General features: G+C 60.2%; 104 protein-coding genes, 7 tRNA genes and 1 pseudogene. 59 read left to right on the top strand and 53 right to left on the bottom strand.

Annotation, left to right across the window (positions count from 1 at the left end; all coding sequences use genetic code 11):
- Positions 1 to 300: 300 nt before the first annotated feature.
- The 4 genes from rhtA to ASD70_RS09720 all read left to right on the top strand — a co-directional run bounded on the left by rhtA (position 301) and on the right by ASD70_RS09720 (position 3,100).
- Positions 301 to 1,188: a threonine/homoserine exporter RhtA gene (gene rhtA, locus ASD70_RS09735; protein WP_046069007.1), complete on the top strand. Its 888-nt coding sequence runs from the start codon at positions 301 to 303 to the stop codon at positions 1,186 to 1,188.
- 161 nt (positions 1,189 to 1,349) lie between these two features.
- Positions 1,350 to 1,631, top strand: coding sequence for a hypothetical protein (locus ASD70_RS09730; protein WP_046069008.1), 282 nt, complete (start codon positions 1,350 to 1,352; stop codon positions 1,629 to 1,631).
- Positions 1,632 to 1,742: 111 nt separating this feature from the next.
- Positions 1,743 to 2,474 (top strand): SDR family oxidoreductase, encoded by a 732-nt coding sequence (locus ASD70_RS09725; protein ID WP_056846324.1) that lies wholly within the window; start codon positions 1,743 to 1,745, stop codon positions 2,472 to 2,474.
- Between the two features lie 35 nt (positions 2,475 to 2,509).
- Entirely contained in the window at positions 2,510 to 3,100 is a 591-nt protein-coding gene (locus ASD70_RS09720) for a 2-hydroxychromene-2-carboxylate isomerase (protein ID WP_046069010.1), read from the top strand.
- 37 nt (positions 3,101 to 3,137) lie between these two features.
- Here the strand turns inward: ASD70_RS09720 and ASD70_RS09715 are convergent, their stop codons facing one another.
- From ASD70_RS09715 to ASD70_RS28275, 3 genes are all read right to left on the bottom strand, one after another.
- Positions 3,138 to 4,946 carry an aminopeptidase P family protein gene (locus ASD70_RS09715; RefSeq protein ID WP_056846323.1) on the bottom strand — a complete coding sequence of 603 codons (1,809 nt, stop codon included), beginning with the start codon at positions 4,944 to 4,946 and terminating at the stop codon, positions 3,138 to 3,140.
- Between the two features lie 49 nt (positions 4,947 to 4,995).
- Complete coding sequence (locus ASD70_RS09710) at positions 4,996 to 6,156, bottom strand: cysteine desulfurase family protein (protein ID WP_056846322.1); 1,161 nt, start codon at positions 6,154 to 6,156, stop codon at positions 4,996 to 4,998.
- A gap of 234 nt (positions 6,157 to 6,390) precedes the next feature.
- Positions 6,391 to 6,660, bottom strand: a complete 270-nt coding sequence (locus tag ASD70_RS28275; protein WP_080944644.1) for a hypothetical protein — start codon at positions 6,658 to 6,660, stop codon at positions 6,391 to 6,393.
- Between the two features lie 250 nt (positions 6,661 to 6,910).
- Between ASD70_RS28275 and ASD70_RS09705 the strand changes: the two genes are divergently transcribed.
- Positions 6,911 to 8,014, top strand: coding sequence for a sigma-54 interaction domain-containing protein (locus tag ASD70_RS09705; RefSeq protein ID WP_056846321.1), 1,104 nt, complete (start codon positions 6,911 to 6,913; stop codon positions 8,012 to 8,014).
- On the opposite strand, the gene ASD70_RS09700 is transcribed toward ASD70_RS09705, so the two are convergent.
- Positions 8,003 to 8,368, bottom strand: coding sequence for an antibiotic biosynthesis monooxygenase (locus ASD70_RS09700; protein WP_056846328.1), 366 nt, complete (start codon positions 8,366 to 8,368; stop codon positions 8,003 to 8,005). The genes ASD70_RS09705 and ASD70_RS09700 overlap by 12 nt on opposite strands.
- A 100-nt stretch (positions 8,369 to 8,468) precedes the next feature.
- Between ASD70_RS09700 and soxR the strand changes: the two genes are divergently transcribed.
- The 4 genes from soxR (at position 8,469) to ASD70_RS09680 (ending at position 11,510) form a co-directional block, all read left to right on the top strand.
- Positions 8,469 to 8,924 (top strand): redox-sensitive transcriptional activator SoxR, encoded by a 456-nt coding sequence (gene soxR / locus ASD70_RS09695; RefSeq protein WP_046069014.1) that lies wholly within the window; start codon positions 8,469 to 8,471, stop codon positions 8,922 to 8,924.
- An 80-nt stretch (positions 8,925 to 9,004) separates the two neighbouring features.
- Positions 9,005 to 9,460 (top strand): VOC family protein, encoded by a 456-nt coding sequence (locus ASD70_RS09690; RefSeq protein ID WP_056846320.1) that lies wholly within the window; start codon positions 9,005 to 9,007, stop codon positions 9,458 to 9,460.
- A 159-nt stretch (positions 9,461 to 9,619) separates the two neighbouring features.
- Complete coding sequence (locus ASD70_RS09685; RefSeq protein WP_046069016.1) at positions 9,620 to 10,504, top strand: alpha/beta fold hydrolase; 885 nt, start codon at positions 9,620 to 9,622, stop codon at positions 10,502 to 10,504.
- 91 nt (positions 10,505 to 10,595) lie between these two features.
- Complete coding sequence (locus ASD70_RS09680; protein ID WP_156382915.1) at positions 10,596 to 11,510, top strand: LysR substrate-binding domain-containing protein; 915 nt, start codon at positions 10,596 to 10,598, stop codon at positions 11,508 to 11,510.
- Here the strand turns inward: ASD70_RS09680 and ASD70_RS09675 are convergent.
- The 3 genes from ASD70_RS09675 to leuC form a co-directional block, all read right to left on the bottom strand.
- Complete coding sequence (locus tag ASD70_RS09675) at positions 11,491 to 12,732, bottom strand: MFS transporter (protein ID WP_056846318.1); 1,242 nt, start codon at positions 12,730 to 12,732, stop codon at positions 11,491 to 11,493. The genes ASD70_RS09680 and ASD70_RS09675 overlap by 20 nt on opposite strands.
- A 68-nt stretch (positions 12,733 to 12,800) precedes the next feature.
- A complete protein-coding gene (gene leuD / locus ASD70_RS09670; protein ID WP_046069019.1) occupies positions 12,801 to 13,415 on the bottom strand; it encodes a 3-isopropylmalate dehydratase small subunit in 615 nt (204 codons plus the stop codon).
- On the bottom strand, positions 13,412 to 14,830 hold the full coding sequence (gene leuC / locus ASD70_RS09665) for a 3-isopropylmalate dehydratase large subunit (RefSeq protein ID WP_046072527.1): 1,419 nt from the start codon (positions 14,828 to 14,830) through the stop codon (positions 13,412 to 13,414). The genes leuD and leuC overlap by 4 nt, the downstream gene beginning before the upstream one ends.
- Positions 14,831 to 15,104: 274 nt before the next feature.
- On the opposite strand from leuC, the gene ASD70_RS09660 reads away from it, so the two are divergent.
- From ASD70_RS09660 to ASD70_RS09625, 8 genes are read left to right on the top strand one after another with little or no spacing between them, the layout of a single operon-like run.
- Complete coding sequence (locus ASD70_RS09660) at positions 15,105 to 16,307, top strand: PepSY-associated TM helix domain-containing protein (protein WP_056846317.1); 1,203 nt, start codon at positions 15,105 to 15,107, stop codon at positions 16,305 to 16,307.
- Positions 16,304 to 16,840, top strand: a complete 537-nt coding sequence (locus ASD70_RS09655; RefSeq protein WP_043050327.1) for a hypothetical protein — start codon at positions 16,304 to 16,306, stop codon at positions 16,838 to 16,840. The genes ASD70_RS09660 and ASD70_RS09655 overlap by 4 nt, the downstream gene beginning before the upstream one ends.
- Entirely contained in the window at positions 16,837 to 17,160 is a 324-nt protein-coding gene (locus tag ASD70_RS09650) for a hypothetical protein (protein ID WP_056846316.1), read from the top strand. Before ASD70_RS09655 ends, ASD70_RS09650 begins: the two co-directional genes overlap by 4 nt.
- Complete coding sequence (locus ASD70_RS09645; protein WP_056846315.1) at positions 17,157 to 17,717, top strand: DUF6162 family protein; 561 nt, start codon at positions 17,157 to 17,159, stop codon at positions 17,715 to 17,717. Before ASD70_RS09650 ends, ASD70_RS09645 begins: the two co-directional genes overlap by 4 nt.
- Positions 17,718 to 17,736: 19 nt before the next feature.
- Positions 17,737 to 18,657, top strand: coding sequence for a metal ABC transporter substrate-binding protein (locus tag ASD70_RS09640; protein WP_046069022.1), 921 nt, complete (start codon positions 17,737 to 17,739; stop codon positions 18,655 to 18,657).
- Complete coding sequence (locus tag ASD70_RS09635; protein ID WP_056846314.1) at positions 18,654 to 19,400, top strand: metal ABC transporter ATP-binding protein; 747 nt, start codon at positions 18,654 to 18,656, stop codon at positions 19,398 to 19,400. Before ASD70_RS09640 ends, ASD70_RS09635 begins: the two co-directional genes overlap by 4 nt.
- Complete coding sequence (locus ASD70_RS09630) at positions 19,397 to 20,296, top strand: metal ABC transporter permease (protein ID WP_056846313.1); 900 nt, start codon at positions 19,397 to 19,399, stop codon at positions 20,294 to 20,296. Before ASD70_RS09635 ends, ASD70_RS09630 begins: the two co-directional genes overlap by 4 nt.
- On the top strand, positions 20,296 to 21,258 hold the full coding sequence (locus ASD70_RS09625; RefSeq protein ID WP_056846312.1) for a metal ABC transporter solute-binding protein, Zn/Mn family: 963 nt from the start codon (positions 20,296 to 20,298) through the stop codon (positions 21,256 to 21,258). The genes ASD70_RS09630 and ASD70_RS09625 overlap by 1 nt, the downstream gene beginning before the upstream one ends.
- Here the strand turns inward: ASD70_RS09625 and ASD70_RS09620 are convergent.
- A complete protein-coding gene (locus tag ASD70_RS09620; protein WP_046069026.1) occupies positions 21,239 to 21,964 on the bottom strand; it encodes a UTRA domain-containing protein in 726 nt (241 codons plus the stop codon). The two genes, ASD70_RS09625 and ASD70_RS09620, sit on opposite strands and share 20 nt — an antisense overlap.
- A gap of 350 nt (positions 21,965 to 22,314) precedes the next feature.
- Between ASD70_RS09620 and ASD70_RS09615 the strand changes: the two genes are divergently transcribed.
- The 8 genes from ASD70_RS09615 (at position 22,315) to ASD70_RS09580 (ending at position 32,003) form a co-directional block, all read left to right on the top strand.
- Entirely contained in the window at positions 22,315 to 23,391 is a 1,077-nt protein-coding gene (locus ASD70_RS09615; RefSeq protein ID WP_043050320.1) for an ABC transporter substrate-binding protein, read from the top strand.
- 208 nt (positions 23,392 to 23,599) lie between these two features.
- Positions 23,600 to 24,406 carry an alkaline phosphatase family protein gene (locus ASD70_RS09610; protein ID WP_056846311.1) on the top strand — a complete coding sequence of 269 codons (807 nt, stop codon included), beginning with the start codon at positions 23,600 to 23,602 and terminating at the stop codon, positions 24,404 to 24,406.
- A gap of 5 nt (positions 24,407 to 24,411) precedes the next feature.
- Positions 24,412 to 25,248 (top strand): ABC transporter permease, encoded by an 837-nt coding sequence (locus tag ASD70_RS09605; protein WP_162252750.1) that lies wholly within the window; start codon positions 24,412 to 24,414, stop codon positions 25,246 to 25,248.
- The gene (locus ASD70_RS09600) at positions 25,235 to 26,035 is read left to right on the top strand and encodes an ABC transporter permease (protein WP_046069029.1); all 801 of its coding nucleotides are present in this window, start codon (positions 25,235 to 25,237) and stop codon (positions 26,033 to 26,035) included. Before ASD70_RS09605 ends, ASD70_RS09600 begins: the two co-directional genes overlap by 14 nt.
- On the top strand, positions 26,032 to 27,021 hold the full coding sequence (locus ASD70_RS09595; RefSeq protein ID WP_046069030.1) for an ABC transporter ATP-binding protein: 990 nt from the start codon (positions 26,032 to 26,034) through the stop codon (positions 27,019 to 27,021). Before ASD70_RS09600 ends, ASD70_RS09595 begins: the two co-directional genes overlap by 4 nt.
- A 33-nt stretch (positions 27,022 to 27,054) precedes the next feature.
- Positions 27,055 to 27,708 carry an HAD family hydrolase gene (locus ASD70_RS09590; protein ID WP_046069031.1) on the top strand — a complete coding sequence of 218 codons (654 nt, stop codon included), beginning with the start codon at positions 27,055 to 27,057 and terminating at the stop codon, positions 27,706 to 27,708.
- A gap of 324 nt (positions 27,709 to 28,032) precedes the next feature.
- A complete protein-coding gene (locus ASD70_RS09585) occupies positions 28,033 to 30,114 on the top strand; it encodes a carboxy terminal-processing peptidase (RefSeq protein WP_233518718.1) in 2,082 nt (693 codons plus the stop codon).
- A gap of 119 nt (positions 30,115 to 30,233) precedes the next feature.
- Positions 30,234 to 32,003, top strand: a complete 1,770-nt coding sequence (locus tag ASD70_RS09580) for a bifunctional diguanylate cyclase/phosphodiesterase (protein WP_056846310.1) — start codon at positions 30,234 to 30,236, stop codon at positions 32,001 to 32,003.
- Here the strand turns inward: ASD70_RS09580 and ASD70_RS09575 are convergent.
- The 4 genes from ASD70_RS09575 to ASD70_RS09560 all read right to left on the bottom strand — a co-directional run bounded on the left by ASD70_RS09575 (position 32,000) and on the right by ASD70_RS09560 (position 34,344).
- Positions 32,000 to 32,371 (bottom strand): hypothetical protein, encoded by a 372-nt coding sequence (locus ASD70_RS09575; RefSeq protein ID WP_056846309.1) that lies wholly within the window; start codon positions 32,369 to 32,371, stop codon positions 32,000 to 32,002. The two genes, ASD70_RS09580 and ASD70_RS09575, sit on opposite strands and share 4 nt — an antisense overlap.
- Positions 32,368 to 32,706 (bottom strand): helix-turn-helix domain-containing protein, encoded by a 339-nt coding sequence (locus ASD70_RS09570; RefSeq protein WP_046069033.1) that lies wholly within the window; start codon positions 32,704 to 32,706, stop codon positions 32,368 to 32,370. Before ASD70_RS09570 ends, ASD70_RS09575 begins: the two co-directional genes overlap by 4 nt.
- Positions 32,707 to 32,802: 96 nt before the next feature.
- Positions 32,803 to 33,258, bottom strand: coding sequence for a YkvA family protein (locus tag ASD70_RS09565; RefSeq protein WP_043050312.1), 456 nt, complete (start codon positions 33,256 to 33,258; stop codon positions 32,803 to 32,805).
- Between the two features lie 345 nt (positions 33,259 to 33,603).
- Positions 33,604 to 34,344, bottom strand: coding sequence for an FKBP-type peptidyl-prolyl cis-trans isomerase (locus ASD70_RS09560; protein ID WP_043050311.1), 741 nt, complete (start codon positions 34,342 to 34,344; stop codon positions 33,604 to 33,606).
- A 247-nt stretch (positions 34,345 to 34,591) separates the two neighbouring features.
- Here ASD70_RS09560 and ASD70_RS09555 point away from each other — a divergent pair, with 247 nt between their 5' ends.
- Together ASD70_RS09555 and ASD70_RS09550 are read left to right on the top strand one after the other, a co-directional pair.
- Positions 34,592 to 36,400, top strand: a complete 1,809-nt coding sequence (locus tag ASD70_RS09555; RefSeq protein ID WP_056846308.1) for a c-type cytochrome — start codon at positions 34,592 to 34,594, stop codon at positions 36,398 to 36,400.
- 29 nt (positions 36,401 to 36,429) lie between these two features.
- On the top strand, positions 36,430 to 37,563 hold the full coding sequence (locus ASD70_RS09550; RefSeq protein WP_056846327.1) for a catalase family protein: 1,134 nt from the start codon (positions 36,430 to 36,432) through the stop codon (positions 37,561 to 37,563).
- Position 37,564: 1 nt separating this feature from the next.
- Here ASD70_RS09550 and ASD70_RS09545 read toward each other — a convergent pair whose 3' ends face one another.
- A complete protein-coding gene (locus tag ASD70_RS09545) occupies positions 37,565 to 38,464 on the bottom strand; it encodes a LysR family transcriptional regulator (RefSeq protein ID WP_056846307.1) in 900 nt (299 codons plus the stop codon).
- A 104-nt stretch (positions 38,465 to 38,568) separates the two neighbouring features.
- Here ASD70_RS09545 and ASD70_RS09540 point away from each other — a divergent pair, with 104 nt between their 5' ends.
- Complete coding sequence (locus ASD70_RS09540; RefSeq protein ID WP_056846306.1) at positions 38,569 to 40,077, top strand: MFS transporter; 1,509 nt, start codon at positions 38,569 to 38,571, stop codon at positions 40,075 to 40,077.
- Positions 40,078 to 40,357: 280 nt separating this feature from the next.
- On the opposite strand, the gene ASD70_RS09535 is transcribed toward ASD70_RS09540, so the two are convergent.
- Together ASD70_RS09535 and ASD70_RS09530 are read right to left on the bottom strand one after the other, a co-directional pair.
- Positions 40,358 to 40,434: transfer RNA gene (locus tag ASD70_RS09535), tRNA-Asp, on the bottom strand.
- Positions 40,435 to 40,446: 12 nt separating this feature from the next.
- Positions 40,447 to 40,522 (bottom strand) — tRNA-Val (locus ASD70_RS09530).
- A 201-nt stretch (positions 40,523 to 40,723) separates the two neighbouring features.
- On the opposite strand from ASD70_RS09530, the gene ASD70_RS09525 reads away from it, so the two are divergent.
- The 3 genes from ASD70_RS09525 (at position 40,724) to ASD70_RS09515 (ending at position 44,744) form a co-directional block, all read left to right on the top strand.
- Complete coding sequence (locus tag ASD70_RS09525) at positions 40,724 to 41,242, top strand: sigma-70 family RNA polymerase sigma factor (RefSeq protein WP_046069037.1); 519 nt, start codon at positions 40,724 to 40,726, stop codon at positions 41,240 to 41,242.
- A gap of 6 nt (positions 41,243 to 41,248) precedes the next feature.
- The gene (locus ASD70_RS09520; RefSeq protein ID WP_056846326.1) at positions 41,249 to 42,229 is read left to right on the top strand and encodes a FecR family protein; all 981 of its coding nucleotides are present in this window, start codon (positions 41,249 to 41,251) and stop codon (positions 42,227 to 42,229) included.
- 82 nt (positions 42,230 to 42,311) lie between these two features.
- The gene (locus ASD70_RS09515; protein ID WP_056846305.1) at positions 42,312 to 44,744 is read left to right on the top strand and encodes a TonB-dependent siderophore receptor; all 2,433 of its coding nucleotides are present in this window, start codon (positions 42,312 to 42,314) and stop codon (positions 44,742 to 44,744) included.
- A gap of 224 nt (positions 44,745 to 44,968) precedes the next feature.
- Here the strand turns inward: ASD70_RS09515 and ASD70_RS09505 are convergent.
- Positions 44,969 to 45,044: transfer RNA gene (locus ASD70_RS09505), tRNA-Val, on the bottom strand.
- A gap of 159 nt (positions 45,045 to 45,203) precedes the next feature.
- On the opposite strand from ASD70_RS09505, the gene rdgC reads away from it, so the two are divergent.
- The 3 genes from rdgC (at position 45,204) to sugE (ending at position 47,664) form a co-directional block, all read left to right on the top strand.
- Complete coding sequence (gene rdgC, locus ASD70_RS09500; RefSeq protein WP_003172886.1) at positions 45,204 to 46,124, top strand: recombination-associated protein RdgC; 921 nt, start codon at positions 45,204 to 45,206, stop codon at positions 46,122 to 46,124.
- A gap of 153 nt (positions 46,125 to 46,277) precedes the next feature.
- Positions 46,278 to 47,237: a bile acid:sodium symporter family protein gene (locus ASD70_RS09495; protein WP_046069039.1), complete on the top strand. Its 960-nt coding sequence runs from the start codon at positions 46,278 to 46,280 to the stop codon at positions 47,235 to 47,237.
- A 112-nt stretch (positions 47,238 to 47,349) separates the two neighbouring features.
- Positions 47,350 to 47,664 (top strand): quaternary ammonium compound efflux SMR transporter SugE, encoded by a 315-nt coding sequence (gene sugE / locus ASD70_RS09490; protein WP_010211634.1) that lies wholly within the window; start codon positions 47,350 to 47,352, stop codon positions 47,662 to 47,664.
- A gap of 105 nt (positions 47,665 to 47,769) precedes the next feature.
- Here the strand turns inward: sugE and ASD70_RS09485 are convergent, their stop codons facing one another.
- From ASD70_RS09485 to ASD70_RS09475, 3 genes are all read right to left on the bottom strand, one after another.
- Positions 47,770 to 49,644 carry an MFS transporter gene (locus tag ASD70_RS09485; protein ID WP_056846304.1) on the bottom strand — a complete coding sequence of 625 codons (1,875 nt, stop codon included), beginning with the start codon at positions 49,642 to 49,644 and terminating at the stop codon, positions 47,770 to 47,772.
- A 57-nt stretch (positions 49,645 to 49,701) separates the two neighbouring features.
- Positions 49,702 to 50,850 carry a TDT family transporter gene (locus ASD70_RS09480; RefSeq protein WP_056846303.1) on the bottom strand — a complete coding sequence of 383 codons (1,149 nt, stop codon included), beginning with the start codon at positions 50,848 to 50,850 and terminating at the stop codon, positions 49,702 to 49,704.
- A 108-nt stretch (positions 50,851 to 50,958) separates the two neighbouring features.
- Positions 50,959 to 52,146 carry an MFS transporter gene (locus ASD70_RS09475; RefSeq protein WP_056846302.1) on the bottom strand — a complete coding sequence of 396 codons (1,188 nt, stop codon included), beginning with the start codon at positions 52,144 to 52,146 and terminating at the stop codon, positions 50,959 to 50,961.
- Positions 52,147 to 52,237: 91 nt separating this feature from the next.
- Here ASD70_RS09475 and ASD70_RS09470 point away from each other — a divergent pair, with 91 nt between their 5' ends.
- Positions 52,238 to 52,777, top strand: coding sequence for a TetR/AcrR family transcriptional regulator (locus ASD70_RS09470; protein WP_056846301.1), 540 nt, complete (start codon positions 52,238 to 52,240; stop codon positions 52,775 to 52,777).
- 132 nt (positions 52,778 to 52,909) lie between these two features.
- Here ASD70_RS09470 and ASD70_RS09465 read toward each other — a convergent pair whose 3' ends face one another.
- From ASD70_RS09465 to ASD70_RS09450, 4 genes are all read right to left on the bottom strand, one after another.
- The gene (locus tag ASD70_RS09465; protein WP_046069044.1) at positions 52,910 to 53,689 is read right to left on the bottom strand and encodes an ABC transporter permease; all 780 of its coding nucleotides are present in this window, start codon (positions 53,687 to 53,689) and stop codon (positions 52,910 to 52,912) included.
- Positions 53,686 to 54,618, bottom strand: coding sequence for an ABC transporter ATP-binding protein (locus tag ASD70_RS09460; protein ID WP_056846300.1), 933 nt, complete (start codon positions 54,616 to 54,618; stop codon positions 53,686 to 53,688). The genes ASD70_RS09465 and ASD70_RS09460 overlap by 4 nt, the downstream gene beginning before the upstream one ends.
- Positions 54,619 to 54,753: 135 nt before the next feature.
- Complete coding sequence (locus ASD70_RS09455) at positions 54,754 to 55,371, bottom strand: glutathione S-transferase family protein (protein ID WP_056846325.1); 618 nt, start codon at positions 55,369 to 55,371, stop codon at positions 54,754 to 54,756.
- Between the two features lie 56 nt (positions 55,372 to 55,427).
- The gene (locus ASD70_RS09450) at positions 55,428 to 56,087 is read right to left on the bottom strand and encodes a transglutaminase-like domain-containing protein (RefSeq protein ID WP_046069046.1); all 660 of its coding nucleotides are present in this window, start codon (positions 56,085 to 56,087) and stop codon (positions 55,428 to 55,430) included.
- A gap of 191 nt (positions 56,088 to 56,278) precedes the next feature.
- On the opposite strand from ASD70_RS09450, the gene ASD70_RS09445 reads away from it, so the two are divergent.
- Both ASD70_RS09445 and ASD70_RS09440 read left to right on the top strand, forming a co-directional pair.
- The gene (locus tag ASD70_RS09445; protein ID WP_056846299.1) at positions 56,279 to 58,726 is read left to right on the top strand and encodes an acyl-CoA dehydrogenase; all 2,448 of its coding nucleotides are present in this window, start codon (positions 56,279 to 56,281) and stop codon (positions 58,724 to 58,726) included.
- A 76-nt stretch (positions 58,727 to 58,802) separates the two neighbouring features.
- Positions 58,803 to 59,210 carry a PA2817 family protein gene (locus ASD70_RS09440; RefSeq protein ID WP_003190109.1) on the top strand — a complete coding sequence of 136 codons (408 nt, stop codon included), beginning with the start codon at positions 58,803 to 58,805 and terminating at the stop codon, positions 59,208 to 59,210.
- 60 nt (positions 59,211 to 59,270) lie between these two features.
- Here the strand turns inward: ASD70_RS09440 and ASD70_RS09435 are convergent, their stop codons facing one another.
- A complete protein-coding gene (locus ASD70_RS09435; protein WP_056846298.1) occupies positions 59,271 to 60,245 on the bottom strand; it encodes a LysR family transcriptional regulator in 975 nt (324 codons plus the stop codon).
- 89 nt (positions 60,246 to 60,334) lie between these two features.
- Here ASD70_RS09435 and ASD70_RS09430 point away from each other — a divergent pair, with 89 nt between their 5' ends.
- Positions 60,335 to 61,009: a hypothetical protein gene (locus tag ASD70_RS09430; protein WP_056846297.1), complete on the top strand. Its 675-nt coding sequence runs from the start codon at positions 60,335 to 60,337 to the stop codon at positions 61,007 to 61,009.
- Positions 61,010 to 61,074: 65 nt separating this feature from the next.
- On the opposite strand, the gene ASD70_RS09425 is transcribed toward ASD70_RS09430, so the two are convergent.
- Together ASD70_RS09425 and ASD70_RS09420 are read right to left on the bottom strand one after the other, a co-directional pair.
- A complete protein-coding gene (locus tag ASD70_RS09425) occupies positions 61,075 to 62,649 on the bottom strand; it encodes an alkaline phosphatase D family protein (protein ID WP_056846296.1) in 1,575 nt (524 codons plus the stop codon).
- Entirely contained in the window at positions 62,646 to 63,200 is a 555-nt protein-coding gene (locus ASD70_RS09420) for a GNAT family N-acetyltransferase (protein ID WP_056846295.1), read from the bottom strand. The genes ASD70_RS09425 and ASD70_RS09420 overlap by 4 nt, the downstream gene beginning before the upstream one ends.
- Positions 63,201 to 63,390: 190 nt before the next feature.
- On the opposite strand from ASD70_RS09420, the gene ASD70_RS09415 reads away from it, so the two are divergent.
- From ASD70_RS09415 to ASD70_RS09390, 6 genes are all read left to right on the top strand, one after another.
- Complete coding sequence (locus tag ASD70_RS09415; RefSeq protein WP_046069051.1) at positions 63,391 to 63,798, top strand: ExbD/TolR family protein; 408 nt, start codon at positions 63,391 to 63,393, stop codon at positions 63,796 to 63,798.
- 2 nt (positions 63,799 to 63,800) lie between these two features.
- On the top strand, positions 63,801 to 64,532 hold the full coding sequence (locus tag ASD70_RS09410; RefSeq protein WP_056846294.1) for an energy transducer TonB family protein: 732 nt from the start codon (positions 63,801 to 63,803) through the stop codon (positions 64,530 to 64,532).
- 23 nt (positions 64,533 to 64,555) lie between these two features.
- Positions 64,556 to 66,841: a TonB-dependent receptor gene (locus ASD70_RS09405; protein WP_056846293.1), complete on the top strand. Its 2,286-nt coding sequence runs from the start codon at positions 64,556 to 64,558 to the stop codon at positions 66,839 to 66,841.
- A 24-nt stretch (positions 66,842 to 66,865) separates the two neighbouring features.
- Entirely contained in the window at positions 66,866 to 67,513 is a 648-nt protein-coding gene (locus ASD70_RS09400) for a MotA/TolQ/ExbB proton channel family protein (protein WP_056846292.1), read from the top strand.
- A 56-nt stretch (positions 67,514 to 67,569) separates the two neighbouring features.
- Entirely contained in the window at positions 67,570 to 68,787 is a 1,218-nt protein-coding gene (locus ASD70_RS09395) for a phospholipase D-like domain-containing protein (protein ID WP_056846291.1), read from the top strand.
- 95 nt (positions 68,788 to 68,882) lie between these two features.
- Positions 68,883 to 70,622, top strand: coding sequence for a dipeptidase (locus ASD70_RS09390; RefSeq protein ID WP_056846290.1), 1,740 nt, complete (start codon positions 68,883 to 68,885; stop codon positions 70,620 to 70,622).
- A 33-nt stretch (positions 70,623 to 70,655) separates the two neighbouring features.
- Here the strand turns inward: ASD70_RS09390 and ASD70_RS09385 are convergent, their stop codons facing one another.
- Positions 70,656 to 72,317: a M24 family metallopeptidase gene (locus ASD70_RS09385; protein ID WP_046069057.1), complete on the bottom strand. Its 1,662-nt coding sequence runs from the start codon at positions 72,315 to 72,317 to the stop codon at positions 70,656 to 70,658.
- 77 nt (positions 72,318 to 72,394) lie between these two features.
- Here ASD70_RS09385 and pdxR point away from each other — a divergent pair, with 77 nt between their 5' ends.
- Positions 72,395 to 73,885, top strand: a complete 1,491-nt coding sequence (gene pdxR, locus ASD70_RS09380; protein ID WP_056846289.1) for a MocR-like pyridoxine biosynthesis transcription factor PdxR — start codon at positions 72,395 to 72,397, stop codon at positions 73,883 to 73,885.
- 6 nt (positions 73,886 to 73,891) lie between these two features.
- On the opposite strand, the gene gltS is transcribed toward pdxR, so the two are convergent.
- The 3 genes from gltS to ASD70_RS09365 form a co-directional block, all read right to left on the bottom strand.
- A complete protein-coding gene (gltS, locus tag ASD70_RS09375) occupies positions 73,892 to 75,103 on the bottom strand; it encodes a sodium/glutamate symporter (protein ID WP_046069059.1) in 1,212 nt (403 codons plus the stop codon).
- A gap of 161 nt (positions 75,104 to 75,264) precedes the next feature.
- The gene (locus tag ASD70_RS09370) at positions 75,265 to 75,552 is read right to left on the bottom strand and encodes a hypothetical protein (RefSeq protein WP_056846288.1); all 288 of its coding nucleotides are present in this window, start codon (positions 75,550 to 75,552) and stop codon (positions 75,265 to 75,267) included.
- Between the two features lie 55 nt (positions 75,553 to 75,607).
- Positions 75,608 to 76,711, bottom strand: a complete 1,104-nt coding sequence (locus ASD70_RS09365) for a polyamine ABC transporter substrate-binding protein (RefSeq protein WP_046069061.1) — start codon at positions 76,709 to 76,711, stop codon at positions 75,608 to 75,610.
- Positions 76,712 to 76,848: 137 nt separating this feature from the next.
- On the opposite strand from ASD70_RS09365, the gene ASD70_RS09360 reads away from it, so the two are divergent.
- Positions 76,849 to 77,640: a helix-turn-helix transcriptional regulator gene (locus ASD70_RS09360; protein ID WP_056846287.1), complete on the top strand. Its 792-nt coding sequence runs from the start codon at positions 76,849 to 76,851 to the stop codon at positions 77,638 to 77,640.
- A gap of 79 nt (positions 77,641 to 77,719) precedes the next feature.
- Here the strand turns inward: ASD70_RS09360 and ASD70_RS09355 are convergent.
- From ASD70_RS09355 to ASD70_RS09340, 4 genes are all read right to left on the bottom strand, one after another.
- Positions 77,720 to 77,795 (bottom strand) — tRNA-Gly (locus ASD70_RS09355).
- Between the two features lie 3 nt (positions 77,796 to 77,798).
- A tRNA-Glu gene (locus ASD70_RS09350) sits at positions 77,799 to 77,874 on the bottom strand.
- A 104-nt stretch (positions 77,875 to 77,978) separates the two neighbouring features.
- Positions 77,979 to 78,054, bottom strand: a tRNA-Gly gene (locus tag ASD70_RS09345).
- A gap of 3 nt (positions 78,055 to 78,057) precedes the next feature.
- Positions 78,058 to 78,133: transfer RNA gene (locus tag ASD70_RS09340), tRNA-Glu, on the bottom strand.
- 358 nt (positions 78,134 to 78,491) lie between these two features.
- On the opposite strand from ASD70_RS09340, the gene ASD70_RS09335 reads away from it, so the two are divergent.
- The gene (locus tag ASD70_RS09335; RefSeq protein ID WP_046069063.1) at positions 78,492 to 79,262 is read left to right on the top strand and encodes a hypothetical protein; all 771 of its coding nucleotides are present in this window, start codon (positions 78,492 to 78,494) and stop codon (positions 79,260 to 79,262) included.
- A gap of 210 nt (positions 79,263 to 79,472) precedes the next feature.
- On the top strand, positions 79,473 to 80,285 hold the full coding sequence (locus ASD70_RS09330) for an alpha/beta fold hydrolase (RefSeq protein WP_056846286.1): 813 nt from the start codon (positions 79,473 to 79,475) through the stop codon (positions 80,283 to 80,285).
- A 36-nt stretch (positions 80,286 to 80,321) separates the two neighbouring features.
- Here the strand turns inward: ASD70_RS09330 and ASD70_RS29965 are convergent, their stop codons facing one another.
- The 4 genes and pseudogenes from ASD70_RS29965 to ASD70_RS09315 all read right to left on the bottom strand — a co-directional run bounded on the left by ASD70_RS29965 (position 80,322) and on the right by ASD70_RS09315 (position 84,776).
- Entirely contained in the window at positions 80,322 to 81,185 is an 864-nt protein-coding gene (locus tag ASD70_RS29965; RefSeq protein ID WP_370881254.1) for a methyl-accepting chemotaxis protein, read from the bottom strand.
- Positions 81,183 to 81,380, bottom strand: a pseudogene (locus ASD70_RS29960) (HAMP domain-containing protein); the annotation flags it as partial. The gene ASD70_RS29965 and the pseudogene ASD70_RS29960, both read right to left, overlap by 3 nt.
- Positions 81,381 to 82,402: 1,022 nt before the next feature.
- Positions 82,403 to 83,815, bottom strand: a complete 1,413-nt coding sequence (locus tag ASD70_RS09320; protein WP_056846284.1) for an aminotransferase-like domain-containing protein — start codon at positions 83,813 to 83,815, stop codon at positions 82,403 to 82,405.
- A 199-nt stretch (positions 83,816 to 84,014) separates the two neighbouring features.
- A complete protein-coding gene (locus tag ASD70_RS09315; RefSeq protein WP_056846283.1) occupies positions 84,015 to 84,776 on the bottom strand; it encodes an SDR family oxidoreductase in 762 nt (253 codons plus the stop codon).
- A 228-nt stretch (positions 84,777 to 85,004) separates the two neighbouring features.
- Between ASD70_RS09315 and ASD70_RS09310 the strand changes: the two genes are divergently transcribed.
- A complete protein-coding gene (locus ASD70_RS09310; RefSeq protein ID WP_046069068.1) occupies positions 85,005 to 86,012 on the top strand; it encodes an NADP-dependent oxidoreductase in 1,008 nt (335 codons plus the stop codon).
- Positions 86,013 to 86,565: 553 nt separating this feature from the next.
- On the opposite strand, the gene pyrF is transcribed toward ASD70_RS09310, so the two are convergent.
- A complete protein-coding gene (pyrF, locus tag ASD70_RS09305; RefSeq protein ID WP_043051239.1) occupies positions 86,566 to 87,264 on the bottom strand; it encodes an orotidine-5'-phosphate decarboxylase in 699 nt (232 codons plus the stop codon).
- 260 nt (positions 87,265 to 87,524) lie between these two features.
- Between pyrF and ASD70_RS09300 the strand changes: the two genes are divergently transcribed.
- Together ASD70_RS09300 and ASD70_RS09295 are read left to right on the top strand one after the other, a co-directional pair.
- Positions 87,525 to 88,289, top strand: a complete 765-nt coding sequence (locus ASD70_RS09300) for a response regulator (protein ID WP_046072533.1) — start codon at positions 87,525 to 87,527, stop codon at positions 88,287 to 88,289.
- Positions 88,289 to 89,323: a sensor histidine kinase gene (locus ASD70_RS09295; RefSeq protein WP_056846282.1), complete on the top strand. Its 1,035-nt coding sequence runs from the start codon at positions 88,289 to 88,291 to the stop codon at positions 89,321 to 89,323. The genes ASD70_RS09300 and ASD70_RS09295 overlap by 1 nt, the downstream gene beginning before the upstream one ends.
- A gap of 5 nt (positions 89,324 to 89,328) precedes the next feature.
- Here ASD70_RS09295 and ASD70_RS09290 read toward each other — a convergent pair whose 3' ends face one another.
- From ASD70_RS09290 to ASD70_RS09250, 9 genes are all read right to left on the bottom strand, one after another.
- Positions 89,329 to 90,393, bottom strand: a complete 1,065-nt coding sequence (locus tag ASD70_RS09290) for an AI-2E family transporter (protein ID WP_056846281.1) — start codon at positions 90,391 to 90,393, stop codon at positions 89,329 to 89,331.
- Between the two features lie 72 nt (positions 90,394 to 90,465).
- Positions 90,466 to 91,284: a DUF4892 domain-containing protein gene (locus tag ASD70_RS09285; RefSeq protein ID WP_046069071.1), complete on the bottom strand. Its 819-nt coding sequence runs from the start codon at positions 91,282 to 91,284 to the stop codon at positions 90,466 to 90,468.
- Positions 91,285 to 91,386: 102 nt separating this feature from the next.
- A complete protein-coding gene (locus ASD70_RS09280; protein WP_046069072.1) occupies positions 91,387 to 92,241 on the bottom strand; it encodes an alpha/beta hydrolase in 855 nt (284 codons plus the stop codon).
- Entirely contained in the window at positions 92,238 to 93,041 is an 804-nt protein-coding gene (locus ASD70_RS09275) for an alpha/beta fold hydrolase (protein ID WP_046069073.1), read from the bottom strand. Before ASD70_RS09275 ends, ASD70_RS09280 begins: the two co-directional genes overlap by 4 nt.
- A gap of 97 nt (positions 93,042 to 93,138) precedes the next feature.
- On the bottom strand, positions 93,139 to 93,582 hold the full coding sequence (locus ASD70_RS09270; protein ID WP_043051244.1) for a hotdog fold thioesterase: 444 nt from the start codon (positions 93,580 to 93,582) through the stop codon (positions 93,139 to 93,141).
- A gap of 30 nt (positions 93,583 to 93,612) precedes the next feature.
- The gene (locus tag ASD70_RS09265; protein ID WP_056846280.1) at positions 93,613 to 95,262 is read right to left on the bottom strand and encodes an AMP-binding protein; all 1,650 of its coding nucleotides are present in this window, start codon (positions 95,260 to 95,262) and stop codon (positions 93,613 to 93,615) included.
- A 340-nt stretch (positions 95,263 to 95,602) separates the two neighbouring features.
- Complete coding sequence (gene sixA / locus ASD70_RS09260; protein WP_046069075.1) at positions 95,603 to 96,052, bottom strand: phosphohistidine phosphatase SixA; 450 nt, start codon at positions 96,050 to 96,052, stop codon at positions 95,603 to 95,605.
- On the bottom strand, positions 96,049 to 96,399 hold the full coding sequence (locus ASD70_RS09255; RefSeq protein WP_177342315.1) for a DUF4389 domain-containing protein: 351 nt from the start codon (positions 96,397 to 96,399) through the stop codon (positions 96,049 to 96,051). Before ASD70_RS09255 ends, sixA begins: the two co-directional genes overlap by 4 nt.
- Positions 96,400 to 96,406: 7 nt before the next feature.
- Positions 96,407 to 97,432, bottom strand: coding sequence for an NAD(P)H-dependent glycerol-3-phosphate dehydrogenase (locus ASD70_RS09250; RefSeq protein WP_046069076.1), 1,026 nt, complete (start codon positions 97,430 to 97,432; stop codon positions 96,407 to 96,409).
- Positions 97,433 to 97,627: 195 nt separating this feature from the next.
- Between ASD70_RS09250 and ASD70_RS09245 the strand changes: the two genes are divergently transcribed.
- The 5 genes from ASD70_RS09245 (at position 97,628) to fabB (ending at position 104,577) form a co-directional block, all read left to right on the top strand.
- A complete protein-coding gene (locus tag ASD70_RS09245) occupies positions 97,628 to 99,751 on the top strand; it encodes a TonB-dependent receptor plug domain-containing protein (RefSeq protein ID WP_330219683.1) in 2,124 nt (707 codons plus the stop codon).
- Between the two features lies 1 nt (position 99,752).
- A complete protein-coding gene (locus ASD70_RS09240; RefSeq protein WP_056846277.1) occupies positions 99,753 to 100,682 on the top strand; it encodes an ABC transporter substrate-binding protein in 930 nt (309 codons plus the stop codon).
- Positions 100,679 to 102,580, top strand: a complete 1,902-nt coding sequence (locus tag ASD70_RS09235; protein ID WP_046069078.1) for an ATP-binding protein — start codon at positions 100,679 to 100,681, stop codon at positions 102,578 to 102,580. Before ASD70_RS09240 ends, ASD70_RS09235 begins: the two co-directional genes overlap by 4 nt.
- A gap of 249 nt (positions 102,581 to 102,829) precedes the next feature.
- Positions 102,830 to 103,345 (top strand): 3-hydroxyacyl-[acyl-carrier-protein] dehydratase FabA, encoded by a 516-nt coding sequence (fabA, locus tag ASD70_RS09230; protein ID WP_003190035.1) that lies wholly within the window; start codon positions 102,830 to 102,832, stop codon positions 103,343 to 103,345.
- Positions 103,346 to 103,356: 11 nt separating this feature from the next.
- A complete protein-coding gene (gene fabB / locus ASD70_RS09225; RefSeq protein WP_056846276.1) occupies positions 103,357 to 104,577 on the top strand; it encodes a beta-ketoacyl-ACP synthase I in 1,221 nt (406 codons plus the stop codon).
- Positions 104,578 to 104,687: 110 nt separating this feature from the next.
- Here fabB and ASD70_RS09220 read toward each other — a convergent pair whose 3' ends face one another.
- Positions 104,688 to 105,710 (bottom strand): amidohydrolase family protein, encoded by a 1,023-nt coding sequence (locus ASD70_RS09220; RefSeq protein ID WP_082561419.1) that lies wholly within the window; start codon positions 105,708 to 105,710, stop codon positions 104,688 to 104,690.
- Positions 105,711 to 105,847: 137 nt separating this feature from the next.
- On the opposite strand from ASD70_RS09220, the gene ASD70_RS09215 reads away from it, so the two are divergent.
- Positions 105,848 to 106,264 (top strand): OsmC family protein, encoded by a 417-nt coding sequence (locus ASD70_RS09215; RefSeq protein ID WP_043051254.1) that lies wholly within the window; start codon positions 105,848 to 105,850, stop codon positions 106,262 to 106,264.
- 64 nt (positions 106,265 to 106,328) lie between these two features.
- Positions 106,329 to 107,195, top strand: a complete 867-nt coding sequence (locus ASD70_RS09210; RefSeq protein ID WP_056846274.1) for a pirin family protein — start codon at positions 106,329 to 106,331, stop codon at positions 107,193 to 107,195.
- A gap of 399 nt (positions 107,196 to 107,594) precedes the next feature.
- Here ASD70_RS09210 and ASD70_RS09200 read toward each other — a convergent pair whose 3' ends face one another.
- The 4 genes from ASD70_RS09200 to ASD70_RS09185 form a co-directional block, all read right to left on the bottom strand.
- Positions 107,595 to 108,323 carry a dienelactone hydrolase family protein gene (locus ASD70_RS09200; protein WP_046069082.1) on the bottom strand — a complete coding sequence of 243 codons (729 nt, stop codon included), beginning with the start codon at positions 108,321 to 108,323 and terminating at the stop codon, positions 107,595 to 107,597.
- A gap of 66 nt (positions 108,324 to 108,389) precedes the next feature.
- Positions 108,390 to 110,294, bottom strand: coding sequence for a molecular chaperone HtpG (htpG, locus tag ASD70_RS09195; protein WP_056846272.1), 1,905 nt, complete (start codon positions 110,292 to 110,294; stop codon positions 108,390 to 108,392).
- A gap of 89 nt (positions 110,295 to 110,383) precedes the next feature.
- Positions 110,384 to 110,836, bottom strand: coding sequence for a PaaI family thioesterase (locus ASD70_RS09190; protein WP_056846271.1), 453 nt, complete (start codon positions 110,834 to 110,836; stop codon positions 110,384 to 110,386).
- Complete coding sequence (locus tag ASD70_RS09185; protein WP_056846270.1) at positions 110,833 to 111,309, bottom strand: PaaI family thioesterase; 477 nt, start codon at positions 111,307 to 111,309, stop codon at positions 110,833 to 110,835. Before ASD70_RS09185 ends, ASD70_RS09190 begins: the two co-directional genes overlap by 4 nt.
- A 157-nt stretch (positions 111,310 to 111,466) precedes the next feature.
- On the opposite strand from ASD70_RS09185, the gene ASD70_RS09180 reads away from it, so the two are divergent.
- Positions 111,467 to 111,724 carry a hypothetical protein gene (locus ASD70_RS09180; protein ID WP_043051010.1) on the top strand — a complete coding sequence of 86 codons (258 nt, stop codon included), beginning with the start codon at positions 111,467 to 111,469 and terminating at the stop codon, positions 111,722 to 111,724.
- Positions 111,725 to 111,880 lie beyond the last annotated feature (156 nt).

Here is a 111,880-nt window from a genome sequence, read left to right as displayed (position 1 = left end):
TTTTTCAACTTCCTTTTGGCTTCGATGAACTGAAGCAACTTGCTGCCGAAAACTTCATAACTCATTGTTTACCAAGGAGTTTTCCGTTTCGACTGCGCTGGAAGTGGGGCGAATTATAGGCTTCCAGAATCTGCCGTCAAGGCTTAATTCAGGTTTTCTATCAATACGGCTGCAAACTCCATGATCCTTCTATATAGAAAGACTTAAACGGCAAATTGAGCAATATATTGCTCATTACTCAACAGTTAAGCATCATAGCGACATCTGCTCATCGACTATGACTTCGGAAGAACACCTCCAATGACCTCCCCTCCCCGCGGCCTGGCCTGCGCACTGTTTCCCGTCGGCCTGCTGTTGATCGCTATGGCCTCCATCCAATCCGGTGCCTCACTGGCCAAGAGCATGTTTCCTATTGTCGGCGCGCAAGGCACAACTACTCTGCGCTTGATCTTCGCCAGTGTGATCATGCTGCTTCTATTACGCCCATGGCGCGCCAAGCTGACGGCAAAGTCCCTGCGCACAGTGATCATCTACGGGATGGCGCTGGGTGGCATGAACTTCCTCTTCTATATGTCCCTGCGCACCGTGCCCTTGGGAATTGCTGTAGCACTGGAATTCACAGGCCCGCTCGCCGTCGCTATCTACGCGTCGCGGCGAGCAGTCGACTTCCTCTGGATTGCGCTAGCAATTATCGGCCTGCTCCTGCTGATCCCAATGAGCGAGGCCAGCAGCGGTATCGATTGGGTTGGAGCAGCTTACGCGCTGGGCGCAGGGGTATGCTGGGCGCTCTATATCCTGTTTGGCCAAAAGGCGGGGAATGACAACGGTGTCCAGACCGCCGCCCTCGGCGTAATGATTGCAGCCCTGTTCGTTGCGCCGATCGGCATCGTGCATGCCGGCACCGCATTGCTGACGCCCGCCCTGATCCCTATCGCCATTGGCGTTGCGATTCTGTCGACGGCCTTGCCCTATACGTTGGAGATGGTCGCACTGACTCGTCTCCCCGCACGCACGTTCGGTACGCTGATGAGTATTGAACCGGCGTTCGGCGCCCTCTCCGGCCTGTTCTTCCTGAATGAGCACCTATCCCTCGCCCAGTGGCTGGCGATTACCTGCATTATCCTGGCTTCCGTGGGCGCCACTTTGACGATGCGCAACGAATCAAAACCGCTGGTGCCCGCCGACTGACCTCTTTAACACAAGCTCTGGTATTTGCCGCTCATTTAGGCCATGTTTAAGCCGTAACCGAATGTCATTCATGGAGAATTTCGACACGGACAGCATGAACGCTACGCTCGAGAGCGAGTAAGCGGCTCTGTTCTTCTGCAGAGCGGCTATTAAGGATGGGAATGAAACGAATTTTGATACTGTTGTTGGTTGTGGGCATCGTTGGCTGTGCTGCAACCACCAAAACAGAAGTGAAACGGGGCAAAAAAGGGCTGCACATCAACTGTTCTGGCCTGTCCTCCTCCTGGGACCAGTGCTACACCAGTGCAGCCAATTCATGCGGTGCCAAGGGTTATCGGGTGATTGCCAAGTCCGGCGACAACTCCGAGGAGCCTGGGGACTATCCGTTCGGCCTCAATCCTGCCGGCTATACCAGCCGCAGTATGATCGTCATTTGTAAATAGCTGCCGAGCAGCCTCTCTTGGCTGCTCGTCTCAAATTCCCACCACATTCCAAATGCCTTTTGCGACACGGCGGCTAAACTCCTGCTCGATCATCGAGCCAATGGAGTTCCCATGACGCACAACAAGAAAATCGTATTGGTAGTCGGTGCAGGTGACGCAACCGGTGGTGCCATCGCCAAGCGCTTTGCCCGCGAAGGCTACATTGCCTGCGTTACCCGTCGCAGCGCCGACAGACTGCAACCCCTGGTAGACAGCATCCAATCGGCAGGCGGTGAAGCCCACGGTTTTGCCTGTGACGCACGTAAAGAAGAAGACGTTATCGCACTGGTCGAGAAAATCGAGACCGAACTGGGGCCTATTGAAGCGTTTGTCTTCAACATCGGCGCCAACGTGCCTTGCAGCATTCTGGAAGAAACCGCACGCAAATATTTCAAGATCTGGGAAATGGCGTGTTTTTCCGGTTTCTTGAACGCACGTGAAGTTGCCAAGCGCATGGTCACCCGTAACCGCGGCACCCTCCTGTTCACCGGCGCGACTGCGGGCTTGCGCGGAGCCGCAGGGTTCGCCGCGTTCGCCGGTGCAAAGCACGGTATCCGCGCCCTCGCCCAGAGCATGGCGCGGGAATTAGGCCCGCTGGGCATCCACGTCGCCCATGTGGTGATCGACGGGGCCATCGATACCGACTTCATTCGCGAGAACTTCCCGCAAAAATATGCCCTCAAGGACCAGGACGGCATCCTCAACCCAGACCACATTGCCGACAACTACTGGTACCTGCATAGCCAGCCACGGGACGCATGGACGTTCGAACTGGATCTGCGGCCCTGGAGCGAACCCTGGTAACACGCCCCTATAACAATAAGCAGCGAGTATCGACCATGAGTAAAATCCTGGAGTTTTTCTTCGATCTGGGCAGCCCCGCCACTTACCTGGCCTACACCCAGATGCCGGCTCTCTGCGCCGAAACCAGCGCACAGCTGGTGTATCAGCCGATGCTGTTGGGCGGCGTATTCAAGGCCACTGGCAATGCCTCACCGATCATGGTACCGGCCAAGGGGCGCTACATGCTGGATGACTTGGCGCGTTACGCCAAACGCTACAATGTACCGCTCAGATTTAACCCGCACTTCCCCATCAATACCCTGGTACTGATGCGCGCAATCACCGGCATGCAAATCCACCAGCCTGAGCGCTTCCTCGACTTTATCGATTGCCTGTTCCGTGCGCTCTGGGTAGAAGGCCGTCACCTGGGCGATCCCGAGGTCGTGGCCAGCGTCCTCAGCGATCATGGGTTCGATCCAGAGCAAGTACTGGCCCTGTCCAATGACGAAGCCGTCAAGAACACCCTCAAGGACAACACCGAACAAGCCGTTAAACGCGGCGTGTTCGGTGCCCCCAGCTTTTTTGTGGGCGATCAGCTGTTCTTTGGCCAGGACCGTCTGGACTTTGTGCGCGAAGCCCTCAGCTAGATTTAGCTTGCAGCCGGCGCGGGCCGGCTGCAACAAATCAAATGGCCGCGGTGCGCACCTGCAGCCACTCGAGCGCCGCACCACTGAGCAACGGGCTCAAGCGCTCACGCACTTCGGCGTGGTACGCGTTGAACCACTCGCGCTCATCCGCCGTCAGCAACGACGGCTCCAGGCAACGGGTATCAATCGGGCACAAGGTCAGGGTTTCGAACTTGAGGAATTCGCCAAACTCGGTCTTGCCCGCTTCACGGTTAAGTACCAGGTTTTCAATGCGTACGCCCCAACGACCGGGACGATAAGTACCTGGTTCAATCGAAGTAATCATCCCCGGCTGCATCGCCGTTTGTGGCGCAGCAGCAGCCTGGTAGGCAATGACCTGCGGCCCCTCATGCACATTGAGGAAATAACCTACGCCATGGCCTGTACCATGGCCGTAGTCCACCCCTTCGGCCCAGATCGGCGCACGGGCAATGGCGTCCAGCAACGGTGACAGGATGCCTTTGGGGAAGTGCGCACGGGACAGGGCAATCACTCCCTTGAGCACCCGTGTGCAATCGCGTTTCTGCTCTTCACTCGGCGTACCGATGGGCACCATGCGGGTGATGTCGGTGGTCCCGCCCAGGTATTGGCCACCCGAGTCGATCAACAGCAAGCCATCCCCTTCGATCAGCGCGTGCTCTTCTTCGGTGGCGTGGTAGTGCGGCATCGCGCCATTGGCGTTGAACGCGGCAATGGTGTTGAAGCTAAGCGACACATAACCGGGGCGACGGGTACGCGCAGCGGTCAGGTGTTCGTCGATAGTCAGTTCAGTGATGCGCTCACGGCCCAAAGCACTGTCGAGCCAGGCGAAAAATTCGCACAATGCCGCGCCATCCTGCTCCATCGCCTGGCGGATATGTTCCGCGTCCGCCAGGCTCTTGCGGGATTTGGCAAGCGTGGTCGGGTTCAGACCTTCCACCAGCTTGACGCCAGTGTCGAGGTTTTCCAGCAAGCCAGCCGTCACGCGTGCGGGGTCCACCTGCAAGCTTGCACCCGACGGCACGGCACGCAGCGCATCGGCCACATCGCTGTAGTCGCGCAAGGTCACGCCATCCTGCTCAAGCACGGCCCTCAGTTCGGCATCGACCTTGCCCAGCGCCACAAACAAGGTGGCCTGCTGTTGATTGATCAACGCAAAGGACACGAACACCGGATTGAACGACACATCACCGCCGCGCAGGTTAAATAACCAGGCGATGTCATCCAGCGTCGCGATGAAATGCCAGTCGGCGCCCTTGTCTTTCAAGCTGGCGCGCAATGCGGCAAGTTTCTCGCCACGGCTGACGGTGGCTTGGGGCGGCAGATGCTGGTAGATCGGCTGGTTCGGCAGCGCCGGGCGGTCTTGCCAGACCTCGTTGAGCAGGTCGATATCGGTACGCAAACGGGCACCGCGCTCGGCCAGCTTGCTACCCAGCGTACGTGCCGAGGCCACGGCCATGACCGCACCATCCACGGCCACCACGCCGCCTTCTGGGGTTTGCTCGGCCAGCCACTCCAGCGGCCCAGGTTGGCCCGGTTGCAGTTTGACCAGCTCGATGCCGCTGCCCTTGAGTTCCTTGGTCGCCTGTTCCCAGTAGCGGCTATCAGCCCAGACCCCGGCAAAATCCGCCGTGACGATCAGTGTCCCCACCGAACCATGAAACCCTGACAACCACTGGCGCCCTTGCCAGTAACCCGGCAAGTACTCGGACAAGTGCGGGTCGGCCGATGGCACCAGCAGGGCATGGATGCCCTCGCGACGCATCAGTTCACGGGTATGCGCCAGGCGCTGGGGAACCGTTCCATGGGTCAAAGGCTGCGTACTCATTGTGTCTCCTGCTAACCACTAATAATTGTTATGTACTGCAAATGATAAATCAGACCGCCCAGAACGCCGGCGCGCTGGCCAGTGAGGCCTTGATCAGCCGGGCCGCTTCGTCGATATCCTGTTCGGTGGTAAACCGGCCCAGGCTCAAGCGGATAGTGCGTCCGGCGCTGCGAGCATCATGCCCCAAGGCCAGGAGCACATGGGACGGCGCATTGCTTGCCGAATTGCACGCAGAAGTCGCGGAAAAGGCAATGCCCGCGCTCAGTGCGGCGGAATTGAATTCGCCTTCGCTGAACGTCAGGCTGAGGGTATGTGGAATACGCTGGGTGGGGCTGCCATTGAGACGCAGGCCGGCGACTGACGCCAGTTGATCCAGCAGGCGCTGGCGCAGCGCAACAATCGTGGCCTTCTCATCAGCGAAGGACGCCGCCGCCAAGGCGAATGCTGTGCCCATACCCGCAATCTGATGGGTCGCCAGGGTGCCGGAACGCAAGCCCCCTTCGTGACCACCGCCATGAATCTGCGCCAGTACCTTCTGCTGTGCCCGAGGCCCGACGTACAACGCGCCGATACCCTTGGGCCCGTACAGTTTGTGCGCAGAGAACGACATCAAGTCCACCGGCCACTGGGCCAGATCAATGGCCACCTTACCCGCCCCCTGCGCCGCATCCACATGGAACAACGCGCCATGCTCACGCACGCGGGCGCCGATGGCCGGGATGTCGTTCAGGGTGCCCAGCTCGTTATTGACCAGCATCAGCGAGACCAGGAAGGTGTCCTCGCGCAGGGCTTCGCTGACGGCGTCGACGCTGATCAAGCCGTGGGCATCCGGCACCAGGTAAGTCACCGCCACGCCGGCGTCCTGCAATTGCCGCGCGGTATCCAGTGTGGCCTTGTGCTCAATCTGGCTGGTGATGATATGCCCACCCGCCACACCACGGGCCTGGGCCACGCCCTTGAGCGCCAGGTTGTTGGATTCTGTAGCACCGGAGGTCCAGACGATCTGCTCAGGCTGGGCGCCGACCAATTCGGCGACCTGGCGACGCGCCTGTTCAACCGTATGCCGAGCCGCCTGACCAAACGCATGGGAACTGGACGCAGGGTTACCGAAGTTGGCATTGAAGCCCAGACACTCGACCATCACCTGGATAACCCGCTCATCCACCGGAGTAGTGGCGGCGTAGTCGAAATACAACGGACGTTTATTCATGACGTTAAAAACTCGCAGAGCGTATTCCCGAGAGCAGCGTCTCAGGCGGCATCGACCAGAACAGAGGTCGTCAGGTTTAACCGATCGAGTGCCATTAAAGAAGGACCACTTTGTTTAAATGTGCGTAGGAACGCTCCTGAAATTCAGCTTAACAGGCTGAGGTAGCCCCATGGCAAACAAAAAGCCCGAGGTTCCTTATGGGACGCCTCGGGCTTTTTGCCGCAGGAAGCGGGCTCAACTGGGACGACCATGCAGGACGACGCTGCGCTCGGCGTTCATTTCACCCTGGTGATCAAAGCCGAAGGGTTGTTGTGGCTGGCCAAGCAACGCGGCGCGCTGGCGTTGATAGTCGTCAAACGACAAACCACGGCGGCCCAGGGCCTCCAGGGCCAATTGCCTGGTTTCTTCCGCGGTATAAGGCCGTAGCTCCGGTGACGGCTGAGTCGCACAACCGGCAAGGACAGAGGTGACAAGTAAAAAAGAAACAGCGAGCAAACGGTTCATGGCGGAGGCCCTGCGAAGGTGGTTTCAAGTCAATGAACACAGGCTACTCCCGCCCCTTCGCGGTGAAAAATCACCGTCCGTGATAGTCGCTATCAACCGTCACGGCATACCAGATAGCATCTTCTGCTTATTCACTTAAGACCTATAAATATAGAAATACGCACGTTTACGGAATAACCGTATTCTTCTATACCTACCCCATGAACCAGTCCATGCCGATTCCGACGCTCCATTTCAAACAGAGGTGCCCATGCAGCTTTTGACCCTCCCGCCCTCGCCCGCCCTCGCGACGTCGATCCGTGCCACGGCCCAGGTTTTCGAAGACCCGAAATCCCAGGCGTTGCTCGAGCATATCCGGCAAGTGGCGCCGAGCGAAGCCAGCGTACTGATCATCGGCGAGACCGGCACCGGCAAGGAGCTGGTGGCGCGGCATATCCACAACCTCAGCGCACGGCGCAACCGGCAGTTCGTGGCGGTGAACTGCGGAGCCTTCTCTGAATCCCTGGTGGAGGCCGAGCTGTTCGGCCACGAGAAAGGCGCGTTTACCGGAGCCCTCTGCGCCAAGGCAGGCTGGTTCGAAGAAGCGGACGGCGGCACTTTGTTTCTCGATGAAATCGGTGACTTGCCGATGGCTATCCAGGTCAAGTTGCTGCGGGTGTTGCAGGAGCGTGAAGTGGTGCGCCTGGGTTCGCGCAAGAGTATTCCAATCGATGTGCGGGTCCTGGCCGCCACCAACGTGCAACTGGAAAAGGCCATCAACGCCGGGCACTTCCGCGAAGACCTCTACTACCGCCTCGACGTGGTCAGCCTGGAGCTCAGCCCACTGCGCGAGCGCCCCGGCGATATCCTGCCGTTGACCCGGCACTTTATCGAAACCTATAGCCGGCGCCTGGGCTACGGCCTGGTCACCATCAGCCGCGAAGCCGAGCACAAGCTCCGTAGCTACAGCTGGCCGGGCAATATTCGCGAGCTGGAAAACGTGATTCACCACACCCTGCTGACCTGCCGCAACGGTGTGATCGAGCGCGACGACCTGCGCCTGTCGAACCTGCGTATCGAGCGCCAGGACGACAGCCGGCATGGCCTCGATAACAGCGCAGAAGCCCTGCTGGCACGGGCGTTTCAAAAGCTCTTCGAGGAGCAGGCCGGCGCCCTGCACGAAAAGGTCGAGGACGCATTATTACGCGCCGCTTACCGCTTCAGCCATTACAACCAGGTGCACACCGCCAACCTGCTGGGCTTGAGCCGCAATGTGACGCGCACGCGCCTGATCAAGATCGGCGAGTTGGCGGTGAACAAGCGTCGGCCAGGGGAAAACCTGCAAGGCGAGCGAATGCTGCATCTATCCATTTAGCCTGCAGTGCAACGCGTCATCCTGGCTGCGCTCAAAACTGCGCAGCACCTGGAACGAACCAAAGGTCACGGCCGTGGCCTGGTGAGCACGGATCAGCGTCCAGAAATCCGCATCGCCCTGCTCAAAGCACTTGAAGGCCGCCTCACCGGCCTCGCGGGATTGCCATTGCAGGTAATTGAGCACCCGCCGACCATCATCGCTGACCTGTACGCTGGCGCTCAAAAAGCCGCCATGGCCTTCGGCCAGGCGCTCGCTCTGGGTGGTCAAGGCTGCCACCAGGGCGGATTGCTGACGGGGTTCGATGTGAAATTCGATCAATTGGGTGAAGCTGCGATTTTTCTCTGATACCTGCATGAACACACCCCTTTCTTTGTAGGCAGAATCTTGCGATTCGATGCCACGCAGGGTAAAACCTCTAGTTAAGTCGAGGTCAAGCACTGCTTGGGAGTTTTGCATGCTCAACAAGGAACTCAGCGTCGGTCAGTTGGCGGCCCGCAGCGGGGTGGCGGTCACTGCCCTGCATTTCTACGAAGCCAAGGGGCTGATCAAGAGTAATCGCAATGCCGGTAACCAACGGCGTTATCCACGGGACGTACTCCGGCGGGTGGTGGTGATCAAGATCGCCCAGCGCTTGGGCATTCCACTGGCGACCATTGGCGAAGCATTGCAGACGCTGCCCGATGGGCGCACACCTAACGCTCGCGACTGGGAACGTCTGTCGGCGTTGTGGCGTGAAGACCTGGATGAGCGCATCAACAAGCTGATGCTGCTGCGGGACAAGCTCAATGGCTGCATCGGTTGTGGATGTCTGTCGATGCAGGCGTGCCCGCTGCGCAACCAGGATGACCAGCTGGGTGAGCGCGGCCCCGGTGCCCAGCTGTTGGAGCCCACCCTTGATTCCGACCTGTAGGCCCAATCAATGGTGGGGTGGTGCGGCGTGACCTATAGTGAAAAGGCTGTCACTCCATAACCACAATAAAGGAGAACGTTATGAGCGTTAAACCTATTCCCGACGGTTATCACGGCATTACCCCCTATCTGGGGATCAACGAGGCCGCAAAGGCGATCGAGTTCTATCAGAAGGCCTTCGACGCCACCGTGTCCATGCGCCTGGACATGCCCGACGGCAGGGTCGGCCACGCGGAGCTGCGTATTGGCGAAGCGATGATCATGCTGGGCACCCCCTGCGATGAAACGGCCCTGCGCAACCCGGATACACACCCCAGTGTCGGTTTGCACCTGTATGTCAACGATGTGGATGCACAGTTCAAACAGGCCATTGAGGCAGGCGCCATCGAAGTGTCTGCCCCACAGGACCAGTTCTATGGCGACCGCTCCGCGAGTGTGAAAGATCCGTTCGGGCACCTGTGGTTCCTGGCTACACATAAAGAAGACCTGACCGAGGAGCAGATCCGCCAGCGTGCCATGGAGATGTTCAAACCGTAGTGCATTCGAGGTGGGAGGGAGCCCCCTCCCACATTGGATCTCCTCTGTTTGAAGGGCCGGGCTTCTACACACTTCATGAACATCCCCCCCACACTTTTCCCCTTGCCCCAACCGCCGTGTGATTCCAGGATGCAGGTCATCATCACAAGGAGTCATTCCATGTTTGCCGGCTTCGAGAAAGACCAGTGCCACGTCAATGGCGTAGACATAAACTACCGCAGAGGCGGTACAGGCCCCGGCCTGCTTCTGCTCCACGGGCACCCGCAAACCCATGTCATCTGGCATAAAGTCGCCGAGCAATTGGCCGAACACTTCAGCGTGGTGGCTGCCGACCTGCGCGGCTATGGCGACAGCAGCAAACCTGCGGCCAACGAACACCACACCCATTATTCGAAACGGCAAATGGCCCGGGACGGTGTCGAACTGATGCAGGCCCTGGGCTTCGACACGTTCTCGGTGCTGGCCCACGACCGTGGCGCCCGCGTCGCCCATCGCCTGGCCCTGGATCAACCCAAGGTTGTAAAACGCATTGTGCTGCTGGATATCGCGCCAACCCTGGCGATGTACGCCCAGACCGATGAAGCCTTCGCCCGCGCCTACTGGCACTGGTTCTTCCTGATCCGTCCGGCGCCGTTGCCGGAAGCCCTGATCGAAGCCAACCCCGAGTTGTACCTGCGCAGCGTCATGGGCAGCCGCAGCGCCGGGCTTAAGCCATTCACCGACGAAGCCTTCGCCGAGTACCTGCGCTGCCTGACATTGCCCGGCACCGCCACCGGTATCTGCGAGGACTATCGCGCCGCCGCGAGCATCGACCTGGAACATGACCAGGCTGACATCGACGCCGGCCATCATTTGAATCTGCCTCTATTAGTGATATGGGGCGCCGACGGCACCGTCGGCCGCTGTTTCGACCCACTCGGAGAATGGCAGAAAGTCGCCACCAACGTACGTGGCAAGGCGTTGCCGGCCGGGCACTACATAGCAGAAGAGGCCCCGGAGTTATTGCTGGTTGAAGCCCTGCCCTTCCTTCTCGCAGCCAAATAAGCTGTGGACTCCCGTCGTGGCCGCTACCCGAGCACAGCGGCCTCCCCAACCGATGCTATCCTGGCGACTCACCCTCCCACACCTGCCTGCGATGACGAACAAAAAAGCCACCGTGCCCCTGCCCGAAGACCTGCGGGTATTCCTCACCGTTATCCGCAAAGCCGGCTTTGCCGCAGCCGCCGACGAACTGGGCTTGTCCCCAGCCTATGTCAGCAAGCGTATCCAGATCCTCGAAACCACACTGGCCACGCGCCTGCTGCACCGCACCAGCCGACGCATCGCCCTGACCGAAGACGGCGAACGGGTGCAGCGTTGGGCTGTGCGCATCCTCGAAGACTTTCAGCAACTCTCGGATGAACTGTCCGACGCCCATGACAGCCCCCGTGGACACCTGCACTTGTGCAGCAGCTTCGGCTTCGGTCGCAACCATGTGGCCCCGGCCCTGTCATTGCTGGCAGAAAGATACCCAGGACTGGACATCCGCCTGGACTTGTTCGACCGCGTGGTGGATATCGTCAGCGAAGGCTTCGACCTGGAGATTCGGGTGGGCGATGACATCCCCGGCCAGCACATCGGACGGCGCCTGGTGAGCAATCGTCGAGTGCTGTGCGCCGCACCGTCCTACTTGCAACGCCGGGGCACGCCGCGGCAATTGAGCGACTTGGAGCACCATGACTGCCTGGTGATCAAGGAGCGCGATAATGCCTTCGGCATCTGGAACCTGGAGCGCGATGGCACAGCGCACAGCGTGCGCGTTCGCGGGCCGCTGTCATCCAACAACGGCGAGATCGTGTTGCAGTGGGCACTGGACGGGCGCGGTGTACTGCTGCGCTCGATGTGGGACGTGAAGCCGCTGCTGGAGCAAGGCCAGCTGGTGCAGGTGCTGCACGACTACACCCAAAGCGCCAACGTGTGGGCGGTGTACCCGACACGCCTGGCCTACTCCGGCAAACTGAGGGCTTGTGTGGAGTTTCTACAGGAGCACTTCAAGGGTTTGTCGATCTGACACTCCGGTAGGCAGCGCAGCCCAGCCATATCGTCATGACCACCAACGCGGTCAATGGCAACCCATGAAACAACACGATCACCTGGGCCGGCGTCCACGTCATATAGAACGGCCCGACCACCAGCATGCCCACGCCAAAGCCCGCCATCTGGATCAGGGTCAAGAGGCTGAACAGCGGCAAGCGCAATCTATCGGGCTCGCTTTGCGCGCGGGAGATCAATGCCACCTCGGACAATCCGTCGCCCAGCCCCGCCCACACCACCAGTAACAATGCCAGCCACAGTTCGGTCTGTTGGAAAGTCAGGATAAAGCCACTGGACATCAACGCTACACCGAGCATGAACAAACGCTCCATGCCTTGGGTTCCACAGCCTTTCAACACCGCGCTGGCGATGCGCGCGCCAATAAACTTGCCACAGGCCCACACGGCCAGCAGATAGCCCATGACCGTCTTGGCCGTGTCCGGGGAAATATACTGCGACAGCACGGGCCAGCCGACGTTATGTGCTGCGCTGCCAAGGGTATCGAGCATGCTGATCAGCAACATGACGGTCAGCACCGGCGCGCCACGCAGCCCCTTGGTCAGCGCCTGCCATTCGGCGGCGAGCCCGCGATGGGCCGCAACGGCCACGCTATACAAGGCACGCAGGGGCAAGACCAGGCAAGCAGCAATCACATAGGTGCCGATATTGACGGCAAACACCGCTTCAAATCCACCTGTAGCGATCAGCAAGCCTGCGAGCAAACTGCCAAAGACCGCGCCGGTGGCAGCCGCCGAGGTGATCCATGCGTTGGTATTTACCCGCTGTTCAAGGGCGACCCAGGTGGGCAATTGACTGTTGAGGCCAATGGCGAACAGCGAATTACACAGGCCGAGGCCAAAGGCGATAAAGGGCAACAGCGTGAGTTGATGGGCCGGTAACAACACCAGCAGCGGCGTCAGCAATAATGCCCGCGCCAAATCCAGCCCCGCCAATGTGCCGCGCCCGGCAAACCGACGAAAAAACGGAATGCCAAACAGGCTGGCAACAATGCCGCCGGTGACCCGGCAGGCGAGGAAGATGCTGACAAACACCACGCTCTGACTGAGCCAATACACATAAGTGGACAATGCCACCATGTTGAGGAACGCCCCGAAATCCGACACGCCGCGGGCAAAGATGATCAGGCGTGCGTTGCGGGTCGACAGGGTCGATTGAGGATCAACGTTCAGCACATCCATGTTACGAACTTTCCTTGAGTGAGCCGACGCCCATGTCGGTCCCACTTAAGTCGACGACGCACCCGGTGTCAACCGAGCCAGGGCTTCGTCGTCAGGTGCTGGCGCTCAAATGCCTCGATCTGCTCGCTGCGCTGCAAGGTGCTGCCAATTGCATCCAGGCCGAATAACAGTGCCGTTTTGCGCAAGGTGTCGATCTGGAACGGGATCAACTGGCCATCCGCTAGACGAATCTGCTGGGCCTCAAGGTCAATACTGATCTGCGCCTGGTCTGCTTGACTGATGGTTTGCGCAAGCCGGTGCAACACCGCCTGTTCCAGAGTGATCAATAACAGCCCGTTGCGCTGGCAGTTGTCATGAAAAATTCCGGCGAAGCTGCTGCCGATCAAGGCGCGAATGCCCATTTGCTTCAGGCCCCACACCGCATGCTCGCGGCTGGAGCCACAGCCGAAGTTCGGCCCCACTACCATAAAGTTCGCGCCTTGCCAGGCCGGTTGATTGAGCACGAACTCGAGATTTGGTGCACCGGACGGCAAAAAACGCAGGTCAAAAAACAGTCCACGGTCCAGGCCATCGCGGTCGATGCCCTTGAGAAACTGCTTGGGCATGATCACATCGGTATCGATATTGGCCGCCAGCATCGGTGCGGCTTTGCCAGTGACCAGGGTGAAGGGTTGCAGGCTCATGGGCGCTCTCCAAGGTCACGGATATCGGTGAGCCGGCCGGTGATGGCGGCAGCGGCGACCATCGCCGGGCTCATCAAGTGAGTGCGGGCACCCGCGCCCTGGCGGCCTTCGAAATTGCGGTTGGTGCTGGAGGCACAGCGGTCGCCGGGGGCCAATACGTCGTCGTTCATCGCCAGGCACATCGAGCAGCCCGACTGACGCCATTCGAAACCAGCGGCGATAAAGATCGCGGCCAGCCCTTCGGCTTCGGCCTGGTCCCTGACTTGCGTGGAGCCCGGTACGATCATCGCGCGTACATGATCGGCCACCTGTTTACCGCGCACCACGCGGGCGGCGTCGCGCAGGTCTTCGATGCGCGCGTTGGTGCAGGAACCGATAAATGCATGGCTGATGGCGATATCGCTCAGCGGCACGCCGGGTTCCAGGCCCATGTAATCGAGGGCCCGACGCATGCCCTGGCGCAGGATCAGATCGCTGACGTGCTGCGGGTCGGGCACGCGGGCGCCAATGGACGCGGCCTGGTCGGGGCTGGTGCCCCAGGTGACCATGGGTTCCAGGGTGGCGGCATCCAGTTGGACTTCGCGGTCAAACACCGCGCCCTCGTCACTGCGCAGCGTGCGCCATTGACGCAGGGCTTGTTCCCACAGCGCCCCCCGGGGTGCGCGAGGCTTGCCCTTGAGGTAGGTGAACACCTTGTCATCCGGCGCCATGAACGCGCCGCGGGCGCCGGCCTCCACGGCCATATTGCAGATGGTCATGCGCGCTTCGACACTCAGGGCATCAATGGTGGAGCCACGGAACTCGATGGCGTAGCCGGTGGCGCCGGAAGCACCGATCTGGCCGATCAGCGCCATGATCACGTCTTTGGAGGTCAAGCCCGGCGCCAGCTCACCGTCGACGCTGACCCGCAAGGTCTTCAAGCGTTTATAGACCAGGGTCTGGGATGCCAGCAGATGCTCGATTTCCGAGGTGCCGATGCCAAAGCCGAATGCGCCCAAGGCACCGTAAGTGGTGGTGTGGCTGTCACCGGCGGCAATCACCATACCGGGCAGGATAAACCCCTGCTCCGGCGCGATCACGTGTTCGATGCCTTGATGCTTGTCGAGGACATCCAGCAGTTCGATGCCGAAATCCCGGCAGTTTTCTGCAAGATAGGCCACCTGTCGCGCCGCGCCGGCATCCGGCATGGTCGCGACCCGCGTGGGAGTGGTGGGGTTCACATGGTCAACCACCGCCAGCGCCGTGCCGGGGCGCCACACCGTGCGCCCGGCCTCGCGCAAGCCGCTGAACGCCTGGGGGCTGGTGTATTCGTTGATTACCTGGCGGTCTATATAAAGCAGGACATGGCCTTGGTCATCCAGGGCGCACACCGTATGGGAATCGATGTGTTTGTCGTAGAGGGTTCTGGCAGTCATTTTATTGCGGGCTCGCTCGACGGGGTCCGCCCATCCTAGCCAGCCGCCCTGCCCCATCAATGGCGACTGGGTGATCGCATGAAACATGTTTCGTGTTCGATCAACGATTCCATACCGCCTGAATGTGAACCTGAAACATTTACTTTCATATATGCCTTAGGGATTTCTCATTCTCATCCGTCTTAATTTAGATACAGCCCGTCGCGTCAGCAAAAGCTACGACTGGCCTTTTCCGGGCCTCCATTGCCCCCTCCTATCAAGACCCTCATTAATCATGTCGAAGAAGTCACGCTCCAAACTCTGGTTTCTCGTGCATAGCTGGCTGGCATTGCCCATCTGGTTCTTTGTACTGATCGTCTGCGTTACCGGCACCCTGGCGGTGGTCAGCCAGGAAATCGTCTGGCTGGCCAACCCGGATATCCGTGCGAGCAAGCCGTCGGATGACGCCCAGCCGCTGAGCTTTGGCCAGGTGATCGCCGCCATCAATCGCGATGAACCCCAGGCTATCGTGCAATCCATCAGCCGCCCGGATGAATCGCACTTCGCCCTGAGTGTCGACCTCAGCTACCCGGATGGACGCTCCGTGGAGGTCTACGCCAACCCCTATACCGGAGCGATACAGGGCATCAGCCCGTCGTTCAACTTCCAGCAATTCACCCGTGCCCTGCACGGCTGGTGGCTGGTGCCGTTCACCAACGGCTACAGCTGGGGCTGGTACCTGGTGTCATTGCTTGGCTTGCCGCTGCTGGCCTCGCTGGTTACCGGCCTGGTGGTGTACAAGCGTTTCTGGAAAGGCTTCTTCAAGCCAACCCTGCGTTTTCGCCATGGTGCGCGTATTTTCTGGGGGGACTTCCACCGCCTCAGCGGTATCTGGTCGATCTGGTTTATCGCGGTCATTTCCATCACCGGCACCTGGTTCCTGATCCAGGCGATCCTGGGTGACAACCAGATTTCCATCTCCAGCGAGCCGGTCGTGCCGGTGATCGCCCGCGAGAAAGTGCCAACCTCTGCACCTGGCGTACCCGCGCCGATGATTGCGCTGGACGACGCAATCAAGATTGCGAGCCAACGCATTCCCGGGCTGGAAGCCTCCTTTTTGGTCCTGCCGTTCAACGCCTACAGTCATTTGCAGATTGGCGGCCGGGGCTGGTACCCACTGATGTTCCAGACCGCACAACTGAACCCCTATGACGGTGAAATCGCCGTCACGAACCTGCTGTCCGACCGTACCGCGCTGGAGTTCGTCACCGAATCCATGCGCCCGCTGCACACTGGTGACTTTGGCGGCTTGTGGATCAAGTTGATCTGGGCATTCTTCGGCCTGGTGCTGAGCATGATGGTGCTGAGCGGCTTGCTGATCTGGACCAAGCGCACCGCCCTGGCCACCCTCAACGCCCTCAAGCGCGAAGCCAAGACCCAGCGGCAACCCGCGCCCATCCCGGCCATGCAGGCTGAAACCTCGGAGGCCCAGCGATGAGCAAGGTCGCGACTGTACCGCCATCCCCCCTGCGCGCCTTCTGGCTGAAATGGCGTTTCCACATCAACATCCTGCTGTTGCTCGTGCCACTGGGGTTCATGCCCAAGTACTTCGCCGATGCCGCGCTGTTTCGCGGAGATACCGGTATCGGCGAGCGCGTGGCTGGGCAAGTGCAAGTCGGCCCGTGGAGCCTGACCCTCGCCGAGCTGCGCAATGAAGGCCCACGGCCAGACCCTGCCGGACCGATGAAATTATTCAATGCCGCCCTGTGTGACACCTGCACCAATCAGGTCAAGGCCACCTACCTGCGCATCGGCAAGCCGCGCAGCCTGCGCGCCGCCGGGGTGATCTTCTTTGGTACGCCGTACCGCATGGGCGCCGCCCTTCCGGTGCCGGAACGCACACCGGTAGACGCCGAAGTGTGGGTGACCATGGAAGGTTGGGACGGCAGCATGCACCAGGGTTCCATCCCGCTGAGCCAGGCCTCGCCTGCCACCATTGCCTGGCTGAACAAGCAAGGAGTCAAACCATGACCTTCAAGCGCCTGAGCCGCGCCGCACTGTTGCTGTGCGCCGCTTTCAGTACCACCGCCTTTGCCCACAACCCGATGTGCGAATGCAAGGAAATCCCCGGCGAGCAGATCCAGTGCAAGGGCGGCTTTTCCGACGGCAGCGGCGCCCCCGGTGTGACCCTGGATGTGATCGGCTACGACGAGACCATCCTGGTGCCGGGCAAGCTCGGAGAGGATTCAACCCTGACGTTCAAGAAGCCTGCTGCCGAGTTCTATGTGCTGTTTGATGCCGGCCCCGGCCACGTCGTGGAAATCGACCAAGCGGATATCCAGGCGCAATGACTACCACACAGGTTGTACGCCCCGCCGGTGCAGGTCATGAAACCCTCTACGTGCTGTTGCTGTGCCTGATCATCCTGGCGGTGGCGGGTACGGTGGTGGCGCTGCACGGTGAAACCCAGGCAGTCGCGGCAGTGCCAAGCCACCAGCTGGACGCCCGCCGCGACCTGAGCGCCGCCGAACAAGGTATCTATGCCGACCTGCGGGTGACGCTGGATGAAATCCACCTGTTGCAACAGGAGCAAAATGCCCTACCGACACCTGAGCAACTGGCCGAGGAAGGCTTCGCGCCCTTTGCCCAGGATGCCAGTTCGGTCAGCCGTGGCGCCCACCGCTGGCAGCTGTTGGCCCCGGCCGCCTACCTGGGTTTGAGCCAGGTTCCGGCCACCAGCGGTTCGCTGCTGATGCGCGTGCTGGGCAACGAGCCGGATATCTGGCTCAACCGCAGCGCCAACCTCGCCGCCCCCTCCGACCTCACTGACCAGGCGCTGATTGCGGCCGGCTGGCAGCAAGTGGTCGCGCAATTCGATGCCGGCGTCACTCGCCAGCACCGTCACTGAACGAGAAGACCGATTGCCCATGTCTATTTCATCGCCCCTGTTGCGCCTGTTGCTGGTCAGCTTTCTCAGCCTGATACTCGCCCCGCTGGCGAATGCCGATGCGGCAAAGCGCCTACGTATCGGCATCACCCTGCACCCTTATTACAGTTATGTGGCCAATATCGTCGGCGACAAAGCCGAGGTGGTGCCGCTGATCCCGGCCGGCTTCAACCCCCACGCCTACGAGCCACGCGCCGAAGACATCAAGCGCATCGGCACGCTGGATGTGATCGTGCTCAACGGCGTCGGCCATGACGACTTTGCCGACCGCATGATTGCCACCAGCGAGCGCCCGGACATCCCGGTGATCGAAGCCAACGCCAACGTGCCGCTGCTGGCCGCGACCGGCAATGCCGCACGCGGCGCAGGCAAGGTGGTCAACCCGCACACCTTCCTGTCGATCAGTGCCTCGATAGCCCAGGTCAATAACATCGCCCGCGAGTTGGGCAAGCTCGACCCGGACAACGCCAAGGCCTACACCCAGAACGCCCGCGCCTACGGCAAGCGCCTGCGCCAGATGCGCGCCGACGCCCTGGCCAAGCTGACCAGCGCCCCCAACCCGGACCTGCGCGTAGCAACGGTGCATGCCGCCTACGACTACCTGCTGCGCGAATTCGGCCTGGAAGTCACCGCCGTAGTCGAGCCGGCCCACGGTATCGAACCGAGCCCCAGCCAGTTGAAGAAAACCATCGATGAGCTGCGCGCCCTGGATGTGAAGGTGATCTTCTCGGAGATGGATTTCCCGTCCACCTACGTTGACACCATCCAGCGTGAATCCGGAGTCAAGCTGTACCCGCTGTCGCATATTTCCTATGGCGAATACAGCGCTGAAAAGTACGAAGTGGAAATGACCGGCAACCTCAACACCGTGGTCCGTGCGATCCAGGAGTCGGGGGCATGACGGCGGCAGAGCAACTGAACGTAGTCAGCGTCGGTCCGACCCTGGACTTCGACCAGGTATCGCTGACCCTCGGCCGCACCGTGATCCTCGACAGCGTAAGTTTCCAGGTACAGCCGGGCAGCATCCACGCACTGGTAGGTCCCAACGGCGGCGGCAAAAGCTCGCTGATCAAGACCCTGCTGGGGCAGACGCCCCACCAGGGCCGATTGAGCCTGGAGTGGCCGACCACGCCCGGCACCATCGGTTATGTGCCCCAGGCACTGGAGTTTGACCGTGGTTTGCCGATGACCGTGGATGATTTCATGGCCGCCATGTGCCAGCGCCGCCCGGCGTTCCTGGGCCTGTCCAGGCATTACGCCGCCGCCATTGGCGAAGCGCTCGAACGGGTAGGCATGCAGGACAAGCGCAAGCGTCGCATGGGCGCGTTGTCCGGTGGCGAACGCCAGCGCGTCCTACTGGCCCAGGGCCTGATCCCGGCGCCGCAATTGCTGGTGTTGGATGAGCCGATGTCGGCCCTCGACGAAGCCGGCATCCAGGTCTTCGAACGCTTGCTCAATGACTGGCGCCTGGCCGGGATCACCGTGCTGTGGATCGAGCACGACCTGGAAGCCGTCGGCCGCCTGGCCGACCGTGTCACTGGCCTGAACCGCCGTGTGCTGTTCGACGCCACGCCTAAAGAAGCGCTGACCCCGGACCGCCTGCTGACCCTGTTCTCCACTCACCCTCGGAGCGCGGCGCAATGAGTTATGAAGCCTTTCGCCTGATGGTCCAGGGCTGGGCCTCTTCCGGTTACCTGCCAGAAGCCCTGGCCTACGGGTTTGTGGTCAACGCCCTGCTCGCCGGTTTGCTGATCGGCCCAGTACTGGGCGGCTTGGGTACGCTGGTGGTGGTCAAGCGCTTTGCGTTTTTCTCCGAAGCGGTCGGCCATGCCGCACTGACCGGCGTGGCCGTGGGTATCCTGCTCGGCGAACCCTACACCGGGCCCTATGGCAGCCTGTTCGGCTACTGCCTGCTGTTCGGCATCCTGCTGAACTACCTGCGCAACCGTACCGGCCTGGCGCCGGATACCCTGATCGGCGTGTTCCTGTCGGTGTCCCTGGCACTGGGCGCCAGCCTGCTGCTGATCCTGGCCGGCAAGATCAATGTGCATATCCTGGAGAACGTGCTGTTTGGCTCGGTGCTGACGGTCAATGGCAACGACTTATTGGTATTGGCAATCGTCGGTTCGCTGGTGATGGCCCTGGCGTTGCCGCTGTACAACCGCATCATGCTTGCCAGTTTCAACCCGCAGTTGGCGGCGGTGCGTGGTGTCGCGGTGAAAACCCTGGATTATCTGTTCGTGATTCTGGTGACACTGATCACCGTCGCGGCGGTCAAGGTCATCGGCGCGATCCTGGTCGGTGCGCTGCTGGTGATTCCGGCCGCCGCGGCACGCCTGTTGAGCCAGTCGCTCAAGGGGTTCTTCTGGGTGTCGGTCGTCATCGCCACCGTCAGCACCCTGTGCGGGATCCTGCTGCCGATCATCTTCGACCTGCCGATCCCGTCCGGCGCCGCAATCATCCTGGTTGCCGGTATCGCCTTTGCCTTCGCCGCCATTGCCCGCGGCACCGTGCCCAGCCTCAAAGGGAATCTTGGATAATGCGCCCTGTCTTTCGCCCAATGGCCCTGGCCATCGCTTGCTTGATCAGTACTTCGGCGCTGGCCGCCGTTGATGGTTTCGATCCAAAGGAATTCAAGGCCAACCACGGCCTCGGCCATGCCGCGCTGACCAAGGCCAAGTCGATAAAACCGGTCAAGGTCCTGGCCTCGCTGCCCATCACCTACGGCTTGGCCGAAGTGCTGCTCAAAGGCACCGACGTGCAGCTTGAACGTGCGGCCCCCGCCAACCTGCCAGGCTCGCGGCAGGTGTCCTATTTCACCGGCCGCGGTGCTGCGGCACTCAATACCTTGGCACAGGAAGCCGACGCCGCCATCGGCCTGCGTTCCCTGTGGGCCGATGACCCGCTGTACCCGGTGGCGCGTCGCAGCAATATCCGTATCGTGGAAGTGGATGCCGCACGCCCGGTAGACGGCGGCTTGCCAGGGATCGCCGTGCAACCCGGCGGCGCCGATGGTTTGAACAGTCAACCCTGGCAATCGAGCAACAATATGGGGCGCATGGCCGATGTGATGGCCGCCGACCTGAGCCGCCTGGCACCGGGCGCCAAACCGAAGATCGACGCCAACCTGGCCGCCCTCAAGCAACGTCTGCTCAAGCTCAACGCCGACAGCGAGGCGCGACTGGCAAAAGCTGACAACCTGAGCGTGGTCAGCTTGAGCGATCACTTTGCCTACTTGGTCAGCAGCTTGAACCTGGAACTGGTCAGCACCGATGCGCGACCCGATGCCGACTGGACGCCTGAGGCGCTGCAGAAACTCAGTACCGACTTGAAGGACAACGATGTGGTGATAGTGCTGCACCACCGTCAACCAAGTGAGACGGTGAAAGCGGCTGTCACTGCCGGCGGCTCCACGCTGCTGGTGTTGAATGTGGACGGTGCCGACCCTGTGACCGAGTTGGAAACCAATGCGGATCAGGTGATCAAGACGCTGACGCCATGACATCCACCCCCACATGAATCGCATCATGACGCCAGAACTCCAGGTCACAATCGATCAGGCGCTGGTGCTGGTCATAGTTGACCCGGGCGATGCGCAAGCCCGGGCTGCCCACCGACACGCGCAACGCGGCGGCGGCCTCCACTGGCAGGGAAGTCGGCACGATTTCAAAGCGCACCCGTCCATAGTGCAAGTCGTACTTGCGCGCATACAGCTCGGTCATCGACTGATTCAAATCACACGCCAGGATCCCCGGAAAATACCGGGGGTTCAGGTAGTGCTCCACGTACAGCACCAGACGCCCGTCGATCCTGCGGCTGCGGCAAATCTGGATCACGCTGGACAGCGCCGGCAATTGCAACCATGCACACACTGCCGCCGACGCCGGTTGCAGCCGCGCTGAAATCACTTCAGTGGAGGCCACACGCCCCTGGTCGCTGACCATCGCGTGAAAGTGGCTGCGTTGCATCAGGTTATAGGCCAGTCGCGGCGGCGAGACGAACCAGCCACGACGCTCTTCGCGATAGATCTGCCCTTGAGCCTCCAGCTGTAACAAGGCTTCCCGCACGGTAATCCGAGTGGTACCAAACAACTCGCTGAGCTTGCGTTCGGCGGGCAACTTGCTGGCTGGCGGCAACAGGCCATGGTCGATCTGCTCTTGCAGCGCCAGGCCAATGGAGGTTACCGCCTTGATTGCCTCATCACGCATCAACGTTACCTATCTGGACTAGACCAGCACCGTTCGGGTGCACAGAACGTGCGCTATCTGGGCTTTTGCTGTTGCGTGCCAGCCTAGGCATTACAGATGACCGACAGATGACAGCGGGCGTAGCCCTTCCTACCACACCCTGCAATACATCGGCCAAGTCCAGGGCCTGCGGGCACTTGGGCATGGTCTACGCTAAGTTTGCGCTGAGCGACATCAGCGCTTTGAAAACGACATCGACATGAAACTGTCATCCATCGGGCCTAGATTGGCTCAGGTATTGCTGACCTAGACCAAACCACCGCTAACGTTCATATAAAACGCCGCGTTGAAAACGCCCAAAGGAGCTTCGGATGAAACAGCTTTTCCTGGCATCACTGTTAGGCTCGACCATTGCCATGTGCACCGCCGCCATGGCCGCTGATACCGATTTGAAAACGCTCGAAGCCGCCGCGAAAGCGGAAGGCGCCATCAACAGCGTCGGCATGCCCGATGACTGGGCCAACTGGAAAGGTACCTGGGCAGACCTGGCCAACACCTATGGCCTCAAGCACATCGACACCGACATGAGTTCGGCCCAGGAAATCGCCAAGTTCAAAGCCGAAAAAGACAACGCCAGTGCCGATATCGGCGACGTTGGCGCGGCCTTTGGCCCCATCGCGGTGAAACAGGAAGTCACCCAGCCGTACAAGCCTTCTACCTGGGCACAGGTGCCGGACTGGGCCAAAGACAAAGACGGTCACTGGGCCCTGGCCTACACAGGCACCATTGCCTTTATCGTCAACAAGAAGCTGCTGCACGGCTCCGAGGTTCCGACCAGTTGGGCTGACCTGCAGACCGGCAAGTACAAGGTGTCGGTAGGTGACGTGAGCACCGCCGCCCAGGCGTCCAACGCGGTACTCGCCGCCGCCATCGCCAACAAGGGCGACGAGAAGAACATTGCCCCGGGCCTGCAATTCTTCACCAAGATCGCCCAGCAAGGTCGCCTCTCGCTGTCCAACCCGACCATCGCCACCATGGAAAAAGGCGAAGTCGAAGTGGGTATCGTCTGGGACTTCAACGGCCTGAGCTACAAGGCCAAGATGGCCAACCCGGATGACTACGTGGTGTTGATCCCCTCGGATGGCTCGGTGAAATCCGGCTACACCACCATCATCAACAAATACGCCAAGCACCCGAACGCCGCGAAGCTGACCCGCGAGTACATCTTCAGCGATGCAGGCCAACTTAACCTGGCGAAGGGCAATGCCCGTCCTATCCGCGCTGAAACCGACCTGAAACTGCCGGCCGACATCGCCAAGAACCTGATCCCGGGCGAGCAATACACCAAGGCCAATCCGCAACCGATCAAGGATGCCGATGCCTGGGAAGCGACCTCCAAGAAGCTGCCGCAGCTGTGGAACGAGCAGGTCATCGTAGAAATGAAGTAAGCCACCAGCCCACTTTGCAGCCCCATGTGGAATGGGGCTTTTGTGGGAGGGGCGGTGCGACGATTCGACTTGCTCCCGATAGCGGTGTGTCATTCAAACAATTCATTGCCTGATCGACTGCTATCGGGAGCAAGCCCCCTCCCACATTTTTGACCTCGTTCCTCCAGGGGAATTTAGCCAAGTCTATTGCTGCGGAGCGCTCTCCCCCATGAAGCACAATGTCATCCTTGTGGTGCTCGACGGCCTGAACTTCGAGGTCGCCAGGCACGCCATGGGGCACTTGCAGGCCTATGTCGGCGCAGGACGCGCAGCCCTCTACACACTGGAATGTGAACTGCCCGCCCTGTCCCGCCCGCTGTATGAATGCATCCTTACCGGCGTGCCGCCGATCGACAGCGGCATCGTTCACAACAACGTCTCGCGCCTGTCCAACCAGCGCAGCGTCTTCCATTACGCCACCGATGCAGGCTTGACTACGGCAGCGGCGGCTTACCATTGGGTCAGTGAGCTGTATAACCGCACGCCCTTTCTCGCCGCCCGAGATCGCCACACCGACGACAAAGCGCTGGCTATCCAGCATGGGCATTTCTACTGGCACGACCATTACCCGGATTCCCACCTGTTCGCCGATGCCGAAAGCCTGCGGCTCAAGCACGCCCCGAACCTGCTGCTCATGCACCCGATGAACATCGACGACGCCGGCCACAAGCACGGCCTCGACTCCGCGCAATACCGCAACAGCGCACGCTCGGTCGACATCATCCTGGCCGACTATCTGCAAGCCTGGCTCGACGCCGGCTACCAGGTGATGGTTACCGCCGACCACGGCATGAACAACGATCGCTCCCACAATGGCCTATTGCCAGAAGAGCGCGAAGTACCACTGTTTGTACTCGGCGACGGATTCAGCCTGGACAGCAATGCCGCGCCCAAACAGACCGAGTTGTGCGGCACGGTGTGTGAACTGCTCGGCGTACTACACGACAAACCTGTGTGCCGGGAGCTGCTCAAGTGAATTCAATGACCCGCGGCAAATGGCTGGCCCTGCTCTGCCTGGTGCCCTTCGCACTGTTCTTTATCGTGTTCGAGATTGCGCCGCTGGTGTGGGTGCTGATCAACAGCCTGCAGACCGAAGAGTCCGGCTGGGGCCTGGAAAATTTCACCCGCATCTTTACTTCGAAGTTCTACCGGCAGGCGATCCAGTTCAGCCTGGAGATCAGTTTCTACTCCAGCATCTTCGGCATCATCATCGCCACCCTGGGCAGCTACTCCCTGCGCCGGGTGGATTCGCCACTGCGCAACTTCGTCACCGCGTTCGCCAACATGACCAGCAACTTCTCCGGCGTGCCCCTGGCCTTCGCGTTCATCATCCTGCTGGGGTTCAACGGCAGCATCACCATCATGCTCAAGCAGGCCGGGATCATTCAGGACTTCAACCTGTACTCGAAAACCGGCTTGATCATCCTCTATACCTACTTCCAGATTCCCCTCGGCGTGCTCTTGCTCTACCCAGCCTTTGACGCATTGCGCGAAGACTGGCGTGAGTCGGCTGCCCTGCTCGGCGCCAATGGCTGGCAGTTCTGGCGGCATATCGGGTTGCCGGTGCTGACGCCGGCACTGCTGGGCACCTTCGTGATCCTGCTGGCCAATGCCCTGGGCGCCTACGCCACGGTGTATGCCCTGACCACAGGAAACTTCAACGTGCTGCCGATCCGCATTGCCGGCCTGGTCTCCGGCGATGTGTCGCTGGACCCGAACATGGCCAGCGCCCTGGCGGTGGTGCTGGTAGCGCTGATGACGGTGGTCACCGTGGTCCATCAACTGTTGCTCAAGAGGAGCTACCATGTCACGCGCTGATGCCGGCCCGGCCACCCTCTACCATCGGGTAGTGGTGTACCTGTTGTTCCTGATCCTGGTGCTGCCGCTGATTGGCACCTTTGTGTATTCCATTGCCAGCAGTTGGTCAGCCACCATCCTGCCTGCCGGTTTCACGGTGAAATGGTATGTACAGCTGTGGAGCGACCCGCGCTTCCTGATGGCATTCGGGCAATCATTGCTAGTGTGCGTGGGCGCGCTGATTCTCTCAGTGGTGCTGATCCTGCCGCTGCTGTTCGTGGTGCATTACCACTTCCCCAGGCTCGACGCGCTGATGAACATCCTGATCCTGCTGCCCTTTGCGGTGCCGCCGGTGGTGTCGTCGGTGGGCCTGCTACAACTATATGGCTCCGGGCCATTAGCGATGGTGGGCACGCCATGGATCCTGATCGGCTGCTACTTCACCGTGGCGCTGCCGTTCATGTACCGCGCGATCACCAATAACCTGCAGGCCATTAACCTGCGCGACCTGATGGACGCCTCGCAACTGCTCGGCGCCAGCACCTGGCAAGCCGCGATCCTGGTGGTGCTGCCCAACCTGCGCAAGGGCCTGATGGTGGCGCTGCTGTTATCGTTCTCGTTCCTGTTCGGCGAGTTCGTATTCGCCAACATCCTTGTCGGCACCCGCTACGAGACCTTGCAGGTGTACCTCAACAACATGCGCAACAGCAGCGGCCACTTCACCAGCGCCGTGGTGATTTCCTATTTTTTCTTCGTGCTGGTGCTGACCTGGGCCGCCAATATCTTGAACAAGGACAAAAGCCAATGAGCTTCGTCAGCGTCCAACATCTGCAAAAAGGCTACTCCGGTACCCCGGTGTTCAGTGATATCAACTGCGAAATCGCCAAGGGCGAGTTCGTCACCCTGCTCGGCCCGTCCGGTTGCGGCAAGTCCACCCTGCTGCGCTGCATTGCCGGGCTGACCTCGGTGGACAGCGGTAAGATCCTATTGGATGGCCAGGACATCGTGCCCCTGAGCCCGCAGAAACGTCATATCGGCATGGTGTTCCAAAGTTACGCGCTGTTCCCCAATATGACCGTGGAACAGAACGTCGCCTTTGGCCTGCGCATGCAAAAGGTCAACGCCGACGACAGCCACAAGCGTGTGCAGCAAGTGCTGCAACTGGTGGAGCTCAAGGACCTGGCCGGTCGCTATCCGCACCAGATGTCTGGCGGCCAATGCCAGCGTGTGGCCCTCGCCCGCTCCCTGGTGACCCGCCCGCGCCTGCTGTTGCTGGATGAGCCACTGTCGGCGTTGGATGCACGGATTCGCAAGCACTTGCGCGAACAGATCCGCCAGATCCAGCGCGAGCTGGGGCTGACCACGATCTTCGTGACCCATGATCAGGAAGAAGCCCTGACCATGTCTGACCGCATCTTCCTGATGAACCAGGGCAAGATTGTGCAGAGCGGCGATGCCGAGACGCTCTACACTGCGCCGGTGGATGCATTCGCCGCCGGTTTTATCGGCAACTACAACCTGCTGGACGCCGACAAGGCCACTCAACTGCTGCAACGCCCGATCAACAGCCGTATTGCCATTCGCCCGGAAGCCATCGAGCTGAGCCGCAATGGCGAACTGGATGCGCTGGTGCGTAGCCACAGCCTGTTGGGCAACGTGATCCGCTACCGCATCGAAGCCCGCGGTGTAGAGCTGGTGGTGGACGTGCTCAACCGCTCGGCCGACGACCTGCACCCGGACGGCCAGCGCCTGGCACTTTCCATCGACCCCAGCGCCCTGTGTGAAGTAGCCTGACAGGCAGCGACCTATTGAGAGAGAACATGACGGATGGCATTGGTAATTTTTGATCTGGACGACACCCTGATCCACGGCGACTGCGCCACCCTGTGGAGCGAACAGATGGGCCGCCTGGGCTGGGTCGACCCTGAGTCGTTCATGCGCAGGAACAACGAATTGATGGACGCCTACAGCCGTGGCGAGTTGCGCATGGAAGACTTCATGGACTTCAGCCTGGAGCCGATGATCGGCCGCACCCCGGAAGAGATCGATCATCTGGTGGAGCCCTGGGTCGAAGACGTGATTGAGCCGCTGATCTACAGCGACGCCACCAAGACCATCGCCCGCCACCGTGCGAATGGTGACCGGATCCTGGTGATTTCCGCATCGGGCACTCACTTGGTCACGCCGATTGCGGCGCGCATCGGTATTGACGAAGTGCTGGGGATTAACCTGGACGTCGGCCACGGCGTGTACAGCGGCCGTACCGTGGGTGTACTGACTTACCGCGAAGGCAAGATCACGCGCTTGCTGGAATGGCTGGAGCAGGAAGGGGAAACCCTGGAGGGCGCGTATTTCTACTCGGATTCGCGCAATGACCTGCCGCTTTTGCTCAAGGTCGACCACCCGCAGGTGGTGAACCCGGACCCGGTGTTGCGCACCCACGCCGAACAGGCCGGCTGGCCGATCCATCATTGGGTCTGAACTGTTCGATATATACATGTGGGAGGGGGCTTGCTCCCTCCCACATGGGTCGCATGACAACTCGGGAATATTCAGCGCGATGAGTACCCGCGGCCATCACGTCAACACGAACTCGCCCTACATTGCATGTAGGACCAAGCTCTTACACCACTCGACATGCCCCTCAACGCCTTGCAATGCTCTCACTGTGCCTCCATAGTGAGTCTGGACTGAGCCCGTAGCAGTAGTGCCGGGCTTTTTGCATTATGCGACCGGACCATATGGAACCGGCTCCCTCAAAGACGGCCTAATATGCGTTATCAATTGCCCCCGCGTCGAATCAGCATGAAGCATCTGTTCCCCAGCACCGCCTTAGCTTTTTTCATTGGTCTCGGCTTCGCGTCGATGTCGACCAATACGTTCGCAGCCAACAGCTGGGACAATCTTCAGCCTGATCGCGATGAGGTGATTGCCAGCCTCAACGTCGTCGAGTTGCTCAAGCGCCACCACTACAGCAAGCCGCCGCTGGACGACGCTCGCTCGGTGATCATCTACGACAGCTACCTCAAGCTGCTGGATCCGTCGCGCAGCTACTTCCTGGCCAGCGATATCGCTGAGTTCGACAAATGGAAGACGCAATTCGACGACTTCCTCAAGAGTGGCGACCTGCAACCCGGTTTCACCATCTACAAGCGTTACCTGGACCGCGTCAAGGCGCGTCTGGACTTCGCCTTGGGTGAGCTGGACAAAGGCATCGACAAGCTCGACTTCACCCAGAAGGAAACCCTTCTGGTGGATCGCAAGGACGCTCCGTGGCTGACCAGCACCGCAGCCCTCGACGACCTTTGGCGCAAACGCGTCAAGGACGAAGTGCTGCGCCTGAAGATCGCCGGCAAAGAGCCCAAGGCCATTCAGGAGCTGTTGACCAAGCGCTACAAGAATCAGTTGGCGCGCCTGGACCAGACCCGTGCCGAAGATATCTTCCAGGCTTACATCAACACCTTTGCGATGTCCTACGACCCGCACACCAATTATCTGTCGCCAGATAACGCGGAAAATTTCGATATCAACATGAGTCTGTCCCTGGAAGGCATCGGTGCCGTCCTGCAAAGCGACAACGACCAGGTCAAGATCGTACGCCTGGTGCCGGCAGGTCCGGCGGACAAAACCAAACAGGTCGCCCCGGCGGACAAGATCATCGGCGTGGCCCAGGCTGACAAAGAGATGGTCGATGTGGTCGGCTGGCGCCTGGACGAAGTGGTCAAGCTGATCCGTGGACCGAAAGGCAGCGTAGTGCGCCTGGAAGTTATTCCGCACACCAATGCACCGAACGACCAGACCAGCAAGATCGTGTCCATCACCCGTGAAGCGGTGAAGCTCGAAGACCAGGCCGTGCAGAAGAAAGTCCTCAACCTCAAGCAGGATGGCAAGGACTACAAGCTGGGCGTGATTGAAATCCCGGCCTTCTACCTGGACTTCAAGGCCTTCCGTGCAGGTGATCCGGATTACAAGTCCACCACCCGCGACGTGAAGAAAATCCTCACGGAATTGCAGAAAGACAAAGTCGACGGCGTGGTCATCGACCTGCGCAACAACGGCGGCGGCTCCCTGCAGGAGGCCACCGAGCTGACCAGCCTGTTTATCGACAAGGGCCCGACCGTGTTGGTGCGCAACGCTGACGGCCGCGTCGACGTGCTGGAAGACGAGAACCCGGGCGCCTTCTACAAGGGGCCGATGGCGTTGCTGGTCAACCGTCTCTCGGCCTCGGCCTCGGAGATTTTCGCCGGCGCCATGCAGGACTATCACCGTGCGTTGATCATCGGCGGCCAGACCTTCGGCAAAGGCACCGTGCAGACCATTCAACCGCTGAACCATGGCGAGCTCAAACTGACCCTGGCCAAGTTCTACCGCGTATCCGGGCAGAGCACCCAGCACCAGGGCGTGCTGCCGGATATCGATTTCCCGTCGATCATCGACACCAAGGAAATCGGCGAAAGCGCCCTGCCTGAAGCCATGCCGTGGGACACCATCCGCCCTGCGATCAAGCCGGCGTCGGACCCTTTCAAGCCGTTCCTGGCGCAGTTGAAGGCTGACCACGACACCCGCTCCGCCAAGGATGCCGAGTTCGTGTTTATCCGTGACAAGCTGGCCCTGGCCAAGAAGCTGATGGAAGAGAAAACCGTCAGCCTCAACGAAGCGGATCGTCGTGCACAGCACTCCAGCATCGAGAACCAGCAACTGGTGCTGGAAAACACCCGCCGCAAGGCCAAAGGTGAAGATCCGCTCAAAGAGCTGAAGAAAGAAGATGAAGACGCACTGCCGGCCGAAGCCGATAAAACCAAGCCGGAAGATGACGCCTACTTGGCCGAAACCGGCCGTATCCTGCTCGATTACCTGAAAATCACCAAGCAAGTGGCCAAGCAGTAAATGATGGCAATTTAATGTAAGCGCTCCATGGAGTGTCATCATATAGACATCATTCTGTCGTGAAATGAAAGGACCGCAGGCTTTATGCCTGCGGTCCTTTTTTTTCGATCGAGATCGCTATGACCATGACCGAACAGCTGAATGCATTGGGCTCAATCCTGGCTCAACGCAGTCTGCACAGCCTGTTCCAACCGATCATTTGCTTGTCGCAGCGGCGAATTCTCGGTTACGAAGCCCTCAGCCGCGGCCCGTCCAATAGCCCCCTGCACTCCCCCGTCGCGCTATTCTGCGTGGCCCGCCAGGCCGGGCGCCTGAGCGAGCTGGAAATGGCGTGTCGGGAGAGTGCATGCCGGCATTTCAGTGATCAGAAACTGCCGGGCAAGCTGTTTCTCAATGTCTCGCCGGAATCCTTGATGGAGACTGCGCATCAGCCGGGGCGCACCCTGCAACTGCTGCGCGACTTCGGTATTGCGCCCAGTCAGGTGGTGATCGAACTCACCGAGCAGACGCCCACCGATGATTTCGCCCTGCTGCAAACCGCCCTGCACCATTACCGCGACATGGGCTTTGCCATAGCCCTTGATGACCTGGGTGCCGGTTATTCCAGCCTGCGATTGTGGTCGGAGCTACGTCCGGACTACGTGAAGATCGACCGGCACTTTATCGACGGCATTCACCAGGACGCACTCAAGCGCGAATTTGTCGGCTCGATTCTGCAGATCGCCAGGGCATCCCGCGCCCAAGTGATTGCCGAGGGGATCGAACGACCGGAGGAACTGGCAGTGTTGACCGAGATGGGTGTCGACTTGATCCAGGGTTACCTGCTCTGCCGCCCGCAGGAGCATCCGCCTCAGGAAGCGCGCCTGATGCTGCCCAAACTCGATAACGCCGCCACTGCCCTCAATGACGAAGGCAGTGACCTCAGTGCCCTGCTCAATGAGCAACCAGCGGTGGATCAAGAGACTGCCACGGCCCAAGTGCTGGAATCGTTCCGCCGCCAGGCTAACCTCAATTCGCTGGCGGTGCTGGATGGCTGCGGTCGCCCCGTCGGTATTGTGCATCGGCATTCGTTGTCGGACGCGCTGCTCAAGCCGTTCGCAACGGATCTATTCGCGCGCAAACCCATCAGCCGCTTGATGAGCAGTGACTTCCTGGCGGTGGAGTTGAGCCAGTCCTTGCAACAGGTCAGTCGATTGCTGACCAGTCGCGCGCGACAGCGCATCGAAGAAGATTTCATCATCACCTTGAACGGCGATTACCTGGGCTTGGGACGGGTCATCGATGTGCTCAAGTTGATCACCGAACTGAAAATCCAGCAGGCACGTTACGCCAACCCATTGACCTTGCTACCCGGCAACGTGCCGATTCAGCAGTGCCTGACACGACTGTTGCAACAACAGCGCGAGTCGGTGATCTGCTATGTGGATATCGACAGTTTCAAGCCGTTCAACGACATCTACGGCTACGGGCGTGGAGATGAAGTGTTGCTATGTCTGGCGCAGTGTCTGAACGACCGGGTTGACCCCAGCCGCGACTTTGTCGGGCATATCGGTGGGGATGATTTTCTGCTGGTGCTGGGCCCGCAAGACTGGCGCAAGCGGCTTAACCAGTTGCTGGATGACTTCCACACCCAATGTCGACGCTTTTACCGCCCCGAGCACGTTGATGCTGGCTGCTTTGTCGCACTCAACCGCCAGGGCGTGCGCCAGGAGTTCGCCCTGCTGTCGCTGTCCATTGGCGTGGTGCATCTGTACCCACAAGCCTGTGAGCGGCTCGATGCCAGCCAGCTGGCGGAGTTGGCCTCACAAGCAAAACACCATGCCAAGGATGTGGCGGGCTACAGCATCCATGTGATCGACAGCATGGACAGAGTCCCCCAGGCGCTTTAGGCCTCGGCAGATTCCGGGTACTCGTACTCGAACACCCGCACCACTTCCGAAGCATGCCAGGACGCAGCGGCCACGCCATCAGACGGCCCGCTGAAACGCCCCAGCCGCTCCACACACTCAAAGAAACCGGTGCGCGGCAGGCGGCTGGCACCCTGGCTTATCACCAGTGAACTGCGCAGCGGCTGCTCGGCCCTGGCATCCAGCGCCGCCAGATGTTCCAGGGCGGCGGCCAGGGTCTGCATGGCTGGCGTCGGGAACTGCAGGCGCTCCAGCAGCGCACGGTACGTCAGCAAATGGCGCTGGCGACGTGCCTGGTCCAGTTCATTGAGTAACCCATCCCAGTGCTGACGGCTGATACGTAGGCTCAAGACTCATCCCTCCAACCTGCAACGCCCAATTCCCAAGCCAGGCTGCGGCGAATGGCGGCATCCGGCTGGCGTTCACCACTTTCAATCAATCCAAGATACGAGGGGCTGATCCCCACCGTGCGTGCCAAGGCCTCGATCGCCAGGCCCTTGGCTTCACGCAGGCCGCGCAGGTCTGCAAGCGGGCGCAGGTCCTGATCGGTGACGATGGGGGCGACAGGTGAAGGAGCGAGTGTAGGTTGCTGCTGACCGGCAGCTTTTAGCAGCGCCTGGTATTGGTCCCATGGCAACACCGCATACTCGGGTTCGCCATTGCGTGAAATGATCTGGATATCCATGACTGCCCCGTAGGATAAAAACACTTACTAAGTAAGTTCTTTCCTTAGAAGTGTAATCCTAACAGCCACAAAGGTCGTAGGGGATACCCAGCATCATTAGTTTTTTTGCGGGTTTTCCTGGGCCAGCAGTTCAGGCGTTGCAGGCAGGCGCTCAACCACCGCCAGTTTTTCCGGACGTTGCCCGTCGCGCCAGGCGCGAAAGGCGCTCAGTTCGCCGCTCAGGGTCTTCATGACCCATGCCAGCACGGCGATGTCGTCGAGCATGCCGAACATGGGGATAAAGTCCGGGATCGCATCAATCGGGCTGAGGAAGTACATCAGCCCCGCCACCACCGAGATCAGCGCCTTGGGGCTGATCGCCCGGTATTCGCCGCGCCAGTAAGCCAGGCACAGGGCCTGGAGCAATTTGAGATCATCCTTGAGCTGGCCCAGCCGGTTGCCTTGGCTTGAGCCTTTGGCCGCGACGGCAAACAGCAGCGTCGGTAAGCGCCCCCGACCAAGCAGACGAGCCGCCATAGGCAGGAAACGGGTGAAATTGAAGGGTGGTTTCATCGGTCACTCCAGTTCCAGGCGATATAAAAGGTTATCCACACAAATTGTGGATAACCTTGTGAACAGAGCCTGTTTTATCGGCTGAAAGCCACGCTCTACAAGGCTTGCAGTCAGATCGGGCGTTTTTTGCGCACATAAAAAAAACCCAAGATTTCATTGACTTGGCATGCGCGTGCGGCTACCCGTGCTCGAGTCTTATATCAGACTGTTTCCGCTGCCGTGGGTTCTATCGGATTTAACTGTAGGGCAAGCTTGCCCGCCACACTTAGCTCTGCGGCAACAAAACTGAACCGGCAGAAACAACAACGCCCCGTCGAGACGGGGCGTTGTCTGTTCAGGCGCCGATTACTTTTTGGCGGCTGGTGCAGCAGGTGCTTCAGCAGCGTCTGCCTTGGCTGGGTCCTTGATGGCCAGCAGTTCCAGGTCGAATACCAGCACGGAATTGGCTGGAATTGCCGGGCTCGGGCTCTGGGCGCCGTAAGCCAGGTCAGACGGGATGTACAGCTCGACCTTCTCGCCAACGTGCATCAGTTGCAGGCCTTCGACCCAACCCGGGATCACGCCGCTGACCGGCAGGTCAATCGGGCTACCGCGATCCACGGAGCTGTCAAAGGTGGTGCCGTTGGTGAGCTTGCCGGTGTAGTGCACAGTCACTACGTCGGTTGGCTTGGGCTGGGCGCCATCGGCCTTCTTGACGATCTTGTACTGCAGGCCGGAAGCGGTGGTGACGACGCCGTCTTTCTTGGCGTTGTCTTCGAGGAATTTCTTGCCGGCGGCTGCCGACTCTTCGCTCATCTTGGTCATGCGTTCTTCGGCACGCTTTTGCAGTGCGGCAAACGCCTCGACCAATTCGTCGTCCTTGAGCTTCTGTTCTTTCTTGCCGACGGCATCTTCAATGCCCTGGGCCACAGCCTTGGAGTCCAGGTCGTCCATGCCTTCCTGGGCAAGGCTCTTGCCCATGTTCAGGCCGATGCCATAGGAAGCTTTCTGCGCCGGGGTTTTCAGCTCTACGCTGGTCTGCGAATCACAACCCGCAAGTACCAGGCTAACCAGGGCCACCGCCGCCGCCAACCGATGCTGTTTCATGCTATTTCCTTGTTCATGCGCCAAAAGGGCATTTGAATAAAGTCGCGAGCTTATCAGGCGGCCACGACCAATGGCTACCGGCATGTGAGCAGGAAACTTCCGATAAGTTCACGTGTTTAAAAGCATTTTCATTGATTATGGAGCACCGCGACGGATCGTGGGGCCGCCTGCAACCAGACTACTGGCTACTTGCCGCACCTGTGGTGTAGTGGCATAACAATGCGACAACTCGACAAGGATAGTTATCTTGCGCATTTTTTCCCGTATTTTACTCCTGATACTCATCGCCCTCGGCCTGATCCTGGCCGTGGTGCTCTATTACACCATTAACCCCAAGCTGCCGGACTACGTGCCAGTGCAGCAGGTGCACTATCAGGATCAATGGAGTGCCGCTGACCGCCAGGTCTATTACTTCACGCCCCAGGGCACCCAGGTAAAAGGCCTGCACTACGACTGGTTCACCGCACTGGAGTTGCCGTTCTCCGAGCAACGCTTTGCCGCGCCGCAGTACCTGGCGCGCTTCGGCTTCCTGGTCGACCCCAAGCAGCTTCCCACCACACAGAACCCAGGCAACCTGCCAGTGGGTTTCGCCCGACACCAGAACGCCGACAGCAAGGTTCAGTACCTGGACATCACCTGCGCCGCCTGCCACACCGGCGAACTGCACTTCAAAGGCCAGGCCCTGCGCATCGACGGTGGCTCTGCGCAACATGTATTACCCTCCAGCGTCCCTACCTTGCGCGGCGGCAGTTTCGGCCAGGCGCTGGTCGCCAGCCTTGCCGCTACCTATTACAACCCGTGGAAGTTCGAGCGCTTCGCCCGCAAAGTCTTGGGTGACCGGTACGATGCCCAGCACGACCAACTGCGCAAGGACTTCAAGCAATCGCTGGACCAGTTCCTCAAGGTCGCCTGGAATGACACCCATCGCGGCCTCTACCCCACCGAAGAAGGTCCCGGCCGCACTGACGCCTTTGGGCGCATCGCCAATGCAAGCTTTGGCGACGCCATTTCCCCAGGCAATTACCGCATCGCCAACGCGCCTGTGGACTACCCGCAGTTGTGGGATATCTGGACCTTCGACTGGGTGCAATGGAACGGCTCGGCCCAGCAACCCATGGCGCGCAATATCGGTGAAGCCCTTGGCGTCGGTGCGACCCTGGCATTCTTCGACAGTGCTGGCCAACCGCTCCAGGGCGATGCCCGCTACCCGTCGAGCGTGCGGGTGCGCGACTTGCACCTGATCGAAGAAACCCTGCAACGGCTCAAGCCGCCAACCTGGCCGGAAGACTTGTTCGGCGCCATCGACAAATCCCTCGCCGCCCAGGGCCGTGCACTCTTCGCCGAAAATTGCGCTGGCTGCCACGTACCGACTGTTACCGAGGAAAACGGGCGCCCAGTACAGCAATTGAAAATGCTGCCTGTGGACTACATCGGCACCGACCCCGGCACCGCCAGCAACATTGCCGACCAGCGCTACGACCTCAGTGCCCTGCAATGGGACCCGGCCGAACTGGCCCAGCTGGATGTCCAATTGCACCCCACGCCTACCGCGCCGCTGGAGCTGAAAAACATGTCCGTGGCCCAGGGCCTGGCCTACGTCACTGCCTTTGTCGAAGAACATGCCTACCGCGCTGCCGGCGTGACCCCAGCGGAGCGCCCACAACTGGACGGATTCGGCCTGCCCATCGGCGTACGTGAATTACGTGCCTACAAAGCGCGGCCGCTGGCAGGCGTATGGGCCACCCCGCCGTTCCTGCACAACGGCTCGGTGCCGACGATCTACCAACTACTGTCGCCCCAGGACGAACGCAGCACCACCTTCTACAAGGGCACCTTCAATTACGACCCTCGCCACCTGGGCTTTGAAAGCGCCGCCTTCAAGAATGCCTTCCTGTTCGATACCCGGATCACCGGTAACCACAACAGCGGCCACGAATTCCGTGCAGGTGCGCGCGGCAATGGCGTCATCGGTCGCGGCTTGTTGCCGCAGGAACGCTGGGCGCTGCTCGAATACCTCAAAGTGCTGGGCGGCCCGCTGGAGCATCAACTGCCATGATTATCCGATCGCAAAACAAGGACCGTTCCATGCTCGCTCGTTTGTGGCTGCGCCTTGGCGCCTTTCTCGGCAAAACCCTGCTGTGGCTGCTGGGCCTGGGCTTGCTGGGGTGGCTACTGGCGACCCTCTGGTTCGCCTGGCGCCACAGCGGCCCGGTGTCACCGGATGAGCAGATCCCACCGGGTGAAGCGGCCATGACCCAAGGCATCATCCAGACCGCAGTCCGCATCGTCGACCAGCATCGCGAAGGCACCCGATACCTGCGCGATGCCCACGCCAAGGCCCATGGCTGCGTGAAAGCCGAAGTCAGTGTGCTGGCCGATCTCGACCCAGCATTGCGCCAGGGCGTGTTCGCCGAACCGGGCAAGACTTGGGAGGCGACCATGCGCCTGTCCAACGGCAACGCCTACCCGCAGTTCGACAGCATCCGCGACGCCCGCGGCATGGCGATCAAGCTGCTGGATGTGCCCGGCAAACAGCTGATGGCCGACCAGCAAACACGCACGGAGCAGGATTTCGTGATGTTCAGTCATCCGAATTTCTTTGTCACCGATGTAGCGGAATATGCGCAGAACATCGGCGCGCAGGCGGACGGCAAGAAGGTCCTGGCATTCTTCCCCAAGCTCGACCCGCGCAGCTGGCAAGTGCGCCACCTGTTTATTGCCCTGGCCACCCTGGCGCCCGCACCCGCCAGCCCGACGCAGACCACCTACTTCTCCGTTTCGCCCTACAAGTTCGGTGCGGCCAACGCCAAGTTCCGCGTCGCGCCAGACCCGCAAAGCTGCCCGGACTATGTGCTGCCTAAACAGAATCAGGCCCTGCCGAACTTCCTGCGCAGCGCCCTCACACAACAACTGTCCACCGACCGTGTAGCGGCGTGCTTCGTCCTGCAGATCCAGCGGCAGAACCCGCAAAAGTTCATGCCCATCGAAGACACCAGCATCGAATGGAAGGAAAGTGACGCAGCCTATGAAACCGTGGCGAAGGTCAGAATCCCCGCCCAGGACTTCGACACGCCCGCGCAGAACCTGGCCTGCGACAACCAGTCGTTCAATCCGTGGTTCGGTCTAGAAGCACACCGCCCTATTGGCGGCATCAACCGGTTGCGCAAGGCGGTGTATGAAGCGGTCAGTGATTACCGTCACAGCCGCAACGCGCCATAGATCAACCGGGGAAAGCAGGAAATAGACGCCCGGCGACAAAGTCCACGAACACGCGGATTTTTGGTGACAAATGCCGGCTTGACGGCCACAGCGCCCAGAATTGCCCTTGGTCGCTGCACTGGTCGTCCAGCTCACTTTCCAGCCGTCCTTGGGCCAAGGCTTCGCGCGCCAGGAAGTCCGGGACAAAGGCGATGCCATGTCCATCGATCGCGGCCGAAAGTATGGCTTCCATGTTGTTCAAGATCATTACGCCAGGCAGGCGCAATTGAATAAAGGCAGGGTTGGCAGATAAGGTCCAGTCCATGAGTTTACCGGTGGTGGCAAATCGATACAGCAGGCATTCGTGCTGCTCAAGATCAGCCACCACCTGCGGCCTACCCTTGCGCTGGAAATAACCCGGCGACGCACACAGCAAGAACCTGAAGGGCCCCAGCCTGCGCGACATCAATGTCGAGTCGGCCAGGGCGCCACTGCGAATCACCACGTCAAAGCCCTCCTCGATCACATCCACCAACAGATCATTGAAATCCAACTCCAATTCGATGTCTGGATAGGCGTCGCGAAACGCCTGCATGTGCGGCATGAGGAAGCGATAGCCAATGGTCGGCAGGCTCACACGCAAGCGGCCACGAGGTTGCTGCACGCTGTCACTGAGCATGGCGCGAGCGTCTTGCAGATCGTCGAGAATTTTGCGACAGCGCTCATAGAACAACTGTCCTTCGGCAGTAAGGCTGACTTTGCGCGTGCTGCGGTGCAGCAACCGTACATTCAGCGAAGCCTCAAGCTTGGCGACATTTTTGCCGACTGCCGACGCGGAAATACCAAGGCCACGGGCCGCCCCAATGAAGCTGAGCGCTTCGGCCGTTTTTACGAACGAAATAACACCGCTAAGGCTGTCCACAGGCCAATTGCATCCTTTTTATCCATTATTATCGGAATATAAGCCTGTTTATTCATGATTACATCCTCAATAGAGTGACTGTTACCTTTCCAAGGACAACAGACATGATCACCTCTATACGACCAGCGCGGGTGACCCTCGCCGCGATTTGCCTCGCAGCGCTGGTGCTGCCCTTAAGCTTCACCGGCGGAGCAGTGGCTACGCCATCCATTGGCCGGGCATTTGCAGCCACACCCACGCAACTGGCCTGGGTCACCAACGCCTTCATGCTCAGTTTCGGCAGCCTGTTGATGGCAGCGGGCACATTCGCTGACCTATACGGACGCAAGCGTTTGTTTATCAGTGGCATGAGCGTTTTTGCAGGCGCCTCCCTACTGCTGGCTGGAGCGCCCGACCTCGTTTGGCTGGACCTGCTTCGCGGCGTGCAAGGTATCGCCGCGGCTGCGGCGTTGGCCAGCGGTTCGGCGGCACTCGCACAAGAATTCGAAGGCCATGCCCGCACCCAGGCGTTCAGCTTGCTGGGCACCACGTTCGGCGTTGGCCTGGCATTCGGCCCGCTCTTGTCAGGACTGCTGATAGAGACGCTGGGCTGGCGCGGGATCTTTCTTTTCACTGGCCTGCTGGCGGTCGTCTCATTGGTGTTCGCCGTGCCAAACATGCGTGAAAGCCGCAACCCCCAAGCCCAACGGCTGGATACGCTGGGGGTAATGACGTTTTCCGGTTTGCTGATCGCTTTCACAACGGCAGTGATTCTGGCCCCGGGGTATGGCTGGGACAATTGGACGATACACACACTGCTGGGCGTATCAATCGTGTGTGCCATGGCGTTTGTCCTCGTGGAAACGCGCACGCAACAGCCCATGCTGGAACTGCGAATGTTTCGGCTCCCACGCTTCGTGGGCGTGCAGATCCTGCCGATTGGTACCTGTTACTGCTACATCGTGCTGATCGTGTTGCTGCCAATTCGTCTGATTGGCGTTGAGGGCGCCAGCCCGTTCCAAGCGGGGATAACAATGCTGGCACTGACTGCGCCGATGCTGATTGTGCCGCTTATTGCCGCGTCGCTGACCCGCTGGCTGCACGCCGGCTCACTGTGCGCCCTCGGCTTTGTAATGGCAGCGGTAGGCCTTGCCTGGATGAGCAACGTCAACACCCATGGGCAGCTCATCGCCGCCATGCTACTGACAGGTGCGGGTACTGCAATCCCTTGGGGCTTGATGGATGGCATGGCGATAAGCGTGGCACCAAAGGAGCGAGCCGGCATGGCGGCGGGGGTTTTCAACACTACACGCGTTGCCAGTGAGGGCGTGGCGCTCGCCATTACCATGGCGGTGTTAAGTGCACTGGTGGCCCGCCACTTGAGCGCGGGCACCACGGCCAGCGCTGCCTCGAACATCGCGCAACACCTGGTGATAGGCGATCTGCAACATGTAGGCCAGATCCCACTCGCGCAATTGCGCACAGCCTACGCTTCGGGATTCAATACTTTATTGCAGCTATTGGCGGCGTTCACCTTGATCACTGCCGTAATCGTTTATCTTTTTCTTGGCAGGCAACCTGCAGCAGCGGCCGCAGCACATAAAGAATGCGTAACAAGCAGCCGGGCGCCGTAAGCATTGCGTCAGCTCTATTGAGCGGCCTTCAGCCCGTCTCTACCGTGATGACCTATCCCATCATTGCGTAGGAAGCCACAGTGGAAAGCTCAACCCTCGGCATGATCGTACTGACCATAATCGCCGTGTTTGGCACGGCATCCTTCTGCTTCGAGCACCTGGCAAGGCGCCCGCGGCGCAAGAAAAAAGCTGAATAAACAAATCACAGACGAAAAAAAACCCGCTCAATGAGCGGGCTTTCTGTGGCGGCCTGGCGTTCAGTGCTCCAGGTTGCCGAATATGGCGCAGCGGACGGGACTCGAACCCGCGACCCCCGGCGTGACAGGCCGGTATTCTAACCGACTGAACTACCGCTGCGCGTAAAGCGAATGGTGGGTGATGACGGGATCGAACCGCCGACCCTCTGCTTGTAAGGCAGATGCTCTCCCAGCTGAGCTAATCACCCTTCGTTTCGGTGTGGGCGGCATCATACACCAAAAATTCGCAATGTCTTGATTTAAATGCACTTTATTTTAAATATTTTCTTGACCCAAGGTTAACCCGAATAAAAACGGGCTTCTGCTCCTGTAAACGCGAGTCTATTGCGTTTACCCAGCGCTTGGCTGCACAATTAAAAACCATTCTCAATAACGCCCGAGCCACGCCTATGCCTGTGGGTGAACCGCCATTCCAACGGGAAATTACCCAGCTCTACAACGAGCATCATGGCTGGCTGCTCACTTGGCTGCGGCGCAAGCTGGGTTGCCGGCAGAACGCCGCCGATTTGGCGCAGGATACCTTTGCACGCATCTTGAACGCGCGTGAAACCGTGGCCGGCATTCGCGAACCCCGGGCTTACTTGAGCACCACCGCCAGGCGCCTGCTTATCGACCAAGCGCGACGCAGACAGATTGAACAAGCTTATCTGCAGGAATTGGCCCTCACGGTGGACGCGCTCGAAGGTGTTCAATCCCCAGAGCAAATCCACACAACGCTCGAGGCCCTTGAGCAGATTGCGTTTATCCTGGAAGGCATGCACGAATATTCACGCCAAGCTTTTGTGCTGTATTACCTCGAAGAATTGACCCAACAGCAAATCGCCCGGCAGCTCAAATTGTCAGAGCGTACTGTGCGCAAATACCTGATCAAGGCGCTCATGCATTGCAGCCACAGTATGGACACCTGATTGAACATGCCCGACCCACAACAAAAAATCGAAGAGCAGGCCGCCGACTGGCTGCTGCGCCTGCACGAGGGCGAACTGAACGACACCCAGCGACTGGCATTTGAACGCTGGAAACAGCAAAGCCCGTATCACGCTGCAACCGCCGCTCGCATGGAGGCCGCCGTGGCCCATATGCAGGCACTGCACGACAAGAAAGCACCGTCCCGAGCGGCGTTGAACGCAGCCTTCGCCCCATCCGAGAAGCGACGCGGCAAAAACACCCTACGGGCACTGTTATTGGTGTGCGGCCTGGCGATTCCAACGACGGCAATGCTCGTCAGCCCTTATCCGCAGCAGTGGCTGGCCGATATACGCAACGGTCCGGACCAATGGCAAACCCTGCAACTGGCCGACGGCTCAACCTTGACTCTCAACGGTATCAGCGCGGCAAACCTGCATTTCGATGGCAAACAGCGCCGTATCGAACTGCTGCAAGGCGAAATCCTGGTGCAGGTGGCCCACGACAACACTCGGCCGTTTATCGTGCAAACCCCTCAAGGCACGCTGCGCGCACTGGGCACGCGGTTTGTGGTCAAGCGTGTGGGTGACATCACCGTCCTGAGCATGCTCGAGTCCCGGGTAGCCGCCCATAGTGCGAACGGCCAACAGACACTGGAGGTCGACGCAGGCTCGCAGGCCACAATGCGCTCGAACGAGGTGCGCCTGGCCGGCCCCATCGATCCAGCGAGCATTAATGAAGCCTGGCGCCGCCATCAATTGGTAGTTGAGAACCGCCCCTTGCCCGAGGTGCTGGATGAAATTGCCAGGCATCGCGCCGGCCGCGTGCAATTTGATCGCCATGCGCTGCAATCCCTTCGCGTATCTGCCGTGATCCCGCTGGATAACAGCGACCACGCCTTGAAACTGCTGGCGCAAACACTGCCGATCCGGATACAGACCTTCACCCCATGGCTGGTCGTGGTAAGCCCTCGAGACAAGAGCCAATGAATAATTATTCGCATTTGCTTCCGGTTTTTAAGAAGCTGCCCGTCAAGGAGGGTAATTGAACCCATAAAGGACTGCCTTCACCATGTACGCCCCCTCCCACCTGCGTGGACGCTTTCGGCTATTGAAATGCGCACCGCTATCCTTGGCCATACTCACCACTTGCACACTCAATACCAGCCTGGTCCAGGCGGAGGCAGCCAGCATCGCCGCCCAGGCTTATGACATTCCTGCCGGGCCGCTGGGCAGTTCGCTCAACCGCTTTGCCCAGCAGGCCGGAGTCGCTATCGTGTTCCAGTCCCACGAACTGGAAGGTGTCAAGGGCCCAGGCCTGAAAGGCGACTACGGGGTTCAGGATGGCTTCGACAGGTTGTTGCGAGGCAGTGGTTATCGTGCGGTAAAAGGCGATCGGGGCTATGCGCTGCAACCTGCCCCCGTTGCGGGCAACGACACACTGGAGCTGAGCCCCACCGAAGTCAGCGCCAACCAACTCGGCAACGTTACCGAAGGCACCGGCTCCTACACGCCCGGCACGATCGCGACTTCCACGCGGCTGGTGCTGACCCCCAAGCAAACCCCGCAGTCGGTATCAGTGGTTACTCGCCAGCACATGGACGACTTCGGCCTGAACAACGTTGACGATGTGATGCGTCACACGCCAGGCATCACCGTTTCAGCCTTCGACAGCGAGCGCAGCAACTACTACGCCCGGGGCTTTTCGATCAATAACTTCCAGTACGATGGCATCCCGTCCACCGCGCGCAACGTCGCGTACTCGGCGGGCAACACCTTGAGCGACATGGCGATCTACGACCGCGTCGAAGTGCTCAAGGGTGCCACCGGCCTGCTCACTGGCGCAGGCTCATTGGGTGCAACGATCAACCTGGTGCGCAAGAAACCTACAGCGGATTTTCAGGGGCACGCGACCCTCGGCGCTGGGTCCTGGGACAATTACCGCAGCGAGCTGGATGTCAGCGGCCCGATGACTGAGAGCGGCAATGTGCGTGGTCGGGCAGTGGCCGCCTACCAGGACAAGCACTCATTCATGGACCACTACTCACGCCAAAGCCCGACGTACTACGGCATCATGGAGTTCGACCTGTCACCCGATACCCTGCTGACCGTAGGCGGCGACTATCAGGACACCTTGCCACGGGGCTCATCATGGTCAGGCAGCTTCCCGCTGATCAACTCCAAAGGCGACCGTAACAGCGTCAAGCGCTCGTTCAATAACGCCGCCGACTGGAGCAGCTGGGAACAATACACCCGCACCGTATTTGCCATGCTCGAGCACGATCTGGGTAATGGCTGGGTCAGCAAATTGCAACTGGACCACAAGATCAACGGCTACCACGCCCTGATGGGCTCGATCCAGGGCAACTACCCGAACCCGGACGGCACCGCCCAACTGACTTCGGGCAAGTACACCGGGGAAACCGTCAGCGATTCTGCCGACCTGTACGTGAGCGGTCCGTTCAGCTTGGGCGGGCGCGAACACGAACTGGTACTGGGCGGCTCCATCAGCGCCTCAGAATGGAAAGGCAAAGGCTACTGGAACCTCTCACCCAATATCGTCGACTTCAACAACTGGCACGGCCACGCAGCCATACCGGATTGGGGCAAGGCCCAATTGTTGATCGATGACACCGTGCGACAGACCGGCGCGTATGTGACCACACGCCTGAATCTCGCCGACGACCTCAAGCTGCTGATGGGTGGGCGCGTGGTCAACTACCAGGTCACAGGTTATAACCCCAACTACCGCGAGTCTGGACGGTTCGTGCCCTATATCGGCGCGGTCTACGACTTGAACGACACCTACGCGGTCTACGCCAGCTACACCGATATCTTCATGCCACAAGAGAATTACAACCGCGATCGCGACAACAAACTGCTTGAACCGGATGAGGGCCAGAACTGGGAACTGGGCGTAAAAGCCGAGTTCCTCGACGGGCGTGTCAACGCCAGCGCGGCCTACTTTGAAATCCATGAATCCAACCGCGCACTCTCGGATGACGAGTACAACAACCAGACGCCGACCCCGAGCAACTACGCCTATAAAAGCAGCAAGGCCGTCACCAAAGGTTATGAGCTGGAAATGTCCGGCGAGATTGCCCCCGGCTGGCAACTCCAGGCTGGCTATACCCACAAGGTCGTGCGCGACGACAAGGACGTGAAGATCTCCACGTTCGAACCCGAAGACCAGGTTAAGCTGTACACCACCTACAAACTCAAGGGCCACCTGGACAAGCTGACCGTTGGCGGTGGCGTGCGCTGGCAGAGCGTCGGCTGGCAGGACATCTACAACGACCCCCACAAGCAATACGAAGAGTTCTCCCAGGACGCCTATTGGCTGGTCGACGTGATGACACGCTACCAGGTCAGCAAGAACCTGTCGGCGACGCTGAACGTCAACAACCTGTTCGACAAGCACTATTACACCAACATCGGCTTCTATAACTCCGCCGCCTATGGCGAGCCTCGCAACTTCATGGTCACCACTCGCTGGGATTTCTAACGCCTCATAAAAAAGCCGCCGATCATCGAAAATGATCGGCGGCGGCGTTCCCGGCTATTTGCAAAAACCCAGACAGCAAAAAGCCCGCTCAATGAGCGGGCTTTTTGTGGAAACCTGGCGTTCAGCATTCCAGGTTACTGAATATGGCGCAGCGGACGGGACTCGAACCCGCGACCCCCGGCGTGACAGGCCGGTATTCTAACCGACTGAACTACCGAAGCGAATGGTGGGTGATGACGGGATCGAACCGCCGACCCTCTGCTTGTAAGGCAGATGCTCTCCCAGCTGAGCTAATCACCCTTCGTTTCGGTGTGGCGCGCATTCTACGGAGCGACCCTAAGTCTGGCAAGCACTTTCTTAAATCTTTTTTTTCAGCCCTTCCAATGGCTTAGGCAGGGTTGGCCTGGGGCGTGATCAAGAGAATAATGCCCCCCTTTGTATAGAGGAGAGACTCACCCCATGTGGTTCAAGAACCTGCTTATCTATCGCCTGACCCAAGATCTGCCTGTTGATGCCGAGGCGTTGGAAGCGGCCATGGCCACCAAGCTGGCGCGCCCTTGTGCAAGCCAGGAGTTGACCACTTATGGTTTCGTCGCACCTTTCGGTAAAGGTGAAGATGCTCCCCTGGTTCACGTCAGCGGCGACTTCCTGCTGATCGCAGCGCGCAAGGAAGAACGCATCCTGCCGGGTAGCGTGGTGCGTGATGCACTCAAAGAGAAAGTCGAAGAGATCGAAGCCGAGCAGATGCGCAAGGTCTATAAGAAGGAGCGCGACCAGATCAAGGATGAAATCATCCAGGCCTTCCTGCCCCGCGCCTTTATCCGTCGCTCGTCGACCTTCGCCGCCATCGCGCCGAAACAGGGCCTGATCCTGGTCAACTCGGCCAGCCCCAAGCGCGCCGAAGACTTGCTGTCGACCCTGCGTGAAGTGATCGGCACCCTGCCAGTCCGTCCGCTGACAGTGAAAACCGCACCGACTGCCATCATGACCGACTGGGTCACCACCCAGAAACCGGCCGACGACTTCTTTGTCCTCGACGAATGCGAACTGCGCGACACCCACGAAGACGGCGGTATCGTGCGCTGCAAACGCCAGGACCTGACCGGCGAAGAGATCCAGCTGCACCTGACCACCGGCAAGGTCGTGACTCAATTGTCCCTGGCATGGCAGGACAAACTGTCCTTCATGCTCGACGACAAGATGACCGTCAAGCGCCTGAAATTCGAAGACCTGCTGCAAGACCAGGCGGAACAGGACGGCGGCGACGAAGCCTTGGGCCAACTGGATGCCAGCTTTACCTTGATGATGCTGACCTTCGGTGAGTTCCTGCCGGCGCTGGTTGAAGCGTTGGGTGGTGAGGAAACCCCACAGGGCATCTAAGCCATGTGAAGATCAAAATGTGGGAGGGGGCTTGCTCTCGATGGCGGTATGTCAGCCAATAGATGTGTAGCTGACCCACCGCTATCGGGAGCAAGCCCCCTCCCACATTTGATCGCATTGCCAACTAAAAAAACTAACAAAAAGGATGCCCCCATGCGTGCACTCGCCGCCTTGAGCCGCTTCGTCGGCAATACCTTCGCCTACTGGGTGTTGATATTTGCCGTACTGGCCTTCCTGGAACCCGGTTGGTTCATCGGCCTCAAAGGCGCCATCGTCCCCCTGCTGGGCCTGGTGATGTTCGGCATGGGGTTGACCTTGAAACTCGAAGACTTCGCCGAAGTCGCGCGCCACCCGTGGCGCGTGGCCTTGGGCGTGGTCGCGCATTTTGTGATCATGCCCGGCGTGGCATGGTTGCTGTGCCAGGTGTTCCATCTGCCGGCGGAAATTGCCGTCGGCGTGATCCTGGTGGGCTGTTGCCCAAGCGGCACCTCGTCCAACGTCATGACGTGGCTGGCCCGGGGCGACCTGGCATTGTCGGTGGCCATTGCCGCTGTCACCACCCTCCTCGCCCCGCTGCTCACCCCGGCATTGATCTGGCTGCTGGCCTCGGCCTGGCTGCCGGTATCGTTCATGGAACTGTTCTGGTCGATCCTGCAAGTAGTGCTGTTGCCGATTGTGCTTGGCGTAGTCGCGCAACGCGTACTGGGTGAGCGGGTTCGTCATGCGGTGGACGTGCTGCCCCTGGTATCGGTGGTCAGCATTGTGATTATCGTTGCCGCGGTGGTTGCCGCAAGCCAACAGAAGATTGCCGAGTCGGGCCTGCTGATCATGGCCGTGGTGATGCTGCACAACAGCTTCGGTTACCTGCTGGGCTATTTCACCGGGCGCCTGTTCAAATTGCCCTTGGCGCAACGCAAGTCGTTGGCCCTGGAAGTGGGCATGCAGAACTCCGGGCTGGGTGCCGCGTTGGCCAGTGCGCACTTTTCGCCGCTGGCGGCAGTGCCAAGTGCGTTGTTCAGTGTCTGGCACAATATTTCCGGAGCACTGCTGTCGACCTACTTCCGCCGCATGAGCGAAAAGGAAGACCGCCGCGCACTGGAAAGCGCGCCGTAACTTGATCGTCTGATCCGATTTCGGCACTCTACCAAGCTTCGCGGGGACGACCTCGCGACGCTATCAAGCGCTTACTCAGGGGACGACCCCACTTTGTAGAAGCGAGGTCATCATGTCCTGGATCATTCTGTTTTTTGCCGGGTTGTTTGAAGTCGGCTGGGCCGTGGGTTTGAAGTACACCGACGGTTTCAGCAAGCCACTGCCCACCGCCCTGACAATTGCCGCCATGGCGGTCAGCCTGGGGCTGTTGGGGCTGGCCATGAAGGAGTTGCCGCTGGGCACTGCCTATGCGATCTGGACCGGCGTGGGTGCGGTAGGTACCGTGATCGCCGGGATTATCCTGTTTGGCGAATCCATGGCGCTGTTTCGATTGGCCAGTGTGGCGTTGATTATCTGCGGGCTCATTGGGCTCAAGATCAGCACTTAGACCGCTACCACCATCGAGGGCAAGCCCCCACTTTTTGATTTGTGAACACATTCAGAATGTGGGAGGGGGCTTGCCCCCGATAAGGCCGCCCCCACCAATCTATAGCTACCTGACACTCCCCCGCAAACCGCCCACCGCCGCCTGCAACTGCACAGGCGTTGCCGCCTCCACGGCAATTGGCTCACCCGCCACCAACACCACCCGCGACCAAATCCGATGGAAAAAGCCCTTGTGCGGATCGCGACTGAAAAAACTTCCCCAAAGCCCCTGCAACGCCATCGGAATCACCGGCACCGGTGTTTCCTCCAGAATCCGCGTCACGCCACCGCGAAACTCATTCATCTCGCCATCGGCCGTCAACTTGCCTTCCGGGAAGATGCACACCAACTCGCCATCCTGCAGGTACTGGGCAATCCGCGAAAACGCCTTTTCATAGATCTGGATATCTTCATGCCGCCCGGCAATCGGAATCGCGCCGGCGGTGCGGAAGATAAAGTTGAGCACCGGCAAACGATAGATCTTGTAGTACATGACAAAGCGAATCGGCCGACGCACCGCGCCACCAATCAACAGCGCATCGACAAACGACACGTGGTTGCACACCAGCAGAGCCGCACCCTCATCTGGAATCTGCTCCAGGTTGCGATGCTCCACGCGGTACATGGAGTGGCTGAGCAGCCAGATCATGAAGCGCATGGTGAACTCAGGGACGATCTTGAAGATGTAGGTGTTGACCGCGATGTTGAGCAACGACACCACCAGGAACAGCTCGGGGATCGACAGCTTGGCCACGCTCAGCAGCAGGATCGAGACGATGGCCGAGACCACCATGAACAGCGCATTGAGGATATTGTTGGCCGCGATCACCCGCGCCCGTTCGTTCTCAGCGGTGCGCGACTGGATCAGCGCATACAGCGGCACGATATAAAAACCACCGAACACGCCGAGGCCAAGGATATCGAACAACACCCACCAGGCCTGGCCGTAACTGAGTACCGCAAGCCAGTCATTGGCCTGGACGTTCTGCGGGAAGCCCCCCGAGTGCCACCACAGCAACAGGCCGAACACCGTCAGGCCGAAGGAGCCGAACGGCACCAGGCCGATCTCCACCTTACGCCCGGAGAGTTTTTCGCAGAGCATCGACCCCAGGGCGATGCCCACTGAGAACACGGTGAGGATCAAGGTCACCACGGTTTCGTCGCCGTACAACCATTCCTTGGCGTAGGCCGGGATCTGCGTGAGGTAGATCGCGCCGACAAACCAGAACCAAGAGTTGCCGACGATCGAGCGCGACACCGCTGGCGTCTGCCCCAGGCCCATGCGCAACGTCGCCCAGGACTGGGTGAAGATATTCCAGTTCAGGCGCAGTTGCGGCGTCGAAGCCGCCGCCCGCGGAATGCTGCGGCTGGCCAGGTAGCCCAGCACCGCCACGCCGACTATGGCCACCGCCACTACCGGGGCGTAATGGGTGGAGGACATCATGATCCCGGCGCCAATGGTGCCGGCCAGGATCGCCAGGAACGTGCCCATTTCCACCAGGCCGTTGCCGCCCACCAGCTCATCGTCGTGCAGGGCCTGGGGCATGATCGAGTACTTCACCGGTCCGAACAGCGCCGAATGGGTGCCCATGGCAAACAGTGCCAGCAGCATCAGCTCCAGATGATTGGTCAAAAAGCCCGTCGCGCCCACGGCCATGATCACGATCTCACCGATCTTGATCGCACGGATCAAGGCGTCCTTGTTGAATTTCTCGCCAAATTGCCCGGCCAATGCCGAGAACAGGAAGAACGGCAGGATAAACAATAAAGCGCACAGGTTGACCCAGATAGAGCGGTCGCCCTCGATGCTGAGCTTATAGAGAATCGCCAGGATCAGCGATTGCTTGAAGATGTTGTCGTTGAACGCGCCCAGCAGCTGGGTGATGAAAAACGGTAAGAAACGCCGTGTGCGCAGCAAAGTGAATTGCGAGGGGTGGCTCATCGTCCGTGTTCCTGCGTGGCCTGTTATTGATCAGGCCACGACTTTACCTAATCCCGCCTACTTATTCCCTAACCCTGCAATGCATGGCGAAACAAAAAGCTCGCCTTTATACGCGCCCTGCACCGTGCGCTTGGCCACGATCATCCACATCAGCGCCAGCGCCGCCACCAGCACACTGCCCAATACGCTGAAGAACCCCAGCTGCAGCACGTTCGCCAATTTCAACGTGGCCAGGGCATACACCCCCAGCGGAAAGGTAAAACCCCACCAACCCAGGTTGAACGGGATACCGGCGCGCAGGTAACGCAGGGTGATCAGCACCGCGATCAACATCCACCACAGGCCGAAGCCCCACAAGGTGACGCCTGCGATCAGGCCCAGGCCATGGGCCATTTCACCGACACTCGCCAGACCATTGGCAGCGAAGATCGCCGGCGCATCACTACCGAGCAGCAACATGCCCAGGGCACCCGTACCGATAGGGCCCAGGGCCAGCCAGCTCGACGCCGCCATATTGGCGTGAGGCAACTTATGCAAGGCCATGCGCAACATCAGGATGGTCAGGATGCTGAACGCCACTGGCAGCGAGAACGCCCACAGCACGTAGCTGGTCACCAGCATCACCAGTTGCGCATGGGCGTCGACCAAGTGCGGGGCCAGCAAGCCACCGCTGGCCGCCGCTACTTCGGCAGCCACCACGGGCAACAACCAGACCGCGGTCATCTGATCAATGCTGTGCTCCTGGCGAGTGAACATCATGAACGGGATCAGCACGCCACAGGCCAGGGACATGGCGACGTCCAACCACCACAGAGCCTCAGCCAACGGGATCACATCACCACCCCAACGCGGCAGGCCGAACAGCAACAAACCGTTAAGAATGGTCGCCAGGCCCATAGGAATGGTGCCGAAGAACATCGAGACTGTGGAGTGCCCGAAAATCCGCCGTGCCTCGTGAAAAAACATCACCCAACGGGCGGCATACAACACGCTGAACAGCATGAACAGTCCGATGGTGAACACCCAAAGACCCTCTGCCACAGCGTGCAAGCCTGGCAGGCTGACAGGCAGTTGGGCCAATGCCAGCGCCAGCACCCCGGTGCCCATGGTGGCGGCGAACCAGTTCGGAGTGAACTGGCGAATCACTTCCCGGGGACGGGCCAGGTGACTTAAAGGTTTGTAGCGGTTGATAGTCGAGCAGGTCATGGCGTTAATCCTCTTCCTCGCATGAGGTTGAAGCCATGATAGAACCCGTTCGAATATCTATATAACGGGTAATATCTCTAACTATTATCTATTTTGCAGATATAGACTTTATGCGGCGGCTCTGCCTCGTGAAGCATCCTGCAACAGCAGCCCGGCGAGTGCGCCGAGGGCCAGCAGGATAAGCATCACACCGTAGCCATCCGTAGTAGCGACAAGGCCAAACACTCGACTCAGGTTACCCGCCAACAACGCCGGCACACAGAACGCCAGGTAGCTCAATACATAGAACGCTGACATCAGGCCGGCCCGCTCATGAGGCAACGCCAAGCCGACAATACTGCGCACACTGCCCATGAAGCCGCCGCCGAAACCAAAGCCGGCAATCACACTGGCGACAAAGAACAGCCACAGGCTGGCGGTCTGCACGGCAACCAGCAGCAGCCCTACACCCACCGCCAGCAGCAGCGCCGACAGGCGCATGACCTTGTCGGCCGCACGGTTGCGCAGACTGTAGATCATCACCGCGCCACTCAGGGTCACTACCGCCACCAGGCCACCGCCGATCAAATGCGAGCTCGACCCCGTCGCAGCCCGCACCAGCGACGGCGCCAGGGAGGACACGAACCCACCCAGCGCCCACACCGCCACATTCAGCGGCATCGCCAACCACAAGGCCCGGCGCGCTTGGGGCGGCACGTGCAGGGTTGGCGCCAGGGACTTCAAGGCCCCCGGTATCCGGCTGACGGTTTCAGGCAGACGCCACAGGTACAGGGCCTGCAGCACCATCAAGCCCAGCAGGGTGAAATAGACCAATTGGGTCGGTCGCGGCGCGTACTCCACCAGGAAGCCGCTGCCCAGGCCACCACAGGCCATGCCGAGCATCGGCGCGAGGCTGTTGAGCATCGGGCCACGCACGCGGTCGGTGTCGAGCAATGTCGCGCTCAACACCGCAGTGGCAGTCCCGGTCGCAAAGCCCTGCAATGCGCGAGCGGCAAGCAGGCAGGCGGTGCTGTCAGCGTTGATAAACAGCAGCATCGCCATGATATTCAGCAGCAGCGCGGCGAAGATCACCGGCTTGCGCCCCAGGTAATCCGAGAGCGACCCTACGGTCAGCAACGCCGCCAACAGGCTCACGGCATAAACGCCGAAAATGGCCGTGAGCATTGCGGCCGAAAAATGCAGGTTTTCCTGGTACACCTGATACAACGGTGTCGGCGCACTGGACGCGGCGAGGAAGGTCAACACGGTGATCACCAGGAACGCCAGGCTGGAACGATGAGAAATGTTGCTGGACATGGGCACGCTCCGCTAAAGCTAATATTTTGCTTTTGCAGAGTGTGCTACCCGTCGACGCTTAAAGCAAATTCTTTGTGTTAAGGTTTTAAGCATGGCGATTAAAGAAGGCCTCCGCCCGGGGGGCCGTAGTGCCCGGGTACAAGAATCCGTTCATTCGGCAGTGCGCGAATTGCTCGAAGCCCATGAGCGATCCAGTATTACTGTGCCGATGATTGCGGCGCACGCAGGCGTTACGCCCTCGACCATCTACCGGCGCTGGGGCGACCTTTCCGTGTTGCTCGCCGATGTAGCCCTGGCGCGCCTGCGCCCGGACAGCGAGCCGGCAAACACCGGCAGCCTGCGCGGCGACCTGCAGGCCTGGGCTGAGCAATACCTGGATGAAATGAGTACGGACGTAGGGCGCAATATGATGCGCGACGTGCAAAGCAGCGTGACCCCTGGGTATTGCGTAAGCATTCTGGGCGGGCAATTGCAGGCGATCGTCGATCGTTATCCGCAAGAGACGGCGCCGAGTGTGGACCGCTTGATCAACCTGCTCGCGGCGCCGACGGTATTCCGTATTCTATTTTCGGCGCAGCCTTTGGCGGTTGAAGAGCTGCATGCCCTGATAGAACTGGCCCTGAAGGCCTGAAGGCCATACACCAAACCAAATGTGGGAGGGGGCTTGCTCCCGATAGCTGTGGATCAGTCAGTACAAGGTGTCTGACAGACCGCTATCGGGAGCGAGCCCCCTCCCACATTTTTTACCGCGTTGAATCGCTATTTAAGTACGCATCCCACGCCCACTCACCAGCAACCGCGCACAGCCGACATACAGCACCACGGTCGCCACGACCATGAAGGTGATCGCCACGCTGATCTTGATGTCCGACACGCCCAGAATGCCGTAGCGAAAGGCGTTGACCATATGCAGCACAGGGTTGGCCAGGGACACGGTCTGCCAGAACGGCGGCAGCAAGGTGATGGAGTAGAACACCCCGCCCAGGTAGGTCAGCGGCGTCAGCACGAAGGTCGGAATGATCGAGATATCATCGAAGTTGCGTGCGAAAACGGCGTTGATAAACCCCAGCAGCGAGAAGATCGTCGCCGTGAGCACTACCACCAGGATGGTGACGCCAAGGTGATGCACCTGCAGGTGGGTGAAGAACAGCGACAGCAGCGTCACGATCACACCCACCATCAGGCCACGCAGCACGCCGCCCAGGGTGTAGCCGATCAGGATCGTGTGGGGCGACACTGGCGAAACCATGAGTTCCTCGATGGAGCGCTGGAACTTGCTGCCGAAGAAACTGGAGACCACGTTGCCGTAGGAGTTGGTGATCACCGACATCATGATCAGGCCCGGCACGATGTACTCCATGTAGGTAAACCCACCCATGTCACCGATCTGCCGGCCGATCAGGTTACCGAAGATCACAAAGTACAGGACCATGGTGATTGCCGGCGGCAGCAGGGTCTGCGGCCAGATCCGGGTAAAGCGCTTCACTTCGCGATAGACAATGGTTTGCAGCGCGACGAGGTTGGGTTGTAGTTCGGAACTCATACCGCCACCTTCGCCAGATTTTTCTCCACCAGGGACACGAACAACTCCTCAAGGCGATTGGTTTTATTACGCAGGCTCAACACTTCGATGTTCAGGGTCGCCAACTGGGTGAACAGCGCGGTGATGCCCATGGCCTTGTCCACCTGCACTTCCAGGGTGTGGCTGTCGACCAGGCGGCTTGGATAACCCACCAGTTGCGGTGCCACCGTCAGGTTGTTCTTCAGGTCGAGCAGGAAGGTTTCCACATGCAACTGACCCAGCAGGTTGCGCATGCTGGTGTTCTCGACAATGGTGCCGTGGTCGATGATGCCGATGTTGCGGCACAGCTGCTCAGCCTCTTCCAGGTAGTGGGTGGTGAGGATGATGGTGATGCCCTTCTCGTTCAGCTCGGTGAGGAAGGTCCACATTGAGCGGCGCAGTTCAATGTCCACGCCCGCGGTAGGTTCGTCGAGGATCAACAGGCGCGGCTCATGCACCAGGGCGCGGGCAATCATCAGGCGGCGCTTCATACCACCGGACAGCGAACGTGAAGGTACATCGCGCTTGTCCCACAGGCCCAGTTGGGTCAGGTACTGCTCGGCGCGCTCCTTGGCGATTTTCGCCGGGATGCCGTAGTAGCCAGCCTGGGTCACGACAATATCGAAGGTCTTTTCGAACTGGTTGAAGTTGAATTCCTGGGGCACCACGCCAATGGAACGCTTGAGCGCCGCCGGGGATTTATCCAGGTCATGCCCGAAGATATTCACCGTGCCGCTGGTCTTGTTGACCAGGGTCGAGAGGATGCCGATGGTGGTGGATTTGCCGGCACCGTTGGGGCCGAGCAAGGCGAAGAAATCACCTTCGGCAACATCCAGATCGATACCACTCAGGGCCTGGAAACCGTTGCCGTAGGTTTTGGTTAGCTGCCGGATGGACAGAGCGGAACTCATATCGGGATACGCACCAAAGAAGGGAATAGAAACAATAGATGAGGGCACACCGCCGGTAGTTCAACCGGCGGTGCAGTGCGAGCATGGTGCGTGCCCATGCCGCACAAGTACAGTCACCCGTATTAATAGTGTGTATTAAGTCAACGCGGTCATCACCGCTTTGCGATAGGCCGGCCGCTGTTGAAGGCGTTGGTACCAGGCCTCTAGATTGGGCATTGCAGGGCGTTCGATAGGCATCTCGAACCAGGCGTAGATAAAGCTGCCCAGGGGGATATCACCCATGCCGATCTCATTGCCCGACAGGTAAGGTTGCTCGGCAAGGGCATGGTCGACAGTCTTGAGCACCTCGATGCAGGCTTGGCGCCCGGCATGGATGTTGTCCCAATTCTGCTTCTCTGCCGGGGTGCGCAGCACGCCCCAGAACACCGTCTTGAAGGGTTCGGCGAAGGTGGAGGTGGTCCAGTCCATCCACTTTTCCGCGTTGGCGCGGGCCTTCAGGTCGCTCGGGTACCATGTCGAAGCCTGCTTGGCACACAGATAACGCACGATGGTGTTGGACTCCCACAACACAAAGTCGCCATCCTCGATCATCGGCACCCGGCCATTTGGGTTCAGGGCCCGGTACTGCGGAGTGTCGACCACACCGAAAGCCCCGCCCGCATCAATTGCCTCATAGTCCAGGCCGAGCTCCTCGGCGCACCACAGTGCTTTCCTGACGTTTGACGAATTTTTACGACCCCAGATTTTCAGCATGACCGCGCCTTCTTGTTGATGAACTTGGCAGGATGAAGGCAGCAGCATACGCCGGTTCAGGCGCGGCTTGAATCGCTGCGCATATCGCCCATCAGGATCGGTGCATCGTCGGTAAACAGGTGCGGGTAACACTGCTGGATATGGGCGAAGAAAAATGCCTCGGGCACATCGGCAAATTGCCCGTGGTCCACCAGATACTCCATCGAGCGCTGACCCTGGCGGTTGAAGGCGTGAAAGACGCTGTCGTGAAGGCCATCGAATTCCAGCGGTGGCACGTCGAACACCTCGCACAGTTGCTGGTTGAACGCAGGAGTCGCCTTGACCCAGCGGCCGTTCAGGCAGAGCTCGGTATAACCATGCATGGCGAACACGTCACTTTTGAGCAGGGCGAGCAGGCGTGGGGTGGACAGGTGATTGCGCACATCCGCCAAGCCGATTCGCGCAGGGATACCGCAGTGGCGGGCGCAGGCAGCGAGCAAGGTGGCCTTGGGCACGCAATAGCTTTCACCGGCAGCCAGGGCGAAGCTGGCGTTCAAGGTGCCAGGGTCACGGCTGAAGGTGTAGGGGTTGTAGCGAATCGCCTCACGCACGGCGTAGTAGAGACTGACTGCCTGGTCACTTAAATCCGCATGGGTTCCGCGATGTTTTTCGGCGAACTCCACCACTGCAGGGTGGTCACTATCGATGAAGCGGCTGGGACTCAAGTATGCGTTCATAAGCTTGATCTCCAAAGGAAGCCTCGAGTCTAACGACAGGCTTGCCACAAGAGATAACGACGATTCGGCCAAATGTCGGCGCCTGCGGATGGGTAGTCGAGTACAACTTGTAACACCCTGATCACCCGGCTTGATCGGATGCCGACTAAGCTCCCTGGTGGTTTCGCCCCTGGTTTCACGGAGGATTGCATATGCTGTTGTTGTGGATACTGGTGCTGGTGGTCGGCATTGCCTACCTGGCACACCGCCGTACCGCCCCCCTGCCCGCCCTGGGCGTGGTCGCCGTCTACCTGCTGGCGATGGGCGCCTGGAGCCACGCACCGGGTTGGCTGCTGCTGATCTTCTGGGTGCTGATCGCCGTGGTCGCCGTGCCGTTGCTGTTGCCCGACCTGCGCCGCCAATACTTCACCAAGCCGCTGTTCAGCTGGTTCCAGAAAGTCTTGCCGCCGATGTCCGAGACCGAACGCGATGCCATCGATGCCGGCACCGTCTGGTGGGACGGGGAACTGTTCAGCGGGCGCCCCGACTGGGACAAATTGCTGGCCTACCCCAAGGTGCAATTGACCGAAGAAGAACAGGCGTTTATCGACGGCCCTACCGAAGAACTCTGTGCCATGGTCAGCGACTGGGAAATCGGCCAGGCCATGGACCTGCCGCCGGAGGCCTGGGAACACATCAAGACCCACGGCTTTTTCGCCCTGATCATTCCCAAGGAATACGGTGGCAAAGGCTTCTCTGCCTATGCCCACTCCCAGGTCGCGATGAAACTCGCGACCCGCAGCGGTGACCTCGCCTCCACCGTGATGGTGCCCAACTCCCTCGGCCCGGCCGAGCTGCTGTTGCACTACGGCACCGAAGAACAGCGCAACCACTACCTGCCGCGCCTGGCCCGTGGCGACGACATTCCATGCTTCGCCCTCACCGGCCCGCTAGCCGGCTCTGATGCGGGCGCCATGCCCGACACCGGCGTGATCTGCAAAGGCGAATGGGAAGGCAAGGAAACCCTCGGCCTGCGCCTGAACTGGGAAAAGCGCTACATCACCCTCGGCCCGGTCGCGACCCTGCTCGGCCTGGCCTTCAAGGCCCATGACCCGGACCATCTGCTGGGCGAGGAAGAAGACCTGGGCATCAGTCTCGCATTGATACCTACGGACACCCCTGGCGTTGAAATCGGCCGTCGTCATCTGCCCCTGGGCGCCGCGTTCATGAACGGCCCCAACTCCGGCAAGGACGTGTTCATCCCCCTGGAATACCTGATCGGTGGCGAGGAAATGCTCGGCAAGGGTTGGATGATGCTGATGAACTGCCTGTCGGTGGGCCGCTCCATCTCCCTGCCTGCGGTCGGTACCGGCGCGGCCAAGTTCACCAGCCTGGTGACCGGGCAATACGCCCAGGTGCGCGAACAGTTCAACGTACCGCTGTCGGCCTTCGAAGGTATCCAGGAAGCCCTGGCGCGCATCGGCGGCAATGCCTGGCTGATGGACAGCGCCCGCATGCTCACCGCCAATGCCGTGGATTTGGGCGAGAAGCCCTCGGTGTTGTCGGCGATCCTCAAGTATCACCTGACCGAGCGTGGCCGTGAGTGCATCAGCCACGCCATGGACGTGCACGGCGGCAAGGGCATCATCATGGGCCCGAACAACTATCTGGGCCGTAGCTGGCAAGGGGCGCCGATCTTCATCACGGTGGAAGGCGCGAATATCCTTTCGCGCAATCTGATGATCTTCGGCCAGGGCGCGATTCGCTGCCATCCGTTCGTCCTCAAGGAGATGGCCCTGGCCGGTCGCGAAGACCATGACCAGGCGTTGAAGGAATTCGATGGCCTGCTGATGCAACACATCGGCTTTGCCGTGAGCAACGCGGCCAGCACCCTGGTGCTGAACCTGGGCTTCGGGCATTTCGAGAAGGCCCCCGGCAACCGTTTGAGCCAGGGCTACTTCCGCGCCCTGAACCGCCAGGCGGCGGCGTTTGCGCTGCTGGCAGACCTGAGCATGATGCTGCTGGGCGGTGAACTGAAACGCCGCGAACGCTTGTCGGCGCGTCTGGGTGACGTACTCAGCCATATGTACCTGGCATCGGCGGCGCTCAAGCGTTATCACGACCTGGACTCGCCGGATCACCTGGAACCGCTGTTTGCCTGGGCCATGGAAGAAAGCCTGGGTGAATCGGAACGTGCACTGGATGAGCTGCTGAGCAACTTCCCGAACAAAGTGTTGGGCTGCCTGCTGCGGGTGATCGTGTTCCCGTTCGGGCGTCGTCACACCGGGCCGTCCGACGCGCTGGATGCCGAAGTGGCCGCAGTGATCGGTCGCGCCAAGGGCGACCCGACCCTGGAAGAATTGCTGGCCGGCTGTTATCGCCCGCAATCGGCAGAAGATCCAGTGGGCGCGCTGCAGCATGCCTACGACCTGCTCGGCGCCAGCCATCCGTTGCAGAAAAAACTGCATGCCGCACTTAAAAGCGGGCAAGTCAAACCGACGGCCGGTGAGTCTGCCATCGACGCAGCCCTGCATGCCGGCGTACTGCAACCGGCCGAAGCGCAAACCCTGCGCGACGCCGAAGCGGCGCGGCGCAAGGTGATCGACGTGGATGATTTCAGCAAGGAAGAGCTGATCCAGGCCGAAGGTAAAGTCCGCTGAGTCAAGCGGTCATATAAATACGGGCGCGAGAGGCATATACTCTCGCGCCCGTTTTTGCTTTAGAGGACTTTATCTCGTGTCCAACGTCGTTGCCGATCATCTCGTCTTGCTCGACCACCTGCGCAGCATCCTGGTTGCCGTCGGCGAAGCCGAACAGGTGCCCGAGGAAAGCCACTCGCTGTTCCTGGAGCGTTTTGACGAACTGCGCGCCCTGCTGCCAATCGACCCGATCGAAAGCCAGTACCTGGGCCAGGACCTGATGAGCCAGGTCATCCTGCGCTACCCGCAGATCGCCCATTTGGTCCCCCGCGATCTGCTGTGGTTCTTTGGCGGTGACTGCCTGCACTTCATGCCCGACGAGGAACTGGACCTGTACCAGGCCCTGGAAGAGCGTCGCTATGAAGCCGAACAGAACGACGAACCGTTCGACTGGAACCAGGAAAAGCAACTGCTGGCCATGCCCCAAGACCAGAGCAAGCACTGACTTTTCAAACACTGAGATTCAAATGTGGGAGGGGGCTTGCCCCCGATAGCAGTGGGTCAATCAATGCAAAGGTGACTGACAGACCGCTATCGGGGGCAAGCCCCCTCCCACATTTAGCTTTGGCTCTTTCGCCATGCACTCCACCAGATAATCAATAAATACCCGCAACTTCGGCGGCAAATACCGCGTCGGCGAGTGCAGCAACCACGCCTGGCCATGGTAAGACGCAATAAAGTCCCACGCCGGCAACACTTGCACCAACTGGCCCGCCGCCAACGCATGCCGCGCCGTGAAATACGGCAAGCTGCCAATCCCCACATGCTGCAATACCGCATCCAACCGCACCCCAGTGTGGTTCGCCGCATAACGCCCGCGTACGCCAACCGTCACCGCCTTGCCGGCCTGGCGGAATTTCCAGCGCGAGTCGCCCGGGGTTTCCCCCAGGTAGATGCAACTGTGTTCGAGCAAATCGTGGGGATGGCACGGGGTGCCATGCTCGGCCAGGTACTGCGGCGTCGCGCACAGCAAGTGTTCGATGGGCAATAACTGGCGCCCGACCAAGCCAGGCGGCGGGCTGTCAGTGATGCGAATGCTCAGGTCGACATTATCGTCGATCAGATCCACGTGCCTATCCTCGAGGATCAACTGCACATCCACCTTGGGATAGCGCCGCAGAAATTCAGGCATATGCGGATGCACCACAAAGCGCCCCACCGCCTTGGGCACGCTGACCCGCACCAGGCCCTCGGCTTCATGGTTGAACTGGCCACTGATTTCCATCACCGAGCGGGCCGCGTTGACCATCTCCTGGCAACGCTTGAACACCTCTTCGCCACCCTCGCTCAGGCGCAGCTTGCGCGTGGTGCGTTGCAGCAAGCGCGTGGCCAGGGCCTGCTCCAGGCGTGAAATGCTGCGGCTTACAGCCGAGGGTGAAACGCTCAGTTGCCGCGCCGCTTCGGAGAAGCTGCCGGTTTCCACGACTCTGACGAAAATTGCCATTTCGCCCAGCAGCGACAAGGGAAGATTGATGCTCATGACGCACAGGTCCATTGATAATTGAGTGGATTATCACCCATCCACGCACTATTTATACTGTCCGCAGAACCCCGATGCGGATGTAGATGATGACCGAGCGCCTGTTTTTTACCCACGACCACCTTACAGCTGAGCTGGAAGTGCTCAATTGCACTGCGCACGAAGAGCAATTTGCCGTGATCCTGCAGTCGACGATCTTCCATCCCCAAGGCGGCGGCCAGCCGTTCGACACTGGCTGGCTCGGCAACAGCCAGGTACTGCGGGTCATGCAGGAAGCCGAGCATGTGGTGCATTACGTTGATCAGCCGTTGCAACCCGGCCCGATCATTGCGCGGGTCGATGCACAGCGCCGCGCGCTGCACACCCGCCTGCATTCGGCGGGGCATTTGATTGGCAATGCCGGCGAACGCCTGGGCTGGATGCCGATCAAGGCCCACCATTGGCCGGGTGAAGGCAAGATCACGTTTATCCGTGGCGAAGCTGCACAGGACATGGATGCCCAAATGCTTCAACTGCAGGTCAACCAATGGATCAACGCCGACTACCCAAGGCATATGAGGCTGGAAGAAGGCATCCGGGAAGTCGGCTTCGGCGAGTTGCCGTCATACGCTTGCGGTGGCACCCATGTGCAAACGTTGAGCGAACTGGGGCAGGTGACGATTTTGGCATTGTCGGAGAAAAAAGGAGCCCTGTCGGTGCGCTACGAAATCAATGTGGGAGGGGGCTTGCTCCCGATGGCGGAGGCTCAATCACAGCATGAGTGACTGACCCACCGCTATCGTGAGCAAGCCCCCACCCACAGGGGACCGATGCGCCACAGAGAAATAGGCTACACGGCAATCGCCCCCGCCCTCCCCGGCTCTACCACGAACGACTTCAACGTCGACACCGTCGCCGCCGGGTCGCGCGGGTCACTGATCGCGCGAAAGTTCGTCAGCATCCGCTGGGCCGTCAACTCCACCGACACGTACCCGCGCTGGCGGCTGTCGAAAAACTTCACGTGGCGGTTGAGCGGCATGATCTTCATGAAGGCGTCATAGGGCGGCCCGTCTGACGTCACCGACGAGCCGACGAACTCGGTGGCGACCACCGCCGAGTCCGGATTGTCGGCCTCTGCATGCAGGTCCGTGGCCCAGAACGAATGTATGTCACCACCCCAGAACACCGGGTTGTTGAGCCGATGGCGGGTGATGGACGCCAGCATCCGCGAACGGTTGGCCATGTAGCCATCCCAGCCATCGGTCCAACGCCCCGGCTTGTGATTGGTGAGATCACGCTGGATCAGCGGCGCCACCAGCAGATCCTGGGCGATCACATTCCACTGCGCCTTTGACTGGGCGAACCCTTGGTCCAGCCAGGCCTCTTGCTGCCAGCCGAGCAACGTGCGAGCGGGGTCACGCAAGTCACGGCAAGGGCTGGTCTGAATGTGCCCTTGGCGACTGCCATTGGCCTGGATACAGGGCTGCCCGGAACGGTATTGGCGACCATCGAGCACATGGAAACGGGCGAGCCGTCCATAGTCCAGGCGCCGGTAGATGCGCATGTCCGCGCCTTTCGGCACGCTGCTGGCGCGCAGGGGCATGTGTTCGTAATACGCCTGGTAAGCCGCCGCCCGTTGCTGCAGAAATTGCGTCACTCCGACCTTGGGGTCCTGGGACCAACGGTTGGCATAGTCGTTCTGCACTTCATGGTCGTCCCAGGTCGCCACACTGGGTGCGGCAGCGTGCAGGGCCTGCAGGTCCGGATCGGTCTTGTACAGCGCGTAGCGGTTGCGGTAGTCACTCAGGGTCTGCGCATTGCCGCTGCCATGGGAGCGAAAAACCTTGCCGGAATTCGCCGCGTAGGAACTGTCGTAGATATAGTCGCCGAGGAAAAACACCAGATCGGGCTGCTCGGCAGCCAGGTGACGGTAGGCGCTGAAATAACCGCGCTCCCAGTGCGAGCAGGACACAAAACCCAGCCGGGCCGAGGCCATGGCATGCAGTGCAGGTGTGGTGCGCGCCTGGCCCACCTGGCTCTGCGCGCCCAGCCCTTCAAATTGGTACCAGTACGGCCTGCCCGCCTCCAACCCTGCCACTTCGATGTGCAGCGAATGGCCAAAACGCTCGGTCGCCATGACCTCGCCTCGCTTCACGATCTGCGTCATCGCCGCATCAGTGGCGACGCGCCAACGTACCGGCACTGGACGACTCAACCCACCGCGCCCATCCACAGCGTTGAAAAAAGGTGCCAGGCGCGTCCAGATCACAAAACCATCCGGCAACGGATCGCCGGACGCCACACCGAGGGTGAACGGATAATCCACCCCGGCACTGCGCGCAAACGGGCTGAGGATGGAAAACGCCGTAGCGACCGCCAGGCCGCTGAGTACCCGACGCCGGTCGTGGTCTACGACACCGCTCATAGTCGTTGCTCCCAATCGTCACGCACGATGGCAAACCCGAGCAGGTCCTCGTACACACCATTTTTCAGAAATGCCTGGCGCAGGCAACCTTCATAACGCAGGCCGATCTTCTCCATGACCCGCGCCGATTCCTTGTTGCGGCCAAAGCATTGGCTGCCTATGCGCTGCAACCCCAGTTCAGCGAAGCCGAAGTCCATCACCGCGCTCGCGGCTTCGGCGGCATACCCCTGGTTACGGCAGAGCGCTGCCACCCAGCCACCCAAGTGCCCGTAGTGATGACGAGCGTTCAGACGCAGGCTGACCATGCCAATCAATTCGCCAGAGTCACGCACATGCATCCCCAGGTTCAGACACCCACTGGCGCGGTATTTTTCGCCGACCCCGGCAATAAACGCCTGCGCTGTTTCCAGGGTATAGGGTGATGGAATATTGGCCGTGTTGTCGGCAATTTTCGGCCCGTTGACCAGCGAGAAAAGCACCTCGGCCTGGTGCGCTTCCAAGGCGCGCAATTGTAGGCGCGGGGTGGACAAATGAGGCAACGCAGTGGGCATACGGGGCGGCTCCCGAGATAAATTCCTCGAGGATGTACCCCCTGTATGTCAGTTTCATTACGTCGCAAAAGTGACCGGTAAGTTTTCTGAAAGACGCGTCCTAGAGCCTTTAAACCGTCAATTAAAGTTAACCGTTCGGTCATTTTTGCCTGTTAGCGTCTTGCCCCTAATTCACTGACGGGGTAACGGAATGAGAACCTGGGACGAACCCAAGAAACGCAAGGCGCACATCGAGCTGATCCCGATGATCGACGTGATGATGTTCCTGCTGGTGTTTTTCGTACTGGTGAGCTTGAACGTGATTCCCGCGCTCGGCATGAAGACGCAATTGCCCAGTGCCAGCAGTTCACAGCAGCTCAAACCGCAAAACAAATTCATCCTCACCCTGGGCCTGGGAGGCCAGTTGCAACTCGACGGCAAGGACCTGACGGTGGATGCCTTGGTGCCGGCGCTGAAGGCCGCCGAAAAGCCCGATACCAAGTCGACGATCATCGTCAACAGCGACAAAGGCGTTGAGGTTTCGCGCCTGGTGGAAGTGATGGACACCCTGCGCCTGGGTGGCTTCACTTCCGTTTCCATCGCTACGCGTAAGTCCTGATCATGTACATGCTGTTTCGTGCACGTCAGCTGCTGGGCAGTGTACCGGCCGTGATCGCCCTGGTACTGATTGCACTGGGTATCCAATCCCAGACCTTGAAAGTCGAGCCGGTGTATGACGAGTCGGCGGTCGAGTTGGCATTGGTCGAACCGGAGCCGGAAGTCGTCCCGGAACCGGTGGTGGAGCAAGAGCCGCCACCGCCGGTGATCGAAGAGCAGGAGGCCGAGCCTGCTCCGCCACCGCCACCGCCCAAGCCGCTCCCCAAACCTGAACCCAAGCCCAAGCCAAAACCTGTGCCCAAGCCAGTGGTGGCCAAGACAGCGTCCACGCCGCCCCCGGTCGCCGCCGCCAAACCCACCCCGCCCGTACCAGCCCCGGCAGCACCCGTGGCGGCCCCCGCCCCGCCTGCGCCGCCGAAGGTTGACGGCCAGGCCCTGGAAGGCGGTTACCTCAAAGGCTTGCGCAACGAGCTGGACACCTACAAGCAATACCCCACCGGGCGCCAGGCGTCCCTCGAACGCCCGAGTGGCGAGGTGGTGGTGTGGTTGCTGGTAGATCGCCAGGGTCGCGTTCTCGACTCCGGCGTACAAAGCCCGGCCTCAAGCATGCTGCTCAACCGGGCCGCCACCAACAGCTTACGTCGCATCAAGCAAGTCAAGCCGTTCCCCGAGCAAGCCTTCGGGGGGCGCAACGAGCAACGCTTCACCGCCACCTTCAACTACAGCGTGCAATAAGCACCCGACCCAGGACGACAGTGATGAAGTTCACCCGTATTCATCTGGCACTCGTTGCCGCGACCAGCATGACCCAGGGAATGGTCATGGCAGAGACCAGCGACAGTGACGTCGGCACCATTGGCGTAAAAGGCAAGGCGACCGCCGGCGGCGGCTATATGGTCCCGGAGGAGAGCATCAAGGGCCGCTCCACGGTGACCAAGGAAGCCCTGGACAAGCAGGCCGCGACGGGCAACGCCATCGACAAGCTCAAGTACACCCCGGGCTTGAACATCTCCAGTGAAGACAACACCGGTCTCTCGGGTTTTCGCTTCACCATGCGCGGCATGAACTCCGACCAGGTGGGCATGTCGGTGGATGGCATGCCGATCAACGACTCCGGTAACTACGCGCTGTACTCCAACCTGCTGGGCGACCCGGAGAATATCGACCAGATCTTTGTCACCCAGGGCGCATCGGAAGCCGATGGCCCGCACATCGGTTCGAGCGGCGGCAACATCGGCATCGTGACCATTCGCCCGACCAAGGAAACCGGCGCGTTCGTCAAACAGGTGGTCGGCAGCAACGCCACGCGCAAGACCTTCGCCCGCCTCAATACCGGCGAGATCAATGGCCTGAGCAACTGGCTGTCGGTGTCCCATACCGAAGGGGAAATGTGGCGTGGCTCAGGCGCGGTGCGCGCTGACAAGGTGGAGTGGAACAGCTTCTTCGACGCCGGCAACGGCAACACTGCCAACCTGATCCTCAAGTACCACGAGCAGGACAACAACAGTTACAGCCAGTTGACCAAGGCGCAGTTCCAGCAGAACGGCCGCAAGTACGATCCCTACCCGGCGACGCCGAGCGTGGGCAGCAACGGCAAGTACAACAGCTACTACGCCCTGGCGCAGAACCCGTTCCAGACCTTTACCGCCGTGCTCAACACCCAGTTCAAACTGGCCGACAACCTGGCCCTGTCGGTGATCCCGTATTACTACTGGGGCAACGGCAGCGGCGTCGGCTCGTCCGCCTATGCGCTCAACCGCGGCTCGAACCAGGGCGGAGTGTTCGACCTCGGCAACCTGCCCACCGCCGCGCAATACAACGCCGATGGCACGCCGAACAGCGGCGTGTACTACCGCCCTTCGCGCACCCAGACCTGGCGTCCGGGCATCACCACCAAGCTGACCTGGGACCTGGGCGACCACAGCCTGCAGTTCGGCTACTGGTACGAGCGCGCACGCCAGAGCCAGACCCAGCCGTTCATTCCGCTCAAGAGCAACGGCAAGCCGGTCGACACCTGGCCCGACTCCAACAGTGCCATCGTCGATGCCAATGGCAACCAGATCCAGGGACGCGACCGCTTCACTGTCACCCCGGCGCAAAAAGTCTGGGCCCAGGACACGTGGTACATCAACCCGGACTGGACCTTCATCGCCGGCCTTGCGTACATGAACGTCGAGCGTGACGGCACCAACCACGGCAGCCTCACCGAGCAGCCGGAAAAACGTAACCAGACCTATAACAAACTGCTGCCCAACGTCGGTCTCAAATACCAGCTGGACGAGCGTGACCAGTTGTTCTACAGCCTCTCGCGCAACATGCGCGTACCGCAGAACTACGCGCTCTACGACAAGGGCGCCGACTCTATCAACCTCGAGCCGGAAACCAGCTGGAACCATGAACTGGGCTGGCGCTACAGCGGCGACGACATGAGCCTGGCCGCCACCCTTTTCTACATGGACTTCAAGAACCGCCAGGTGTCGTCCAAAGACATCAATGGTGACGCTGCCGACATCAACGTCGGTGCGGTCACCAACAATGGGTTGGAGCTGGAATGGAGCGGCCAGTTGCCTCACCACTTCAACTACTACACCTCCTACACCTACACCAAGGCCGAGCAGCAAGACGACATGACCGTCTACAACGCCGGCAAAGCCATCGTCTTGCCCACCAGCGGCAAGCAGTTCGCCAATGTGCCCAAGAACATGCTGGCGGCCAACATCGGTTATGACGACGGGCGCTTCTACGGCACCTTCGGCGGCAAGTACACCAGCAAGCTCTACGGCGACCTGACCAACGACGAAGCCATTTCCGGACGCACTGTATTCAACCTCGGCGCCGGTATCTACCTGCCGGTGGACAAGAAGGTGGTCAAGGACGCAACCCTGCGCCTGAACGTCGACAACCTGTTCGACAAGAAGTACCTGGACGGCGTGTACACCACCAAGACCAACGCGGCCAGCTACAGCGGCTTCCGCGATGGCGACCCGGCGTACATCGTCGGCCTGGACCGCACCGTAACGGTTTCGCTGGAAGCGAATTTCTAAGACTGACCCAAGAGGAACACCATCATGGATATGAACCTGCTCCACGACGTCACCTTCTATGTGATGTATGCGGCGATGGCCATCGCGATCTTCATCGCCATCGAACGCGGCATCTACTTCGCCTATGTGCGCCGCCAGGCCCGCGCCCTCACCGACGCCCTGGGCCCTCAGGTGCACAGCGAACGCGAGTTGCCGGACAGCCTGACCCGCCGCCACAGCCTGGCGCTGAACATGGTGTTGCCGGTGCTGGCGCAGAAGGCATCGAATGGCTCGCGCAAAGACCTCGACGACGAAATCGAAACCCAATACCTGAAGACCCGTGCGCCCTTGGCCCGTAGCCTGTGGATCATCGAAACCATCACCACTGCCGCCCCGCTGCTCGGCCTGCTGGGTACCATTCTGGGCATCATCGACACCTTCAAGGCATTGGCGACGGCGGGTGTTTCCGACCCAGGGCAGATTTCCGGTGGTATCGGCACGGCCCTGTTCGCCACCGGCCTGGGCATCGCCATCGCGCTGTTCTGCGTGGTGTTCCACAACTTCTTCCAGGACAGCCTGGAACGCATCAATGATCAGTTGAAGATCCTGCTGATCCGCGCAGCCAGCGGCGCCCGCGAGCAGGCCGAAGCACCACACCGCGTGCCGACCCCGCTTCACAGCCGCACGGCATGACCCGCCGGGCGGGCGCGTCATGCACCCGCCCCCTCTTTTTGTCCGATGAGACGCTTATGTCCCTTTCGATGAAGTTGCGTATTGCAAGCCTCGCCGGCTTGCTCCTCAGTCCGCTGGCCCAGGCGGACTTTTCCATTCCAGGGTTTGAATTGGTGCATACCGTGCCGGTGGACACCACCCTGGACGCTGCCGATCTGCGCCAGACCGGCGCGGTATGGATCGAGTTGTTCGACGGCGCAAAAAGCCGCATTGATATCGGCCAGTTCTACGCCGCCGATCATCCAGGCTCGGTAATGGACAAGGTCATCGAGCACCTTGAGGCTGCCGGCAAGCGCGGTGTGAAAATCCGTTTTCTGCTGGAAGAAAAAGGCATCAAGTTATCGGAAGCCGCCACCCTGGAACGTCTGCGTGCGATTCCCAATCTGACCTTCCGTATGCTGCCCTACGGGCAACTGAGCGGCGGCATCATCCACGCCAAATACCTTGTGGTGGATGGCAAGCAGGCATTTATCGGTAGCCAGAATTTCGACTGGCGCTCCCTGGAACATATCCACGAAACCGGGCTGCGGATTACGGACGAGGCGGTGGTGGGCCAGGTTCAGGCGATCTTCGATCAGGACTGGCAAGCCCAGGCTGCCCTCGCCGATAAGCAACCGGTGCCGCTGCCGGCCACCGGCCAGGAACCTACGCGTGTCGGCAATTACCTGGTGGCCAGCCCGCAACGCTACAACCCGCCTGGCGTAGGCGACTCACAGCTGGAACTGCCACGCCTGCTGGGCGAAGCAAAAAAACAAGTCCGCGTGCAATTGCTTGACTATGCGCCACTGTCCTACGGCCCGGATCGGACCCGGCCGTACTACGCGGTGATCGACAACGCCGTGCGCGCCGCAGCCGCCCGCGGGGTGTCAATCAAACTGATGGTGTCCAACTGGAACACCGACAAGCTGGAATTGCCCTACCTCAAGAGCCTGGCGGTGCTGCCCAACGTCGAGATCAAGATCGTCACGCTGCCCGAGGCCAAGCAAGGCTTTATCCCCTACGCGCGGGTGATCCACAGCAAGACCATGGAGATCGACGGGCAAGTGGCGTGGATCGGCACCAGCAACTGGCTGGGTGGTTACCTGGATAACTCGCGCAACCTGGAGGTGGTGATGCGCAGTGAAGCGATGGCCAAACGCGTAGGGCAATTGCATGCGCAACTGTGGGAAGGGCCCTACGCTAGAGCCTTGAACGTGACTGATGAATACCCTGCGCCCCATCCTGGCCAGCCTTGACCTTGGGCACCTGAGTAATGGTAGTGTGTGGAAATATTTCTGGCATATCCGTCAGAAACCTCCTACTCACTACCTGCAAAGGAATGCCATCAACCATGCACTTCCCACTCAAAAAACTGGTAGCTGCCACCCTGTTCGCTGCTAGCCTTTCAGTTGTCACCACCCCTGCGCTCGCCAACATAAGCGCCGAACAAAGCGCGGCGATCCTGAAGAGCTTCAGCGACACGTCGGTCACCGATTTCCGCAGTTTCCTCGGCACCCTGGCCAAGGGCGACCTGGGCAAGAGCAGTGACGTCGGCCCGGCCATCAGCACCTTTCTCGACAACAAGACCCTGAGCGCCGAGCAGCAGAACGAAATCAACCGCCTGCTCGGCATCTACACCCGGGCGAAGTACGGCAAGGCGGCCCTGGAAACCCTGCGCGAACTGGTGGAGATCCCGACGTTCAACGTAGACGGTCTGCCACAGTACAAAAACCCGGAATTCCTCAAGATTGCCGACAAGATCCAGGCCCTGGCCAAGTCCTTCAACCTGAACTTCCGTAACGTCGATAACCGTGTGTACGAAATCTCCCTGGAAGGCAGCGGCGATGAAGTCGTCGGCGTGCATGCCCACGCCGATGTGGTGCCGGTGACGCCGGAAAATTGGGTACTGCAAGACGGCACCAAGCTCGACCCGTTCAAGGTCACGCTGATCGGCGACCGCATGTATGGCCGTGGCACCGAGGATGACAAGAACGGCATCGTCGTGGCGATGTACGCCATGAAGGTGATCAAGGAAGAAAACCTGCCGCTGGCGCGCACGTTCAAGCTGCTGGTGGACACCACCGAGGAAACCTCCGGTGACGCCATTCCTTACTATTTCGAACGCAATCCCGTGCCGCAATACAACCTGGCGCTGGATGGCGGCTATCCGGTCGTGATCGCCGAAAAAGGCTCGGGCACCGTCATGGCCACCTTCCCGGTGCGCAAGGGCGAAGGCCAAGGCGCAGAAATCATTGCGATGACTGGCGGCAAGGCCACCAACCAGATTCCATCGGTATCGGTCGCCACGCTGGTCAGTGATAAACCTGCCGAACTGGCAGCCAGCCTGCAACAAGCTGGTGCTGATTATGCCAAGCGCAATGGCGGCAATTTCCAGGTGACTGCCAAGGTCGACGGCAAGGACGTCAAGCTCACCGTCACTGGCGTATCTGCCCACTCCTCCGAACCTGAATCCGGGATCAACCCGGTGGCACGCATGCTGGAGTTGATCCACAGCGTCGACGGCAAGATCGCCCTCAAGCACAACCACATCACCGACGCCGCCCACTATGCGGCGGACAACTGGGGCCTGGATTACCTGGGGGGCAAATTGGGTGTGGGCTTCGCCGATGACTTCATGGGGCCACTGACCACCTCGCCGACCTTTGTCGGCCTGGACGACAAAGCCTTCAAGCTGGCGGTCAACCTGCGTGCGCCGAAGGGCAAATCGCCGGAAAAACTCAAAGCCGAAATCGCCGAGAAGTTGAGCGCCTGGGACAAACGCACCCAGGTCAAGGTGGACTTTACCTACTCGCTGGATACGCCGATGTACCGCAACCCTGAAGGTGAATGGGTCAAGGCCTTGCTGGCGGTCGCCACGGAAAACCTCGGCATGGCGCACAAGTTCGGCGCCTCGGCCGGCGCGACCTCCGTGCATGACTTGCCCAACGGCGTGCAATTTGGCCTGGCGCGACCTGAAGAGAAGTACACCGGGCACACCGACGGTGAGTTCAAGACCGTCGAGCAGTTTTTGCTGGACCTGCAGATTGTCACTGAAATGATGGGCCGAGTTGGCCAACTACCCAAGCTCTGAGCGCAGTGGGAGCCCGCCGCAATGGCGGGCTCGTCAGGCTTGCAGCATCAGCATATCCTCAAAAAAACCACCGACCGGCTCCGTGGGATGGCATAGCTGGATTTCCAGCACCCAGGCCATCTCACTCGGTGGGATTTCCAGCTCCGCCAGCACCTTGCTTTCGAACAGCGCATGGGGAAAATCCGCAAGGCGGTGCCCTGCGAGGTTGCGCGCCAGCCTCCAGCCCTTGGACTCGGCGCTCTGCTCGGCGAAGTCATAGAGCTCACGCCCGGTCAGCCCGCGCAGCCAGGCTTCACGGGTTTCATCAAATACTTCATGCAGGGCTTTTCTACAGGCCAGGTGCAACGGCAAATCACCGAACACAAAGGTGTCGCCGTAGTCGCCTTCGTAGCCATCCCACACCGGGCCCAGGTCAACCACGGCGATGTCCGTGGCGCGCAGCCTGCGTTGACGGTCAATGCCTTCACGGGGTGGGCGCACCGTGTCGGCGCCAAAGCGAATGTAGGTTGGATGCCAGGTGTGGGACGCGCCCATGGCGTGCAGTTGCTCGGCAGCCATATCCAGGGCTTCGCCGGTAGTCATACCCACCTTCAATTGGCTGGCGATCGCCGCCAGGGCACGGATGGACTGCTCACGTGCCGCGAGCATGCCGTCCAGCGAGTAACGTGGGCCGACTTTTTCCCAGACCGGGTCCAATGGCTTGGAGAGCGTTCCCGCACTCGAACGGCCACTGGGCACAAAGGCTTCCGCGACAAACCGATGGCTGGGCAAACCCGCTTCAAGACAAGCCGCACGCGTCTGGCTGATCATCGCACCGTTGCCGCAGGCATAGACCTGGGCAGCCTCCCAGTGATGACCATGATTCAGTGCAACTTCCTGCACCCGGCCCTCTGAGGCCAGTACCGGATGCCAGTGAAAACGTGGGTGGTCCATGACCATCCTGTCCAAAAACAGACGGTCATAAAAATCTGCCGGCTGCGCACCGCCCCAGTACAGCGTCACCTCCACATCGCGTTTCAAGGCGGTCAGCAGAATCGGCTTGATACCCGCGTAACCCGTGCCCGTGGCGAACAGCATGACCGGCGCAGCGTCATCGTCCTGCCAGGTGCAGGCACCAAAAGGCCCTTCCAGTTGCAACAGGTCGCCGGCTTCAAGGGCGCCCAGGAAGGTCTCGGAAAACAGCCCACCGCTCACTCTACGAACTTGAAACATCAGGCGCCCATCACTCTCAGCCGGCAGGTTGGCGATTGAGAAACAACGCGAGTCACCATCGACCAGGCGGAACTTGACGTACTGTCCCGCACGCACCGCCAGCGGCATGTCCGGCATCACGATCAACTCGATGACATCGGGGCTGAGCGCGCGCTTGCCCAGCACCGTTGCCTCGACCACGAGCACGGGTGTGTCCAGCGACCAGCCGGGAATCTCCAGGCGCATGTCGGAGCAGGCATGGCTCTGGCACAGCAGCATTTCATTGGCTGCCAGTGGATAGGACGGTGCCGGGGCGCCCGGGTCCAGTGGCTTGGCACGGTATGCACCGTCCGCCACTACCACCTTGCACGACCCGCACGCGCCACGCCGGCACGAAAACGGCACGGTCAACCCGCTGGCAAGCATTGCATCAAGCAACAGTTCATCACCGGCTTCAAAGGTTTTCCCCGAGGGGGCGAGTTCGATGACATGGTGTGTGTTCATAAGGACCTCGGGGTGAGTGAGACCTGATTGTTGCGCTAGACTAGGCCCATTAGAACCTCCAGATTTGGATAATTCAGATGGTCCAGATGCGCAAATGGCGCCCCTTGCTCAAGCTCGACGCAGACACCCACCAAGCGTCCTACCGCAAGATTGCCGAGGGCCTGGTCAGCGCGATCCTCGAAGGCCGCCTGGCGCCTGGAGCCTTACTGCCGGGCACACGGGAAATGGCGCAGTTGCTCAACGTCAACCGCAAGACCGTGATCCTGGCCTACGAAGAAGCCATGACCAAAGGCTGGCTGATCAGCGAGCCGCGCCGTGGCACCTTCGTCAATGCGCAATTGACGCCCAAGCCCATGCCCAGTGCTGCGCAACCGTCCTTCGCGCCGCCGCTGCTGGAGCAGACGGTGGTGCCGTATTTCACCCACAACGCCCAAGTGGTCGCTCTACAGCATCGACAGGGTGCGCTGTTTTTCGACAATGGCACCAGCGATCACCGTTTGCTGCCCCAGGCCGTTTTGCATCGCTACTATCGTCATGCATTACGTAACAGTTTTGCCTCCAACACCTTGCGCTACGGCAGTGAGGGCACCGGCTACCATTTGCGTTGCGCCCTGGCCGACATGCTGCGAAATAATCGCGGGTTGACGGTGAATGCCGAGAATATCTGCCTGACCCAGGGCACCCAGATGTCGCTGTACCTGAGCGCAAGCCTGCTGCTCAAGCCCGGCGACGTGGTGCTTGTAGAGCGTTTGAGTTACCCGCCGGCGTGGGAAATTTTCCGAAAACTCGGCGCACAACTGGTCACGGTCGACATCGATGATGAAGGTTGCCGCACCGACCAGATCGATCGCTTATGCCGCGAACATAAAGTGCGCATGATCTACCTCACACCCCACCACCAGTTCCCCACCACCGTGAGCTTGCATGCAGCACGCCGGCAACACTTGCTGGCACTGGCTGCGCAACATGATTTTTGCGTGATAGAGGAAGACTACGACCACGAATATCATTTCAGCGGCCGCCCTTACCTGCCGCTGGCCAGTGACCGCGCCCAGCGCCATGTGATCTACATCGGTTCGTTATCCAAGGTGCTGGGCTCAACGTTTCGTTGCAGCTACATCGTGGCGCCCACCCAAGTGATTGAGGTTTTGCAGCGCAACGCCGCATTGATGGTGGGCGATGCCGATGGGGTGGCGCAGGCCATGCTGGCGGACTTGATCAATGACGGTGAGTTGAAAAAGCATCTGCGCCGCGTCTCGAAAGAATACCTGGCGCGCCGAACTGTGCTGCGCGATTGCCTGGACCAGGCATTCGGCGATCGCATACAGGTGCGCGAGCCTGAGGGTGGCTTGGCGCTCTGGGTACGCTTCGAGGAAGGAATAGACGTGGATCGCTTGGTAACCACCGCCCTGGACCATGGGCTGGTGGTGCGCAGCGGTCGTCAGTTTTCACCCAACGACCGTCCGGAAAATGCGCTGCGCCTGGGCTTTGCATCCCTGGACCGGGATGAAATCGCGCAAGCCACGCAGCGCTTGGCCCAGGCGATGAGAGCGCTGGCCACGGGGTGAAGCGACTTACCCCACGGCCCCCAGGAACGGCAGTGCCAAGTACAGCTTGATCACCACAGCATTGGTGATATCGATGAAGAATGCCCCGACCATCGGCACCACCAGGAACGCAATCTGTGACGGCCCGAAGCGCTGGGTCACGGCCTGCATATTGGCAATCGCAGTGGGGGTGGCGCCAAGCCCGAACCCGCAATGACCGGCCGCCAATACCGCCGCGTCGTAATTACGGCCCATTACCCGAAACGTCACGAAAATCGCAAACAACGCCATCAACAGCGCCTGCGCAGCCAAAAGGATGACAATCGGCAAGGCCAGCGCCGCCAGGTCCCAGAGTTTGAGAGACATCAGCGCGATCGCCAGGAACAACGACAAACTGACATTGCCCAGTACCGACACTTCGCGCTCGAACACCTGGTGCCAGCCGAGGATCGACAGCCCATTGCGCAGCACTACACCGACGAACAATACGCAGACGAAGGTCGGCAATTCGAAGGCAGTGCCTTGGATGGCACTGTTGAGCAAGGTGCCGGCCTTCAGGCTGATCGCCACCAACGCCAGGGTCTCGATAAACGAAAACGCCGTGATCAGACGCTCCTGGTTGGGCTGTTCGAAGCCCTTTGGCAAGCGCGGCTGCGGTTGCCCGACACCTGGCACTTCGACCCGCTTGATCAGCAAGCGCGCCACGGGGCCGCCAATCAGGCCACCGAGTACCAAGCCAAATGTCGCCGAGGCAATTGCCAACTCAGATGCAGAAGCTACGCCATATTGCTCACTGAACACCGCGCCCCAGGCCGCGCCAGTGCCATGTCCGCCGGATAATGTCACCGAGCCGGCCAGCAAGCCCATCAGCGGATCCAGGCCAAGCGCCGTGGCCAGTGCGATACCCATGGCGTTTTGCAACACCAGCAGCGCGGTTACCACCAGCAGGAATATGGCCACTATGCGCCCGCCCTTCTTCAGGCTGGCGAAGTCTGCGTTAAGGCCGATAGTGGCGAAAAACGCCAACATCAAGGGGGTTTGCAAAGAGGGGTCGAAGCTTACCTCGATATCAGCCAGGCCGCGCAATGCCATGAGTAGCAGGGCGACCAACAAACCACCGGCGACCGGTTCGGGAATATTGTAGGTGCGCAAGAAGCCGATCCTCGTCACCAGCCATCGCCCCAGCAATAACACCAGCGAAGCGGCCACCAATGTTGAATAAAAATCGAGTTGAAGCATCTGGGCAGTTCTCTGAAGTGAGCAAGGAGAATGGGTGGCCAGAGTAGAGAGCACGACAGAGAAACGCACCTCCCCCACAAAAAGTACAGACTATCCCTACATGTTTGACAAGAATGCCCTACGACGAGCTGCGCTTTTGATAGGAAAGACGGCACATGAGGCTATCCACGATACCGTCGCAACAAGGGCCAGTTGGAGGCGAGGGCTCCGGGCTCATAGTCGCGCCCCTCGACCCGCACAAGGTCAGGGAACTCAAGCAGCAATGCACGGTTACCCCTGCCGATGTGCTCCATCACTGCCAGGGTAATGTTCTCGCGCACCATGCCCGTCGAGACGTAATACATGGCCCAGGCTTGTTCGGGCGTACAAAGGCCGATCTGCTCTTCAATCTCTTTGTATGCCTTATAGTCGTCTGACTCCAAATAGCCCTGATCAACACCTTGGCGCATGCTGTCTCCCTCCCCCGGCCCCCGCCCTGTGGTCAGCCGGCCAATAGTTCTACCCTCACGTACCACTCTTGACCTTGGTCCACACACGGGTGCGAATGCGCTCGGCCTTCAGCGGCAAGGGCTCGAGCGGGACCAATGTGGCCATGGTCTTTTTATCGGGATAAATCCACGGGTTATCCCGCAGCTTCTGTTCGACAAACTGCGTGGCATCTTTATTGGCGTTGGGATAGAGCATGTAGTTGGACGTCTTGGCGATCACCTGTGGCCGCAGCATGTAGTTGATAAATTCCAGGGCGGCTTTGGGGTGCCGGGCATCCTTGAGCAGCACCCAGTTCTCAGACCAGACCAATGCCCCTTCCCGGGGCAGGCTGTAGGCAATCTTGCGTCCGCTGTTGGACTTTTCATTGATCGCCTGCGCCGCCAGGGCACCGTTGGCCCAGCCTACGACGGCGCAGATATTGCCGTCGGCCAAGTCGGTGTCGATGCGAGATGAGTCGAAATAGAGAACGTAGGGGCGGATTTTCAACAGCAGGGCCTGGGCCTTCTGGTAATCCTCGGGGTTGGTGCTGTTGCTCGGGAGCCCGAGGTAGTGCAAGGCAATCGAAATGATCTCGCTGGGCGAGTCGAGCATGGCCACGCCACACGTCTTGAGCTTGCTGATGTTCTCTTCCTTGAAGATCAGGTCCCAGCTGTCCACCGGGGCATCCTCACCCAGTGCCGCCTTGACCTTATCCACGTCGTAGCCAATGCCGGTGGTGCCCCATACGTAGGGTACGGCGTAGCGATTACCGGGATCATTGACCGCCAGCAGAGCGAGGATATCGGGATCGATGTGCGACAGATTGCTCAATTGCGAGCGATCCAGCGGCTGCAACACGCCGGCCTTGATCAGCCCGGGCAGCACATTGGAGGTGGCCACCACCAGGTCATACCCGGTGCGTCCGGCCATCACCTTGCTCTGCATGATTTCCGCGCTGTCGAAGGCGTCCATGTGCAACTTGATGCCGGATTCCTGCTGGAATTCACTCGGGGTCTGCGGCTCAAGAAACCCGAACCAGTTATATAGATACAACGAAGATTGGGCGGCGCCTGCCGGTGTACTGATTGCGGCACCCAGCAGCAAGGCTAAAAAAATAGCTCGCAAGTGTGATCGACTCATATGACTATCCTTGTCCACCCGACATGCCTTCATGGCTATCGTTAGTTCGGGGTGAATATACCGGGCATGGTTGAATAGTAAATACCTAGAAATACTTAGCCCTGGCCTGCCAATCCCTAACCCTAAAGGGGTAGAACATGTCGCTTGATCTTCATAGCCTGGCCTGGCATCGATCCGTTGGCAAACTGATCATGCAGCTCAATCGGCCAGAATTCTGGAGCTCATTGATTCGTGTATTGAATGAATACGTGCAAATAGACAATTGGGTTGTACTGGTTTTCGGCGATCACTCTGTGCGCGTGATCAGCCTGCCTGAGGTAGCTGACAGCGAAGAGGTTGACGCCTTTATTCATCGCTATGTGAAAGGTCTTTATCTACTGGACCCGTTTTATATCGCTGATCGAGAAAACCCGCAGAGCGGCTTCTTCCATCTGCTCGATATTGCGCCGGAACACTTTCTTGAGACCGAGTACTACCATCAGTATTTCGCGCAATTCATCTCGGTCGATGAGGCGCAATACAACGTACGCCTCGATGCCGACAGAACTTTGTGCATGTCGTTTGGCAGCAACGTGCGATTCACACAGGCGCAAGTCACCATGCTCGACATGATCAAGCCGTGGGTGACGGCGATGATGCACCAACGCATGTGCTTTGAAAGCGACCAGGAAAAGAACATCGCCGAGCCGGCGCCATGGGCTGAAGCCATAGCCCAGTTGGAGGCCCAGATAACCACTCGCGAAAAAGATGTACTCAAGTTGCTGCTCAGCGGTTTTTCCAACAAGGAGATTGCCGGGAAGCTGTCGCTGTCGACGGAAACCATCAAAGTCCACCGCCGCAACATCTATAGCAAGTTGAATATAAAGTCGCAGTCCGAACTGTTTGCGCGGTTTTTTATGCCAAGGCAAGACGCGCCTGCGGCCACTTGAGTGCTGGCGGTGCGCGGGTGAGGTAAATTCAGCACACACAAAAACGCCGATCATTACTGATCGGCGTTTTTGTTAAATATGGAGCGGGAAACGAGACTCGAACTCGCGACCCCGACCTTGGCAAGGTCGTGCTCTACCAACTGAGCTATTCCCGCAAATGGCGTCCCCTAGGGGACTCGAACCCCTGTTACCGCCGTGAAAGGGCGGTGTCCTAGGCCACTAGACGAAGGGGACACGCTACTGAAACACATGGTGTGTATTTCAGTGCCCAGAGGCCTTATCCGAAGACTTGGTCCTGGTTTCACTCAATGCCGCCCGAGGGCAACACTGCTTAAAATTGGAGCGGGAAACGAGACTCGAACTCGCGACCCCGACCTTGGCAAGGTCGTGCTCTACCAACTGAGCTATTCCCGCATATGGCGTCCCCTAGGGGACTCGAACCCCTGTTACCGCCGTGAAAGGGCGGTGTCCTAGGCCACTAGACGAAGGGGACACACGTACAACATTCACTCCCTACCGCGTTTCGCTGTGTGCTTTACGCTGTAAGTGGCGCGCATTCTATGGATGGATTGAAAGGTCGTCAACCCCCAAGGATAAATTTATTTAAATCAATGACTTCGCCATGGTTTACCGACCTTCCCGGGCTTTGTCGGCGTCCGAGCCTTGGCGCCTATATTCTGGCGCCCGCCAAGACGCTATAGTTCACCCAGGCAAGTGATGGCAATGTGCAGCCATACAGCGCACGCCTACCTATATAGAAGAAAGTACCTGGGCAATTGGTCGATCAATCCTATCCGCCGGCTGACCCAGTCACTACACTCCACAGCAAACCCTATAAAGAGGTCACACCGGTGACACCACTCATGATCACCCTGCTGGTAATAGCCGGGATCGCAATACTGATCGCCATTGGCTACATGAACCATGTGGTGGAAAACAATAAGCTGGAAAAAAAGCGCACCGAGATCGAGCTTAATGATCGGCTGCGCCGCTGCGGTGAAATCACCGAGACCTTTCCTGGCCAACTGATGACCCCGGCGCTCAAACTGTTGCTGGCCCGCCTGGAACTGAACGTTACTCAGCGCCTGTTGAACCTCAACAAATCCAGCGCGCCACTCAAGGCACGTATCGCCGAGTTGAATGCACTGATCGCCCAGGGCGAATCGATTCCAGTGGCCAACCCACCGGCGCCGATCCAGACCGAAGCCAAGGCCAAGGACGTGCGCTTTTTGCTCGAAGCCTTGCACGGCCAAGTCACCCGTGCAGCCCAGGACGGCTTCCTGCCGACCAACGAGGCCAAGCACTGGATCAAGGAAATCCGTCATATCCTGGTGCTGCTGCATATCGAGTTCTTTAACAACCTCGGCCAGCATGCCCTGCAGCAAGGCCAACCGGGCCAGGCGCGCCTGGCCTTCGAGCGTGGTGTGCAGTACTTGCGCAAACAACCGGAGCCGGTGCTCTACAGCGCGCAGCTGCAACTGCTGGAATCGCAACTGGCACGCGCCAACTCCACGGTACTGACCAACAGCCAGCCCGCCGAGGACGAAGTCAACGAGTTGACCGAGGGGTTGAAGGTCGTCGACGCCGATGCCGAGTGGAAGAAGAAAGCTATCTACGACTGATAGCCCAGGTAATAACGTGCAGCATGGGCGATTTACTTGGTGTAAGACGATCCAAATGTGGGAGGGGGGGCCAAGCACCCTCCCATATCTGGATTGCGGGGCATCAGCTGGATAGCGCCCTCACCTCACAGGCCATCACTTTGCACCTATCCCCCCACCCACAACTAGCGTAAAAAAGTGCCCCTCACTCCGTGAAGTTAGAGGCCTGTTATGCCTGTTGCCGTGATTGATGGACAACCGCTGCATTATCTTGACCAGGGCACCGGCCCGGTCGTCCTGTTAGGTTCAAGCTACCTGTGGGCCAGCGACATGTGGGCGCCGCAGATTGAAGCGCTGTCGCAGCAATACCGGGTGATCGTCCCTGAGCTGTGGGGCCATGGCGAGTCGGGCACGCTGCCGACGCAAACCGAGTCCCTGGATGGCCTGGCCCGCCAGGCCCTGGCGCTGCTCGAGCATCTGGGCATCGAGCAGATCAACCTGGTGGGCCTGTCGGTCGGCGGCATGTGGGGCGCACGCCTGGCATTGCAGGCTCCCGAGCGTGTCAACAGCGTGGTGCTGATGGACACCTACCTCGGCGCCGAACCCGAAGCAACACGCCAGTACTATTTCTCGCTGTTCAAGATGATTGAAGACGCTGGCGAGATCCCTGAACCGTTGCTGGATGTGATCGCACCGATCTTCTTCCGCCCGGGCATCGACCGCGAATCGGCGCTGTACCGGGATTTTCGAAAATCCCTGCAAAGCTATTCCAGGGAGCAACTGCTGGAAAGCATCGTGCCCCTGGGCCGCTTGATCTTTAGTCGCGAAGACATCCTGGCGCAACTACCACGCCTGGATTCCGACACCACCCTGGTGATGTGCGGCGAGCAGGACAAACCCCGGCCGCCCGCAGAGTCAGAGGAAATGGCCGAACTGATTGGCTGCGACCTGATCCTGATCCCCGAGGCCGGGCATATTTCCAGCCGCGAGAACCCCGAATTCGTCAATGAAGCCCTGCTGACCTTCCTCGCCAACCACGCCTGATCGCCCTGCCTATTGATCGCAGCGCCGTCGCTGCGATCAAAGGCGGAAATGCCCCACCATCCCCTTGAGCTCCACCCCCAACTGCGCCAGCTGGAGGCTCGATGCGGCGTTGCCTTGCATGCTCAACGCCGAGTGGTCGGCACTGGCTCGGATACAGGTGACGCTGCGGTTAATCTCTTCGGCCACCGAGCTTTGCTCCTCGGCGGCGGCCGCGATCTGTTGATTCATCTGCTGGATCAGTGACACGGCAGCGGCAATGCTACCCAAGGCGCTTTCAGTTTCCAGGGCATCACCGACCGCCTGCTTCACCAGTTCGCCACTGTGCTGGATCTGCTGCACCGACGCCTGTGCCGCACTGCGCAAGGTGTTGACCAGGCGCTCGATTTCCTCGGTCGATTGCTGGGTGCGCTTGGCCAGTGCCCGCACCTCATCGGCCACCACGGCAAAGCCACGGCCCTGCTCACCGGCACGCGCCGCTTCAATGGCGGCGTTCAAGGCCAGCAGGTTGGTCTGTTCGGCCACGCTGTTGATAACGCTCAATACAGTGCCGATATTCTGGATCTCTGCACTGAGGCCCTCGATGCTGGCGCTGGCGCTGCTGCTCGACGCCGCCAGTAATTCAATACGCTGCAAACTCATACGTACCACCTGCTGGCCGCTGTCGACCTTGTCATCCGCCGTCTGCGCCGCTTGGGCGGCCTGCTCGGCGTTGCGCGCCACATCATGCACGGTGGCGGTCATCTGATTCATCGCGGTGGCGACCTGCTCGGTTTCTTCCTTCTGGCTGCTGACCTCAAGGTTGGTCTGCTCGGTGACACTGGACAACGAATGCGCGGAACTGGCGAGTTGTTCGATACCGGCCTGCAACCCACGCACGATCTGACTCAAACCACTGCCCATCTGCTGCATCGCCTGCATCAATTGACCGATTTCGTCACGGCGGCTGACCTCCATGCGCCCACTCAGGTCACCCGCGGCAATCTGTTGGGCCACGGCGATAACGCTGCGCAGCGGCGCCACGATCAACCGGGTTATCACCCATGCAGCGATCAAGCCCACCAGCAAAGCCAGGGCGGATGAGCCGATGATCAGCATCGCGCTGTGTTGCAACTGTGCCTGCATGGACTGGTCTTCGGCGGCATACGCCTGGTTGACGCGACTGACCACGTGCTCAGCGCGGTCGTGCAGTTGCGTATAGACGACTTTCTCTTGGGCCAGCAGCCCGGTGTACTCGCCGAGTTTTTCACTGAATGACGCGATGTGCCCGGAGACTTCGTTGAGGACGGTCTGGTAGCCGGGGTCCTTGACGCTGCTCTTGAGCTTCTCGACTTCAGCCAGCGCCTGGTCGGCCTGCTCGATTTTGCCCTGCTCAGCGGCATCGGCATCAGCCTTGCGGCTCTGGTCCAAGCGCACCCGCGCCTCGTCCATGGCTTGCAGCATCAAGCGCGATACCTGGCTGACCTGCCCCGCCTGCTCGATAAATTCGGCACCCTCCTTGCCTTGGCTTTCCTTGAGGCCATAAGCACCGTCGTCCGCCAGGCCGGCTTGCAACACATCCAGGTTGTTCGCCACGCTGGACACTGACCAACTGGCCATTTCCAGCGCCAGGTCCTTGGTCTGGTTCAGTTCGACGAACTCATCGAACGCCTTGCGGTACGCCGCCAAGGCTTGCTCAACGTCACTCATCACTTGCTCGTTGGCCACAGACCGGGCCTTGAGACTGGCGGCCTGCGCCGCCAGCGCCTCGACACCGGCATGCAGGTCGTCAACGGCCTTGGAGTCGGCGTGCAGTGCGTAGTTCTGCTCGATCAAGCGCACCTTGAGCAAGCCGCTGTTGAGCGAAGACATGCTCGTGAGCCCGTCAAAACGCTGGCCGACGGTTTGCAGCGACCACACGCCTATCGCCGCCACCAGCGCCGTGAGCAGGAGTACCAAGGTGAAGCCCAAGCCCAGTTTTTTTGCCATACCAAGGTTGGCGAAACGTCGTTTCACGCCCGAAATCATTGCCTTGAATCCTCTTGCGATGGCAGATGCCATAAGCCAGGTTTACAAGCAGTGAGATTGGCAACCCATGGGTACTGAGCACAAGCGGCTGGCGCCGGAATAATGGCAAAAAGCTACATGCTCGTCGTTTTCAGAATGGTCGAGGTCGATCTGGTTGCGCCCATGGCACGGAACAATGCCAATGCCCGCTGATCAGCCGCATAGGCCACATTGATGCGCAGCCACTCGCTGCGCTCACCCGTCGGGCTGAACAACCCTCCCGGCGACAGCAACACCCCCAGGCGTCGGGCGCACGCCTGCAAGCGTGAGGGGTCAGCCAAGCCAGGTCGCGCCCACAGGAACATACCGCCAGCGGGCACGGAAAAGACTTGCCACTCCTCATCTTCCAACACTTGCAAGGTCGCGGCCATTTGCGCGTTCAGCCGCCTGCGCAGGCGCTGCACCCACTTGCGGTAGGTGCCGTTGCTCAACAACGTCGCCACCATGGCTTCGGCAAAGCGTGAGGTGCCGATTCCCGTCAGGGTCTTGAGATGGGTCAATTGGGTAATGATTGTGGCACTGGCACAGAGGTAGCCCACGCGCAAGGCGCTGCTCAGGGTCTTGGAAAAACTCGAGATATAGATCACCCGGTCGCCGTGGGGCAACGCCGACAAGCGCGTGCAGCTGGCATGTTGCAGGTCGCCGTAGACGTCCTCCTCGATGATCAGGAAGTCGTGATCCCGGGCCAGTTCCAGCAAACGCTCCGCGACCCGGCGGCACAGACTGGTGCCGGTGGGGTTGTGGTACAGGCTGCTGATGAACAGGCACTTGGGGCGACGGGTTTGCAGCAGCACTTCCAACGCTGTGATATCCGGGCCGCCTTTGGTACGTGGCACCTCCAGTAGCCTGACACCCTGAAAGTCCAATTGACGATAGAGGTTGCCGTATCCCGGCGTCTCGACCACCACCTCATCACCAGCCTTGAGCAGCGTGCGTATCAGCAGATCCTGGGCATGACTGGCGCCATGGGTGGTGAGGATACGGTCCAGGCTGGTGGGCACATGGATCTGAGTCAGGCGCTTGAGCAGTTGCTCGCGCAGCGCCGGCAGCCCCAACGGCGTGCTGTAGCTGAACAGGCCAGCTGTGTCGGTACGACTGACCTCGCGGATCGCATAGCTGATGTCGTCGCTTTCACGCCAAGCGTCGGGCAACCAGCCGCACCCCAGTTTCAGCTCGCCCAAGGGGCTATCGGTAAAGGCGCCCCAGACCTGTTCCGCACCTTCGTACCAGTGGTTTTCGTCGGCTGCCGGCGGTTGCGCCACCACATACCCCGAACCGTGCCGCGAGGCCAGCAGGCCCTGGGACACCAACCGTTCGAATGCCTCCATCACGCTGGACTGGCTCAACAGGTTGTCGAGGGCCAATTGCCGAATGGACGGCAAGCGTGTCCCGGGGCTCACCCCATTCTTGCGAATCCATTCTGCCACTGCGCTGACGATTTGCTGAACCACCGGTACCTGGGCTTGTCGATCGATCCCTAAATCCATGAGCCACTCACTTCAACTGTCTGTAAACCTAAAACAGTTAAGCACAGAAGCCCGTTCAACCCCGTCGAAAACCTATATTAAAGTATTGATTTTATTGGATTATTTACCTTCCGATACATATTAGGACACGGCACTTTGCCAGCTCTGGAAACCCCTCACAGCAGCCCACTCACTTTCTAAGAGTCCATGAGATGAAGTCCTAGATCGCCGTGGCACCACCATCCACCGCCAGGGCCTGGCCGGTGGTAAACGCCGCACCGTCACTGCACAAGTACAACACCGCGCTGGCGATTTCCTCGACCTTGCCAATGCGGCCGACCGGGTGCATCGCCGCAGCAAATTCGGCTTTGCGCGGGTCAGCCTCGTAGGCACGGCGAAACATGTCGGTATCAATGACTGCCGGGCAAACCGCGTTGACGCGGATGTTCTTTTTCGCGTACTCAATGGCCGCCGACTTGGTCAGGCCGATCACCGCATGCTTGGACGCGGCATAGATGCTCATCTTCGGCGCCGCCCCCAACCCCGCTACTGACGCCGTGTTGACGATTGCCCCGCAGCCCTGGGCCAGCAGCAGCGGCAACTGATACTTCATGCACAACCATACGCCCTTGACGTTAACCCTCATGATGGCGTCGAACTCGTCCAGACTGCCATCGGCCAGCTTGCCCTTCTCGATCTCGATCCCAGCGTTGTTAAAAGCGTAGTCGAGCCTCCCGTAGGTGGCGACGGTCTGCGCCATCAGTTGCTGCACGTCGGCTTCAAGCGTGACATCGCACCGCACAAAAAGCGCTTCGCCACCGGCCTCTCTAATCAGCGCGACCGTGCCCTCGCCGCCCGCCACATCAAGGTCGGCGACCACCACCTTCAAGCTTTCGGCGGCAAACGCCAGCGCGGTGGCACGGCCAATACCAGCGGCGGCGCCGGTCACCAGGGCGACCTGGCCGGAAAACGTCATGCTCATGGGAAGCGTCCTATGGGAGAAGTAGCGATGGAGCGAGTCTAGCCAACACCGGGAGCAGCGCGTCAGCACTATCAGAAGGCCGGTTGGCGCTGCATGGATCGCAGTGATAACGTCACCCGGCTGATTATCAATGAGGCCTATCGACGGGCATTCGTCTTCCACGGACAACCTTGCCCTCCAGGCACTGAAGGTCTATCACTCATGATTCATTTCTAAAGAGTCCTTGCCATGACCGCCCAGACCAACCGCCAATTTCTTCTCGCCAAACGCCCGGTCGGCGCGGCCACGCGGGAAACCTTCACCTACCAGGAAGTGCCGGTGGGCACGCCCGCCGATGGCCAGGTGCTGGTGCGCAATGAATACCTGTCCCTCGACCCGGCGATGCGTGGCTGGATGAATGAGGGCAAGTCCTACATTCCACCGGTTGGCATCGGTGAAGTAATGCGCGCCCTGGGCGTCGGCAAAGTGATCGCCTCCAACAATCCGAAATTTGCCGTGGGTGACTACGTGAACGGCGCCGTCGGCGTGCAGGATTATTTCCTCGGCGAACCTCGTGGCTTCTATAAGGTTGACCCCAAGCTTGCGCCCCTGCCCCGCTACCTGTCTGCCCTGGGCATGACCGGCATGACAGCTTACTTCGCTTTGCTGGAGACCGGTGCGCCGAAAGCCGGCGACACCGTGGTGATCTCCGGCGCCGCAGGCGCCGTGGGCAGCATCGCCGGGCAGATCGCCAAGATCAAAGGTTGCCACGTGGTGGGGATTGCCGGTGGCGCCGACAAGTGCAAGTTCCTGGTGGATGAACTGGGCTTTGATGCCGCCATCGACTACAAAAGCGAAGACGTGCCCGCGGCTCTCAAGCGCGAGTGCCCCAAAGGGGTGGACGTGTATTTCGATAACGTCGGCGGCGACATTCTCGACGCCGTGCTCAGCCGCCTGGCGCTGAAAGCCCGCGTAGTGATTTGCGGTGCAATCAGCCAGTACAACAACAAGGAAGCCGTCAAAGGCCCGGCCAACTATTTGTCATTGCTGGTCAATCGCGCGCGCATGGAAGGCTTCGTGGTGATGGATCATGCGGCAAACTTCCCGGCGGCCGGGCAGGAAATGGCTGGTTGGATGGCCCAGGGCAAGCTCAAGAGCAAGGAAGATATTGTCGAAGGGCTGGAGACATTCCCGGAAACGCTGATGAAGCTGTTCAACGGCGAGAACTTTGGCAAGTTGGTTCTAAAAGTCAGCTGACACACTGCAGATCGAAATGTGGGAGGGGATTTGCCCCTGGGAAATAAGCTTGCTCTCCCTGGAGCCTGATGGCCGACCGCTATCTAACTGATACTCTACGATCCAAATGTGGGAGGGGGCTTGCTCCCGATGGCGGCCTGACAGCCGACCAGAATGTTGGATCAGACCGAGTACATATCCGTTATTTGGGCAACGGCCACTTAGGGTTCCGCTTTTACAGCGGGTCACTTTGAAAAGCGCAAAGTAACCAAACGCTCTTGCCCCACCACTCGGCACCTCGCTTAGGCTCGGTGTGCCCGTAATCCGNGGGGGGCCGCCGCCACGCGCCATCCATGGCGCGGGGCGGCTAAACCGGCATCCCTGCCGGTTTACCCCCCAAATCCCTGTCGAATTCCGGCCAGCGTGGTTTGACGGGGCGCCTAGGATCAAAAGCAAGATCAGAAGCGACTCGCTGCGCATCATGGTTACCGTCGGTTGCTACACAGTTGTGTAGATACCCATGGTCATCGGGGGCAAGCCCCCTCCCACATTTTTTACCGCGCTCACTTGAGTATCAGGCGATTTCGGCAACCACTGCGGCCAACGCCTTGGCAGGATCCGCCGCCTGGCTGATCGGGCGGCCGATCACCAGGTAATCGGAGCCCGCATCCAACGCCTGGCGCGGGGTCAGGATACGGCGCTGGTCATCCTGGGCACTGCCGGCCGGGCGAATACCCGGCGTCACCAGTTGTAACGACGGGTGAGCATTTTTCAGGGCCTGGGCCTCCAGGGCCGAGCACACCAGGCCATCCAGGCCGGCTTTCTGCGCCAGGGCCGCCAGGCGCAAGACCTGCTCCTGGGGCTCGATATCCAGGCCGATGCCGGCCAGGTCCTCGCGCTCCATGCTGGTCAGCACGGTTACGCCGATCAGCAGCGGTTTCGGGCCGCTGCGCTGTTCCAGCACTTCGCGGCACGCACTCATCATGCGCAGGCCTCCGGAGCAGTGCACATTGACCATCCACACGCCCATCTCGGCCGCAGCTTTCACCGCCATCGCCGTGGTGTTGGGAATGTCGTGGAATTTCAGGTCGAGGAACACTTCGAAGCCTTTGTCACGCAGGGTACCGACGATTTCCGCCGCGCAACTGGTGAACAGTTCCTTACCGACCTTGACCCGGCAAAGCTTAGGGTCCAACTGGTCAGCCAGCTTCAGTGCGGCGTCACGGGTGGGGTAATCCAGGGCGACGATGATAGGAGTCTGGCAGACGGACATTGGAATGGGCTCTCAGGCAAGTCGAAATCGGCGCGGATTGTAGCGCAAGCAGCGCGGTTGCGGGATCCGATGATCGGTAAATACTGATCAAACGCCCGAGAGACGCCATTTCGGGCAATTGTTTCAAAGCTGGTACAGACTCGACACGCCCTCAACACGCCGTGGGCCTAGCCTCGCGCACGTGACCGCCCGCCCGGTACTTCCAGGCTTGGAACCGGGCGCCTATGCTGACCGCAACAACCCAGGCAGATGATCGCACTATGCATACCCCCTCCGCCCCCGTAACCGAAGAGCCAAAAGACGCGGTTATCGCCGAAGACAAGCGCTGGAATACCCGTGCGCTGATTGTCGACGACGACGTGCCGATCCGCGAACTGCTGATCGACTACCTGGCGCGCTTCAATATCCTCGCCTCGGGTGTCACCGACGGCACCGCCATGCGCCAAGCCATGCAAGCCGAAACCTTCGATGTGGTGGTGCTCGACCTGATGCTACCGGGCGAGGACGGGCTGTCGCTGTGCCGCTGGTTACGCGCTGAGTCGGACATTCCGATCCTGATGCTCACCGCCCGTTGCGAACCCACCGACCGCATCATCGGCCTGGAACTGGGCGCCGATGACTACATGTCCAAACCGTTCGAGCCCCGGGAGCTGGTCGCGCGCATCCAGACCATCCTGCGCCGGGTGCGCGATGACCGCAGCGAGCAACGCACCAACATTCGCTTCGACAATTGGCGCCTCAATAGTGTGCTGCGCCAGTTGGTGGCCGATGACGGCCTGGTGGTGCCGCTGTCCAACGCCGAGTTTCGCCTGTTGTGGGTCTTCATCGAACGCCCGCGCCGTGTGCTGAGTCGCGAACAATTGCTGGATGCCGCCCGTGGCCGCTCCATCGAAGCCTTTGATCGCAGCATCGACTTGCTGGTGTCGCGCTTGCGCCAGAAGCTGGGAGATGATCCCAAGGCGCCACAACTGATCAAGACCGTACGCGGCGAAGGCTACCTGTTCGACGCCCGGGATATCGGTTGATGCGTGCCACCCTCAATACGCTGTTCGGGCGATTGTTCGGCCTATTGCTGGTGGCTATTGTGCTGGCCCACGTGCTGGCGATCTTCTGGTTCCACCACTACGGCCGGCCGCCTCCCCCGCCTCCCGAGGTGTTCGTCGAACAACCGGACGGCACCCTCAAGCCACTGCGCAAGGAACCTCGCCCTTGGTTTGGTGGGCCGTTGGTACCGCTGACGTTTCAATTTATCTCGTTGATCATCGCCGCCTGGTACGGTGCCAAGCTGCTGAGTCGGCCGATCCAGCGCCTGAGCGCGGCGGCCGAGCGCTTGAGCATCGACCTCGACAGCCCGCCCCTGGTGGAGTCCGGCCCGCGCGAAGCACGGCAGGCCGCGTCGACCTTCAACCTCATGCAAAAGCGTATCCGCGAGCAAGTCAGCCAGCGTGCGCGCATGCTCGGTGCGGTCTCCCACGACCTGCGCACCCCGCTGTCGCGCCTCAAGCTGCGCCTGGAACAGATCGAGGACACCCAACTGCAAGGCCAGATGCGCCAGGACCTGGACGACATGATCGGCATGCTCGATGCCACCCTGAGCTACCTGCACGAACAACGCACCAGCGAGACACGGCATTGGCTTGATGTGCAGGCGCTGGTGGAGTCCCTCAGCGAAAACGCCCAGGACCAAGGCAGCGATGTGCAATTTTCCGGTACCTGTGCACCGTTGCAAGTACAGCCGATGGCCTTGCGCTCATGCCTCAACAACCTGATCGACAATGCCCTGCGCTATGCCGGCACGGCATATATCGAACTGACGGACAGGAGCGACGCGCTGGTCATTCGCGTGATCGACCATGGCCCGGGCATTGCAGCCGACAAGCGTGAGGCGGTGTTCGAGCCGTTTTACCGACTCGAAGGGTCACGCAACCGCAACTCCGGCGGCGTCGGCCTGGGCATGACGATTTCCAAGGAAGCGGCGGAGCGCTTGGGCGGCCGCTTGAGCCTGGAAGAAACACCTGGTGGCGGGCTGACCGCCGTCATGTGGCTGCCCCGCGCCTGAACGCCTCAGTCACAGGGTTTGTCTTCGCGGCGGACTTGCGCCTGAGTGGCGCTCCAATCTGTCAGCAGGCTGTAGGCCACCGCCAGTAAGGTCGGGCCGATAAACAGGCCGATAAAGCCGAACGCTATTAAGCCGCCAAACACGCCCAGCAGCACAATCACCAGCGGCAGGTTGCCGCCACGGCTGATCAGGTACGGCTTTAGCACGTTATCCACGCCACTGATCACGAACGTGCCCCATACACCCAGGAACACGGCATAGGTGTAGTCGCCTTTCCACGCCAGCCAGGCCGTGGCCGGGATCCACACCAGCGGCGGGCCCATGGGGATCAGGCTGAGCAGGAAGGTGACAATACCCAGCACCAGCGCACCGGGCACGCCAGCGATCAGGAAGCCGATCAGCGCCAGCAGGGCCTGGGCCGCTGCGGTACCGATCACACCGTTGACCACCCGTTGCACAGTGCCGGCCACCAGTTCGATGTAATAGCCGGCGCGCTCGCCGATCAGGCGCTCCAGCAGGCGGTGCACAAACATCGCCAGGCGCGGCCCGTCACGGTAGAAAAAGAACACGAAGACCAAGCTCAGGGTCAGCTCGAGGATGCCGCCGCCAATTTGCGCACTGCGCGCCAGCAACCAGTTGCCGACCTGGCCGAGGTACGGCTTGATGCTGACCATCAGCGCCGCGCCTTGTTGATCGATGCTGTCCCACATTCCCGCCAGGCGCTCGCCGACCAACGGAATCGAACCCAGCCAGGACGGCGCCTCGGGCAAGCCGTCGACCTGGATATCCTTGATCAGCGCCACTGCATCGCGCACGTGGTCGGCGAGGTTGAACCCCAGCCATACCAGCGGCACTGCCACCAGCAACATCCAGCCCAGGGTCAGGATGCCGGCGGCCAGGGACTCCCGGCCACCCAGCCAGCGCGTGAGCAAACGCATCAGCGGCCAACTGGCAAATGCCAGCACCGCCCCCCAGAACAGCGCCGACCAGAACGGCGCCATGACCCAGAAGCTGGCACCGAACAGCACCAGCAGCAGGATTTGCACCAGCAGGCGATCGTTATTGAGCATCGGGTATCTCGAGACTAAGGCTATTGGAAGAGAGCTTAGGCGAACGGCGCGGGTCCGTTCGCCTGATGACGGTCAGCGTATCAGATGCAGGTGCAATCCTTTAGCGTCACCGGTGCCGGTTTCCAGACGTGCGGCGCGCACGCCGGCATCGATCAGGCCCTGGCGCCAGGTTTCGGCGGTGGGCCCGGTCAGGCTGATGCGCAAGGTGGTGTCGAGGTTCAGGCCGCGGGAAATCAAGGTCAGCCACGTGGCGTCAGGTTCGGCACCCAGCGCCGGAAAGTCCAGCTCGCCGGTGCTTTTCAGTTCACGCAACAGAGTGGCGGAGGTCGGCAGCAGATTACCCAAAGGCGCGCTGGCGTCGAGTTGCTCGACATGCAGGTAAGCGCGACGGTTACCGCGGGTGATGCCGTACAGCGCGATCAGGGAATTGTCCTGCGGAGCGGCCAGGCGCAGCAGCAAGTACTCCTGCTGGCCGTCGGCCCCCACCAGCTTGGCGTTGCCGAACACTTCATTGGCCCACAGGCTGCTTTCGCCACAATCGCGGGCCTGGCACCAGAACAACAACTGCGCGCCCTTGGCCTGTAATGCTTCGCGCGTTGCGGTAAAGGCCGCGCTGGAGCTGTGCTCGGCGGGCAATTCATAGGTGATTGCAGTGGCTTGGCCACGCGCGGTGGCCTGGCCCTCGTAGCGCAACTGGCCGCTGATCTTGCGGATCGCGCCCATGGGGTAGATGCGTTCCTTTTCTTCGGCGGGGCGATAATCGACGATCTGCGCGTCAACCTGGCGGGCCACGGCAGGCAGATCCTGGCTGCCCGACACGTCAGCGGCGAACACCAGGGGGCTGAAACAGCAAAGGCCAAGGGCACGGAGACATCCTTTACCCAGGCTCATCGGATCAATGAGTCCTGGCCAATGGAGGTCACAGCGATATTGAGTGTGTACATGGTTGACTCCCTTTCAATCCGCCCAGCCTCGGCAGTTGACCCCGCCAAGTCAAGGCGTGGAGAAGAACCGATTGAAACAGTCTGCAACAAGAGCAGCGCCGGACTCGTCATTCAGGTGTAAATGATGGCCGCCTGGCAGCGTGGCAACGGTGAAGGGTAGCTGGGAAAGCAATTCGGAATGTTTCGCCAGCATGCCGTCAGCCGCGACCACCAACTGCGTAGGGCAACCTACGCGCCTTACGAAAGCCATGGCCTGCTCATCGGTCAGGCGCGTCGGCGATGCCAGGGTCAGGCGGCTGTCGCTGCGCCAGGTGTAACCGCCCGGCACTGGCATCAGGCCGCGCTGGGCCAGCAGTTCCGCGGCTTCACGACTGACCGCCACCACGCCCTTCATCCGCGCCTCAACCGCTCGATCGAGCGTGCCGTAGACAGGCTTACGCTTGTCTTGCAGGCTCATTTGCGCCTGCAAGGCCATGCCCAGGCGTTCGGCCGCGTTCTCGGCGCTGGCGGTCGGAGGGATCACCCCATCGATCAAACCCAAGTGCGTCACACGCTCCGGCAAGGCCCCAGCTAACACCAGGGAAACGATGGCACCCAGGGAATGGCCAAGTAATGCAAAACGTTGCCAGCCCAATTGCTCGGCGACCTGCAGCACGTCATAGACATAATCCCACAAGGCATAACCGGCCCCTGCCGGACGATGGTCCGAGTGCCCGTGCCCCGCCAGGTCCAGCGCGACAATACGCAAGCCGTGCAGCTTCGGCGCCAGGCGCGCAAAGCTATTGGCGTTGTCCAGCCAGCCATGCAGGGCGATCACCGGCAGGCCATCCTCGGGGCCGAACAGATGAGCCGCCAACTCGATGTGCGGCAGGCTCAGGCGAACTTCTTCGACAGGTGTGCTCATGCGCAACTGCGCTCGCGGGCTTGCCAGCGGGCGAACAGGTTCTTGATCAAGGTGGCGGTGTCCTGGGGGCGTTCCAGGGGGAACATATGGCCGCCCGGCATGGTGAGCATTTCGCCCATGGGCAGGCGGTCGACGCCGCTGGCATGGTGGCGCATCACCACACGGCTCTGGCGCCCACGCACCACCGCCAGCGGCACCTTCAATTGGCGCACCTGGCCCGGGCTGGTGTGGGGTACGCCGCGATAGATGCTGATTTCGGTGGCCGGATCGAAACGCAGGCGCAGGCGGTCGCCCACTTGCTGCAGGCCATGTTGCAGGTACGCGTCAAAACAATCGGGATCAAAGCCACGAAACAGGGTCTTGCCGGCAAAATAGCTGCGTGCGGCTTCAAGGTCGGTGAACTCTTCACGGCGACCGAGGGTGCGCCCAGCCGGCGTCAGGCGGTCGATGAAGCCAAAACGCTTGGCGGCACGGATCACCCAGCGGTCTGCCCGGGTCAGCACCGGCGAATCCAGCATTACCACGCCCCGGTACAACTGCGGGCAACGCATGGCTGCGTGCAAGTGCAGCACGCCCCCGAGGGAATGGCCCACGCCCCACACCGGCTCCGGCTGCTGTTGCAGATGGTGGATCAACTCATCCACCAGGTTCTGCCAGTTATCGTCCACCGGGAACCTGGGGTCGTGACCGTGCTGCGGCAGGTGCGCCACCGCATATTCCGGGGCCAGGGCGGCAAACAGCTTGCCGTAAGTGGCCGATGGGAAGCCATTGGCGTGGGTAAAAAACACGTGCTGCGGCATACAGGTTCCATCGACGAAAACAGAGGTGGATTGTCACCATGCCGGCGTCCTGCGGCAATGACTGTAACTGCCAGGAATGATGACACTCACGCCACGCCTATCGCGCCGGTGGTTTTTCGCCCAGCGGCACCACGGCCATGGTCAGCCGCGAGATACAGCTGGCCTTGCCGTCGTCGCTGCTCAGGCGGATGTCCCAAACCTGGGTCGTGCGCCCGATATGAATAGCCTTGGCCACCGCCGTCACCCGCCCGCTACGCACGCCACGCAGGTGGTTGGCATTGACCTCCAGGCCCACGCAATAGAACTTGCTCGCGTCGATGCACAGGTAGGCCGCCATGGAGCCGACACTCTCGGCCAGCACCACCGAGGCGCCGCCGTGCAACAGCCCGTAAGGCTGATGGGTGCGGTGATCGACCACCATGCTGGCGGTGAGGGATTCGTCGTCGAAGCTTTCGAAACGAATATCCAGCAACTCGCCGATGGTGTTTTTCTGCATCGCATTGAGTTGTTCGATATTCGGTTGGGTGCGCCACAGGCTCATGGGGTTGTCCTTGTTGATTTTATTACGTGCCTAATCCTGCCACAGAACGGTTTCGGTGCGCGCGCTCCATGCCTGCAATTGTGGCCCGTACGTCGACTCGATCACGTTGCGCTTGATCTTCAAGGTCGGGGTCAGGAAGCCGTTTTCCACCGCCCAACTGTCTTTCACCACCACCAGCTGGCGCAGGCGCTCATGTTTATCCAGGGCAGCATTGACCTGTTCCAGCCAGTGCTCGAGACCGGCGCCAAGGGTTCGACGGTCCTCATGCGGCGCCGACAACACGCAAAGCCCTATCGGTGCGCCGAGCCCCTCCCCGACCACACAGACCTGTTCGATGCGCGCATGTTCGGCCAGGCGATTTTCAATCGGTGCCGGGGCTACGTATTTGCCTTTGCTGGTCTTGAAGATCTCCTTGAGGCGCCCGGTCAGGCGCAGGCGACCGTCAGCGTCCTGCTCGCCCTTGTCGCCGGTACGCAGGAAGCCGTCCTCGGTGAGCGTTTCAGCGGTTTTCTGCGGGTCCTTGAAATAGCCCAGCATGGTCGCGCCGCTACGCACCTGCACCTCGCCCGAGGGGTCGATGCGCACTTCCACGCCAGGGCATGGCAGGCCGATCCAGCCAAGCCTTTGCGCACCCGGGGTACACACATGGGAGTAGCCGCAGTTTTCGCTCATGCCATACACCTCCAGCACATCCAGGCCCAGGCGCTGATACCAGCGCAACAGCGCCTCGGGCACCGGTGCCGCGCCGGACAGGGCAATGCGCAGCGCATCCAGCCCCAGGCCCGCCAGCACTTTATGGCCGACACGCTTGCCGATGAACGGCAGGCTCAACAGGGTCTCGAGGCGCTTTTCCGGGAGCTTGGCGTACACCCCCAGTTGGAATTTGGTCCAGATACGCGGCACGCCAAACAAGGCCGTCGGCCGTGCCCTGCGCAAATCGGTCAGGAAGGTCTCCAGGCTTTGCGCAAAAAACACGGTTTGCCCGGTGTAGATCGAGGCCATTTCCACAAACATGCGTTCGGCCACATGACACAGCGGCAGGTAGGACAGCAGCCGGTCACCCTCCCCCAGGCCAAACAACTCGGTGCCGCGGGTAGCGGCAAAGCCCAGGGCACCGAACGTGTGCATCACGCCTTTGGGCAGCCCGGTCGTCCCGGAGGTATAGACAATGGTGGCCAGTGTCGAGGCAAGAGGTTCGGGGTTGTCCTGGATCGGTGAGCAGGCTTGCAGGTCCACCCAGCTGAAATCGAACGTCCCCGCCGGGCACAGCGGCAGGCTGATGGTTGGCACACCCGCTGGAATACCCGGCGCCATTGCCGGCCAATCATCCAGCTTGCCGATCAACGCCAGCGCCGCCTCGGAATGGGTCAGCACGTGGGCTACGGAGTCGGCGGTCAGGTTGGGATAGAGCGGCACCGAGACATGCCCGGCCATCCAGATGGCCAGGTCGGCGATGATCCAGTGCGCACAATTCTTTGAGATGAGGGCGATGTGCGAGCCCTGGGGCAACTCCCGGCCACGCAGCCAATGGGCGGCGCAGCGGGCCTGGTGGCCGACATCGCCCCAGGTCAGGGTCTGCACCTCGCCGCCATCGAGGGGCTGCACCAGGAAATCCTTGCGCGGGTGCCGCGCTTCACGCTCGAAGAAAACCTGCAACGGCAAACGAAAAGCGACAGGCATGGGACGCGCTCCTTTGTGATCCGCCAAACAGTCAACCAAGCACTTGCTTGGTTGACTGTATAGCACATACAAAGGCAACGGCCTGCTAGAGCTATAGGCTATAAGGCCGCTATCGAGGCATAGGTGTCTACATGATTTTGGCGCGGCCCCGGTCAGTCAAGCGAACGAAATGCTCAAGACAGCGAGGATCCAATGTGGGAGGGGGCTTGCTCCCGATGAGGGAGTGTCAGCAAATTCATCTGGAGCTGGCTCACCGCCATCGGGGGCAAGCCCCCTCCCACATTTAGATCGTCGTCAGGCCACAGGTCCAGCGTCGCACCACCGCTGTGTAAATACCTATCTACGGGTTCTTCACATCGACCAGGCTCATCAAGCCGGCCAGCGGAAAGTCCCCCTCAAGCTCTGCGAGGCTGGCCGTGTACATCGGCTGCGGCTGGCGTTGGTGCCCGTGCAGCAGAAAGCTGATCAGGCTACCCACCAGAGGTTGGTGGCTGACCAGCAGTACGTTGTCGTCGGTGTCGAGTTTTTCCAGCACCTGCTGCGGGTTACCGTCGGGCGTCAGCCACGGCACCGTTCGGATTTGCGGCTTGAACCCCAACGCTTCCTGCACCAATTGCGCCGTCTGCTGCGCCCGCACATAGGGGCTGGCAATGATGGCGCTGAGGGGCTGGCCAATCAGGTGCGCCGCGCTGCGCAATACTTCGGCGCGCCCATGCTCGGTGAGGTTGCGTTCGGCGTCGGTACGGGCATGCCCTTGGGCCTCACCGTGGCGCAGAATCCACAACTTCATAGTTTTGGCTCTTCATCACGCGCGGGGTGCGGAGCCGGTGGCACGCTGTGAGCGGCTTCGCCTTCCGGGGCACGCGGGGCTGGCCAATCGGCGAACGGCCAGGGCTTTTGCTCGGTATGGAAGCTGCCGAAGCGACCGATCTGCGCGAGGAACTGGCTGAGGCTGTCACCAAAGTTCATCAGGCCCAGGTTAGGTGCGCCGTAGATAAGACGGTAAACCAGCTGTACCACCACCAGCGCGCCGAGCAGCAATTGCGCCACCTGCCACACCAGCGCGAATACCAGCATCCACAGGACGCGCAAGGCAATCGACTCGTATTTGGGGGCGGCTTTCGGATCGTTCATGATGCGTTCCTCAGTTGAAACCACTGGTGGAAATAAAGTCGACATCGGTCTTGGGCTCGGCCCGCATTAACAGCTCGATGACCTGGTCCAAGGTGCGCCCTTCGAACAGGATCGCGTGCAGCCCGGCGACCAGCGGCATATACACGCCGACTTCCTGGGCCTTGGCTTTGAGTACCTTAAGGGTGTTGACCCCTTCGGCCACTTCGCCCAGGCGCGTCACCGCCTCCTCCAGGCTCAGGCCCTGGCCCAGGGCAAACCCGACCTGATAGTTACGGCTCTTGGGCGATGAGCAGGTGACGATCAAGTCGCCCACGCCTGCCAGGCCGAGGAACGTCATCGGGTTGGCGCCCTGGTTCACCGCAAAGCGGGTCATCTCGGCCAAGGCGCGGGTGATCAACATGCTCTTGGTGTTTTCCCCCATGCCCAGGGCTACGGCCATGCCGGCAATGATCGCGTAGACGTTTTTCAGCGCGCCGCCCAATTCGACGCCAAAACGGTCGGCACTGGCATAGACCCGGAAAGTACGGCCATGCAACACCGCCTGCACACGCTCGCACAAGGCTTCGTCTTCGCTGGCGACCACCGTGGCCGTCAGGGCGTGCTCGGCGACTTCCCGCGCCAGGTTCGGCCCGGACAGCACGCCAATGCGCGCCTGAGGCGCGATCTCCGTGAGGATTTCACTCATCAGCTTGAAGGTATGGGCCTCGATACCCTTGGTCAGGCTGACCAGCAGCTTGCCTGCCAGGCGTTCGGCATGGGGGGCCAGCACCGAGCGCAAAGCGCTGGAGGGCAGCGCGACAAAGCACAGGTCGCAGGCCGTGAGGGTGTCCAGCAGATCGGTGACCGGCTCGACCGCCGGATGAATCTTGATGCCTTTAAGGTAACGGGGGTTTTCACGATGCACGCGAATCGCTTCGGCCTGCTCGGGGTCGCGCATCCACTGACGCACCGTCTGGCCGTTCTCGGCCAGCAGGTTAGCCACGGCGGTACCAAAACTTCCGCCTCCCAGGACCGCGATAGGGCGCTGTTCTGTCATATGCAATCCGTTAATCCATACCAGTGGCGATGGCGGCATTATACGGGGCGCCCCGCTTGCGGCCAGCCCCCGTATCAATTCGCACGCCTGTCGGAAAATGCCACGCCTGTGCTAGGTAATTGCAAATCCGACGACTGGCAAATAGTCCCGCCTCAGTTAACATGGGCGGCTATCCGTCATTAACAAGGCCGTGCCGTGTATCTGGGCCCTCCTCCTCGCTCATCTCTATTGTTGATGCTCTTGTGCAGCCTGCCTGCACTGGCTGACGATCTGTTTCTCGACGGCCAACCGCTGCCGCAGGTCTTGACCGCCACGCGCCTCAAGCAATCGGCCGCCGCCGTGCCCGGCAGCATGACGGTGATCGACAGCGAGCTGATCAAGGCCAGCGGCGCCCGGGACATTTCGGAACTGCTGCGGCTGGTGCCCGGGATGATGGTCGGCTACACCACCGGCAACCAGGCGTCGGTGAACTACCACGGCACCAGCGCCAGTGATGCACGGCGCATGCAGGTGTTGATCGACGGTCGCTCGGTGTATCGCGCCGGCCTGGCCACGGTGGACTGGAGCGATATCCCGGTAGCCATGGAGGATATCGAGCGCATCGAGGTATTTCGCGGCCCCAACACCGTCAGCTATGGCGCCAATGCGCTGATGGCGGTGGTGAATATCCTCACCCGCTCGCCGGCCAACAGCCAGGGTTCGCGCATGAAGGTCACCCGTGGTGAACGCGGGATCAACGACTTCTATGCCAGCCAGGGTGTGGGCTGGGAGACCGGCGATTTGCGCCTGTCCCTGTCCGGGCAACAGGACGATGGCTTTGACAGTAATGCCGTCGGCGCCGACCGCCGTGATGGACGGCGTCTCAACCGTTTCAGCCTGGCGGTAAGCCAGACCCTGAACGCGCAACAGAGCCTCGGCTGGCAGCTGAGCGTCAAGGAAGGCACCAACCAGCGCCCTTATACCTACACGCCGGTATTTGATGGCATTACCGAAGGCGGCAACAACTCCGACATTACCGCCAAGGACTACGCAGGCTCATTGCGCTGGAACTTCGATTTCAACCCCGACCACAGCCTCTACATCCAGGGATCGGCGCAGCAGTGGGATCGCCGGCAAATCTGGAAAGCCTGTGACGCCAAGGTCTCATTCAGCCCGCAGCTGACCCAGTTATGGCAGCTCAACCCCAATTACGCCGAACGGCTGGCTCGCAACATGGAGACCTACAGCCAAGGCTCCGCCCCACCCGGCGGCGCCGCTGAACAGGCTCTGGCCAATCAAGTGCTCGATCAGTGGAAACACCAGGGTGGCAAGGACCCTGTCTGCGGCGATATCGACCAAAGTACCCGGGAAAGCCGCTACGACCTGGAACTGCAAGACACCCTCAGCCTGTCCGACAGCCTGCGCCTGCTCAGCGGTTTCAATTACCGCTATGACCGCGCCGACTCGGACACCTACTTCAACGGCACACTGGACGACACCACCTGGCGCCTGTTCGGCCAGCTGGAATGGCGGCCCAGCGAACACTGGCTGCTGCAAGGCGGCGCCATGTACGAAGACACCCACCTGAGCGGCAACTCCCTGACGCCGCGGGTGGCGGTCAATTACCTGATCAACCCGCGCCATGGCTTGCGGGCGGTTTACTCCGAAGCGGTCCGCTCGCCGGACATGTTCGAGAACAACGTCAACTGGAGCTACCTCGTCACCAATCTCAGCTCCCCGACCTATGGGCAAGATTCCGGGCAATATTTTGTCGTGACGCGCGGCCCCGGCAACCTCGACAAAGAATTGATGCGCTCACGAGAGCTGGGCTACAACGGTTTCTTTGCCGACCTGGGGCTGAATGTCGACGTGAAGCTGTTCTATGACGAAATCACCGACATGATCAGCTCGCCACTGCGCAACAACCAATACATCGCCAGCAACGCCAACAGCTCGCGCTTTACCGGGGCAGAATCACAGTTGGACTGGCGCGTGAGCAACGCCGACCGCCTGCGCCTGACCTATGCTTATGTCGACGCTTCCTCCAGCAACCCGTTGGACAAGGCGCAAACCGCCCGCAACAGCGGTTCGGCCGGATGGTTGCGTGAATGGGGCCAGGGTTGGTCCAGCGCAGTGTTCTATTATGGCGACGACGCACTCAATCAATATCGCTTCCAACGGGTGGACCTGCGGGTGGCCAAGCGCATTGCAGTGGCCAAGACCAATGTGGAACTGGCCGGCATGCTGCAACAACGCCTTGATAACCAGCCCACTACCTGGGCCGACAATAACTACGATCATCGTCACGTCCTCTACTTCAGCGCGGAGCTGGACTTCTGACATGGGCGATCAGTCACGGATGACCCTCTTCTGGACTCCACTGCGCTGGTGCCGCGGCGTGCTGCTGGCAGCCCTGCTGCTGGCGACCCCGGCGTGGAGCGCCGACATCCTCCTGACAGCAGTCCAAGACAGTGCCGGCGTACAAGCCTTTACCCAGGCCCTTGCGCAACAGCGCCCCGGAGACCAGATCACCTTCACCCCGCTCAAGGACTTGCCAGCGCCGAGCCGTTTGCCCGTCAGCACCCGCTTGATCCTCCTCGACCTGCCCGGCCTGGATTGGCGTCTGCAGGACGCTCAAGGCCCGCCGACCCTGGTGCTGCGAATCAGCCGCCTGCAGGCCCGGCAACGCATGGGCAACACGCATCCGGCGAAGATCAGCCTGCTGTGGAGTGACCCGCCGCTGGAACGTCAGTTGCACCTGATCGCCAGCATCCTGCCCCAGGCCCGCCGCATCGGCGTGCTTTACGGTGCCGACAGCGAGTTCCTGCTTCGCGAACTGATGCAGTTCGCCAAACCCATGGGCCTGGAAATCGTGCCGCAACGGTGGAACAACACCAATGACAGCCGTGCGCTGCAAACCCTGTTCAAGAACAGCGACGTGCTACTCGGCCTCGACGACCCGCAACTGTACAACCCCAAAACCGCAAAGAACCTGTTGCTGAGCAGCTACGCCCAACAACTGCCGCTGGTGGGCCCCAATGCCGGGTTTGTCAGGGCCGGCAGCCTGGCCAGCACCTACAGTGACCAGCCCGACTGGCTCGCCGTGCTGGACCGCCTGCTGGACCACGCTCCGGCCAATTGGCCGCAGACCTTGTACCCGGAACACTTCAAAGTCGTGGGCAACCCGCAAGTCGCGCGCTCACTGGGCATCGAACAGGTCGATGAAGCCGCCGTCGCCGCCCGCTTGGCCGAAGGAGAAAAACGCCCATGACCTTGCGTCGTCGTTGGGATATCAACACCCGCACCCAGCTCATTACCCTGGGCCCCGCGCTGTTGCTGACCCTGCTGTTAATCAGTTTCTTTACCTTCGTGCGGATCCAGGATTTGCGCCAGGAACTGGATCACACCGGCCAACTGATCGCCAACCAACTGGCGCCCGCCACCGAGTACGGGGTGATTTCCGGCAACAACGATGTGCTCGAATCCCTGCTGCGCGCGACCTTGGCCACGCCCCACGTACGCTTCCTGGAGATTCAGGACAGCGCCGAAAACATCCTGGTGTATGTCGAACAACCGTCGGAGAAGCATGACCGCTCACTGTCGGTGAAAGTGTTCCAGGCGCCGATCCGCCTGCAACATATCGAGCTGGGCAATGACTTCCTCTTGGACAACCTCAAGGGCCCCATGGCACCCCGCGCAGATTACCTGGGCCGGGTGATCGTCGGCATGTCCAACGACGCGTTCAGCCAGCGCCAGCAACAGATCCTGTTCAAGGCCGGGGTCCTGGCACTGTTCGCCCTGCTGTTCACTTTCCTGCTGGCGCGACGTCTGGCGGCGAGCCTGTCGCAGCCGATCAGCGCCATGGGCAACGCGGTCAAGGCGATCCAGCAGGGCGACTACAAGACCCCACTGCCGATTGTCGATGACTCGGAGCTGGGCGACCTGTCGCGACATATCAACAACCTGGCCGAGGGCCTCAACCAAGCCAGTCGCGAACAGCAACAAGCCATCGCCCAGTTGATCCAGACCCGCGAGGAAGCCGAGCGTGCGAACAACGCCAAATCGGAATTCCTGGCGATGATGAGCCACGAACTGCGCACGCCCATGAACGGTGTGCTGGGTATGCTGCAACTGCTGGAAACCACCGAGATGACCGAAGAACAGACCGAGTACGCGGCGCTGGCTTCCGAGTCCACCGAGCACTTGCTCAAGGTGATCAACGACATCCTCGACTTCTCACGCATTGAGCGCGCCGCACTGGAACTGGAACATATTTCCTTCAACCTGGCGGACCTGATCAACAGCTGCGCCCAGGCCTTCCAGCACAGCGCCCAGCAGCGCGGGCTGACCCTGGAGTTGCCGATTCCCGCGGGCATGGAAGCCCTGCAAGTGCGGGGCGACCCGACACGTATCCGGCAGGTACTGGTCAACCTGATCGGCAACGCGTTGAAATTTACCGAACATGGCAGCGTGACCGTCGAGCCCCATTGGCAAACCCTGGACCACGAACTGGTCTGGTTCACCTGCACGGTGCGCGACAGCGGTATTGGCATTTCTGCCGAACGCCTGGAGCTGATGTTCGATGCGTTCCAGCAGGCCGACAGTTCCATTTCAAGACGTTACGGCGGCACCGGTCTGGGACTGCCAATTGCGCGCACCCTGGCCGAGCGCATGGGCGGCACCTTGCGGGCCCGGAGCGAAGAAGGCCGGGGCTCGGTGTTTACCCTGGAAATCCCGCTGGCCATCGACCAGCACCAGGTGCAGGCCATTGCTCCAGACGCCGTTGGCAAAACCAGTGCCGGCGACGGACGCCACGTGTTGCTGGTGGAAGACAACCCGGTCAATCGCACAGTGGTCGAAGCCATGTTGCGCAGCCTGGGTTTTGAAGTCAGCCTGGCCACCGATGGCGCCGAGGCGATCCGCAGCGCCGAGAGCCTGATTTTCACCGCCATCCTGATGGATTGCCGCTTGCCGTTGATCGACGGCTACGAAGCCACTCGACAGATTCGCCAACTGCCCGGCTGCGCCGATCTGCCGATTATCGCCCTGACGGCCAACGCATTACAGGGTGACCGCGAAGCGTGTCTGGCAGCCGGAATGAACGATTACCTGGCCAAGCCGTTCAAACGCACGGATTTGCAGGAAATCCTGCAGCGCTGGGTGCAATAGCGCCGCGCCATCAGCCAACTCTGACTGGCGTGAAAGACGAAAGTGCGGCAGTCTTAGGCACCCGAACGGGCCGATAAACAGGCCCGGTTTAAAATTTCAGTGAACAAGTGTACATTCAGTACCTTGCCGCTGTGACTTTCACTACAACGCAATAGTCTATGTGTAGGCTGCCGCTATGAGGCATGAACGCTTCATTCGGTTCGGGAAGATTTACCCTACCCTGCCGCATGGGATTATTGAGGAGCTCGCATGACCAAACAAAACGCCTTTACTCGGGAAGACCTGCTGCGCTGCAGTCGCGGTGAGCTGTTCGGCCCAGGTAACGCGCAACTGCCCGCCCCGAACATGCTGATGGTGGATCGCATCACCCATATCAGCGAAGAGGGTGGCAAGTACGGCAAAGGTGAATTGGTCGCCGAGCTGGATATCACCCCGGACCTCTGGTTCTTCGCCTGTCACTTCGAAGGCGACCCTGTGATGCCAGGCTGCCTGGGCCTCGATGCCATGTGGCAACTGGTCGGCTTCTACCTGGGCTGGCAAGGCCTGCCGGGCCGCGGCCGCGCCCTGGGTTCGGGCGAAGTGAAGTTCTTTGGCCAGGTCCTGCCGAGCGCCAAGAAAGTCACCTACAACATTCAAATCAAGCGCGTCCTCAAGGGCAAGCTGAACCTGGCCATCGCCGACGGTTCGGTGACTGTCGACGGACGCGAGATCTATACTGCCGAAGGCCTTCGGGTCGGCGTATTCACTTCCACTGACAACTTTTAAGGGTTATCCGCATGCGCCGCGTCGTTATCACTGGTCTGGGCATCGTTTCTTGCCTGGGCAATGACAAAGAGACCGTCACCGCTAACCTGCGTGCAAGTCGCCCTGGCATCCGCTTCAACCCGGAATATGCCGAAATGGGTCTGCGTAGCCAGGTTTCCGGCTCCATCGACCTGCCCCTCGAAGAGCTGATCGATCGCAAGATCTATCGCTTCGTCGGCCASGCTGCCGCCTACGCCTACCTGGCCATGAAAGACGCGATCGCCGATTCCGGCCTGAGCGAAGACCAGGTGTCGAACGTGCGCACCGGCCTGATCGCCGGCTCAGGCGGCGCATCGACCCTCAACCAGATGGAAGCGCTGGACATCCTGCGCGAAAAAGGCGTGAAGCGCGTTGGCCCTTACCGTGTCACGCGGACCATGGGCAGCACCGTTTCCGCCTGCCTGGCCACGCCATTCCAGATCAAGGGTGTGAACTACTCGATCTCCTCCGCGTGCGCTACCAGCGCCCACTGCATCGGAACTGCCGTTGAGCAGATCCAGCTGGGCAAGCAGGACATCGTATTCGCCGGCGGTGGTGAAGAAGAACATTGGAGCCAGTCGTTCCTGTTCGACGCCATGGGCGCACTGTCCACCCAGTACAACGAAACTCCGGAAAAAGCCTCCCGTGCCTACGACGCCAAACGCGACGGTTTCGTCATCGCCGGCGGTGGTGGCATGGTGGTGGTCGAGGAGCTGGAACACGCCCTGGCCCGTGGCGCGAAGATCTATGCGGAAATCGTTGGCTACGGCGCAACGTCCGACGGCTACGACATGGTTGCGCCAAGCGGCGAAGGTGCCATCCGGTGCATGCAGATGGCGATGGCCACCGTGGATACCCCAATCGACTACCTGAACACCCATGGCACCTCGACTCCGGTCGGTGATGCCAAGGAAATGGAAGGCGTACGTGCGGTATTCGGCGACAAGGCTCCGAAAATCAGCTCCACCAAGAGCCTGTCCGGTCACTCCCTGGGCGCCGCTGGCGTTCACGAAGCGATCTACTGCCTGCTGATGATGGAAGGCAACTTCATGGCCGGCTCGGCCAACATCGACGAGATCGACCCAGTCGTCGCCGATATGCCGATCCTGACCAAGACCGTTGAAGATGTAAAAGTCGACACCGTGATGAGCAACAGCTTCGGCTTCGGTGGCACCAACGCCACCCTGGTACTGAAACGCTGGCAGGGCAAGTAAGCCCCGCAGGCTGAGTCACCTGAAAAAGCCCCGACTGGTTCGGGGCTTTTTTATGGGTGAACGGAAACCGAGGCGCCTGCTTCGCACCGGTCAAGGCAAAAAACGCAGTATCAGGGTGTGACGCCATTGCGAGGCGACTTGGGCAGTATCGCCAGGAAATTATCCCGCGCCACCTTGCGGGCCACGTCCTCGGGCAACGCATCGAGAAACGGGTCGAAGCGGCGCATTTCCTTGCCCAGTTTATTGAAGCGCCCGACCACGTCGGAACCGAGCATAAAGCGCTCCGGGAAGCGCTCCACCAACTTCACCCATTCCGGCCGAGGCTGACCTGCCTCATCCAGCAGGTAGGGCCTGAGCATGCTCCAGGACAGGTCGATATACAGGTTGGGGTACGCCTCGAGCATGCGGTTCAAGGTGGGCAGTAAAAAGTCCATCTGCACCTGATGGCGGTGGATTTCCTTGCTGGTACCAGCATGGGCCCAGATAAAGCGTGTGTGCGGGTGGTTGCGCAACGGCTCCTCGACCTCCGCGAGATACAGCGGGTTGCGCTCGCGCTTGGAGGTGATGTTGGAGTGCAGCATCACCGGCAGGTCGTTTTCGGCAGCCAGGTGATAGATGCGCGTCATGGCCTCGTTATTGGCCCGAGGCGTGTCGCCGGATGTCAAGGCGGTGAGGTCGTCGTGCCGGGTGAACACTTCACCGATGCCCTGCCATAGCCCTGGATTGAGGTCGAGCATGCGCTGGATATGCGCCGCGGAGTTCTTGTCGTTGGGATTGAAGCCGGCCAGGAACGGATGAAAGTGTTGGCGTTGTTCGGCGGCCAGCTTATTGACCGCTGCCGCGACAATCACATCGGTGGCACTGTACCAATAGGCATCGGCGTCATCACCGGCGTAGTAGCGCGGGCGCTTGGGCTCGTCTTCATGCCATTTCTTGGCCACGGGGATACCGGAAATCATCACATGCTCGATGCGGTTTTCGGCCATCGCCTTGAGCAGTTTGTCCATGCCTGCCGTTTCCTGGAAAAAATCCACGTAATGCAGGTGCGCGTCACTGTAGGCATAGTCACGGGCCTGCACGACAAGACTGCTGACAGCGAGCAACAAGGCGAGACTCAAGCGGGTTCGGAGCACGATAAAACCTCAATCAGGCTGATACGGGTAGACCTTGCGCCAGTCATCCCGGTTCAACGCGGAAAAACTGGAACACTCGAGCGCCAGCATGCTCTATAACTGCATGACCTTCATCCTGCCCTCTTGTGAGGTTCGCCATGCCTGTTACCGTCAATACACTGAACGCTGAAAACTTCCGTCATAGCGTCAATATCAACAACCACGAGCTGTTTACTGACCTGCCCAAGAGTCTGGGTGGCGACGACTCCGCACCCTCTCCCCACGATTATTTCGATGCAGCGCTGGCATCATGCAAAGCCTTGACGGTCAGACTCTATGCGCAGAAGAAAGATATCCCGCTCACCGGCGTGACCGTTGAGGTGACCCACGACGCCGCCGAAGAGCAAAAAGGCAAATACAAACTCAGCGTCAAATTGACCCTCAAGGGCGTGCTGAGCGATGAGCAGCGTGAGGAGTTGCATCGCGTCGCGGACAAGTGCCCGGTACACAAGCTGATGACCACCGCCGAAATCAGCATCGAGACGAAATTATCGGAAGGTGCCTTCAGCGCATAGCGCCAACTTCCCATCGAGCGGGTTATGCTCAGCCGCATCCAACCCGCTCAGACAGGGATGCCCCATGACCACCCTCACCGTGATCCGCCCCCGCGCCGAAGATGTCGAAGGCCAGCCGATCCTGCGCCCACTGCCTTCCCGTGAATGCCGCAGCGTCGGGCCCTTTGTGTTTTTCGACCATATGCTGCCGACCCGCTATGCACCAGGCACGGGCATGAATATCCGCCAGCACCCGCATATCGGCCTGTCCACCCTCACTTATCTGTTTGAAGGCGCCTTGCAGCACAAGGATAGCCTCGGCTCGGATCAAGTGGTGCAGGCCGGCGATGTCAGTTGGATGACCGCGGGCAGCGCGATTGCCCATGTCGAGCGTACACCCGACATGCTCAAGGCCAGTGGTTTCAGCCTGCATGGCCTGCAAGTGTGGCTGGCCTCACCCAAGGACCACGAGACCGGGCCTGGCCACTACAGCCATCACCCGGCGGCGAGCTTGCCGGTGAGCGATAATCTCGGTGTGCAGGTGCGTCTGATCGCCGGTGATGGCTTCTGTCTCAAGTCTCCGGTGCCTGTGCTCTCGCCCACGTTATATGCCGAGGTGCGGATGCAGACGGCTACCACGTTATTGCTCCCCGATGAGCATGAGCAACGCGCGGTGTATGTGCTGGAAGGTGATGCGCAGCTCGACGGCGAGCCGCTGGCAGTGCATAGCCTGGTGGTATTGCCGTCAGGGCAAGAGATGACACTGTTTGCCGAAACCGGTTGCCATGTGATGGTGTTTGGCGGCGCGCCGCTGGATGGACCGCGGCGGATCAACTGGAATTTCGTGGCGAGCGATCCGGCGATGATCGAGCAGGCACGGCAGCGGTGGGCGGCTGGGGATTGGCCGACGGTACCGGGTGAATCAGAAAGAATTGAGTTGCCTGTTAGATAGTCATCGGGAGCAAGTCGAGTCGTCGCACCGCCCCTCCCACATTTTTGACTGTTCACAGTTCAAGTGTGGGAGGGGGCTTGCCCCCGATGGCGGCCTGACAGCCGACCAGAATGTTGGATCAGACCGAGTACATATCCGTTATTTGGGCAACGGCCAATATTGGTTCCGCTTTTACAGCGGGTCACTTTGAAAAGCGCAAAGTAACCAAACGCTCTTGCCCCACCACTCGGCACCTCGCCCAGGCTCGGTGTGCCCGTAGGCCAGCGTGGTTTAACGGGGCGCCTAAGATCAAAAGCCAGATCAAGAGCAAGAGCAAGATCAAGAGCGACTCGCTGCGCATCGTGGTTACCGGGGAGCTACACAATGTGTAGATCCCCATGCCCCGATAGGGCTGCGCAATCAGCCCTTGAACACTTCATCCAACAAGTTATGCATCGACTGGAACGCCCGTGCAGCGGTCTTGGCGTCGTACATCATCTTGCCCGGCACATTGGCCTCGGGGTCGGTGAAGGAATGCACCGCGCCACCGTAGCTCAGCAACTGCCAATCCACACCCGCCGCGTTCATTTCATCTTCGAACGCTGGCAGTTGTTCTTTGGGTACCAACGGATCGGAAGCACCGTGCAAGACCAGCACCGAGCCCTTGATATTCTTCGCATCCGCCGGACGTGGCGTATCAAGGGTGCCGTGGAACGAGATCGCCGCCTTGAGCGGCGCCCCAGTACGCGCCAACTCCAGGGAGCAGCAACCGCCGAAGCAGAAACCGAAGGTCGCCAGCTTCGACGTATCGACGGCCGCCTCGGTCTGACCTTGCAGCTGTTCAAAGGCCGCTTGCATGCGCTTGTTCAGCAGCGGGCGGTCATTTTTCAGCGGCATCATCGCCGCGCCGGCTTCATCGCCATTGCTCGGACGCACGGTTTGCCCGTAGAGGTCGGCAATCAGCACCACGTAGCCTTTGCTGGCGACACGCTTGGCGATCTCCTCGGCGCCCGCACTCACCCCCATCCAGTTTGGCGCCATCAACAGCCCCGGCAGGGGGGCCTTGTGACTGGCATCGAACGCCAGGCGGCTTTCATAAGACTGACCATCAATCTGATAGACCACGGAACGTACAGTGACTTGGCTCATCATTTTCTCCAGTTGAGGTGCGGTAAAACGAAAAAACCCGCCGAAGCGGGTTTTTCTACGCGGGTATTAAACCGACAGTTCAACCAACAGCTTGTTCAGACGGCGCACATAGGCGGCTGGATCTTTCAGACTGTCGCCGGCTGCCAGGGCGGCTTGGTCGAAGAGAATGTGCGATAGATCGCCAAAACGCTCTTCGCTCTGCTCGCCATCGAGTTTCTCGATCAGCGGGTGAGCCGGGTTGAATTCGAAGATCGGCTTCGAGTCCGGCACTTTCTGGCCGCTGGCCTCGAGGATCTGGCGCATCTGCATGCCCAGGTCCTGCTCGCCGATGGCCAGGATCGCCGGAGAGTCGGTCAGGCGATGGGAAACCCGTACTTCACTGACCGCATCCCCCAGGGACGCCTTGATCCGCTCAACCAGGCCCTCTTTGGATTTGGCGACTTCCTCGGCTTCTTTCTTCTCTTCCTCGGAGTCCAGGTTACCCAGGTCCAGGTCACCACGGGCGACGTCGACGAAGGATTTGCCGTCGAACTCGGTGAGGTAGCTCATCAGCCACTCATCGATACGGTCGGTCAGCAGCAGCACTTCGATGCCTTTCTTGCGGAAGACTTCCAGGTGCGGGCTATCCTTGACGGCTTCATACTTCTCGCCGGTCAGGTAGTAGATCTTGTCCTGACCTTCCTTGGCACGGGCCAGGTATTCGGCCAGTGACACGACCTGCTCTGCATCGCTGCCTTGAGTCGAAGCAAAACGCAGCAAGCCGGCGATTTTTTCCTTGTTGGCAAAGTCTTCCGCCGGGCCTTCCTTCATCACTTGGCCGAAGTTCTTCCAGAAGCTCTTGTATTGCTCAGGTTCGTTCTTCGCCAGTTTTTCCAGCATGTCGAGCACACGCTTGGTCAGCGCCGACTTCATGGAATCGATGATCGGGTCTTTCTGCAGGATTTCCCGCGACACGTTCAACGACAAGTCGTTGGAGTCGACCACACCTTTGATAAAGCGCAGGTACAGCGGCAGGAAGGATTCGGCCTGGTCCATCACGAACACGCGCTGCACATACAGCTTCAGGCCTTTGGGCGCTTCACGCTGGTACAGGTCGAACGGAGCGCGAGCCGGCACGTAGAGCAACGAGCTGTATTCCAGCTTGCCTTCGACCTTGTTGTGGCTCCAGCTCAGCGGGTTTTCGTAGTCGTGACCGATGTGCTTGTAGAACTCCTGGTATTCCTCGTCCTTGATTTCGGTACGCGGACGGGTCCACAGGGCGCTGGCACGGTTGACGGTTTCCCATTCCTCGGCCGGCTGCTCTTCGCCTTCGGCAGCGGTTTGCTCCTTGGGCAATTCGATCGGCAATGCGATATGGTCGGAGTATTTCTTGATGATGTTGCGCAGGCGCCAGCCATCGGCGAATTCGTCTTCACCGGATTTCAGGTGCAGCACGATGCGGGTACCGCGGTCAGCCTTATCAATGGTGGCGATTTCGAACTCACCCTCACCCTTGGAAGCCCAGTGCACGCCTTCGCTGGCGTCGAGCCCGGCACGGCGGCTGAACACTTCGACCTTGTCGGCAACGATGAAGGCCGAGTAGAAGCCCACGCCGAACTGGCCGATCAGATGCGAATCTTTTTTCTGGTCGCCCGAGAGGTTCTTCATGAAATCCGCAGTACCGGATTTGGCGATAGTACCCAGATGGGTAACCGCCTCTTCACGGCTCATGCCGATACCGTTGTCTTCGAGGGTGACGGTCTTGGCGTCTTTGTCGTAGCTCACACGGATTTTCAGTTCCGCGCCACCTTCCAGCAACTCCGGCTTGGACAGGGCTTCAAAACGTAATTTGTCGACAGCGTCAGAGGCGTTCGAGATCAATTCGCGAAGGAAGATTTCCTTGTTGGAATACAGCGAATGGATCATGAGGTGCAGCAGCTGCTTCACCTCGGTCTGGAAGCCCAGGGTTTCCTTTTGAGTTTCCACACTCATGGTCATCAAACTCCAATTGGATGGCAATGGCCGCGCCCTTGAGGGTTGGCGGCGGGTTGTCATCAAAGTTGGGGGCTAAGACCAGGATTTCAAGGGCGGCCCAGATCCTCAATCTTGAAATGTGCACGGGCGGTGGCAATCGGTTCGGCCGGTGTGCTCTGCCAGGCGGTGATCGCCACATTCGCCACACGGCGGCCCTGGCGCCATACCTGGCATTTGGCGTAAGTGTCGCGAAACTGGCCGGCGCGCAGGTAATCCAGAGAGAAGTCGATAATCTTCGGCAGGCTCGGAGCGCCGGTAGACACCAGCAGGTGCATCGACGCCGACAGCTCCATAAAGCCGGCGATCACTCCGCCATGCAACGCCGGCAATATCGGGTTACCAATATTGTCCTTGCTGGCCGGCAGGCGAAACAGCAGCTCATCCCCCAACCGGGTGCATTCGACACCGATAAGCTTGGCATAGGGCACCAAGTCCAGCAGTGCGTCGTAATTGCCGCGAGCGAGGGCCTGCTCCAGGCGGGTCTTGAACCTATGGGTCATGTCTGCTCTCCCCTGACCGTGCTGCCTAGCCCCTGCGTGCCTTTGAGACGCTTGCCCATGCGCATGAACGTGCCCACCACGTGGGCGATGGGCTCTTGCGGGTCGTCCTGGTAGGCCACACCTCGGGTAAAGATCACATCAGTGGTGACCCGGTAGCATTGGGCAAAACCATAGACTGGCTTAAGGGGCTGGGCCGGGTGCATGTAGTCGATGCGCAGGTCCAGGGTCGGGCACACCTCGAATTCGGCTAATACGCACAGGGTGGCCATGCCGCAGGCCGTGTCCTTCAAGGAAGTCAGCGCGCCACCATGGATTACCCCGCTCAGGGGATCACCGATGATATGCGGGCCGTAAGGCAGCACGAGGGTCATGCCCTCCTCACTGGCCGCATGCACGGCAACACCCAGCACCTGGCAGTGGCGCAGCGCCGAAACAAAGCGTGCGGCACGCTCTAACAAGGGGTTTTCGGTCATTGGTTTTAGACTCTTATTAGTGTGAATCCGGCGGACTAAAAACGCCGAAAAAAGTTTCTGTGCGAAAACGTATATATATCTGTGGGATAAAAGGAACTAATGCTGGCCCATTAGGCTCGAAAGGCCAGTAGATATCTTCAATAAGGAGAAACACCCCATGCGCAAGACATTAGCTATTTCCATGATGCTGGCCGCTGCCCTCGGCCTGGCTGCCTGCGACAAGAAATCCGAAGACAAAGCCCAAGACGCTGCTGCCCATAAAGAGCAAGCTCAGCAAGACATGGCTAAAGCACAGGATAAAGTGAACGACGCTGCGAAAGAAAACGCTGATGCTGCCAAAGCTCAGGCTGAAGCTAACGAAGCTGCCGCAAAAGAAGCTGCACCTGCCGCACCAGCAGAGCCTGCCAAGCCTTAATAGGCTGGTCTGATTCCGCAAAAAAAGCCCGCTTAGATAGCGGGCTTTTTTTATCTGCTTGTCCCGTCCTGAATAAGGTTTACGCCTTCTGACCTATCTTCAGGAGGAGTCAATGGATTCGGGCAAAAGGCGGAGCCAGCGTGACTACACGCTAGG

The organism is Pseudomonas sp. Root569, assembly GCF_001427465.1.
GTDB lineage: Bacteria > Pseudomonadota > Gammaproteobacteria > Pseudomonadales > Pseudomonadaceae > Aquipseudomonas > Aquipseudomonas synxantha.
Note: the sequence above shows the minus strand (reverse complement) of the source record. Positions and strands in the feature narration are given on the sequence as shown.

Coding starts and splice junctions, on each gene's coding strand:
- ASD70_RS09590 (WP_046069031.1), top strand. CDS start 27,055: ATGGCATTGGTAATTTTTGATCTGGACGACACCCTGATCCACGGCGAC.
- ASD70_RS09625 (WP_056846312.1), top strand. CDS start 20,296: ATGCGCCCTGTCTTTCGCCCAATGGCCCTGGCCATCGCTTGCTTGATC.
- ASD70_RS09465 (WP_046069044.1), bottom strand. CDS start 53,689: ATGAGTTCCGAACTACAACCCAACCTCGTCGCGCTGCAAACCATTGTC.
- ASD70_RS09275 (WP_046069073.1), bottom strand. CDS start 93,041: ATGCCGCAGCACGTGTTTTTTACCCACGCCAATGGCTTCCCATCGGCC.
- ASD70_RS09630 (WP_056846313.1), top strand. CDS start 19,397: ATGAGTTATGAAGCCTTTCGCCTGATGGTCCAGGGCTGGGCCTCTTCC.
- ASD70_RS09395 (WP_056846291.1), top strand. CDS start 67,570: ATGTCCCTTTCGATGAAGTTGCGTATTGCAAGCCTCGCCGGCTTGCTC.
- ASD70_RS09315 (WP_056846283.1), bottom strand. CDS start 84,776: ATGAGCATGACGTTTTCCGGCCAGGTCGCCCTGGTGACCGGCGCCGCC.
- ASD70_RS09455 (WP_056846325.1), bottom strand. CDS start 55,371: ATGCTGAAAATCTGGGGTCGTAAAAATTCGTCAAACGTCAGGAAAGCA.
- ASD70_RS09655 (WP_043050327.1), top strand. CDS start 16,304: ATGAGCAAGGTCGCGACTGTACCGCCATCCCCCCTGCGCGCCTTCTGG.
- ASD70_RS09690 (WP_056846320.1), top strand. CDS start 9,005: ATGAGCGTTAAACCTATTCCCGACGGTTATCACGGCATTACCCCCTAT.
- ASD70_RS09585 (WP_233518718.1), top strand. CDS start 28,033: ATGAAGCATCTGTTCCCCAGCACCGCCTTAGCTTTTTTCATTGGTCTC.
- ASD70_RS09445 (WP_056846299.1), top strand. CDS start 56,279: ATGCTGTTGTTGTGGATACTGGTGCTGGTGGTCGGCATTGCCTACCTG.
- ASD70_RS09660 (WP_056846317.1), top strand. CDS start 15,105: ATGTCGAAGAAGTCACGCTCCAAACTCTGGTTTCTCGTGCATAGCTGG.
- ASD70_RS09200 (WP_046069082.1), bottom strand. CDS start 108,323: ATGAGCCAAGTCACTGTACGTTCCGTGGTCTATCAGATTGATGGTCAG.
- ASD70_RS09615 (WP_043050320.1), top strand. CDS start 22,315: ATGAAACAGCTTTTCCTGGCATCACTGTTAGGCTCGACCATTGCCATG.
- ASD70_RS09650 (WP_056846316.1), top strand. CDS start 16,837: ATGACCTTCAAGCGCCTGAGCCGCGCCGCACTGTTGCTGTGCGCCGCT.
- ASD70_RS09560 (WP_043050311.1), bottom strand. CDS start 34,344: ATGAAACAGCATCGGTTGGCGGCGGCGGTGGCCCTGGTTAGCCTGGTA.
- soxR (WP_046069014.1), top strand. CDS start 8,469: ATGCTCAACAAGGAACTCAGCGTCGGTCAGTTGGCGGCCCGCAGCGGG.
- ASD70_RS09295 (WP_056846282.1), top strand. CDS start 88,289: ATGCGTGCCACCCTCAATACGCTGTTCGGGCGATTGTTCGGCCTATTG.
- ASD70_RS28275 (WP_080944644.1), bottom strand. CDS start 6,660: ATGAACCGTTTGCTCGCTGTTTCTTTTTTACTTGTCACCTCTGTCCTT.
- rdgC (WP_003172886.1), top strand. CDS start 45,204: ATGTGGTTCAAGAACCTGCTTATCTATCGCCTGACCCAAGATCTGCCT.
- ASD70_RS09725 (WP_056846324.1), top strand. CDS start 1,743: ATGACGCACAACAAGAAAATCGTATTGGTAGTCGGTGCAGGTGACGCA.
- ASD70_RS09190 (WP_056846271.1), bottom strand. CDS start 110,836: ATGACCCATAGGTTCAAGACCCGCCTGGAGCAGGCCCTCGCTCGCGGC.
- ASD70_RS09430 (WP_056846297.1), top strand. CDS start 60,335: ATGACCGAGCGCCTGTTTTTTACCCACGACCACCTTACAGCTGAGCTG.
- leuC (WP_046072527.1), bottom strand. CDS start 14,830: ATGACTGCCAGAACCCTCTACGACAAACACATCGATTCCCATACGGTG.
- rhtA (WP_046069007.1), top strand. CDS start 301: ATGACCTCCCCTCCCCGCGGCCTGGCCTGCGCACTGTTTCCCGTCGGC.
- ASD70_RS09270 (WP_043051244.1), bottom strand. CDS start 93,582: ATGAGCCTGTGGCGCACCCAACCGAATATCGAACAACTCAATGCGATG.
- ASD70_RS09675 (WP_056846318.1), bottom strand. CDS start 12,732: ATGGATGTGCTGAACGTTGATCCTCAATCGACCCTGTCGACCCGCAAC.
- ASD70_RS09180 (WP_043051010.1), top strand. CDS start 111,467: ATGCGCAAGACATTAGCTATTTCCATGATGCTGGCCGCTGCCCTCGGC.
- ASD70_RS09570 (WP_046069033.1), bottom strand. CDS start 32,706: ATGGATATCCAGATCATTTCACGCAATGGCGAACCCGAGTATGCGGTG.
- ASD70_RS09680 (WP_156382915.1), top strand. CDS start 10,596: ATGACGAACAAAAAAGCCACCGTGCCCCTGCCCGAAGACCTGCGGGTA.
- pdxR (WP_056846289.1), top strand. CDS start 72,395: ATGGTCCAGATGCGCAAATGGCGCCCCTTGCTCAAGCTCGACGCAGAC.
- sugE (WP_010211634.1), top strand. CDS start 47,350: ATGTCCTGGATCATTCTGTTTTTTGCCGGGTTGTTTGAAGTCGGCTGG.
- ASD70_RS09215 (WP_043051254.1), top strand. CDS start 105,848: ATGCCTGTTACCGTCAATACACTGAACGCTGAAAACTTCCGTCATAGC.
- ASD70_RS09685 (WP_046069016.1), top strand. CDS start 9,620: ATGTTTGCCGGCTTCGAGAAAGACCAGTGCCACGTCAATGGCGTAGAC.
- ASD70_RS09580 (WP_056846310.1), top strand. CDS start 30,234: ATGACCATGACCGAACAGCTGAATGCATTGGGCTCAATCCTGGCTCAA.
- ASD70_RS09390 (WP_056846290.1), top strand. CDS start 68,883: ATGCACTTCCCACTCAAAAAACTGGTAGCTGCCACCCTGTTCGCTGCT.
- ASD70_RS09410 (WP_056846294.1), top strand. CDS start 63,801: ATGTACATGCTGTTTCGTGCACGTCAGCTGCTGGGCAGTGTACCGGCC.
- ASD70_RS09640 (WP_046069022.1), top strand. CDS start 17,737: ATGTCTATTTCATCGCCCCTGTTGCGCCTGTTGCTGGTCAGCTTTCTC.
- ASD70_RS09330 (WP_056846286.1), top strand. CDS start 79,473: ATGCCTGTTGCCGTGATTGATGGACAACCGCTGCATTATCTTGACCAG.
- ASD70_RS09280 (WP_046069072.1), bottom strand. CDS start 92,241: ATGAGCACACCTGTCGAAGAAGTTCGCCTGAGCCTGCCGCACATCGAG.
- ASD70_RS09610 (WP_056846311.1), top strand. CDS start 23,600: ATGAAGCACAATGTCATCCTTGTGGTGCTCGACGGCCTGAACTTCGAG.
- ASD70_RS09495 (WP_046069039.1), top strand. CDS start 46,278: ATGCGTGCACTCGCCGCCTTGAGCCGCTTCGTCGGCAATACCTTCGCC.
- ASD70_RS29965 (WP_370881254.1), bottom strand. CDS start 81,185: ATGGGCAGTGGTTTGAGTCAGATCGTGCGTGGGTTGCAGGCCGGTATC.
- pyrF (WP_043051239.1), bottom strand. CDS start 87,264: ATGTCCGTCTGCCAGACTCCTATCATCGTCGCCCTGGATTACCCCACC.
- ASD70_RS09485 (WP_056846304.1), bottom strand. CDS start 49,644: ATGAGCCACCCCTCGCAATTCACTTTGCTGCGCACACGGCGTTTCTTA.
- ASD70_RS09620 (WP_046069026.1), bottom strand. CDS start 21,964: ATGCGTGATGAGGCAATCAAGGCGGTAACCTCCATTGGCCTGGCGCTG.
- ASD70_RS09475 (WP_056846302.1), bottom strand. CDS start 52,146: ATGTCCAGCAACATTTCTCATCGTTCCAGCCTGGCGTTCCTGGTGATC.
- gltS (WP_046069059.1), bottom strand. CDS start 75,103: ATGCTTCAACTCGATTTTTATTCAACATTGGTGGCCGCTTCGCTGGTG.
- sixA (WP_046069075.1), bottom strand. CDS start 96,052: ATGAAGTTGTGGATTCTGCGCCACGGTGAGGCCCAAGGGCATGCCCGT.
- ASD70_RS09360 (WP_056846287.1), top strand. CDS start 76,849: ATGTCGCTTGATCTTCATAGCCTGGCCTGGCATCGATCCGTTGGCAAA.
- ASD70_RS09540 (WP_056846306.1), top strand. CDS start 38,569: ATGATCACCTCTATACGACCAGCGCGGGTGACCCTCGCCGCGATTTGC.
- ASD70_RS09370 (WP_056846288.1), bottom strand. CDS start 75,552: ATGCGCCAAGGTGTTGATCAGGGCTATTTGGAGTCAGACGACTATAAG.
- fabA (WP_003190035.1), top strand. CDS start 102,830: ATGACCAAACAAAACGCCTTTACTCGGGAAGACCTGCTGCGCTGCAGT.
- ASD70_RS09320 (WP_056846284.1), bottom strand. CDS start 83,815: ATGGATTTAGGGATCGATCGACAAGCCCAGGTACCGGTGGTTCAGCAA.
- ASD70_RS09700 (WP_056846328.1), bottom strand. CDS start 8,368: ATGCAGGTATCAGAGAAAAATCGCAGCTTCACCCAATTGATCGAATTT.
- leuD (WP_046069019.1), bottom strand. CDS start 13,415: ATGAGCCTGCAACCCTTCACCCTGGTCACTGGCAAAGCCGCACCGATG.
- ASD70_RS09290 (WP_056846281.1), bottom strand. CDS start 90,393: ATGCTCAATAACGATCGCCTGCTGGTGCAAATCCTGCTGCTGGTGCTG.
- ASD70_RS09450 (WP_046069046.1), bottom strand. CDS start 56,087: ATGAACGCATACTTGAGTCCCAGCCGCTTCATCGATAGTGACCACCCT.
- ASD70_RS09435 (WP_056846298.1), bottom strand. CDS start 60,245: ATGAGCATCAATCTTCCCTTGTCGCTGCTGGGCGAAATGGCAATTTTC.
- ASD70_RS09645 (WP_056846315.1), top strand. CDS start 17,157: ATGACTACCACACAGGTTGTACGCCCCGCCGGTGCAGGTCATGAAACC.
- ASD70_RS09285 (WP_046069071.1), bottom strand. CDS start 91,284: ATGAGCCTGGGTAAAGGATGTCTCCGTGCCCTTGGCCTTTGCTGTTTC.
- ASD70_RS09420 (WP_056846295.1), bottom strand. CDS start 63,200: ATGCCCACTGCGTTGCCTCATTTGTCCACCCCGCGCCTACAATTGCGC.
- ASD70_RS09480 (WP_056846303.1), bottom strand. CDS start 50,850: ATGACCTGCTCGACTATCAACCGCTACAAACCTTTAAGTCACCTGGCC.
- ASD70_RS09635 (WP_056846314.1), top strand. CDS start 18,654: ATGACGGCGGCAGAGCAACTGAACGTAGTCAGCGTCGGTCCGACCCTG.
- ASD70_RS09720 (WP_046069010.1), top strand. CDS start 2,510: ATGAGTAAAATCCTGGAGTTTTTCTTCGATCTGGGCAGCCCCGCCACT.
- ASD70_RS09400 (WP_056846292.1), top strand. CDS start 66,866: ATGGATATGAACCTGCTCCACGACGTCACCTTCTATGTGATGTATGCG.
- ASD70_RS09185 (WP_056846270.1), bottom strand. CDS start 111,309: ATGACCGAAAACCCCTTGTTAGAGCGTGCCGCACGCTTTGTTTCGGCG.
- ASD70_RS09365 (WP_046069061.1), bottom strand. CDS start 76,711: ATGAGTCGATCACACTTGCGAGCTATTTTTTTAGCCTTGCTGCTGGGT.
- ASD70_RS09415 (WP_046069051.1), top strand. CDS start 63,391: ATGAGAACCTGGGACGAACCCAAGAAACGCAAGGCGCACATCGAGCTG.
- ASD70_RS09595 (WP_046069030.1), top strand. CDS start 26,032: ATGAGCTTCGTCAGCGTCCAACATCTGCAAAAAGGCTACTCCGGTACC.
- ASD70_RS09705 (WP_056846321.1), top strand. CDS start 6,911: ATGCAGCTTTTGACCCTCCCGCCCTCGCCCGCCCTCGCGACGTCGATC.
- htpG (WP_056846272.1), bottom strand. CDS start 110,294: ATGAGTGTGGAAACTCAAAAGGAAACCCTGGGCTTCCAGACCGAGGTG.
- ASD70_RS09565 (WP_043050312.1), bottom strand. CDS start 33,258: ATGAAACCACCCTTCAATTTCACCCGTTTCCTGCCTATGGCGGCTCGT.
- ASD70_RS09715 (WP_056846323.1), bottom strand. CDS start 4,946: ATGAGTACGCAGCCTTTGACCCATGGAACGGTTCCCCAGCGCCTGGCG.
- ASD70_RS09210 (WP_056846274.1), top strand. CDS start 106,329: ATGACCACCCTCACCGTGATCCGCCCCCGCGCCGAAGATGTCGAAGGC.
- ASD70_RS09250 (WP_046069076.1), bottom strand. CDS start 97,432: ATGACAGAACAGCGCCCTATCGCGGTCCTGGGAGGCGGAAGTTTTGGT.
- ASD70_RS09470 (WP_056846301.1), top strand. CDS start 52,238: ATGGCGATTAAAGAAGGCCTCCGCCCGGGGGGCCGTAGTGCCCGGGTA.
- ASD70_RS09730 (WP_046069008.1), top strand. CDS start 1,350: ATGAAACGAATTTTGATACTGTTGTTGGTTGTGGGCATCGTTGGCTGT.
- ASD70_RS09265 (WP_056846280.1), bottom strand. CDS start 95,262: ATGCCTGTCGCTTTTCGTTTGCCGTTGCAGGTTTTCTTCGAGCGTGAA.
- ASD70_RS09525 (WP_046069037.1), top strand. CDS start 40,724: ATGCCTGTGGGTGAACCGCCATTCCAACGGGAAATTACCCAGCTCTAC.
- ASD70_RS09710 (WP_056846322.1), bottom strand. CDS start 6,156: ATGAATAAACGTCCGTTGTATTTCGACTACGCCGCCACTACTCCGGTG.
- ASD70_RS09405 (WP_056846293.1), top strand. CDS start 64,556: ATGAAGTTCACCCGTATTCATCTGGCACTCGTTGCCGCGACCAGCATG.
- ASD70_RS09425 (WP_056846296.1), bottom strand. CDS start 62,649: ATGAGCGGTGTCGTAGACCACGACCGGCGTCGGGTACTCAGCGGCCTG.
- ASD70_RS09310 (WP_046069068.1), top strand. CDS start 85,005: ATGACCGCCCAGACCAACCGCCAATTTCTTCTCGCCAAACGCCCGGTC.
- ASD70_RS09460 (WP_056846300.1), bottom strand. CDS start 54,618: ATGAGTTCCGCTCTGTCCATCCGGCAGCTAACCAAAACCTACGGCAAC.
- ASD70_RS09605 (WP_162252750.1), top strand. CDS start 24,412: ATGACCCGCGGCAAATGGCTGGCCCTGCTCTGCCTGGTGCCCTTCGCA.
- ASD70_RS09515 (WP_056846305.1), top strand. CDS start 42,312: ATGTACGCCCCCTCCCACCTGCGTGGACGCTTTCGGCTATTGAAATGC.
- ASD70_RS09300 (WP_046072533.1), top strand. CDS start 87,525: ATGCATACCCCCTCCGCCCCCGTAACCGAAGAGCCAAAAGACGCGGTT.
- ASD70_RS09550 (WP_056846327.1), top strand. CDS start 36,430: ATGCTCGCTCGTTTGTGGCTGCGCCTTGGCGCCTTTCTCGGCAAAACC.
- ASD70_RS09385 (WP_046069057.1), bottom strand. CDS start 72,317: ATGAACACACACCATGTCATCGAACTCGCCCCCTCGGGGAAAACCTTT.
- ASD70_RS09520 (WP_056846326.1), top strand. CDS start 41,249: ATGCCCGACCCACAACAAAAAATCGAAGAGCAGGCCGCCGACTGGCTG.
- ASD70_RS09240 (WP_056846277.1), top strand. CDS start 99,753: ATGGGCGATCAGTCACGGATGACCCTCTTCTGGACTCCACTGCGCTGG.
- ASD70_RS09600 (WP_046069029.1), top strand. CDS start 25,235: ATGTCACGCGCTGATGCCGGCCCGGCCACCCTCTACCATCGGGTAGTG.
- ASD70_RS09235 (WP_046069078.1), top strand. CDS start 100,679: ATGACCTTGCGTCGTCGTTGGGATATCAACACCCGCACCCAGCTCATT.